This window comes from Arcicella sp. GW821-FHT09D11 (genome assembly GCF_059416265.1).
Genome location: NZ_JBWKOV010000001.1, coordinates 498,084 through 613,426 on the forward strand (window position 1 = coordinate 498,084; position 115,343 = coordinate 613,426).

A 115,343-nucleotide genomic window follows, 5' to 3' on the forward strand; every position below is an offset into this window, starting at 1 on the left:
AATATGTTTAATGAGCAAATTTGTGTCAAAAATCATGTTCTTTATTTTCGTCTTTCAGTATAGAATCCATTCTATTATTTTCTTCGTCATTGAAACCAAGATTTGGCACTTCAATTTCTTTACTTGCACAAACAGTTTCTAAAAAACGTTCAATCCCCCATCGCTTAATATCTTCTGGACGATAGCTATTATATTCACCCTTTTTCAAAAGGGGAATTATATTATTCGTTTTTTTATGTGATAACCTTTGTGTCATATTCAAAGCTTTTTACAAATATACTGATTTTGATAGTTTGTTTCTAACTGACATGCATAAAAAAGAGCCTTGCAAAAAATACTGCAAGGCTCTTTTAAATCTGTTATTTCCAATTAGAAATTCAATCCTGGGAAGTAAGCGTTTGCGCCTAATTCTTCTTCGATACGAAGTAATTGGTTGTATTTTGCCATACGGTCTGAACGAGAAGCCGAACCAGTTTTGATTTGACCTGTGTTCAATGCTACTGCTAAGTCAGCAATTGTAGCATCTTCAGTTTCACCTGAACGGTGAGACATGATGTTTTTGTATGAATTACGTTTCGCTAAGTTAATAGTATCAATCGTTTCAGTTAAAGAACCAATTTGGTTTACTTTTACTAATACAGCGTTAGCAACACCTTGTTCGATACCCATTTGTAAACGTTTTACGTTTGTTACAAATAAATCGTCTCCTACTAATTGAACTTTGCTACCAATCAATTTAGTTTGCTCTTTCCAACCAGCCCAGTCATCTTCAGCCATACCATCTTCGATAGAGATGATTGGATATTTATCAGCCCAAGTTTTCCAGTAAGCAGCCATTTCCATGTTGTTCAATTGCTTACCATCAGATTTCTTGAATGTATAAAGACCAGTTTCTTCGTTATAGAATTCAGAAGCAGCAGCATCCATTGCGATGAAAATTTCTTCACCTGGTTTGTAACCTGCTTTTTCGATTGATTGTAAAACGATTTCGATTGCCTCTTCGTTAGATTTGATGTTTGGTGCAAAACCACCTTCATCACCTACGTTTGTTGAATATCCTTTAGATTTCAATACTCCTTTCAAAGCATGGAAAACTTCAGTACCCATACGTAAAGCGTGTGAGAATGACTCAGCTTTAGCTGGCATTACCATGAACTCTTGGAAATCGATTGAGTTATCAGCATGAGAACCACCATTCAAGATATTCATCATTGGTACTGGCAAAGTGTTAGCATTAACACCACCAATATAACGGTATAAAGACAAACCAGACTCTTGAGCTGCTGCTTTAGCTACTGCCAAAGAAACACCCAAAATAGCGTTTGCTCCTAAATTACCTTTGTTAGATGTTCCGTCTAACTCAATCATCAAACGGTCAATCATATTTTGCTCAGAAACTTCTAAGCCCCACAATTCTTGAGCTATTTTAGTATTTACGTTTTCTACGGCTTTTAAAACACCTTTACCCACGTAAACGCTTTTATCCTCATCACGTAATTCAACGGCCTCGTGAATACCTGTTGAAGCTCCAGAAGGCACAGCGGCACGTCCAAAAGCACCATCTTCGGTACGGATATCTACTTCGATTGTTGGATTTCCACGAGAATCCAAAATTTGTCTTGCGTGTACATGTTGAATTGCACTCATTTTGCGTAAATTTTGTTTTTGGTTATAAACGGAGGGAATTTTTGTAAATTAGATAATACTCTCTCTTGTTCAAATAAAATATTTCTTCAATCGTTGAAAATTAAATCTATTTTCGCATGATTTGAATACTTTAATTAAATATTGAGAACAAATTTAAGCCTTTTTTCAAGATTGCTTGTACTTTTCTAATACTTTCACTGTTAGTTAATTTTAATACTAAAAATAATGAAAAATATTATTCGCACATTTATATTTTTAACCATACTTTCTATTGCAAATATAAGCATAAGCCTCTCACAAGTTTTGTCTACAGCAGAATTTCAGAAAAAATATTCTGAAAACACTAATGCCCAACTTATAGATGTTCGTACAAATGGTGAATATGGCGGTGGACATTTGGCAAAAGCCCAAAATATCGATTATAGAAGCCCAGATTTCATACAAAAAATAAATGCGTTAGATAAATCTAAACCAGTATTTGTGTATTGCTTATCTGGTGGAAGAAGCAAAGCTGCGGCTGAAGTATTGAAGCAAAATGGATTTACTACTGTTTACGACCTTCAAGGAGGTTATTTGAAATGGACTGTTAGTAATTTACCCGTAGAAGATTCAAAGGAAAATACCAGTGCAAAAGGCTATAGCAAAACAGAGATTGATGCTATTTTGAAAGAAAACGAAGTAGTAGTGTTAGACTTTTTTGCTTCGTGGTGTGGACCATGTATCAAAATGATGCCTAGCGTAGATAAGCTCTCACAGGAATTATCAGGAAAAGTGAAATTTGTAAAAGTAGATGCCGATGCCAGCAAAGCTGTGGTAGAAAACTATAAAGTAGATGAAATCCCGACTTTTATTGTTTTCAAAAATGGTAAACAAGTAAAACGTTCTACTGGATATTTGGAAGAAAAGGCTTTACAAAAAATGATTGTGAATCAGCTTTAAATGGTTCAATTTGAATTTTAAAATCATAAAAAAGCGGTCAAAAAACTAATTTTGACCGCTTTTTTATGATTGAGGGAAACCGAATTCCTACTGTTTGAGCGAAGCGAGTTTAGGAATTCTTGATTTTTTTGTTACTTTTTGTATCAAGACAAAAAGTAAGGTCAAGTATAAATCCAAAAATCTCTTAAATTTTTTAAAAATTACTAATTTATGAGAAAATTTGGGATGACTCATGTTTATCTCTTTCTCACAAAAAGCATTTCATCATTTGGAATTTTAACTCTTAGTAAGATATTCATGCCATCTTCTATCTTAACTTTTTCGCCTACAGAAAGACCATTTAAGTATTTTATTTCAAAAGCCATTGCTTCATTACTACCTGCCATTTTTGTTTGTGCTATGGCCCCACTAGTTATTGGTGTCCATGCTCTCCACGAAGAATCAGTAGTTCCTAAAGTAATTTCTCCGTTATAAGTATTTACAGACGAACTACCTGAAATATCCAACTTTTTTCTATTTGCAGCAGTCGTATTATATAATACCTCTAAATTAGCAGGGAAATCTGGCGTACTTGATTTTAATTTTTCTTTTTCAATGTCTAAACTATCTTCCTTGACATACCCCACAAACTCCCATTTACCAACCAATATATCTGTCAGAGTAGGCACTGGCGAGCATCCACATAATGGTGTTGGGTCAAGTGTGATACCGCATGCCCAAACAAATGTGGTTAATAAAGCAACCACTAAAGTACGATAAAGATTCTTTTTCATGATTTAGATATTTAGTTTTAACAAAGACGCAGAAAAGTTAAGTTTGGTTGTAAATCTATGCTTAAATTTGTTTAAAATTTGTTAAATCCAATCTATTTTGTCTAAAAATATTGCCATTTTCGCTTCTGGTTCGGGCTCAAATGCCGAACGCATCGTTGAATATTTCTCAAATTCAACGGAAATCAACGTAAAATTATTTCTTTGTAACAACCCCCAAGCGGGCATAATTCAAAGAGCCGAACGCCTGAATATTCCTTTGGTGATGTTCAATCGCCAACAATTCAAGTCGGGCGAAGTAGTTGATATTCTCAAAGAAAATGAAATCGACTGGGTAATTTTGGCTGGTTTTTTATGGCTGGTTCCTCAAAATGTGGTAGAAGCTTTTCCCAATAAAATTATCAATATTCACCCAGCTCTTCTACCAAAATTTGGAGGTAAAGGAATGTACGGACATTTTGTTCATGAGGCCGTTGTTGAAAATAAAGAAACAGAATCAGGCATCACGATTCACTTGGTAAACGAACATTACGACGAAGGCGCTATCATCTTCCAAGCATCTTATCCAGTATTACCTACGGATTCACCAGAGGATGTAGCTAAAAAAGGACAAGTATTAGAACACAAACATTTTCCAGCAGTAATCGAAAAAGCCATTCTTGGTGAATGATTACTTCAATGTTCCTTCGCGATTGGCAATATCCCAAGCGGTGTAAAATACCAATTGGGCTCTTTTTCTGAGTAGTTCAAAATCTATTTTATCAACATCATCCGTGGGTTGATGATAGTCTGGGTGTTCGCCATCGAAGTAAAAAATAATGGGAATATGATTTTTGGCAAAATTATAATGGTCTGAGCGATAGTACAATTGTTGCGGATGCGATTCTGAATTATAGCTATAATCTAAAGTCAGTTTAGTGTAAAGTTCATTATTGTGTTCGCTCAGGGCATGAAGTTCTTTTGAAATTTTATCCGAGCCTATCAAGAATACATAATCTTTTTTATCCAAATAGGTATTATCTATTCGCCCAATCATATCGATATTCAAATCACAAACTGTATTTTTAAGCGAAATTACTGGCTTTGCCACATAATATTCCGACCCTAGCAAGCCGAATTCTTCTCCTGCAAAAGCAATAAATAATATACTCCTCCGTGGGCCTCTACCTTGTTTTTTTGCTTCAGAAAATACCCTTGCCATTTCCATCATCGCTACAGTACCTGACCCATCATCGTCTGCGCCATTGAATACTGTTCCATTTTTTGTACCGATGTGGTCGTAATGGGCAGAGATAACCAATACTTCCTCTTTTTTGTCGGTTCCTTCCAAAAAGCCCATCACATTTTCGGTGGCTATTACACTTTTGGCACGGCGCATTCTATCGCTCGGATTCAGCATCACACTATGCTGTTTGCCAAAATATTGCTTGATGTAAAATGGCTGAAAGTAGGAGCCTACGGTATCTCCCGAAACAATCGCTTCTAGTCCATGTTCTTGAAAATGATTCGCAATGAAAGTTGCTGCTATTTTTTGTTCTTTCGAACCCGTCAAACGTCCTCGTAAGCTATCGCTTGCTAAAAAAGTCAAATTGCTTTGCAGTTTTTCTATCGAAATAGTATCAGCAAAATAAGTAACCGTAAGTTCGTCAGAAACAGCATTGACTAATATAAATAGACAAAAGAAGTACTTTTTCATAAATAGATTAACAAATTTAGGCTCCAATCTGGAATAATTATTCACAAATTGAAGCCTAGATTTATCAGATTAACGTAAAATGATTGAAAGAGAAACCTATTTTTTATCTGAATCTACAACGAGTCTCTTATCACGATTAGCAACATCCCAAGTTAAATAGAAAATCAATTTGGCTCTTTTTTCCATTTGCTCGAATTCTATTTTCTCAACATCATCTGTCGGTTGATGATAGTCATCATGAACTCCATTGAAGAAAAATGCTACTGGAATTTTATTTTTAGCAAAATTATAATGGTCTGAACGATAATAAAAACGGTTTGGATCATTCGGATCGTTATAACGAAAATCTAAATTGATAGGGTTATGTTTATCATTTTGTTCAATCAAAGAAGCATGTAACTCGGAAGAAAGTTTATCCGAACCAATCACATAAATATAGTCTCCTTTGCCTTCATGTTCCTTATCAGACCTACCAACCATATCAATATGAATATCGCTCACTGTACTTGCTAATGGAAAAACTGGATGAGTTACATAAAACTCAGAGCCTAACAAGCCTTTTTCTTCGCCAGTTACTGTTAAAAAAAGCATACTTCTGCGAGGCTTATTTCCCGCTTTTGCGGCTTCACCAAATGCCTGAGCTACTTCTAGTACAGAAACAGTTCCAGAACCATCATCATCAGCACCATTATAGATTTTCCCATCGGTTACTCCTACGTGGTCATAATGTGCAGAAACAATCACTAATTCGTCTTTTTTATCCGTTCCTTCTAAATACCCTAATACATTGTAAGTCTCAACAGGTTGAGCAGTTCTTTCAATTTTTATCCCTACAGATTGCTTTTCTAATTGATTTGCAACACTTTTAGTAATGGCTTTTTCTTTCAGAATATCTAATTGAGCAACCGTTGTATTAAACAAATCAGCAGCCATTGTTGGCCCAACTGTTAAAACAGCAAAGTCAGAACCTTGAGGGTCTTTTTGGTCAGCAAAGCTAAGTCTTGCATTACCAAACCGTTTTAGCATCGTTTGACGTTGTTTGATTACTTTCTCAAACTCTTCAACACTTTGTTTTGAAATCAGTAATAAAGCCTTTGCTCCTTTACTTTTAGCAGTAGCCATTTTCTCTTTCCAAGCCTCACCTTTACTCCATTTAGACATTTCTGTATTACCTGAAATCAAGTAACTGCCATCTGCTAAACGTGGCTCACCTTCAAAAGCGACAACAATTTTACCGTTTACTTTTGTGCTTTCGTAATCGTTCAAGGCTTTATCCTCAATACCGTATCCAACAAAAACCGTTTCAAAGGTTTCTTCTTGTGGCATTGGTGAAATAGTATTGGCAATAAAATCAAACAAGTATTTGAATTCTTTCGACTTAGTTTTCAAGTAAAAATCTCCCCAACCACGTTTTATTAAATCTACTGGTTGAAGATAAGAATTCCCATTAACGGGACCTTTTAAACCATAACTATCAAATTGTTTGGCGATATATTGTGCGGCTACTTTCTGTTCTGGCGAACCCGTATCCCGCCCTTTTAAACTATCTGAAGCGATAAAGGTGAGGTGTTTTTTTAAGTCTTTTACCGTGATGGTCTTAGCATATTTATCTGCAATCTTTTGGGCGTTTGTTTGATAAACAGTAGCCGAAAGAAGCAAGACGCTAATCAGGAATGAATATTTTTTCATGAAAGGGTATTTTAATTTATTGATGATGCGAATTTAAGGAAATTATTTGAAAACATTTTCTTAACAATTTGCTCATACTAAACTCCCTTCCCGACAATTCAATTAATTTATTAGAGGTTTTCTTATTTCTTGAAAAAATATATTCAAGAAATAAGAAAACCAAAAGGTATTATCTCCAACCTCCGCCTAGTGCTTTATAAATATTCACTACGGCATCGTATTGGCGTTTTTTCACGTTGATTAATTCTATCCTAGCCTGTAAAGCATTGGCTTGGGTCAATAAAACCTCCAAATAGGTAGCTCTACCAGTTTTGAATAAGTCTGTAGATGTTACGATAGACTCTGTCAATACATTTACTTCTTTACTTTTCAAGTCTTGAATCAAGCTAAGGTTTTTGATATTAGACATTTCATTGTATACTTCTGTATAAGCACCGATGATGCTCTTTTGGTAATTGTACAAAGCTTCTACCTGAACAGCACTTGTTATTCCGAAATCAGCTATCAGCCCTTTTCTATTGATAATAGGTGCCGATAATCCGCCTAAGACATTATAGGCTAACGACTGCGGAGCAATTACATAGGCAGGATTAAAAGTCTGAAATCCTAAGGTTGCATTGATATTCAGTGATGGATAAAATGCCAACCGAGCGGCTTCTACGTCAGCTTTGGCTGCGAGTAGTTCGTATTCAGCTTTTTTAACATCAGGGCGATTTCTCAATAATTGTGCAGGTACACCCATTCTGATTTGCGTTGGCAAAGGCTTCGTAAACTGTAACTTATCACGATAAATTGGTTGTGGATATCGTCCTAACAAAAAGTTAATTTTGTTCTCAATCTCAATAATTGATTGCAAAATCTCAACTTCTAAACTTCTAGTATTTAGGATTCTCGATTCAAATTGTTTTACCGCCAATTCGTTGGCATAACCTGCTTCTTTCTGAGCTTGAATAATTTGCAATTCATTCAATTGCAGATTTCTGGTTTCTTTGATAATGTCTAATTCATTATCCAACGCAATCAGGCTATAATAGCCAGCCGAAATTTCTGAAATCAAATTGGTGATTATCCAGTTTTTTCCTTCTACACTTGCTAAGTATCGAGCAATGGCGGCTTTCTTTTTATTACGCAATTTACCCCAAATATCTACTTCCCATGAACTCTGCAAACCAATATTGAAGTCTTGAAGATGTTCTGGAATTTTTTGGTCATCTGTAATATTATTTGAAAAATTGGTGTCATAATTACCAACGCCATCCATGGTATATTTTCCAAATCTTTTTTGTCCAGCAGATATGCCCGCCCCTACAAAAGGTTTCCCTAGTACTTTCGCAAAATTGAGCTGATTTTGAGCCATCTCAATTCTTTGCAAAGTCATCAACAAATCAATATTGTTATTCAGCGAAGTATCTATCAAAGCAATCAGCGTGGCGTCTGTAAAGTAGCTTTTCCAATTGATGGCTGCATCATTGGTCGAATCCTTCTTATTATTATAGGATTCGGGCATGGGTTTTAAAGACGGCTGTTTGTAGGTTTTCAGCGGTTGGCAATTGGTAAATACCATTGCCATGAAAAGCCCACTTATAAGTATATAATATTTTAGTTTAATCATGATTTTCTAATTAAGAATTAGTTCTTCTTTCTTGTTTTTCTTAGCTTTTCCTTGTGCCAGCGTAGCAAAAATCACGTATAACCCTGGGATGATTATTACACCAAACACCGTCCCGAAGAGCATCCCTCCTGCTGCTGCCGAACCGATGGTTTTATTACCGATAGCACCAGCACCAGAGGCCGTCATTAACGGAATTAGCCCTGCGATAAAGGCAAAGGAAGTCATCAAGATTGGTCTTAACCTTGATACCGCCCCCTCAATAGCAGCTTCTAGTGGAGTACGTCCTTCTTTTTGTTTTAAAATGGCAAATTCTACAATCAAAATGGCATTTTTACCCAATAGACCAATCAGCATTACTAGGGCTACTTGTGCATAAATGTTGTTTTGTAAACCCAATATCAATAATAAGAAGAAGGCTCCGAATATCCCCGTCGGCAACGATAGGATTACAGGAATTGGTAACAAGAAACTCTCGTACTGAGCAGCTAATAAAAGATAAACGAAGACTAAACAAATGATAAAGATATAAATGGCTTGGTCACCTGATAAGATTTCATCTCTTGTCATACCAGACCAATCATAAGTATATCCTTTAGGAAGTTTTTCTGCTGCTACTTCCTTGATGGCTTCAATGGCTTTACCACTACTGAAACCAGGAGCAGGCTCACCATTAATCATGGCAGAAGTGTACATGTTATAACGCGTAAGTTGTTCTGGGCCGTAAACTCTTTCTATCCTGATAAAAGCAGAATAAGGTACCATTTCACCTTGGTCATTTTTTACATACATTCTTAAGATATCATCTGGCTGAGCACGGTATTTTGGCAATGCCTGAATCATTACTTTATACATTTGTCCGAAACGAATAAAGTTTGTAGCATAAAAACTACCAATTAATGATTGCAAGTTATCCATTGCATTATTCACAGAAACACCTTTTTGTGCTGCTTTATCGTTATCTACATTAATTAAGTATTGTGGGAAACTAGCATCAAAACTGGTAAAGGCATTTTGTACTTCTGGGCGTTTATTCAATTCTTCAATAAAGCTTTCTGTAACTTTTTGAAGCTTTTGTAAATCACCACTACCCGTTCTGTCTTGTACCCTTAATTCAAACCCACTGGCATTACCATACCCCGGCACGGCAGGCGGAGGGAAGAACTGAATACTGGCATCCTTGATATTTTTTGTTTTTTCCGTTAAGATTTCAACGACATCATCAACCGACTCTTTGCGTTCTTCCCAAGATTTTAGGTTAATCATACCCATACCAAAAGAAGCTCCCGAACCATCTGTCAATAAACTAAAGCCTGATAAGGTAGAGATTGATTCAACGGCATCTATTTGGGTAGTAGCTCGCTGGATTTCATCCATTACGGCTTCTGTTCTTTCAACCGTTGAACCCGACGGAGTCGTTACGTTGGCATAAACAGTACCTTGGTCTTCAGTAGGAATAAATCCAGAGGGTAAAAACATATTAGTACCCCAAGTAGCGCCAATAAAGAATAACAGCATTAAAAATGTTACGACTCTTCTGTTGGCAATCGAACCTAATAGTGACTTATAACCGTCTGACAAACCATCGTATTTCTCGTTAAACTTCACGAAAAACTTGCTTAACAAATTGGTCTTTTTAGGTTGTCCATGATTATTTTTCAACATAATAGCACAAAGTGCTGGCGTAAGCGTCAGGGCATTTACCCCAGAAATCACAATGGCAATGGCCATGGTAATAGAGAACTGCCGATAGAAAACCCCTACTGGCCCCGATAAAAAGGCTACAGGAATAAACACGGCTGTCATCACCAAAGTAATCGCTACGATGGCTCCACTGATTTCGTTCATGGATGAAATTGTTGCTTCTCGTGCATCCAAATGTTCCAATTCCATTTTAGCATGGACAGCCTCCACTACTACAATGGCATTATCTACCACAATACCGATGGCTAGTACCAATGCAAAAAGGGTTAGTAGGTTAATCGAAAACCCGAAAATCTGCATAAAGAAGAAAGTACCAATCAATGAAACGGGTACAGCCAACGCAGGAATCAACGTAGAGCGAAAATCTTGTAAGAAAATAAACACCACCAATGCCACCAAAATAAAGGCTTCGATAAGGGTTTTGATTACTTCGTGAATAGAAGCATCTAAGAAACGAGAAACGTCATAACTGATGTTGTAGTCCATCCCAGGTGGGAAAGTTGCTACTTTCAGTTCTGCCATTCTTTTCTTCACATTGCTAATTACCTGACTAGCATTTGAGCCTGGTCTTTGCTTTAAGATAATAGCGGCAGATGGCTTTCCATTTTCTTTTGAAAGTACATCATAATCAAGTGAGCCAAATTCAATATCTGCAATATCCTTTAATCTAAGCATCTCGCCATTGGCATTGGCTTTAATCACTACGTTTTCGTATTGCTCTATTTTGGTATATTTTCCCGTATAACGCAATACGTATTGTAACGACTGAGCTTTTCTACCAGAACTTTCTCCTATTTTACCCGGAGCAGCCTCAACATTTTGGCTTTTGAGCGCATTCATGACATCTTCTGCTGAAACGTTGTATGATGTCATTCTATCAGGTTTCAACCATACACGCATGGAATATTCTCGCTGACCCATGATGTCGGCAAAACCTACTCCGTCAATTCTCTTTAATTCTGCTAAGATGTTAATATCTGTAAAATTGTATAAGAATTTCTCATCAGCAGTAGTATCGTTTGTCATGATGTTTAAGTACATCAACATACTATTTACTTCTTTTTCGGTAGAAACCCCCGCCTTGATTACCTCCTCAGGTAATTCATCTAGTACAGTCGAAACCCTATTCTGTACGTTTACAGCAGCTAAATCTGGGTCTGTTCCTACTTGAAAATACACTTGAACAATACTTGAGCCATCATTCCCTGATACTGAGGTCATGTAGGTCATTCCGGGTACACCATTAATGGCACGCTCAAGGGGCGTTACTACTGCTTTGGCACATACCTCCGCATTGGCACCAGTATATTTTGTGGTTACGGTTACTGCTGGAGGTGCAATATCTGGAAATTGGGTAACGGGCAGTTGAGTCATTGCTAACACCCCTAATAAAAGTATTATTAAGGATATTACAATTGACAATACTGGCCTATTTATGAATGTTGTAAACATATTTTTTCGTCTTTGGATGGAAGAATGGAATTGAATGAGATTATTTACTTCTTAAATCAGCAATAATTTTTGTCATTGAAATCATCTCTGGAATAATCTTCATTCCGTCTTTCACATTCTGGATACCCTCATAAATAATTCTATCACTAGTAGTAAGTCCTGTTTCTATCACATACAAGTGTGGAATCCTTAGTCTAGGCACAATACTTCTGGTTTGTACTTTATTGTCTTTATCTAATACATATACAAAAATCTTATCTTGAATTTCAAAAGTTGATTTTTGCGGAATTACTAAAGCACTTCTTACATTATTATTGATTCTTACTTTCCCACTCGACCCATGTCTTAATATTCTCTCTGGATTAGCAAAGCGTGCTCTAAAAGCAATACTCCCTGTATTTTTATCAAATTCTCCTTCAATGGTTTCTATGTTTCCTTTGTAGCTATGGGGCTCATTATTGGCCAAAATCAATGACACCTCACTCTTGGCAGATTCTTTGATTGTTTTGGCAAAGTCTAAATATTCTTTTTCAGATACATTAAAATAAGCGAATACCTCTTTGTTATCAGAAATAGTGGTTAACAAAGTGCCCTCATCTATTAAACTTCCTACTTTATTCGGTATTCTATCTACTACTCCATCAAAAGGAGCTTTAATTTCGGTTAATGACAACTTCAATTTGGCACTAGTTTCGTGCGACTGTGCTTCTTCTATTCTAGCGTTCAAAGCATCTAACTTTGCTTTGGCCATTTCAAACTCAGTTTTCGACACTACGTTTTTATCAACCAGTTGCTTAACATTTTGCAAGTTCAACTCGGCTGCTTTCGCTTCGGCAATAGCACTTTTCAACATTGCTTTAGCTTTCAGTATTTCCTCTTTATATTCCTGATTACTGATGCAAAATAGTATTTGTCCTTGTTTGACAGACTTACCTTCATCTACCAATATTTTATCGATATACCCTTTTACACGGGCACGTATTTCTACATTTTTGATGGCATGAATATCTGATACATAATCATTATTATAATCCGTATCAATTATGATGGGATTAGTGGTTGGAAACGCCTCTTGCTTCTCTTTACTGTCTTTATTGGTTGAACATGCTGTCATAAACAAAACAGTAGCACTGAAACATAAAAGCATGAATACTTTTTTCATTACATTAATAAATTAAGTGAATAAATACTTTGGGCTGATTATTAGCGACATCGAATACCCAGTAAAATTTTACTAATATTTTTAAGGAATGTGGTTATTGAAAACTAATCAATATAGTATCAGGAAACGCCAATTCGGGATTTCATTGATACTGACTTAATCATCAGTTTTTTGCTATACAATAAGATTTTACGATTCAAAATCTTTCTAAAAAGTATAGCCATAGCAAATGTTACCTCGCCAAAACGAAGACATTATTCGCCATCAAGCAATTAATTTTAAGAAAGTTTTTGGAATTGTTAAGCCACACTAAGGAAGCTCTCGGGAGGGGGAGAATGGAATAAAATAATTACGTCAAGATAATGGGCATCTTTATAGATAAAATTGCCTTTAGTTTTAAGAGGTGTCCCTAAATCAAATAAAAATGAATCTCCTTCGGAACAAACTCTTGTAATATAAGCAGAGCGATTACGCTTAGTACTTTTTGTCTTTTTTTGTACATGCTCTTCTTCTACATCTGAATCATCAAACCCAAGTATTAGGTTCTCAAGAGAGAAAAAATAAGCATGATTTTTTAAATCTTTAAGCGTTTTATAACGCTTTGATGAATTGTTGATATTTTGGCATGAAAAGCCAATCATTTTTTCGAAATCCTTGGAAGATAGCAGGGAATTATTAATTAAACAAGCACTATGTTGATTGACAAAAAAACTTTGATTAGTACAATTTACATTTGCAGATACTGGAGTGATTTTGATGAGGAATAATATCAAAAATGTGCATTTAATGCAAAAAAGAATATGTTTTGGGGTTAATTCCACAAAATTTACAAATTCACGTTTAACAAAAATACAATTTTTATCCTAAAATCAAAATATTTAAAATTGATTTTTAGACGAAGCAAACGATTAGTGATACTAAATCACAGATTTAGTAGGGTAAATTTTTCAGAAGGCTATAAATAGTAAAAAAGAGGCCTTTATTTGACCTCCTCATAATCTACGTATTCGCCACCGTCAAAATTTTCTGTACTTTTCCCTTTTTTGGGTGGAACAAAATCCACATCAATCTGGCCTTCACGCTTATTAGATGAAGAATGATACGATTGCTGTTTTTGGTTAAAGTCCTGCTGGGCTTTATTAATCTGAGAAACCACAAATCCTCTTAAAGCCCATTTTAATAAACGAGGAAAGATAAATAAGATAAGACAAATTATAAGGAATATCTTGAACAACATGATTGTTATGATTTACGGAACTACTAAAAGTAAAAAGTATTTCAATTGATGATTGCCAAATACATTATTACGCTACAAAAATACTACATTTTAATGAGTAGCCTGTACTGTTTTGGTAAGCTCCAGTGAATTGATTTCATAAATTAATAACGCCAAATTTACAAATTAGTTTTTTCAGTCATTACAAAAATCAAAAAGTTTTTATAAATGGTTGTATTTTCATTTGAATAAGATTTTAAGCTTTTGGATAGTTTAAAAACAAAAGCACTTTCAGAAATTCCGAAAGTGCTTTTATCCTATAATATAGCTTGATGTCAAAAATCTATCTCAATTTTAAAGTAACTACCGAAACAACCACCAAAAGAATACAGATAATCCAGAAACGGGTTACAATTTTAGCTTCGTGGTAACCTTTTTTCTGAAAGTGATGGTGCAGAGGTGACATTAAGAAAATACGCCGCCCTTCACCAAATTTCTTTTTGGTATATTTAAAATAACTTACCTGCATAATGACAGAGAGCAATTCTATTAAGAATATTCCACACAATACTGGTATCAACAATTCTTTTCTGATTACAATAGCGAGTGTCGCGATGATTCCACCTAGCATCAAGCTACCTGTATCACCCATAAACACTTGTGCTGGGAAAGAATTGTACCATAAAAAACCTACGCATGCTCCTACAAAGGCTGCACAAAAAACGGCCAGTTCACCAGAATTAGGAATAAACATTACGTTCAAATACTGAGAGAACACTTTATTACCTGATACATACGCTAATACAGCCAAACCAATACCTATAATTACAGATGTTCCAGCCGCCAAACCATCAATCCCATCCGTAATATTTGCTCCGTTAGAAACCGCAGTAATAATAAAAATAACAGCAATTACATATATTACCCACGTATATTGGTCAAGCCCCAAGAAATCGGGGATTAAATAACTATAATCGAACTGGTTGTTTTTTAGGAAAGGTACTGTTGAAATCAACGCTTTTGAATCCGTAAATTTTTGTACTTGACCTATGTTGGTAGCAATCTTTGCTTTCTCGTAAAACCTTACTTTAATGTCATCATTAAACCACATCGTAAGACCCACGATTAAGCCCAAGCCAATCTGACCAACGATTTTGAATTTACCTGAAAGACCTTCTTTATTCTTTTTGAATACTTTGATATAATCATCAATAAAACCAACACCACCCAACCAAACGGCACTTACTAACAACAAAATGATGTAAATATTATTAAGTTTAGCGAACAACAAGGTTGGTACTAGTAAAGACAATAAAATAATAAAGCCACCCATTGTAGGCGTACCTTTCTTTTGCATTTGTCCTTCTAATCCTAAATCTCTGATGGCTTCGCCAATTTGTAATTTACTCAATAGATTAATCACGGCTTTTCCCCAAATGGCTGCAATCCCTAAAGAGGTAACTACGGCCCCAAAAGCACGAAAGGTAATGTATTGAAACAAACCTGCTCCTGGAAAATTGAAGTGTTTATCTAAATACTCAAATAGATAATAAAGCATAATAATTTGGTTAGTATGATGGCGAAATTATGAAGACAGATTAAAATAGCTTTTGTTTGTATAAACAGAAGTGCAAATTTAGTAATGTTATTTAGTTTTAAAGCAATATTCTATACCTAATCGTGCATCTCTTTTGTTGATAAGTCTTTCTAATTTCCGAAAGCTTCTTTCAAAATCAACCTGTCATCAAAATCGTATTTTACTCCTTGAATATCCTGATAGGTCTCGTGCCCTTTGCCCGCTACCAATATAATATCTCCTGCTTCGGCCAAGGTATTGACAGCATAATCAATAGCTTCTTTTCTGTCTACAATGGTTTTTGTTTTTTTGAAGTCTAGCGGAGGAACGCCTTTTTGCATCTGAGTCAAAATCTCTAATGGGTCTTCTTTGCGTGGATTATCAGACGTCAAAATTACTTTGTTCGATAAACTACAAGCTATTTTTGCCATAATCGGGCGTTTGGTAGCATCTCTGTTTCCGCCACAGCCCACTACCGTGATTACCTGTTGGTTATCTCCTTTTATCTGCTTGATGGTTTTCAACACATTCTCTAAAGCATCTGGTGTATGCGCATAATCTACAATACCTACCTTTTTGTCTTTGATTGAAACAATCTGTTCAAAACGCCCTGGAGCAGTTTTCAAACCTGACATTTGTACAAGTACTTCGTCAGGGTCTTCGCCCAATAAGGTAGCAGCCCCATAAATAGCCATCAAATTATATGCATTAAAAGTACCTATTAGCTGAAAATGTATCTCACGTCCATCTATTTCCATTTGCAAACCATAAATACTATCCGAAACAATCCTGCCTTTTACCGTAGCAAGGGTTTCTAGTGAATAGGTTTTTATACTGGCTTTGGTATTCTGAACCATCACTGCACCACGGCGGTCATCAATATTTACTAAAGCAAAAGCCGTCTTGGGTAAAGCATCAAAAAATCCTTTTTTGGCTTTGATATAGTTATCGAACGTACCATGAAAATCAAGGTGGTCATGAGTGATATTGGAGAAAATAGCCCCTGCAAAAGTTACTCCCGTAATACGATGTTGCACGACCGAATGTGAACTTACTTCCATAAAGGCATTCGTACAGCCAGCCTCAACCATTTCTGCCAATAGTTTATTCAAACTCACTGCATCTGGAGTAGTATGGGTAGATGGAATTATTTCTTCATCAATCTGATTTTGCACGGTAGAAATCAATCCACAACGATAACCTAATTGACGAAACAAACGAAATAACAACATCACTGTCGTAGTCTTTCCATTAGTCCCGGTGATGCCTACTAATTTTAATTTCTGAGATGGATTGCCATAAAAAGCAGAAGCAATATATCCCAAGGTTTCGGAAGTATCTTTTACTTGAATGTAAGTAACTGATAATAACGGATTTTCAGGTAAATCTTCACAAAGAATAGTACTTGCCCCTAATTCAATGGCTTTATCAATAAATATATGACCATCAACCTGCGTGCCTTTTAAAGCCACAAACATCGAGCCTTCTGTAACGCCACGAGAATCAATGATGATAGATGAAACTGCTATTTCGGTATTACCTAGTATAGTAATTGTTTTAATATTTTTAAGAAGACTCGTCAGGATTTGCATAATGATACTTGAAAAATTCAAACTAAAAAAACCACTAATTCTCAATTAGTTTAGTACTAACCCAATTGTTCTATTTTTAGTAGCAAAAGAACCGGGTGGAATAGATTGGCTACTTACGCGACCAATGCCTTTATAACTTACTTTATAACCTTTGTTTTCTAATACATAAATAGCATCCCTTAACGACATTCCCCTCATATCAGGCACTTTATTTTTAGGATTTCGGTGTTCCTCAAAATGCATCTTGCCATTTTCAGCTTGCATCGTTGCCCATCCTTCATTTACAGGCATTTTTTCGATACCAAACTCTTCGTTGATAGCTTTGATGTCTGAAGTATGCGCAATTTGTTTTTGGCTTGTAAGCTTCGCACCCCCTTTTGCTAATAATTTATGCATTTGAATATCACAAGCATAAATTTTGTCTGCAATTTCTTTAAAAACGGGTGCAGAGGCATCACTAGCAAAAAGGGCTTCTCTTTTTACACCTCTAGGATTATCAATGGCCACTACACAACTATACTTAGGAGCATCGGCAGGGAAATAGCCAATAAAAGATGTATAATACATTCCTTTTCTGTATTTACCATTAATTAGTTTCTGCGAAGTTCCCGTTTTGCCTGCAATTTTATATAAATCATTTTTGATATTAGAGGCTGTTCCTCTTTCCACAACGCCTTCCAACATCTTTCTTACCTTCACTAAAGTTTCTTCAGAACAAATAGGGTTTTCGTCAACTTCTTGTTTGATTTTGAAGTCATCTTCTACTTTATCTGCTACTCTGGTTTCTTTTACGATAATGGGCTGAATCCACTTTCCATTGTTGGCAATAGCATTATAAAACGTCAGCATTTGAAGGGGTGTCAAAGCCATCCCGTATCCAATAGAATTCCACGGCAAACCTGTGATATCTCCCTTTTTAGGGGGACTGATTTTTGGAATAGCATCTGGACGTAATTGAAAATTCAAGCGTTGGTCTAAATGGAAATCATGGAGTTTTTTGTAATACTTCATTTCATTTCCTTTGCCAAAATACTTTAACATTAACTTCGCAGTACCGACATTAGATGAATGTTCGAAAACCGATTGTGCTGTTATGGTTCCATAACCGACAGTTTTAGAATCCTCTAAGATTTTATCTCCGATTTTCATTTTACCATCGCCTGTCTCTACCAACTCATTATTCGATAAATTCCATTCTTCCATCAATGCCACCATGGATGCTAATTTAAACACAGAACCTGGGTCTGTTAAACCCAACACAGCATGATTATACGTTTCTGCATAATTAGATGTATCACGCATTCTGGTAAGGTTGGTCATTGCTTTGATTTCACCCGTAGCTACTTCCATTACTACTACACAGCCTTTATCAGCCCCTGATCTTTTTAAGGCTCTTAATAAAGAGCTTTCGGCAACGTCTTGAATATTAACATTAATGGTTGTGTGAATATCTAAACCCGGAATTGGAATAGATTCTTCTCCTCCATCTATTGGACGAAAACTTCCTTGTCCTATTTTCTCAAAAATACCTTTTCCCGGTACTCCTGCCAATTGACTATCAAAACTGTTTTCAATCCCTACTTTTTCTTTATCTTTTTTATACCCTATTGTACGAAACCCCATTTTACCAAAAGGATTATAACGCACATTTACTTTTTCAAAAACTACTCCGCCTTTATATTTTCCTTCTTTGAAAATAGGCCAAGTCTTCATCATTTTTACATCTTGAAAATCAATCAAAGAATTATTCAGAAGAATGTAGCGGTCTTTTTCATGACGGGCTAAATTAATCATCGAGAAATAATCTTTCCAGTCTTTATCTCCATAAAAGTTTGATAATTTCTTGCATAAATCTTCAATCCCCTCCTCAAAAATCTTTTTGTTTTTATCAGACAAAGAAACAAGTGGGTCAAAGCCTAAACGATATTTGGGCAAAGAGGTAGCCAGCAAACTGCCGTCGTCTGCATAAATATTCCCACGAACCGCTTCTATCGTTCTTTCACTCACATACCTGCGACTCGATTCTTTTCGCCATTTTTCACCTTCAATATTTTGTAATTGAACAATTCGCCATACTATTCCTACGGCAAAAAATAGAATTAGCAAAAACACAAAGCGTAACCTTAAAACAATGTCTTTTTTGATGTTCATTGATATATAAATCTGACAGAAAAATGCTTATAAATGCTTTTCCAAGCTACAATATCCACAAATATACTAAAAATCGGAAATGCGAATTGAAGAAAGCATCAAGATGATGAAGAAAGGGAAAATAAATACAAGACGAAGCCCTAATAAACTGAGCCTGCTATTTACATCTCCCTAAACAAACTTTACGATGGACTAATAAACTTTTTTGAGATGGAAGTTCTCTGAAAATAATATTTTTAAATCCTTTATTAATACAATTTTTTCATTTAGCTATAGTCTTTATTCGATTAAAAGAAATAATTGTAATTTAATCTCGGTTCCTAACCTAACATGATAATTATTTACATTCAGGGCATTTTGAGACACCAATAATATATAGTAATTCTCCAAAAAATATAGTTTATAAAAAATAACTCTCATAATTAAATTAAAAACATGAAGAAAAAATTAAGTCTTGCTATTGTTGCTTCAATGGCACTACTGGGCTCTTGTTCTAAAAGTATCGACCCAGTTGTTACTCCTCCTGTAGTACCCCCAAAAGTAGATACTACCAGTGCGTCAGATAAACTTACTAAACAGAATGTCAGCCAATACATGGTCGATAAAAATGCAACGCTACAAACGATTGCCTTATTTTATAATTTAAAAATACTATCGAAAACAAAATTCGCAGTTGGTCAACAAGCTGCCTTTGATGGTTTTTATAAGAACGTAGGTGGAATGTCTGACATCAAGAAATCCACAGGAAGCGACCCAGCCGTGTTGGGTTCAGACTTTCTCTTTATTACTGATAAAGCCAATGATGGCACTAGCGGTAATTGGTTTTATCAACAAGAGGTTGCTACTATTAACAATGTGATAAAGGCATACAATGATGGTATCATCAATATTTTTTGTTGGCATCTCAGAGAGCCCTATAATGAAAAATCATTTTATGCAAGTGATATGACTGCGCTTGAAAAAACGAAGGCTTTCAAAAGTATCTTGCCAGGGGGTGACAACCATGAATGGTATAAAGCCAAATTAGATAAGATTGCTTCTGTATTCAATAAGCTAAAAGGTAAAAATGGAGAATTGATTCCTGTTATTTTCAGACCTTTTCATGAATATGATGGCAGTTGGTTTTGGTGGGGAGCAGATTTTTGTACAGCAGAGGAATACAAAACGGCTTTCAAATTTACTGTTGACTATCTTAAAAATACCAAAGGAGTACATAATGTATTGTATTCGCTTGGCCCCGATAATAGCTATGATACTAAAGAGAAGTATCTAATAAGATATCCAGGTGACGATTATGTCGATATTCTGGGAATGGATAATTATGGGGATTTGAGGAGTGGTGCTGGCATAACGGGCTCTAACTTAGCTAATAAAAAACTGAAAGTTATTTCTGATTTAGCCAAAGAAAAAGTGAAAATAGCAGCCTTTACTGAAACAGGTTTTCAAGTAACACCTACTGTTCCTCCTGTGACGGGCTGGTTCTCCAATTTTCTTTTAAATACCATTACTGCCAATAACCTTGAAATAGCGTTTGTGATGCTTTGGGGGAATAGTGGTGATAGTTATTATGTACCTACGCCAGCGGCATCAAATGTTACTGACTTTGTTGATTTTACAAAAAGTCCTAAGGCAGTGTTGCAGAATAAATTACCTAACATGTACACGATAAGTAATTGAGTGATTTAGTGAATGTGTGATTTAGTGATTACAAAATCAACAAATTACTCTTTTAGATTATGTTGTTTAATTTTGAACCATTGCTTAGCAATAGGGAATATTCTTATCATAAAACAAGTGCTGAAATTGTGAATTTAGACAATTTCAGCACTTGTTTATTTATGAATTATATAGATTTTGAAAAAACTGAAAAGATAAACACCATTACTTCAATACCTCTATCACATCGAGGTCTGGGCCACCACCACGATTTCCTGACCCTGCTATCGTATACACTTTCCCTTTTACTATTACTGCACCTGTGCCATGTCGCCCTTGATTAAGGCTTGGAAATTTTACCCATGCTTGTTTATCTACATCAAATGCCTCAACATCACTATGAGCTGGCACTTGTGCTGGGCTTTCTCCTCCAATAATCAAAAGTTTATTGCCCAATGCTACAGCAGAATTTCCCGCTCTTTGTGTTGGTAGGTTTAAGTTTTCTGGCAATGTTTTCCAACTATTCTGTTTGAAATCATATATATCTACCGCAGGTTCTGTCAATTCCAATACTTTGTTGATTTTAGCCGTCGACCGTCTGCCTCCTGCTAAATACAATTTATCTTTTATCACTGCCACACTTACATGGTCGCGAACATGGGGAGCATCAGCCAATTTACGCCAAGTATTATTCTGTGGGTCATATTCATCTAGCCATGCTACGTGTCCATCCCAATGCCCATCTTGGATACCACAAACCAAGTAAATCTTATTTTTGTACACTACACAGCCCGCAGAACCTCTTAATCTATCTGTAGGAATCTCAGGGCCTTTTCGCCATTCGCCTTTTTCAATGTTAAAAATATAAATATTAGGAATAGGCGTTTCATGAGGATATTGCCCCGTCAAAGCACCTATCACATATACTTCATTATGATAAGTAACTGCTTGTAAATGGTGAATCTCTAAAGGCACATCTCCCACCCTCGTCCATGTTTTAGTATTGATGTCATATACTTCGGTAGCTTTTACATTTCTTCCACCAAACAATACTAATTTATTCCCAACCGCTGCTAGCGTGTTTTCTGACCGCTTGGTAGAAGTATTCACAGGCTGTATAATCTCCCAAGTTTGTGAATATATATTTACATTGACAAAGCAGGTTAATGCACAAAAGAATGACAAGAAATGAAGCTTAATTTTCATAGTATTTAAATCGTTTATAAGTTTTGATGCTTCAATTTAATTACTAAATCTTAAAAATCAAGCCTTAGCTATGGCTATCGTATCCTGTAAACTTCTTACTAATCATTGTCTTCTAATTCAAAAATTTCCTCTACCTTTTTAGTAAATTCACGGGCAATTTTCAAGGCTAATACTGTTGAAGGGACATATTTGTTACTTTCTATAGCATTAATTGTCTGCCGGGAGACTTTAACTCTTTCTGCTAGTTCTCCTTGGGTAATGTTTAGTATTGCCCTTTCTATTCTGATTGTATTTTTCATAAGCAATACGGTTAATTTTCCATTTTTGATTTCAGGTACAAAACATAATAAAATCTGCCAATGAAAAACAGCAAAGGTGTAAACATATTATATATCATTACATTAAAATAATAAGTGCCATATACAAAAATGGTGGCCACTATTAAAAGTCCAAAATTAATATAAATAGCCCATTGAAGGGTTTCTAGCCTTACTTGTGATACATATTCATCTTCTACTTTTTCTTTTGAAAAAGCAATTAGAATCATTCCAACGATAAGTCCTATTACCATAAACTCGTCGCCGAGATTAAGCGTAGTTTGATTGCTGGATGCATCGAAACTATCTTGTAATGCATATTTAAAAGGTAAAGTAATGGTAAAAAAATCAAGCTCTGCTTTTGTAATGGCTCCAACAATCCAAATTAATAAGAAAAGGATGGTTAATGTCCAGCCAACAAATTTGTACTGATACGGAAATAAGAATTTTGCTTTCATCGGAATATATGTTAAGAGTTTTAGACAAGTTTAACGAACTAAAAGTAAAGTATATTTTACATTTTGACAACTATTTTATACATTTTTTAGTTGTGAGTCTTGAGTTGTGAATTGTGAGTGATGATCAGTGCTTGCCTAAAATAGGTTGCCCTACAACAGTAATAATTTTAGACAAGTATAAAAAAGCTCATTGCTCAAAGCTCACAACTAAAAATTCACAACTCTTACAAACTTGTTAGCATTTTTTTTATTCCTACATGTATCTTTGAAAAAACTTTCTTGCATGACTTCCCCAAAGCTTTTACTTCAACAAACCGTCAATCATATTCATCCTTTATCTGAGGACGACTTTGAGTCTTTTTATGCGTTGTTTAAGCCTTTTTCTGCCAAACGAAAGGAACTACTTACTGAAGCTGGTAGTGTTGAAAAGTATTTGTATTTTGTATTGGAAGGATTACAAAGGTTATATTATTTGGATGAACACAACCGAGAAGGGACTTTGGTTTTTTCTTATCAATCAAATTTTGGCGGTATCCTTGATTCAATGATGAATCAAACCCCGTCTAAATATTATTATGAGACCTTAAGTCCTTCTGTTTTTTTGAGGGCTGCGTATACTCACATAGATGAACTTCTAGCTACTCATCCTGCTATTGAAGTATTATTAAGGAAAGGATTAACAGGTGCTTTTTCAGGAATATTGGAGAGGTTAGTAGAATTACAATGTTTTTCTTCGGAAGAAAAATTCCAACAATTATTACGGAGAAGTCCGCATATTTTACAAATTGTACCACATAAATATTTGGCCAATTATATCGGTATCGACCCTAGTAATTTTAGTAAGCTAATCAATAGCATTAAGATTTAGCCATTTATAAAATTAGCTAATCTTCAACCACAATTTTGGTTGGAGGAACTTTATTTTCTTCCAGTCCCATGGGTGCTACTTTCTTGATGATTTCAGATTGCTTGCCTGCTTTCATAAAATCGGCCTTTTGGGTGGTATAATCAGCCCTTTTTTCTTCCAATACAAACTTTGCTTTATCTATTTTATGAATCAGACTTTCGGCATTCAACGACGATACGATATAGATAACAATGAGTCCCGATACCCATAATACATAGCGAAGTTGGCTGGCTGGAAATTCGCCACCCAACAGTCTATCCATATTGAATATTTTATCAAAAAAAGCAAAGATACCCTTACTAGGTTTATTACTCGACTGACTAACCTTTGGGGCACGGGATACATTTTTTGCCATAATGCTTGTTTTTACTTTTCAGACAACGCTGCAATTCTTAGTTTAGCACTTCTACTTCTACCATTGATTGATAATTCCTCTGGCGATGCTTCAATAGGTTTTTTATTGATAGCCATCAAAGGTTTGGTTACAGTACCATAAATAATGTCTTTATCAGGCTCTCCTTTGAAGTTTCCTGCCTTGATATAGTTCTTAACGAGTCTATCTTCCAAAGAATGGAATGTCATGATACAGAGCCTACTTTCTTCATCTTTCAACAAATCTGGCACTTGTTCCAAAAACTCTTCTATTACTTCCAATTCCTGATTAACTTCAATCCTGATGGCTTGAAATACCTGTGCAAAATACTTGAACTCTTTGAATTTAGGAGCATATTTCTCCAAAATAGCTTTCAATTCACCTGTAGTTTTGATGGGGGTATTCAGCCTTGCACTATGAATAGCATTGGCCAAAGTACGAGCGTTTTTGATTTCGCCATACATTCCCAAAATTTTATGCAATTGTGCCTCAGAATATTCATTGACAATAGTATATGCTGACACTTCTGCCTTTTGATTCATCCTCATATCTAAATCCCCTTCAAAGCGTGTCGAAAATCCACGTGTTGGTTCATCTATCTGATGTGATGAAATACCAAAATCGGCTAAAATACCATCTACTTTTTTGACTCCGTATAATCGTAGGTATTTTTTAATGTTCCTAAAATTGGTTTCGATGAATGTAAAGCGAGGGTCTTGAAAAGCCTGAGCATTTACTTTAGCGTCTGGGTCTTGGTCAAAAGCATATAGCTTTCCCTTTTCCCCCAATTGTGCCAATATAGCTCTTGAATGACCACCGCCCCCAAAAGTTACATCTACATAAACGCCATCAGGACGTATATTTAGTCCATCAAGGCATTCTTGAAGCATTATTGGGCGATGGTACTCAGTATTGATTGTCATTATTTTTAATCTTTAAATACAAATTTATGGATAATCTTGCTGGAATTTAACCAAACGTTTCAATTAAATATGAAGCAGTTTCTTGATATCCAACGCTAATTTCTGAGAGAAAATCTCCGCTCCATATTTATTCAAATGTTGAGAATTATAAAAATACTTCTGTTGATAGCAGAGTGAATCCTTTGAATAATCTAAAAAATAACAATGATAGCGTTCAGATACCTCTTTACACATATTAATCATGATATACTTATTTTTATACAAAGGCTGTACTTCATAATACTCAGGGGCATATAATAGCACCACTTTTATGTGGTGTTTCTCGCAAAAAGCTAAATATTCTTCCAATTGTTTTGTGATAGTCTTATCGAACGTATACCTCACTCCTTTCGGGTACCGCTTTTTAAACCTTTCAAAATCCTGATTCCATTCGTAAGCATTGCCTCTGTAACCCTTATATTTAGTAGTAGTATCGTATAGTGAAGTAAAATTCACAAAATTACAAATGCCTTCCCAAGCCAAAGCCTGTTGATTTTTATATTTTAGCAGGGGTATATTTTGTTGATATTCATCAAACTCACCTTTATGTCCACGTGTAGTTTCCGTTATGATTGGCTCGTTGATAAAAGGTAGAAACTGTTCAGGGTTTACTACATCAGCACGTTTGGAAAAACCATATGCATCTACATTATGAATAATATATTTAGGCTTTTTATTATGTGCCAGATACAATTTAAACCGTGCAAATTGCATATCGAAATGCCAAGCCGACATGCCTAGATTATAAGAATTAAGCTTTAGTGTACTGTCAATAATTTTAGGAGAAATATGAAACTCTGCCCTAGATGACCCCAAAATCAATAAATCTGCATTGATTTTTCCATCGAATAAATCATTCCAGGTGGCATAATATTCATTCCTAGATTTTCTTAGACCGCTATCTACAACAAATGCCAAAGCATATAAACTAATGATAATTAGAAAGGACAATAAAGCTATTTTCTTTAAAAACCTTTGTATCATTTTTGTGCTTTTGCTTCTATCTTAAATGCCTTTTTATCTCCAAACACTAGTTTCTGTGTACCTTCTATTAAATAATAGTCGACTACGCCATTCGCCAAAGTCATTTTAATATGCTTATCGGTTTCATAAAGGTAGTTTTCGTTGGTAATAGTGGCTTCTAATGCCGTAAATGCTCCCTTTTGAAGATAGATTTTTACAATTTTTACTGGAAGATTCTCTTTCGCTTTTAGGGTATAAACGATGGTAGAATCAGATTGATTGATGTCATAACTATTCAAATAAGCAGGTTTATTCAAATCAGTTTGTACGAATAGCTCTAATTCTTTTGACCAGTCTTCTATCTTGATAAGCTTGGTTTCTGGTATATTATTGCTCCAGACAGTTTTATTAAAAGATGGTTTCTTTGTATTCAGAATATTGATTTGATTGCTTATGGTAGTTTTTAAATCAAAATATTTATTGATAAAAGAAGTCTTTTCTTCCTTACAAGCGATAAGCAAAGTAAGCGTTACAAGTATTATGATGGATGATTTCATATTACAAAATTACGGATGTATATTGATATTAATAACGTAAAAGTTATAATCGACCAAAATAACAAAAGGACTTCGACCAAAGTCAAAGTCCTTTTTGAAATAGAAAAATCTACGTTAGATTATTCTTCAGTTTTTTCTTCCGAAGTTTCAGCAGCAGGAGTTTCATCTTCTACTACTTCAGCCGAAGGAACCTCAGCTACTGGTGCAGCTTCGATAGTATCTTCAGTTTTCTTAGCTCCAGAACGACGACCACGACGAGTTTTCACTGCTTTCTCAGCTGTAGCTGCTAATAAAGTTTCGTTGAAGTCAACTAATTCCATTAAGCACATTTCAGCATTATCACCAAGACGATTAGCCAATTTGATAATTCTAGTGTAACCACCTGGACGGCTAGCAACTTTCTCAGAAACAATACCAAAAAGTTCTTTAACAGACTCTTTGTTTTGTAAGTAAGAGAATACAATACGACGATTGTGAGTATTGTCGTCTTTTGATTTAGTAATCAAAGGCTCAACATACTTTCTTAATTCTTTAGCTTTAGCAGCTGTAGTTTCGATTCTTTTGTGAAGAATCAAAGAAGATGCCATGTTCGATAACATAGCGGCTCTGTGAGGAGCAGTTCTACCTAAATGGTTGAATTTTTTACCGTGTCTCATTATATTGTTTCGTAAGTTTGAAATGACACACTTAGTTCCCAGCGGAAAAAAGCCATCATTGCGGTTAAGTTAATTCGCATCAACTCACCTATTACTACTATTAAAAATTGAAAAATTAGTGTTTACTACAGTTAGCAAACACTAATTTTCCTTGATTGCTAAACAAGCTGAATGGCTCTTAGTCTTCGTCTAAACGATAACGAGCAACATCCATACCGAAGTGAAGTCCTTTTTCTTCGATTAGTTGTTCTAATTCAGTCAATGATTTCTTACCGAAGTTACGGAATTTCATCATGTCAGAAATTTCTAATCTAGCCAAGTCTCCTAAAGTTCTAACATCAGCTGATTTAAGACAGTTGTAAGCACGAACTGACAAGTCTAAATCTGCTAGAGCAGTCTTCAATAATTTTCTCATGTGTAGCATTTCTTCATCTACCACGTTGTCTTCTTCTGCCTTCATAGACTCGAAAGTCATTGTTTGGTCAGAGAATAACATAAAGTGTTGAATCAAGATATATGCTGCACCTTTTAATGCGTCTTCAGGGTGAATTGATCCGTCAGTTTCAATATCCAAAACCAATTTCTCATAATCTGTTTTTTGTTCAACACGAGTATTTTCGATGCTGAATTTCACATTTTTGATTGGTGTAAAGATTGCATCAATCGGGATGTGACCAAAAGGAGGTTCTGAGTTTCTAGTTTCGTCTGAAGGAACATATCCACGACCTTTTTCAACGATAATCTCCATCTCAAATTCTTTTGATTCATCTAAATTACAGATAACTAAATCTGGATTTAAGATGTCAAAATAATTTGTAAATTTAGCAATATCGCCTGCTTTAAGAGTGCTTTGACCTTTCACTCTTACATTGATTTTATTCTCAAGGATTTCCTGACTTTTTTTGAATCGAACTTTCTTCAAATTCAAAATAATTTCAGTCATATCCTCAATTACTCCTTCAATGGCTGAAAATTCGTGCAAAACTCCGCCAACCTTAACGCTTGTAATAGCGTAGCCTTCTAATGAAGACAACAAGATTCTACGAAGTGCATTACCGATTGTAACGCCATAGCCTTTTTCGAGTGGCTTAAACTCAAATAACCCGTGAAAGTCGTCAGCTTTTTCCATGACAACTTTATCGGGCATTTGGAATGCTAATATTGACATATTTCGTAGCGTAATTTACCTTGGAATGTGTAAGAATAGAGTAATCAATTCGCAATTTACGAATTAACTCTGTAATTTTAGCATTTAGGGTTACTATTTTTTCGATAAAACCTTGACATTTCAGAAGAATTCATCTATATTACAAGTTTACAGAAAATCGAGACCCTTAGAATAAACAATATTAATTATTGTACATCTAATATTGAATAAACACAAAATCAAACAAACTTAGATTTTACACATTAATGTAAAATCTAAGTCACAAAGTTTTCAATTAAATTGTCAGAATATTTTTGACCATTTACTCTGTCAAAATATATGATTACTTAGAATAAAGTTCAACGATTGCTTGCTCATTGAAGTTCTCTGGAATATCAGTACGTTCTGGATAAGAAACGAATTTACCAGTCATTGTAGGAGTATCCCATTCTAACCAGTTGAAACGTTTTCCAGCTTTTCCAGCAAGTGAGTTAGAAACTACCTCTAAAGATTTAGATTTCTCACGTACACTTACTAATTGTCCTGGCTTAAGAGAATACGATGGAATGTTTACAATTTCACCGTCAATAAGAATATGCTTATGAATAACCAACTGACGAGCTGCACGACGAGTAGGAGCAATTCCTAAACGATAAACAGTGTTATCAAGACGAGCTTCACAAAGTTTCAAAAGGTTTTCACCTTTGATACCTTCTCTTACAGCCGCTTTGTGGTATAAGTTTTCAAATTGCTTTTCAAGGATACCGTAAGTATATTTCACTTTTTGCTTTTCTTTTAATTGCAAAGCATATTCTGAAACTTTACCACGTTTACCTTTACCGTGCTGACCTGGACCATAGTTTTTGCGTGCTAACGCTTTACTTGGACCTAAGATTGGCTCACCAAAACGACGAGCAATTTTTGATTTTGGACCTGTATATCTTGCCATTTCTAAAATTAATAAAGTCATCAAACCTCTTTTGTTCGATGAAGTAATTAAGATAAATAAAAGAAAACGTTAATAATTACTAATTAACGTTTCCAGTAAATTTTTAATGAAGATTAAACTCTACGACGTTTTGGAGGACGACATCCGTTGTGAGGAAGTGGAGTAATATCTTTGATAGAGATTACTTCGATACCAGCATTAGAAATAGTTCTAATGGCTGATTCACGACCTGAACCTGGTCCTTTTACAAAAACATCAGCTTTTTTCATTCCAGCTTCTACAGCTACGGCAGCGCAGTTTGTTGCGGCTGTTTGTGCAGCATAAGGAGTGTTTTTCTTAGAACCTTTGAAGCCCATTTTACCAGCAGAAGCCCAAGAGATTACTTGTCCTTGACTGTTAGTAATAGAAATAATGATGTTATTGAAAGAAGCTTTGATGTGTACTTGACCATGCTGCTCAACTACTACAACTCTCTTCTTTGCTTTGTCTTTTCTTTTAGCCTGTGCCATTGTTAGTTTTGTTTGTTCAATTCCAGTTTTGAGTTCGTACATTCTCCGAAGAGCAACCTTCTCATCTTAGAACTCGACGAATTAAGAATATTATATCCTTAAACTCAGCCTAATTTTTACTTAGTAGCTTTTTTCTTGTTCGCAATAGTCTTACGCTTACCTTTACGAGTACGAGAGTTGTTCTTAGTTCTCTGACCACGTAATGGAAGACCTTTACGGTGACGAAGACCACGGTAACAACCGATGTCCATCAAACGTTTGATATTCAACTGGATTTCAGAACGAAGTTGACCTTCAGTCTTGAATTCTCCAGCGATAATCCCACGAATTGCACTTGCCTCTTCATCGTTCCATTCGCCAGCTTTTTTGTCGAAAGAAATATTAGCTTGTGTTAAAATTTTCTGAGCAGTGCTACGACCTATTCCGAAGATGTAAGTCAGAGCAATTTCGCCTCTTTTTTTGTCGGGAATATCAACCCCTGCAATACGAGCCATACTTTTTTAGCTTTTTAGATTTTAAATGAAGGAAGTTTCTCAACTACCCCATGTTAATAATCATCCTTGTCTTTGTTTGAACTTTGGATTTTTTTTGTTAATAACATAAAGTTTTCCGTGACGACGGATTACTTTACATTCAGCACTACGCTTCTTGATAGACGCTTTAACTTTCATTGTAGTATTTATTAATGTTTCTATTAATTACAGTTTTGCAAAAGCATCCGTAAAGTTTACTAAAACTATCAATTGCCAACTGCCTATTTTACTTGTAACGATACACAATTCTTGCTTTACTTAAGTCATAAGGAGACATTTCTAACTTCACCTTATCACCAGGTAAGATTTTAATGTAATTCATTCGCATCTTACCAGAAATATGGGCAATCACTTGATGGGTATTTTCTAACTCTACTCTAAACATAGCATTTGAAAGAGCCTCAATGATAATTCCATCTACTTCTATTGATGATTGTTTTGCCATAAATTCAATTTGAAAATTTCAAATATTAACGATGTACTCTGATTTAGCAATAACTTCCTCAATAAATTTAAAGGTAGTTAGTATATCTGCTTTATCCTTTTTAATTGCTATTGTGTGTTCAAAATGGGCAGATGGCTTTCTATCTTGGGTTCTGATAGTCCAACCATCGTTTTCTTGATGAATGGCTTTCTTTCCTTGATTTACCATCGGTTCTATGGCAATTACCATATTCTCCTTTAGTTTTGCTCCATCGCCTCTTCTACCATAATTGGCTACTTCTGGTTTTTCATGAAGAGATTTCCCTACTCCATGCCCTACTAGTTCTCTAACAATGGTAAAACCTAATTTCTCACTGAAAGTTTGGATAGCAAAGCCAATATCACCAATTCTTTTACCTACTACTGCTTGTTCAATTCCTTGGTAAAGTGATTCTTTGGTGGTTCTCAGTAAAAGAAGAGTCTCTTCATTTACATTACCGATTGCATAAGTATAAGCACTGTCGGCATGAAAACCATTTTTAAATACACCACCATCAATTGTTACAATGTCTCCGTCTCTTAATTGATAATTGTTAGGTATTCCATGAACCACTACATCATTTACTGAAATGCATAAAGATGCAGGGAACTTGTTATAATTAAGAAACGAAGGTGTACTATTATTATCTTTAATAAACTCGTAAGCTACTTTATCTAATTCTTTAGTCGTTACGCCTGGTTTTATCATTTTGGCTACCTCTGCATGAGTTTGGCCAAGTATAATACCATTTGCTCTGATGATTTCTAAATCGCTATTTGTTTTTAAATAAATCATTCTTATTAATGCTTAGGAAATAACATCCTAAAATTGTTATTGAGCAACCGCCTCTGTTCTACCTTTGATTCTACCTGATTGCATCAATCCTTCATACTTACGCATCAATAAATAACTTTCTATTTGCTGTAGGGTATCTAATACAACACCTACTAAAATTAGCAATGAAGTTCCTCCGAAGAAAGATGCAAAACCACGAGTGATTCCGAATAAACTTGCTAAAGCAGGAAGGATAGCGATAATGGCTAACATAAATGCTCCTGGCAAAGTAATTCTATCTAAAATATCAGCGATAAAAGTTGAAGTAGCTTCACCTGGCTTAACACCTGGTACAAAACCACCACCTCTTTTCATATCATCAGAAATTTGTGTTGGGTTAATTGAAATAGCCGTATAAAAGAATGTAAATACGATAATCAAGAACGCAAATAACAAATTGTATTCTAATGAAGTGAAATCACTGAATTTCTGAGCTACCGACTGTGCGAATTCACTTTTCTCAGCTAAAGAACCTGCTACCAATCCTGGAACAAACATTAAAGCTTGTGCAAAAATGATAGGCATTACACCTGCTGAGTTAAGCTTCAACGGAATATACTGGCGTTCGCCACCTACAGATGAAGTTCTGTTACCTACTACTTGTTTCGCATATTGTACTGGGATTCTTCTAACCGCTTGAGTAACCATTACGGCACCCATTACTACGAAGAAAAGCGCTACAATTTCTATTACAAATAATAAAGCTCCTGACATTCCACGAGATTGAGCTTCACCGATGATTGATCCCGGGAAACGAGACACAATACCAATCATGATTAGCATTGAAATACCGTTACCAACTCCTTTATCAGTAATTTTTTCTCCTAACCACATACAAAACATTGTACCAGCAATCAAGATAATTACTGCAAACAAGCGGAACGACCATGCACTAACGATGATTGCTTCTGCAGGAATAGTTGTTTGTAGGTATGCTGTTGCTTGAGCGGCAGTAACAAAGATTGTTAAAACTCTTGTAATTTGGTTTAACTTCTTTCTTCCCGACTCTCCATCCTTTTGCATCTTCTGAAAATATGGCAATGCAATTGTTAACAATTGAATAGCGATAGAGGCAGAGATGTAAGGCATAATACCTAAAGCAAATATAGAAGCATTATTGAATGCTCCACCCGAAAACATATTCAACAAACCTAATAAACCGCCTTCTCCTTTTTGTTCTAATTTTGCAGCATCAATACCTGGTAAAACGATATAAGAACCTAAGCGAAAAAAGGTGATAAACAACAGAGTGTTAAGGATTCTACCTCTTAGTTCCTCTATTGAGAAAATGTTTTTGATAGTGTTAATAAACTTGTTCATGCTATCTGTTTAAATAATCGTCAAATAATGAATGAAAACTGAAATTGTTCAACTTTTTCTTTAATCACAAATCTGTTGCCAGTTTTTACACGATTACTCAAATATTTCTGTTGTCTATCTAATTAATTTGAAAATCGGGATTTTGAAAATTTGAAAACTAACAAATCTATTAAACAAAACTTGAAGCTCCAAATTTTCATAATTTCAAACTACCCCACAATTGCTTTTCCACCTGCTGCTTCGATAGCAGTTTTGGCAGATTCAGAAAAACCTTTAACTGTTACTTCTAATGCTGATGTTACAGCACCACGTGACAAGATTTTCACTAAATCATTTTTAGAAACTAATCCATTGTTATAAAGTACATCATGGTTGATTACTGTTGAACCAATTGAATCAGCTAAAGCTTGTAGCGTATCAAGGTTAATTGCCTTATATTCTACACGATTAATATTTTTAAATCCGAACTTAGGAACTCTACGCTGTAAAGGCATTTGACCACCTTCAAAACCAGCTTTACGAGAATAACCTGAACGAGACTTTGCACCTTTGTGACCACGAGCAGAAGTACCACCTAAACCAGAACCAGCACCACGACCAACTCTTTTTCTAACTTTTGTTGAGCCTTGAGCAGGCTTTAATGAAGAAAGATTCATTGTATTATTTTTTTAATGTTTGCTAAACGCTACTCCCCTGTGGAGTAACTCGCTATACTAATGAGGGAACCTCAATAATATTAGATATTCTCAACTACAATCATGTGTTGAACCGCACGAATCATCCCTTCAATAGCAGGATTCAACTCTTTTTCAACGCTTTTGTTAATTTTGCCTAAGCCTAAAGCTTGCATAGTACGTTTTTGAACGTCTGGGCGTTTGATTGTACTTTTTACTTGTGTAATTTTTACCTTTGACATGGTCTTATAGTTACGAGTTTGGGTTATGAGTTATTACAATGTAGTACACCTTAATAACTCATAACCTTAAACTGCTCTTATCCGTTGAAAACTTTTGCTAAAGAAACGCTTCTTTGGAAAGCAACTGTATGTGGATTTCTCATTTTCACAAGAGCATCAACTGTTGCTTTAACCACGTTGTGTGGGTTTGAAGAACCTTTAGATTTTGCTAATACGTCATGTACACCAGCAGATTCTAATACAGCACGCATCGCACCACCCGCAATTACTCCAGTACCCGGAGCAGCAGGCTTCAACAATACGAAACCACCAGAGAATTTACCAATTTGTTCGTGCGGAACAGAGTTTTTCAATAAAGCTACTTGGAATACATTTTTCTTTGCATCCTCAATACCTTTAGCGATAGCATCAGTTACTTCATTAGCTTTTCCTAATCCGAAACCTACGATACCTTTTCCGTCACCAACTACAACGATTGCAGAGAAGCTGAAACGACGTCCACCTTTTACTACTTTCGCTACACGATTGATAGCAACAACTTTTTCTTTTAATTCGCCTTCGTTAACCTTTATTGGCTTTGATATTAATTGCGACATTTTTTCTGAATTTGAAAATTTGTGAATTTGATTAATGAATAATCAAATTGACTAATTAGAATTTAAGACCACCTTCTCTTGCACCATCGGCAATTGCTTTTACACGACCATGATACAAGTATCCGTTACGATCGAAAACAACCGCTAATATACCAGCCGCTAATGCCTTCTCTGCGATTTTTACTCCTACTTGTTTAGCATTATCTACATTGCCATTAGCCAAGCCAAGTTCTTTTGTAGAAACTGCTGCTAATGTATGTCCTTGAACATCATCAATAATTTGAGCGTAAACACCAGTATTTGAACGAAACACTGATAATCTTGGTTTGCTAGCTGTACCAGAAATCTTTGCTCTAATTGATCGTTTGATGCGTAATCTTCTTGAATCTTTTTGCGTAGCCATTGTAATATTTATATGTTTTGTGGATTGCCGACCCACGATTGGAATTTGAATTTTGTCAATTTGAAAATTCAAAATACTTCGTATAAATACGGGTATTTCAAATTTTCAAATCATATCAATTACAAATTACGATTATTTTTTACCACCAGTTTTACCAGCTTTTCTACGAATTTGCTCACCCACAAAACGAATACCTTTACCTTTGTAAGGTTCGATTTTACGTAATGAACGAATTTTCGCTGAAACTTGGCCTACTAATTCTTTATCAATTCCTTCTAAAGTTACTTTAGGGTTTTGACCTTTCTCCATTGCAGTAGTCACTTTCAATTCAACAGGAATCTGAACAAATACAGCGTGAGAATATCCTAAACTTAACTCAAGAATATTTCCTTGATTTGATGCTTTATAACCAACCCCAACAATTTCCATCTGAGATTTGTATCCTTCGCTTACACCAATAACCATGTTATTGATTAAAGAACGATATAAACCATGAAGGGCTTTGTGACGTTTCTGTTCAGTAGGGCGTTTTACTGCTAATTCAGCACCTTCAATCTCAACAGTGATGTCTGGATCGATGGTACGTTCTAAAGCACCTTTAGGTCCTTTTACTGATACATGATTTTTATCAACCGTTACTGTTACACCAGCAGGTAACGTGATAATCTTATTGCCAATTCTTGACATGATTGTAATTTGTTTTGCTTAAATGGAAGTCCAAAAATCATAACCAGTGGTCATCAATTAATGGAAACTTCTTTCAGCGTTAAGAAATATTAATAAACGTGGCAAAGTACTTCACCACCTACGTTTAACACACGAGCTTCTTTGTCGGTGATAACCCCTTTTGATGTCGAAAGAATTGCAATACCTAAACCATTCAATACACGTGGCAACTCAGTTGCACCTTTGTATTTACGTAAACCTGGCTTAGAAATTCTTTCTAATTTAACGATTGCCGACTGCTTAGTAACTGGGTTATACTTCAAAGCAACTTTGATGGTACCCTGAACAGTTGTATCGTCAAATTTATAGTTTTGAATATATCCTTTATCAAAAAGCACCTTAGTGATTTCCTTTTTGATGTTAGAAGCAGGGATTTCAACGATTCTATGGCGTGCCTTGATGGCATTTCTCAATCGTGTTAAGTAATCTGCTATTGGATCTGTCATTGTTTTCGATATTTGAAACGAAACCTTTTCTGAAAAGGCTCGCAAAATTACGGAATTAAAATTAAGAAGACAAGTAATTGATAATTAAAATAATTCTAATTACTTAATTATCAATTATCTGAAGCGGTAATTATTACCAGCTTGATTTAGTTACCCCTGGAATTAACCCATCAGAAGCCATTTGGCGGAAAGTAACACGGTTGATACCGAACTTACGCATATAACCTCTTGGGCGTCCTGTAAGTTTACAACGGTTATGTAAACGTACTGGTGAAGCATTTTTAGGTAACTTATCAAGTCCTAAATAATCACCAGCTGCTTTCAAGGCTGCGCGTTTTGCGGCATACTTAGCAACTGTTGCTTCTTTCTTTCTTTCTCTTGCTTTTACTGATTCTTTTGCCATTGTGTTGAGAATCTTTATTTGTTATCGGTTATCTGTATCCGTTATCGGTAAATGTTATTTAGAAAATAATATCAATAATAACAGTTCACAGATAACTTAAATCAATTACTTCTTCTGATTTGAGAAAGGCATTCCCATTGCTGTTAACAATGCATTAGCCTCTTCGTCAGTTTTTGCGGTAGTTACAAAAGTGATATCCATACCAGAAATTTTGCTTACTTTATCAATAGAAATTTCAGGGAAGATAATTTGTTCTTTAACACCTAATGTATAATTACCACGACCATCGAAACCTTTGTCTGATACACCTTTGAAGTCACGTACACGAGGTAACGAAACAGTCATCAAACGATCAAGGAATTCGTACATTTTTTGTCCTCTCAACGTTACTTTAACACCAATTGGCATATTTTCACGTAATTTGAAGTTTGAAATAGCTTTCTTAGAAATTGTTGCAACAGCTTTCTGTCCAGCGATAAGAGTAATTTCTTCAACACCCGTATCAATCAATTTCTTGTCAGCCACAGCAGCACCAATACCTTTGTTGATTACAACTTTAGTAACTTTTGGAACTTGCATTACTGATTTGTATTGAAATTTTTCCTTTAAAGCAGGAACGATTTCATTTACATATTTATCTTTCAGTCTTGTAGTTGTCATTGTATGAAAATTTATGTGGATTTCCGACCCACTTTTTCAATTGATAGTTTTGATTATGCATCAAAACTATTTACTTGAGATTTAATTAAATGAATTTTCCTGTTGCTTTCGAGAATCTTTGCAACTTTCCTTCTTCGTTCAATTTACGACCTGTACGTACTGGCTTGCCGTTTTCAGCAACTGCCAAGTTTGAGATGTGAATAGAACCTTCACGTTTCTCAATACCACCTTGCGGAGTATTTGCATTAGGCTTAACGTGTTTAGTTTGAAGATTTACTCCTTCAACGATAGCACGTTGCTTATCAACTAATACCTTTTTGATTACGCCTGTCTTACCTTTTGAGTTTCCAGCGATAACGATAACTGTATCACCAGATTTGATGTGCAGTTTTGGCTGCTTATTAAACTTTCTTTCCATGATACGAATTATGATTAAAGCACCTCTGGGGCTAATGAAACGATTTTCATGAAACCTGCATCACGTAGTTCACGTGCAACTGGCCCGAAAATACGAGTACCACGTGGCTCGTCGTTGGCATTCAACAATACGGCTGCGTTATCCTCGAAACGAATATATGAACCGTCTTTACGACGAATCTCTTTTTTAGTTCTTACTACTACGGCTTTAGAAACCGTACCTTTCTTCATGCTTGATGATGAAAGTGCTGATTTAACAGTCACTACAATTTTATCACCAATTGAAGCGTATCTTTTTCCTGTACCGCCCAACACACGGATAACTAGAACTTCTTTAGCTCCTGAGTTATCTGCTACGCCGAGTCTTGATTCTTGCTGTACCATTTTATGATTGGAATACTGATTTTAACGAAAAATTTAACTTCTTAATAATATTGATTGTTGGGAAGGAAATTATTTCGCTTTCTCGATAACTTCAACTAATCTCCAACGTTTATTTTTTGAAAGTGGACGAGTTTCCATTACTTTCACTGTATCACCAATACCACATTCATTGTTCTCATCGTGAGCCATCAACTTTGAAGTTTTTTTCATAAACTTACCATAAAGTGGATGCTTTACTTTTCTTTCTACGGCTACAGTGATTGATTTGTCCATCTTGTCGCTCACTACGCGCCCTACTCTGATTTTTCTCAGATTTCTTTTTAATTCTTCCATCGTTGGATTCTATTAATTGTTGTTACAAGATTGACCTCAAGCGTTATATTGATGAGGTCTGTTATAATTACTTCTCAGTAATTGATTTATTTCGCTGCCGAGATAGCAGTTTCCAATCGAGCAATAACTTTACGAGCCTCACGGATACGTAATGGATTTTCAATTGGAGAAATAGCGTGAGCAAACTTTAGGCGAGCTAAAGCCTCTTTTTCAGAGGCTAAAGTACTTACTAGTTCTTCCGCACTTAATTTTTTGATTTCTGCGTTTTTCATGACTTTGATTATGAATATTATAATCTGAATATGTATTAATAGATTCGATAAACTTTGGAAAGCCATCAAATCAGAACTAACCAAATTTTCAAATTATTGTGCTTCTTGATAATCTCTACGCACTACGAATGAAGTACGAAGTGGCAATTTCTGAGCTGCTAAACGAAGCGCCTCTTGTGCCAATTCTAAAGGTACACCAGCCGATTCAAACAAGATAGTTCCTGGCTTGATACGTGCTACCCAGTATTCTGGAGCACCCTTACCTTTACCCATACGTACCTCTGCTGGTTTCTTCGTAATAGGTTTGTCAGGGAATACACGAATCCAAACTTGACCTTCACGTTTCATGGCACGAGTTACTGAAATACGAGCCGCTTCAATCTGACGAGCAGTGATGCGTCCTGGTTCCAAAGCTTTGATAGCGAACGTACCGAAATCAAGTTCATGACCACGAGTAGCGTTTCCTTTAATCCTACCTTTCTGTTGCTTACGGAACTTGGTTCTTTTTGGTTGTAACATTGTCTTATTAAGTCTATGGGTCGGTGGCTTCAAGAATTAAGAAATGAGTTGTTAAGAACACTCTTATCTTACATTTCACTACTGACCACTGACAAGAATTTACGAATTATCTCTTTCCACCCGCTGGTTTGTTGCCACCGCCAGGACGATTTCCGCCAGGTTTGTTAGCTCCGCCACCACGGTTGTTATTGTTGTTATTACGACGTTGTGCATCGTCACGACCACCAGCACCGCCACGGTTGTCACGACCTCCACGACCTTTACGATCGCCTTCTTCGCCACGTCCACCACGGTTGTTACCTCCACGAGCATCCGCTCCACTAGCAGCCTGTTGTGCAGCCATACCAGCATTCGGAGAAAGATCACGCTTACCATAAACTTCACCACGGAAAATCCATACTTTGATACCGATTTTTCCGTAAACAGTTAATGCTTCAGAAATAGCATAATCGATATCAGCACGAAGTGTGTGCAAAGGAATACGACCTTCTTTGTATCCTTCAGAACGAGCCATTTCAGCACCTCCTAAACGACCTGAAAGTTTCAATTTGATACCTTGAGCACCTACACGCATTGCTGATGCAATAGCTTGCTTCATAGCACGACGGAATGAAATACGAGCCTCTAATTGTTGTGCGATAGCCTCACCAATTAATTTAGCATCAATCTCAGGACGTTTGATTTCAAAAATGTTGATTTGAACATCTTTTCCTGTGATTTTCTTTAATTCTTCCTTGATTTTATCAACTTCTTGACCACCTTTACCAATTACAACGCCAGGGCGTGCAGTATTGATAGTCAATGTTATGCGCTTTAAAGTACGCTCAATGATTACCTTAGAGATAGCACCCTTTGGAATACGTGCGGCAACATATTTACGAATTTTATCGTCTTCAACTAATTTATCGGCAAAACTCTTACCACCATACCAGTTAGAATCCCAACCTCTGACGATACCAAGTCTAAAACCAACGGGGTTTATTTTCTGTCCCATTTTTTGATATTTAGATTATTTCTCTAATTATTCTGTGATTATTGTTGGTGCGGTTGCTGAAGCAACTACAAGGGTAATGTGGTTAGAACGTTTCAAGATTCTATGACCACGTCCTTGTGGAGCTGGACGCAAACGCTTTAATGAGCTACCGCCATCAACTGTAACGGTTTTAACATATAAGTCAGCATCTTCTAACTTTACATCCTCATTTTTATTTTGCCAGTTAGCAATGGCTGAGAGTAACAATTTCTCAACGTGTCTTGCACCAACCTTAGGCTCGTATTTTAAAATACCGAGAGCCTTATTTACTTTCTGACCTCTAATCATGTCTACCACGATTCTCATTTTCTGAGGTGAAGTCGGAACATTATTTAACTTAGCTACTGCTTCCATTTTATGATTTCGGATTTCGGATTTCGGAGTCTGGAATTTCAATTATGATGATAATAATATCTTAATAATTCAAATCCCATTGTCCAGCATTCCAAATTATCTTTTGCCTTTATCTTTTTTTGCCGTGTGACCTCGGAAGTTGCGTGTTGGAGCAAATTCACCCAATTTATGACCTACCATGTTCTCTGTCACAAATACTGGAATAAATTTATTACCATTGTGCACTGCGAAGGTGTGTCCAACGAAATCAGGTGAAATCATCGAACGACGTGACCAAGTCTTAATAACTGACTTTTTTCCTGATTCGGTCATGACTTGCACCTTGTTGTCAAGGCGGTAGTCAATATAAGGTCCTTTTTTTAATGAACGTGCCATCTACCTATTTTTTCTTTCTACTGATGATTAGACGATTTGATTGTTTCTTCGGCGTACGAGTTTTCTTACCTTTCGCTAATAAACCTTTACGTGAACGAGGGTGACCTCCTGATGAGCGACCCTCACCACCACCCATTGGGTGATCGACTGGGTTCATCACTACACCACGAACTCTTGGACGGCGACCTAACCAACGATGACGACCTGCTTTACCCATTACGGTATTCATGTGATCACTGTTAGATACCGAACCTACTGTTGCTAAACATCTTGACAATACCATACGCATTTCACCTGAAGGCAATTTCAACGTAGCATATTTGCTATCACGAGCTAACAATTGTGCATAAGTACCAGCAGAACGAGCCATTTCAGCACCACCACCCGGACGAAGCTCGATTGCGTGAACAATAGTACCTGTTGGGATGTTTGATAATGGAATAGTGTTACCTACTTCTGGTGCTGCTGTAGCACTTGAGATTACTTTTTGTCCAACAACAATTCCTGCTGGAGCAATGATGTATGCTTTTTCGCCATCTGCATATTCGATAAGAGCGATACGAGCTGTACGGTTTGGATCGTATTCAACTGTTAAAACTGTTGCTTCAACATCGAATTTATTACGGAAGAAATCAACTAAACGATAACGACGTTTGTGACCTCCACCGATATAACGCATGGCACGGTGTCCATCTGCATTACGACCACCTGTTCTTTTTACTGGGGCTAACAAAGGCTTGTACGGCTTTGAGGCTGTTATTTCCTCGAAGGTCGCAGCAATCCTGTGGCGTGAACCCGGGCTTGTTGGTTTTAATTTTCTAGTAGCTGCCATTTCTGTGCTTTGTTCAATTTATCGGGATGAACTCCCATAGTTAAGTAATTTGAAGATTTGATAACTTGAAGATGAAATCGAATTCCAAATTTTCAAATTAGCTTAATTCAAATTATAATTTAAATTCCATCATAGAAATCGATAACTTCACCTTTAGCGATAGTTACGATTGCCTTTTTGAATGTTGAAGTAACACCAGAAGTAACTTTAGTTCTAGTACTTCTTGATTTCTTCTTACCAAATTGGCGAAGTGTGTTTACAGCCGTAACTTCAACACCGTACATTTTCTTAATTTCTTTAGCAATCTCGATTTTGTTTGTCTTGCTTGCTACTTCGAAAACGTACTGACCGCCTTTCTGTAAGCCCTGAGATTTCTCAGTAAGAATTGGTCTTTTGATAATGCTCATTTTCTTATTTTCGTTATTTATTATCCGCTATTGCTATCTGTTAAACGCTTATTCATACGGATAACGAATAACAATTAACCAATAACTAATTACTAAAAGATGATTCGATTTTTGAAATTGCTCCTTCTACGATAAGCAATTTTGTTGCGTTAACTAAATCATAAGTGTTAACTTGTCCTGTTGAAGCAATTTTCGTTTTCGGAAGATTACGACCTGACAAATACACATTTTGATCTTCTTCTGGCAAGATTAACAATGTCTTCGTATCATTTAAAGACAAGGCGCTTAATAATGCGATGTAAGATTTAGTTTTTGGAGCATCAAAAGAAAATCCTTCTAATACTGTTACTGAACCTGACTGTACTTTAGCAGCATAAGCTGATTGGCGAGCCAATGATTTCACTTTCTTGTTTACCTTGAAAGAGTAATCTCTTGGAACTGGACCAAAAATACGTCCACCACCTTTCATCAATGGAGATTTTGCTGAACCAGCACGAGCACCACCTGTACCTTTTTGTTTTTTAATCTTGCGAGTTGAGCGAGAAACTTCTGCTCTTGGTTTCGCTCTGTGAGTTCCTTGACGTTGGTTTGCCAAGAACTGCTTCACGTCTAACCAAACTACGTGTTCGTTTGGTTCGATGCCAAAGATTTCGTCAGAAAGAGTTACCTTTTTGCCTGTTTCTTTGCCTTGTATGTTTAAAACTGATAATTCCATTTGTCTAATTTGAAAATTTTAATCGGGCGACGAACCGCCGGGCGGCGAACCGCTTGAAAACCTGAAAATTTAATAATGTAATGTCAATGCTACAAAGAGCTAATTGATACCTTCAAATTTTCAAATCTATTTTTCAAGAATAACGTAAGAGTTTTTCGCTCCTGGGATTGAACCCGATACCACGATTAGGTTTTTCTCTGAATAAACTTTCAATACTTGTAAGTTTTGAACTTTTACACGATTACCACCTGTACGACCTGCCATGCGAATACCTTTGAATACACGAGATGGGAATGAACAAGCACCGATTGAACCTGGGTGACGACCTCTGTTGTGCTGACCGTGAGTTTGACCTCCAACCCCTGCAAAACCGTGGCGTTTAACAACACCTTGGAAACCTTTACCTTTTGATGTTCCGATAGCGTCGATAAAATCGCCTTCTACGAACAATTCTGCGGTAATAACTTCTCCAAGTGAAAGTTCATTTTCGAATGATTTAAACTCTACGAGTTTTTTCTTTGGAGTAGTTCCTGCTTTTTTGAAGTGACCTAAAAGAGGTTGCGTTGTGTGCTTCTCTTTTTTCTCGCCATAACCCAATTGAATGGCGCTATAACCTTCTTTTTCTACTGTTTTTACTTGTGTTACTACACAAGGACCGGCTTCGATCAGCGTACAAGCGACAGCAGTACCGTCAGCGTTGTAGAGGCTGGTCATACCGACTTTCTTTCCGATAATTCCAGACATTTTATTAGAATAAAACGTTAATAATTGATTGTGAATGAACGAGTTACGACAAAACCCCAACTGGGAGCGTAAAACGGACTGCAAAGGTCGGAATTTAATTTGGCATAAACAAAATCTATACTAAATTAATTCACGAATAAATTCTGAGACAGAAATGAGTAAAGCTACAAGATGTGCACGTATGCAGACGAAGAGACGGAAAAACCGTATTGCGTTAGAAAAACGAAACGTTTCTTGTGTAGCTTAATATTAACATTACAGACTGGGCATTCAGTGTTATAATATAATATCAGTTCTGACACGCTTGCAGGCAAGCCTGCGGTAATTTCAAATTAGAAGATTTACGTTTTGCCTATTTCCGTATTTTTTATCGAGTTCTGCCAACCCATATAAAAACAAAGAAAACGTTCTCTCTTAATTGGACTGCAAAATTAGAGGATTCTTTTTGAAATACAATGAGTTAAGCAAAAAATATTTTAATTATTTTACTTTTTTTTAACAATCAATCTGACACCTTATTTTATTGCGAAATACTCACTGATAAAAAAAATACTGATGGCATGACTTGAAGTCATGCTATCAGTGATAACTGATGCCTGATAGCTGAAGTTCTATCCCTCTTTACAATAAATATTACTATCTTTGTACTCTTAGCAAAATAGCTCTTTATGAAAATTTCTATCATTACTGTTTCCTTTAATAGTGCAACTACGATTCGTCAAACCATTGAAAGTGTTTTAGCGCAGGATTATCCCGAATTAGAATATATCGTTGTAGATGGCGCCTCTAAAGATGGAACAGTGGAAATTTTGAAGGAATTTGCAGATAGAATAAAGTTTATTTCTGAACCCGACAAAGGTATTTATGATGCCATGAACAAGGGTTTGAAGATGGCCACTGGCGATGCTATTGGCACCATTGGTGGGGATGACTTCTACCCAAACAATCAAGTAATTAGTCAAGTAGCCAAAGCATTTGTTCAATACCAAACTGATGCTGTATATGGAGATATACAATTTATCAACCCAGACGATATTCATACGATTGTGCGCTATTGGAAAGCTGGTGAGTACTCACGTAAAAATTGGTTGCAGGGATGGATGCCTCCGCATCTTTCGTTTTATTTGAAAAAAGCTGCTTTTGAAAAGTATGGTGAATACCTAACAGATTTCACTTGCTCTGGCGACTATGAGTTAATGCTAAGAATGCTTTATAAAAATCATCTTTCTGCCCACTATTTACCCCTAACGCTTACTACCATGCGCAACGGTGGTACTAGTACTGCCTCGCTGAAGCATCGTTACAGGGCTAATATGGAAGATAGAAGAGCATGGAAAATAAATAACCTAAAGCCTAATTGGTATACTTTGTGGATGAAACCGCTATCGAAAATTACTCAGTTATTTAAAAAGGGAGAATAACGTCTATTGTTACACATTAGCTACTCTGAAAGGATGTATTGCTGTTTTGAGCCACACTCCCATCGTATTATAAGGATCATTATTAAACCAATCTTGAAAAGCTGTTTCAGTTTCAAACTGGACAATCATTGTTGAGCCAATCATTTGTTGTGACTCATCCAACATTGCACCTCCCATCAAGAAATTTCCGTTTTCTTTTAGCTTTTTTACACACTCTAAATGATAAGGACGAGCCACTAATCTACGATTAAGTGCCTCACTGTCTGTTCCATCAAAAGCATAAATTACGTACTGTAACATTTTATTTATCATTTATAATGTGACTTTATTAAAATATTGGTGTCCAAAATAAATATTAATGCAACTCCACATACCATTGTGATTTCTATCAATAACATAGTATTGCCCTAGAAATTAGCAATGTTGCTCTAAAAAATTGCTTGAACATTCAATTTATTGCGAAGTTGCATCATTTAACGCAAATCATCAACCTTATAAGCCCAGCACATGAGAGATAATTTAATAGCATTTGTGCGCAAGTACGTTAATTTTTCTGATGAAGATATTGAATTTGCTCAACCTTATTTCACTGATGTTATTTTAAAAAAAGGTGGTTTTTGGGTAAAAAAAGGTGAATACAATGCCGATGTTGCTTTTATTAATAAAGGCATGTTACGGTCTTATTTCATTAAAGATAATGTAGATATCACTTACGATTTAAGCTTTGAAGATCAAATCATAACCAGTACGGCATCTTATTCCCAAGGCTTGCCTAGCATAGACTATATTCAAGCCATAGAGGATTGTGATTTATGTGCGATAACAAAAATCAATCTTGACTTTTTATATTCACATTCGCCCAAATGGGAGCGTCTGGGAAGGGTTTTGTATCAGAACTATACTGTTCAGCAAGAAATAAGGCTACGTTCTTTTATTTCGGAAACAGCACGAGAACGCTATGAAGCATTATCGAAACATAAACCAGAGCTATTGAGGCGAACACCTCAGATATACTTGGCTAATTATTTAGGCATTACGCCACAGTCACTTAGTAGATTGAGAAGAGAAATCACGAAATAATAACAGAGGCTCATGCATCAAGCAATGAGCCTCTGTTATGTTATTCCCAATTCAATATTACTTTTTCTATAATATCACAGGCTTCGTTCATTTGTGCTTCGGTAATGACCAAAGGCGGCGCAAATCGAATTTTGTTTCCGTGAGTTGGTTTGGCAAGTAAACCGTTATTTTTAAATGCTACACACAACTCCCAAGCCGTTTCACTTTCTTCATCAGTGTTTATTTCAATGGCGTTTAATAAGCCTTTCCCTCTGACTAACCTTACTAAATCAGGACGCTCGTCAATTAGCTTTGTCATCCTTTTTCTGAAGACCTCCCCCATTTTCATGGCATTGTCTGCTAAATTCTCCTCTTTAACTACTGTCAAAGCAGCAATTGCCACCGCACAAGCCAAGGGGTTTCCTCCATAAGTAGAGCCGTGTTCACCTGGTTTGATTGTCAGCATGATTTCATCTCTGCAAAAAACAGCCGACACAGGATAAGTGCCTCCAGAAAGAGCTTTCCCCAAAATTAGGATATCGGGCTGAAAATCTTCGTAGTCGCAAGCCAATCGTTTTCCTGTACGAGCAATACCCGTCTGCACTTCATCAGCAATAAATAATACATTTTTTTCACGACACATTTCATAGGCTTTTTTTAAATAGCCTTCGTCTGGTACGACAACCCCAGCTTCACCTTGGATGGGTTCAACCATAAAACCTGCGACATTAGGGTCTTTCAAAACCTCTGCCAATGCCTCTAAGTCGTTATAAGGAATGATTTCGTACCCTGGTAGAAGCGGACCATAATCAGCATAACTAGAAGGGTCTGTTGATGATGAGATAGCTGCAAGCGTGCGTCCCCAAAAATTACCTGCTGCATACACAGTCTTAGCCTGATTCTGCGGAATACCTTTTACCTTATAAGCCCATTTACGAGTAAGTTTCAAGGCTGTCTCCCCTCCTTCTGCACCAGAGTTCATCATCAATACTTTATCGTAACCGAAATATTCGCACAGAAATTTCTCACAAATCCCTAATTGGTCGCTATAAAAAGCCCGAGAAGTGAGTGTAAGTTTTTGTGCTTGTTCAATCAGAGCTTGAACAATTTTTGGATGACAATGCCCTTGGTTTACGGCACTATAAGCTGAAAGAAAATCGAAATATCGTTTATTGTCTACATCCCATACAAATACGCCTTCGCCTCTTTGAAGGACAACTGGCATTGGATGATAATTATGTGCGCCGAAACGGTCTTCTAACTGCATCGCTTTCTCTGAAGCCGATGCAGTACTTAGTGATTGTACTGTCATTGTGATTAATTGGTGATTGAGTGAGTTGTGAATGAATGATTTTAAAATCTACCATTCAGCATCATTGAACATAAATACTAAAGACGATGAGTAATTAGCAATCATTCAATCCGGATAAACCAATGATGTACAAAATAAGTACGAATACAGAAAGAATACGGTGAATTTTACAGAAGTGACCATACAATGAGCTTGTCGTAAACACACGATTAGTAATACGTTTGTTGGAACGTATTACAAAATGTTGGTATTTAGGATAAAAATCATTCATGGTTAAAAGATTCTCTATTTATTTTTAAATGAGAATAGCCCAAATCTACAAAATATTGAACATTTTACAAAATTAGCTGTTGATTAAATACCATGAAGAAAACCAGCGCACAAAACGATAATAATCCAACTGAATTAACAACCGATGACTTTTATATTAATGAAAATGGCTTCATGGTTTTTACTGAGGCTTATCATTTAAAAAGAGGTTATTGTTGTAAAAATGGTTGCAAACATTGCCCTTATGGGTTTAAAAAAGAATAAGATTATTCAAATGTTTATTTAAAGAAAAAATTGACAAAATCTCTATTTACAACTACTAGGTTATTTAATAAAGAATGAATATTTTTATGCAAGTATTAAAGTGACAGTTGAGTTTTTGATAAAATTTTGACAGATTTTGAAATATCGATAAACCAATCAAAATATGCTATGAAAACGAAATCTACTTTGCTATTAGCGGCAAGCTTATTATTCTTTGTATTATTATCCTGCAAAAACGATACTAATACACCACTCGACAATGACCCCAACGCAGTGATAGTTTGTGGCACAAAAGACCCTGTAAATGATTTGAAGTGGTTATCTGATAAAATGAAAGTTTTAGAGGGTGGCTCTACCTTAAATGGAGTTGTGCTTTTTGAATATAATAACAACAAAGTAATTGAGATTCAGTGTTCAGTGTGTTCTTCCACAAATATTCATCAGTATAATTGCGATGGGACGAAGTTTGATTTTACGAATGCTAATAATTTTAATGATTATTTGAAAAATAGGACGAAAATCAAAATTCTATATGGTACTGAAATATGGAAAATGTAAAATCATTCATTGAGTCAGTCCATTTTCAACGTTAACCCTCTTTGGGAGCGTTAACGTTGAAAATGGATTGAATATCATTAGTTTATTCTTTGCATTATTACTCGAAGAGAGTCTTTTCCCATTTTACCTGACATCAACATTTGTTGAGTACCTTCTAATTGACTTAGTGTTGCCCTAAGTACTGCTACATTTTCAGGGCTTTGTTCAAATACGACGTTGATTTTCTTTTGTGTGCTATCAAAATCATAATGCCCAATTTTGCGATAATTGGTACTATTAAACTCAAAAACGCATAAATCGTTAATATCAAAATATATTTTGGTAAGCCTAGCAGCTTGATAAGAAGAATCTGTAGGGAAAAATTCACTTTTACCTTTGAAGGATTTCACCTCATAAGTACCTCTTATTATTTCATTTTGCGTGGGTTCGTTTTCAAGACGATATACAAATAGAAAAGCCAACACAATAATCGAAAGCTTGATTATAATTTTAGTAAAATTACTGTTGATAATACTAGTGCTTTCTTCACCCTTTTTCTGGAAAAAGAACAGCATAATTTTATCAATATCTAACAGTAAACAGTACGACAAAGCAATTACTATTATCACAGATTGCATCAAAGCACCTGCATTCATTCCATAAAATAGATTAATCAATAAAATATTGAGCATCACTGGAAACAAAATAAATATCCCAAGTAATTGAGTTTTACGAAATAGTAGCAAAAGAGAGCCTCCTATCTGCATCAGGGCTACGATACAGCCAAATGAATATGAGTAGCCAAAATAATACCAAGTAAGCCATTCGCCTGAGAGCTGACTCATGGGAATATCAGCAATGTGTTGTGGTACTACGAACTGTTGTCCAAAGATTTTTTTCCACCCAAAACTCGCTATGTTAAAAGCTAAGGCATAGCGGATAAAGGCAAGAACGAATGTGGATTGTTGTGGTAAAGCCTCCATTTTATCCTTGGTTTTAAAATGCCAGACAAAGGCATAAGTGATTGAGGCTATCAAACAAAATCCTGCTAGACCAAAGACCATTGGTGGACTAATCCAAATAGGACGTTTGTCTCTGCCCACAAGCAAAATGTCTGCACACAAGATGATGCCCAATATAAAACAGGCAGAAAATTGCTGAAAGAATGATTTGAACTGCATAAGTGAAATGAGTATTAAAAATTAGAATTTAGGCCAAAACACAGGGTTTTGAACTAGAGATTCTACTCAAATCACGATTTGATGACTACTCTTGAGATTTTTTTTGAAACATAGTGGGCGTCATGCCAGTAACCTGTTTGAATGAACGCTGAAAAGTGGGCAATGAATTAAACCCAACATCATAAGCAATGCTAAGAATGGTTAAATGGTTATTTTGAGGATTTAATAACCGTTGCTTGGCGTCTTCTATCCTGTATTCATTGATATACTCACCAAAGCCTTTGTTGAGTACCTGATTACAAATTGCCGAAATAACTTTTGGCGTTAAGCCAGTAAGTTCTGAAACCTTAGTAAGATTTAAGGTTGGATTCAAGTAACATTTTTCTTGTTCCATCACCCTTCTGAGTTGCTCTATAGCTTCGCTTACCTGCTTGTCATCCAACACATCAAGGATAGATTGATTCGTTTTTTGTTTGTCAATTCTAATGATGCTGATGTTATGAAAACCCATAAAAGCTATCCAGTACATTACAAAAGATAACCAACATTCGAGGGGCAAATAAAATTGCGTGTTATTTTCTTGATGCAATAAAACACTTCCATAGATGGTAAAAGACCAGATAATGAGTGTCCCTAAAAAAACGTGGAGCAATAAGGTTAACCATCGATGAATAATCGCATTTTCTTCTTTGATATCTTCCCCCAAAATGGTATCCGATTGCCATTGCCGTAGTATTTGATAAGATTTAAACAGAAACCATGCGAAAACGATAATCATTAAATTACGTTCTATGTTAATGGTATTTCTGTAAATCATAAATAACTGAGGACGGTGTATTTCATCAATAATATTGAAGGTAATTAATAAGAAGAAAACCAAATTGACACCGAAACAAATTAAGGCAGGTATAAAATACACCCATTTGCGCTGTCCTAGAGTTTCCGTACCAATGGTATTACTAACTACATACAAAAATAGAAGTGGACCAATACAGTAAATATGAACTAAGGGAATGTAATTATCAATAAAGAAAAAGTTATTGGCCTTACCAAGGGTAAACATTAAAATCTCGAAACTATTGTAGGCAAAAATAAGGATAAGCCAAGCTAAAAAATATTGCTTGATAGGGCTATTCCGCCTTGAAAAAAACAAAATACTACTCAATATTAAGGCTTGTAACAACCCTAAAAATATGATAAAACTAATGATAGGAATATTGAGCATACATTATAACTAAGCTTTTTGGTAAATATAATGAGAATCATCCTCAATCAATTATTCATTTAAATAATGTATTAATTTTGTCAGTAGAACAATCAACGAAAATATCTCTTCTTCTATCAACATGAACAAAATTCTATCAACTGAAAGGCTCATTTTAAGAGAATACACCCTTGACGATACCCAATTTGTTATTCAATTATTAAATACTGAAGGCTGGTTAGCCTTTATTGGTGACAAAAATGTTCGTACTGAAGATGAAGCCAAAACATATTTATTGAATGGACCAATAAAGAGTTATGCTGAAAATGGTTATGGATTGAGCTTAGTAGCCACCAAAGATGGCTTAACACCCATTGGAATGTGTGGATTAATTAAAAGAGACAATCTTGATTGTCCTGATATTGGTTTTGCCTTCTTACCTGAATTTATGGGCAAAGGTTATGCGTTTGAAATAGCGGATGCTATCATTACTTATGCCAAAAATACCTTGAAATTACCACGCGTTTATGGCATAACGATGCCCGAAAACGAGCATTCTAAAAGGCTTTTACAGAAAATCGGGCTGAGTTATCAGAAAATGTATTCTTTCCCGAATCAGGAAGAGAAATTGATGCTATTATGCAACGAGTTTAGTCAATAATCTCTCATTGAAATGAAAATCCACATTTTTGGGGCATCGTCTAGTGGAGTAACTACGCTAGGAAGTGCGCTATCTCAACAACTGAATATTCCTTATTTTGATAGTGATGAATATTATTGGGAAAAGTCTGACCCTCCGTTTACCGTCAGGAGAAATCCGTCCGATAGGACTTTGATGATAAAACATGATATTCAACAGGCTAACGATTGGATTTTGGGTGGTTCGATAATCAGTTGGGGAGATATTTTCCCAAGCTTTGATTTAATCGTTTTCTTGTGGGTACCTCCGCATATCAGGATGGAAAGGCTTAAAGAAAGAGAGTTTAGTCGCTACGGAAATATTATTTATACCGACCCTAGTAGAATAAAACAATACAAAGATTTCATGGCTTGGGCAGCCGACTACGACAATCATACAGGCATTGCTACCCGAACATTAAAGGCACATGAAAATTGGCTACAACAAATTACTAGTCCAGCTTTAGCAATACGAGGCGATTTTACTACCGAACAAAGAATTGACCTGATATTAAACAAGCTATCTGAATTGTAAGCTTACTCACAATTCAGATAGTTTGTTTAATTACTTTTCTACTTCAATTGATTTAAAGTATAGCAAATTATATTATTGAATAAATACTTGCCATCACTGGTTTGTAAATCACCAGTTTTCAGTTCATAAACATAGCCAGCTTTTAATTCTGCTAATTCCAAAGATACCTTTTTACCATCTGCTGAAACCTTGATTGATTTCACGGGTACGTCTTGTACATCAAACTGTTTTGACCCATAAGCCTGATGGTACTCGTAATAAAAACGTCGGAATTTATAATTGAGTAACTCTTGTGCTTTGGCTGGGTCAAGTGGTAACGAGAAAGTTAAATCAAAACCTGTTTTAGTCAGATTCATCGCCATAATATCCAAATGATTTTTTCCTTTCCACGTAATACGTTGAATCCCTCTTGCTCCTACCCAACCGTGGTCGTTCTGTCCTACCCAAAGACTTCCATCTGGAGCAAAAGCCAAACGATTATTACCAATTCTCATTTTTGAACTAAAATTCAATGGAATACAAGCTCCCTGCATGGCACTGCCGACTTCTTCCATCAATAGGCGAATCACATATTTATGGTCCATGTCGCCAATCAACATTTGTCCGCCAAACATTCCAAATTTTCCTCCCGTATTTTCCAAAACTGGTTGTGTGGGCGAATTGGCAAAATAGCCATGCGGGAACTGAATAGACTCTTTTACTCGCATACTATCCAATTGGGCAACTGGCAAATTAATCGGCACAACTCGTGGAAAATCTTCTTTCCAGATTAAGCCAGCAGGATGTCCATAAAACTTACCTTCTTCTACATGGAATAACTTACTAGTTCCTAACCAATCACCTTGGTTATCAGACACTAGTAATCTTCCTTGAGCATCAAAGCCCAACCCATTAGGCGAGCGGAAACCTACTGCATAAGGTTTTAGGATACCATCTTTCCCTAATTTCATAATCCAGCCACGGTATGGCACACAAGAATACATACGCCCAGGACGAGAAAGCGAATCGTATGTCCCACGAATTTCATTTCTAATCCCTGCTCCATTAGACGCCAAATTTAGGGCAATAAATAAATTGCCTTGTTTATCGGCGATTGGACCAAAAGCAAATTCATGATAATTGCCCGACATCCCAAAATCATCCGTTACTGTTTGGTATTCATCGGCAACGCCATCACCATCGGTATCTTTTACCCTAGTAAGTTCTGGACGTTGCATGATTAAAATTTCATGATTATTAATCACCATCATTCCCAATGGTTCGTGTAAGCCTTCGGCAAACATCTTCCATTGCTTAGTCTTCTGGTTATACATCATTACTTCACCACGGTGAAAACAGGCTACAAAACGCCCATCGGGCATAAAACCTATGGCACCCGTTTCGGCTACTAAGCCATCAGGCAAGGTGATATTTTCTACTTCATAATAATTAGCCGCCGAATCTTTGGGCACAGAAACTTGTGCTGAAAGGCTCGTGGTAAAAAATAGTAAACAAAAAAACCAGCTGAAATGGGTTTTCACCCGACTACAGTATTGCGTTATGTTGTGAAGACGATTGATATTTTTCATTTTTTCATGGAAATACTAAGACGTTGTACATTGGCAGGAATCCTGAGTGTGCCTTTATTGAATTTACCTTGCTTACTTTGGTAAACGATGCCATCATCAGTATTTACTAAAAAGTAAAGTGTTTGTTTATTGTTCTTAAACGTAAAGTCTCTTATTAGGCTTTTGCCATCACCGCTCAATCGGATGGTTTCAGTCACTTCTACTTTATCTAAAGTATATTTAAAAGAGGGAAGTCTTTTAGTAAGTTTATATCCTTTGAAATCAACCTGCGGAATAGTCTTAACATTGCCCATTCTGAAAGGGAAATTGATATTATCACGCCAATATATTTCACCAACTACTTTGGTTAATTTACTCCCATTACCTTTCCATTGCTCCGAGTTATCCACAAATCCACCCGACCAAGCGTATCTGAGATAACACTTTCCTGCATCAAAACAATAGGATTCTGTCGCTGTCAAGCCTACTGCAATAGCCGCTGGGCCACAATCTGGCATAAACGTTCTATACAACAATGGATATTTTAAAGCGAATGGATGTGGTGAAGGCATTTCCATGTGGTGCCCTTCGTGACTAACTACTGTGGCCGTTTTTTGTCGCTGGGCATCGGGCACATTTAGGTCTTTTTCTAAAGGAGGTAATGCTTTAGTGATAGCATAAATAGCTCCATACATCACATAACCATGCCCAGGATAAGTACACACATAAGGGTAAATACCTTCTTTTTCCAATAAAAAGGTAATGGTATCCATTCTCCCTGGTTCTAGGATTTTGGTATTGGCAATGATTAATGATGAGTTGGGCACATAATCCATACTCGCACCTTTATCCCCTAGTTTTAAGGACTCCTCTACTACTTTCAATCTGGCATTTGGTTTGGTTACCACCATGTTGTGTGCCATATCATCATGATTATCCAGTATTATCGTCAATCGGGTATTAGGTTGTACAGCAAATCGAGGCAAATCGAATTGTAGTCCCCCTAAAACTTTAACAGTTATCGTGGTATCTTTTTGAGAAAAGCCATGTAAGCTTGTCACTAATAAGCTACACAACAAACCTAAACGAATCATTTTTATATTTTTTAGCATTTCTGAAGCAAAGGAAAATATATTCAATAAATTTCAAGACGTAAATTAAGCATGATAGCGTAATTTCTCTTCATGCATTGTAGGCTTTAATCATAGTTTATAATAATGAAATGTTAAGATTTCCCTTTTAAATGACTGTGTATTAACGTTCCAACATTTATTTTGTATATAAAGATAAGTACATCGAAAATCTAATGGTTTGAAAAAAGATAAACGCTAACATTGCATTTATTTCCCTTCTTAATCTAGTTGAAAGATGAAATTTGAAAAGATACTTCCATCTGCTTTACTGAAACCATACATCAAACATTTGGTCATTTCAGAAGCCTCAGAAGAGCAAACCTACAAGGTTTTCCCTTCTACTGGGCTAGTGATGGGTTTTCAATACCGAGGACGTCTAGCTTATCTGACCAAAGATGGGGAAAATCCATTAGCTAACACGGGTATTACTGGTTTGCAAGATGGTTTCAGGGTTTTCAAAAGTAATCCAAACATTGGGTCTGTATTAGTTTTTTTTAATGAAATCGGGGCTTCTTATTTCTTAAAAACACCCATCAACGAATTATATACCGAAAGTGTTTCGCTCGAACATTTTATCAATCGATATGATTTAGAAAAAGTTGAAGAAGCTTTGAGTACAGCCGAAAGCGATGAATACAGAATCTATATCATTGAGCAATTTCTACTGGCTAGAATCATCGAAAAAAAAGATGACAAACTAGTGATAAAAGCCATCCAGTATATCTACCATTCAAAAGGTAACATTAAAATAAAAGCATTGTCTGAACTACTTTGTATCAGCCAAAGTCCCTTTGAAAAACGTTTCCGACAGTTGGTTGGTACATCTCCCAAGAAATTTGCTTCTATTGTCAGGTTTCATGCCGTATTAGACAGCCTAAATCAGGTAAAATCTCTGACCGAAATCTGTTTTGAAAACAACTATTTCGACCAAGCACATTTTATCAAAGACTTTAAACATTTTACGGGTGAAACACCCGAAAAATTTATCAAGAAGAACGATAAGTAAACGATTTTTTACAATTTCAAGCCAAGGAAAACTGCCAAATTTGCATCACATTTAAACGCAAAAAGACATGCTTACAATCGATCAAATTAAAGAGACTCACTCAAAAGTAAAAAGTGGAGCAGATTTTCCGCAGTATATTCAAAACCTTATTGACTTAGGATTAATTGGCTATGACCATTACGTTTGTGATGGTCACTCAAAATACTATGGAAAAGATAACTTTCAAATTCAATCTGAAGCCAAATATGCCCTCTTGGAAATAGCTCCAACAGGTAATATTGAAGCGTTAAAAGATGCTTTAAAAATTCACCAAGCTGGCGGAACTGATTACTTGACATTCTGTAGTCAATCAGCAGAAGCAGGTGTTGAAAAATGGACACTTGATATGAAAAAAATGACTTGCGTATATTATGATAAAAATGGCATTGAAATGTTAACAGAGGTAGTACCTACTGTGTAGGATTATTTTATACTTGCCTGATTTTTAGAAGGATTTTGAATTAATCACATAGGTTTTAAAACAAAATCTTAATTTTAAAATAACCTGTCAATTTGGCTATTTTTCATATCTTTATAAAAACGAAAAGTAAACCATCCTAAATTAATTGACAGATAATGAAAAGTGTATTTAACCAAACCGAAACCACCGAGCTTCTAGCACGCATGGACAAATTAAGTCCCGATTCCACTGCACTGTGGGGTAAAATGAATGTTGGGCAAATGTTGGCTCATTGCAACGTTACTTACGAACTTGTGTATGAAGACAAATACCCAAAGCCTAATTTTTTCATGAAGACTATTTTGAAGCTAATGGTTAAAAGCACTGTTGTTAGCGAAAAACCATACAAGAAAAATAGTCCTACTGCACCAATGTTTATCATCAGAGAATCAAAAGATTTTGAAGCAGAAAAAACTCGTTTGAAAGACCATATCAATAAAACATTGGACTTGGGCGAAAACTATTTCAATGGCAAAGAGTCACACTCTTTCGGAGTATTAACTATACAAGAATGGAATAATATGTTTTATAAACACCTCGACCATCACCTTAGTCAGTTTGGAGTATGATTTAGAGTTGTGAATTGTGAGTAATGAGTCGTCAGCTATCGGTAGTCGGCTTTCTGTTTATGCCCTTAGGTGTCAGCGTTAGTTTAAAGCTTTGATTTTTCACTTACGCTTAATACTAATTTTAGTATCAAAAAAGCGGTCAAAAAATCAATTTTGACCGCTTTTTTGGTTAAGCTACCACTAAAATTACTTAAAATTCCTATTTTTGAGATATTATCACTAATAATTTGCCAATTTACTTTTCCAAATTATTCCGTTTTTGCTTTCATATTTATCGATAAATCCTTTTTCAAATAAGTCTGCTAATGTACCATTAGTTTCTTCCATAGAAGTACTACTTAAAAACGAAAACTCTTTACTAGTCATTGTCGAGAAATTGGTAAACAAGAATATTGGGTCGGTATCAAACGTTCTTTTCTGTGCATGAGGCACCAATTGATGGATAATGCCTTCTAAATATTCATATTCTTGATAATCTTTACTGATGATTTGTTCATTTTCAAGATTTCTAAAGATAAGCGTTGGCAATACACCCACCTGCATATTCTGGGCTAAAATCAAATCTTCTTTAAATGCTTCTTGTGCTTTATTTTCATAATCATAGACAAAACGTGCAGAATCTAATCCTACGTCAAAGGCCGCCTTTTCCAAATAAGCCATATCAACAATGTTTTTCTTTTCAAGGAACAACATTTCTTTGATACGCCTTAAAAACAGTAAAGCTAAGTCTGCATCTTGCATCTGAGCGGCTTTGAAAGCAATAGAAGGCGGATAAGAAGATGGCAGTGGGTCTTCAATCCAAATATCACCATCAAGTGGGATACCATGAATCATACATACTTCTTCCCAATGTGGCGCCACATCCGACGGTTTGGTAATAGGCCCACGTTCGTATTCATCCCATGATGGCAGTAAACCTCCCATGCGGTAGTCAATCTGAATATAGGCTCCGTACTCTAACTTCAACTTTCTGAGTAATGGCTGCACTACCCAACAAGTAGAACAAATAGGGTCGGTGAAATACTGAATATCTATTAGTTTTTCAGTATGGGCATCTCTGTCTTCCTTTTTGGTAATCAAAGGCACTACCATTTTATCACCATCTACATCGAGTGGATTCAAAAATAGCTCTTTTAGCTCTCTACCCAGATAAATATGTTTCTTAATATCATCCTTACGCTCGTCATAATATGCCTGAAAAGCCTCTTCAACATTGTTCAATGATAACAGCTTTTCAGTCAGTTTTTTAGCATCTAAGATAGCATTGGTTGTTCCTGCACTGGTAAAAGGCAGCGCCAAATGGGCGGCATCACCAATCAATACTACATTATCAGCATGAAATTTAGGAAGTAAGCCAAAATCACGAGTATTCCAGATATAACTCGTGCTGAAATCGTTCGTAGATAATAATTCTGTCACTACTGGCGGAAAATCTGCCAATTGATAATTACAAAATGCTTTGAGTTCATCGGGGGTACAGCCTTGGTCACAATCTGCTTCAGCCACACTGTATTGCATAAACCAAACAAAGTCTTTTTCTGAGACAGGAATCATCCCAAAGCTTAGTCCACGGTTACAGCTCTGGTATTTCGTAAATATATTTTGGTGCGAAGTCCCCAGTTTTTCATTTGTACAAATCCCTACTACTTCTTTTACTTCAACGGGTGTGTAATTGACAGCCCCTAACGTTGCTTCCCGTACTTCCGAATTTCCGCCATCTGCTCCTACAAAAACATCGCCATATTCTATTTCACCATTGGTGAAATAAGCAGCCACAGCTTTGCCGTTTTCGTAAATAAAATGAGAGAATATTCTTCCTGTTTTTAGTTGTTCTTTCGGAAACAAATCATACAAAAACTGTATCAAGTCTTTGCGTTTGATACAACGCCAAAGATTCAGTTTTTGCTTTTTTACTTGTCTTCCATCTTGTTTATTTAAACTAAAAGCACCGATTTCTTCTCCAGGGAGATTGATTTCAGTGTTGGCATTTAATTCATTTAAAATCGACCATCCATCTATGTGCATTAAAAATGCATGTCCACGGGTAGTCATTTGCTTAAACTTCTCGTTTACAACAACATCTATATTATTTTTTCTGAGTAAGAGTCCCAGTGTTAGGCCTGCAACTCCTCCGCCAATAATTACTACTTTCATAATGCGTTTAATACTATTTTAGTTTGTGAGAGTGCTTGAGTAAGGATTTCATTTGATGTAGCAAAGCTCAAACGAATGTATCCATCTGCACCTGCACCGAACCATTCTTTTAGTCCAGGAACAACGGCTACTTTGGCTTCATTCAAGAGTAGTTCATGAATTTCCTTACTTGTTTTGCCTGTTCCTGTAATATTAGCAAAAGCGACATAACACCCTTCGGGGGCAATACAGCTTACACCTTTCATACTGTTGAGTTCTGTTACACAAAGTTGTTTCATTTGATGTAGATGTTCAACAAAGGCTTTCAACCAATAGTCGCATTCATTCAAGGCGGTAGTAGCTGCTATTTGACCAATTACATTGGCTCCGTGTACGGTAGATTGGTGTAACGACACTTTGATAAGCTTATCAAAATGTGATTGATTGGAGGCCATCACCGAGCCTATCCGTAGGCCAGCTAAACCGTATGATTTACTATAACCAGTAACGGTCACAGTTCGTTCCCGAATAGCTTCATCAAGTGATGCTATACTTGTGTAGGTATGTGGATTGTAAACAATATCACTCCAAATTTCATCTGACAAAATCGTCAAGTTGTGTTTGCAAGCAATCTTACCTAGTTGGAGTAGTTCTTCTCTGGTAAACACTTTCCCCGTTGGGTTAAGCGGATTACACAAACAAATTAAGCGTGTTTTGGGCGTAATTAATTTCTCAAGCTCTTCAAAATCAACTTTTTCTGTACCCGCAGGAATGGCAAAAGAAACTGCCTTTCCTCCTACTGTTTCGACAGAATATCTGAAAAGAAAATCGACAGGGTCAAATATAATGGCTTCATCATTGGGCGCCAAAAAAGCCTGACACACTACGTAAATACCGAAAGCAGCACTATCCACAGGAAAAATATAGGCTGGCTTAGCAGGTATATTTCTTTTATCCTGAAAAAAAGTAGCCACGCTTTCTTTAAAATCGGGCAGTCCATCGGGCGGGCCATAGCATAAATAGCGGTCTTTTACAAAACGTGTAATGGCCTCAGCAATTTCTGGAGCACTCGGGAAGTCTGGGTCAGCAGCTGTAAGGGGGATAACGCCTTGTGGCACAGTTGCCCATCTTAAATTGTATGCACGTTGTTTTAAAATCTCTAAATTGACAGAGGTACTATCAAACATTGAATATTGGGTTGGCGGTTTATTCTAGTTTTGCTGAATGATATCTAAGAACCAGCAAATAACGTTTGGCAGCTCTTTGATATTGTCTGGATGCTAAATATGTTGAATAAATGTAGAATTTACAATTTTATGCTCACTTTTCTTTCAATAATTACCATTTGTTCATACGCTGTAATTTTTATCAGTATTCATTTTGTATTTGGCTTAACAATTTTTTTAAAATTTATTAATAATGCACATTCCATTGTTTCAGTGCTATTAATAAGAAATGGTTTATCTCTTTTAGGACGATTTTATGAATAAATATAAATGAAGAATTGGTCGAAATTATGATATGGAAACGTTGTCGGGAACGATTGCGTAAAAATTTAAGCTAAAACATTGGATATTGTAATTGCTTAATCATACTTTTGAAAATAATTTTTTTAATAATAATTATTACTTTTCTTATGTACAGACCCCTCAAAGCTTCAAGTGATACAGAATTACTCGGTCTTTTGCTGGAAGACAACGAAGCTGCTTTTGAGGAAATTTATAGAAGATACTTCCAAAAGCTCCATGCGTTAGCTAAACGTAGGCTGTATGACAGCCAACAAACCGAAGATATTATCCATGATTTGTTTTTGAACCTTTGGCTCAATCGTCAGAAAATTCAGATTGACTCCCTTCCCAACTACCTCATGCGTAGTGTAAAGTACAGGATTTTAGATGCCCTTGATCACCATACCGTCAAACAAAATTTTCTGGATTATCAATTACACATCGACCAGAGTTCTAACATCACCGAAGAGAATATTCTTTATGCAGATGCCATGCGTTTGTATCAAGAAAACCTTGTGGTATTACCTGAAAGATGCCGTGAGGTATTCTTATTGAGTAGAGCAGGTGTATCTCAGAAAGAAATTGCTATCCAATTGGGTATTTCAGAAAATACCGTAGAAAACCATATTGCCAAAGCTTTACGCTTATTGAAGTCTCGCATGGCTGAATTTATCAGCCCAAATATGCTGTTTCCTTTCCTTTTCTTCTTTTTTTAAAATTATTTTAAAAAAAAATCATATTCAAGTAGTGGAACTATTTCTCTTGACCGACATCTAGGTTAAGGAGTAAATAGTATTTTATTAATAAAAAATAAAAATAAACATGAACCAAGGTGAATTCAAGGATGATGATGAAATCATCAATTCGCTCCGACAAAAATATACTCCTGATGAAATCAAAAAACTGCTGGATTGGTACAATGCCTTCGACGATAAGCAAGACATCGTAAAAGAAACTGAATTGGAAGATAGTATTTGGGATACATTACAGAAAGAGATAGACGAATCTCAAGCAGTAATAGAACTGTCCGTTCCTTTATTCAAACGCAAAGCTTTTGTTTGGTCTGTTGTGGCTATTGCAGCGAGCTTATTAATGGTATGGGGATGGTTTTGGTTACCTCAAGAAGAATCTGATATGCAGGCAATGGTTGGCTTCAAAGATGTTCCACAACAAGAGCTTGTACTTTGGCAATCTTTTACCAATACCACTAAAGCCATTCATGAATTACCACTTCCAGATGGCAGTAAGGTATGGTTGAATCCAGCGACGACAATTCTTTATAAGATTGTAAAAAATGCAGCGACCAGAGAAGTTTATTTAGAAGGTGAGGCTTTTTTCGATGTAAAACCTAATAAAGAACAACCTTTCTATGTAAAAAACAAAGGGCTGAATGTGGTAGTACTAGGAACAAGTTTTAATGTGGTAGCCTCTTCTAAAGATGCAAAATATGAGGTTTCGGTGGTGACGGGCAAAGTAAAAGTAAAATATCAAGACCCCGAGAATAGCGAGCGTTTCAACCAAGTAATCATTACGCCACAACAACAGGTAGTGATTCAGAAAGAAGAAAACACGTTAGAGACCCACGATTTGACACTCGAAAAAAGTAAACATCGACAACTCTGGGAACCTGTCAGTATCAGTTTTGATGAAGTAATATTAGATAAGGTTTTAGAAAAATTAGAACAAGAATATGGCATGACCATCCGTACACCAAACATGGACATTCGGAAATGTGAACTGTTTGCCAATTTCAACAACCAACGCTTGCCTGTTATCATGGATATTATTTGTAGCTCTATTAATGCTACTTATCAGATAGAAGGCAATGAAATTACGATTATCGGTGAAGGCTGTTTGTAATCCTAAACAACATTTTTCATCAAATAGTGTACTCAGAAAAGTAAAAACAATCAATACAAATTAGTAAAAAAAAGGGCTTGAAGTGTTACTAGCACCCAAGCCCGAGAATTACCCCAATCATTTCCTAGGTGATTAAAGAGTAACGTAGATTTCAAACACAAAATCGTACAAAGCAAATTTATGGAAAAACATTTTATTAAGACAACATTTTTCAAAATCATGAGGATGACTGTCATTCAGTTGGCCATTGCTATAGCTTTCATGGTGGCATCTTATGCCAAAGAAGCCAAAGCACAGGAAGTTTTAGCCAAAACCGTGACTGTTTCTATAAAAAACAGCACAATAAAAGGTGTTCTCAAGGAACTTGAGAAAGAATCTGGCGTGTCTTTTGTTTTTAGTTCTAAAAACAGCATCGCACAAGCTACCAATCTTACTTTGACGGCTAATAACGAAAGCCTAAAAAACATATTGAGCCGTTTTTTACCACCCCTCAATATTGGTTATAAAGTTGTTCACAACGCCATTATATTAACGCCTATGACTGAGGAGAAGGTAGTGCTACCCTCCACAGTCGAGCTGCCCATGCCCACGGCGACTATATCCGCCGACGCTACTGTTAAAGGTAAAGTGGTGGATTCAGAGACAGGCGAAACACTTCCTGGCGTAACGGTAAAAGTAAAAGGTACTACTGCAGGTACAACCACGGATGCTTCAGGGAAATACAGTATTTCTGTGGCCAAAGGTGCAGTCTTGGTGTTTTCATTCATTGGGATGAAAACGCAGGAAGTAAGTGTGGATGGTCGCTCAGAAGTAAATGTTTCGCTTGCTCCAGACAACAGTATGTTGGCCGAAGTAGCCGTCGTAAGTGATGGTTATGGTTTGGTAAAGAAAACAGACAATACGGGTTCAGTAGCGAGTATGTCAGCAAGAGATTTAAAGAATATCCCTATCACTAGTGCTGCACAAGCCATGACTGGCCGTATGGCTGGGGTAAGTGTAGTTACTACTGATGGTTCGCCCGATGCTGATGTTGTTATTCGTGTGCGTGGAGGGGGGTCTATCACACAAGATAATTCGCCTTTGTATGTGGTGGATGGTTTTATTGTGAATAGTATCAAAGATGTGCCACCGTCTGATATCGAAAGTATCAACGTACTAAAAGATGCTGCCGCCACAGCTATTTATGGTGCTCAGGCTTCAAATGGTGTAGTGGTTATTACTACTAAAAAGCCTCGTCCAGGTCGTACTACGGTATCATACAATGGTTTTATGCAGTTTAAAACGTTGCCATCTGACAGAGCCTACAAAGTGCTTTCGCCGTATGAATACGTGTTGGTAAACTATGAAAGAGCTAAGCTAAAAACCTCTACTGATGTTGCCAATATGGAGAAGTTTTTCGGAAAGTATGGTGACTATGATTTGTATCAAAATCAAAAAGGTACAAACTGGCAAGACGAACTTTTTGGTGCGCCACGTACTACACAGTCGCATAACTTAAGCATCAGTGGTGGTAACGAAAATACTACGATGAGCTTGAGTATCACGAACAACACTGACCAAGGTCTTTTGACGGGTTCGGGCTATACTCGTAACGTTATAAACTTTAAAATCAACCAAACGATTTCTAAGAAATTAAAGTTTGATGCTTCTACACGTGTTACAAATACTGTTATCGATGGTGCGGGTACTTCGGGTTCGGCTCAATTAAATATCAAAGATGCCGTTCAGACAAGACCAACAAACGGTATTGCTGACCAATTGGATATTGATTTAAGTACAGCAGGAACTGACGACGACTTTGCTTCTTTCTTGTTGGCGCTTGTTAATCCTAAAAAATTAGTATCACAAGATTGGCGTAAAAAAACTACGCAAGACTATGTTTTTAACGCAGGACTAAGCTGGGCGATTATCAAAGATCTTACTTTAAAATCAACCATTACGGGCTCAAAACAATTTGATAAATCTTTACGTTACTACGGCCCATTAACAGGCGAATCTTTCAATAATGGTAGTAGCTTACCTATCGGAGAAAAAACAGTGAATGAAAACGATTCTTTCCGTTGGTTGAATACTTTAAGCTACCAAATGCCAAGTTTGGGTGCACATAAACTTGACTTTTTATTAGGACACGAGGTTTACGCAATAGGTGGCAATCAAAGCTTTATTCGTACAGAAGACTTTAGAGCATCTATTACACCAGAAGAACTTTTTGCGAATATGTCTTTCGGTCGTACAGACCGTCAGTATACTACTGAAAACACTGATATCAATCGTGTTTCTGGGTTTGGTCGTATCAACTACCAATTCAAAGACCGTTATTTGGCAGCCATTACTTTTAGAGCAGATGCTTCTAGTAAATTCAGTGCTGAAAATCGTGTAGGTTTATTCCCTGCATTGGCATTAGGCTGGAAATTGTCGGAAACTAAATTGTTCAAACAAATAAAAGGATTAGACGAGTTGAAAATCCGTGCAAGTTATGGTGCAACAGGTAACGACCGTATCGATGCTACTGCTACAAAATTATTGTTTGAGGCTACTACACTCCGTGGACCTGGTTTTGGAAATGTTGATAACGTTTATTATACTCCTACTGGAACTACGTTGTACAACCCTAATTTGGTTTGGGAAACTACTATCAACAAGAACTTAGGACTTGACTTCGCTTTCTTCAAACAACGCATTGTAGGTAGCTTGGATTTATACCAAAACACTACGAAAGATTTATTACTTCAATCAGCGATTCCGTCAAGTTCTGGCTTTACCAAACAATGGAACAATGTGGGTAGTACATCCAACAAAGGTATCGAGCTATCACTTACTGGATATATCATCGACAAAGCGGATGTTTCTTTCTCTGCCAATTTTAACTTTGGTATCAACAGAGCAAAAGTGGAAGCATTGGACGGTACTACTGAACGTTTCTTCCAATCAAACTGGGCAAGTACTGACTTAAGAGAACAAGATGACTTCTATGTAAAAGTAGGTGGAACATTAGGTGATATTTATGGTTATGTGTCGGATGGTTTCTATACAACCAATGACTTTTCGGGATATGATGCAGCAACAAAAAGATATACCCTAAAAGAAGGCGTTACCAATTCTACATCAACTACTGGTAATACCGCTATCAGACCGGGTTTTATGAAACTGAAAGACCTTAACGGTGATGGCGTGATTAATAGCTTAGACCGTAGAGTTATCGGTAATACGCTTCCAAAAGCTCAGGGTGGTTTTGGTTTCAATGGTCGCTATAAAGGCCTTGATGCTTCTATATTCTTCAACTGGTCGTATGGTAATAGTGTATACAATACTGGGAAAATTCAGTATAATCAATTCCGTCGTGTTACTTATGGTAACTTAACGAACGACATGAGCATTGATAATCGCTTCACTTACCTAGACGTTGACGGAAAATATACAGGAACTCCTGGTGAAATCGTAACAAACTTATCCCAATTAGCAGAACTAAACGCTAACAAAACGATATGGTCTCCTTTAGGTTTTGGAGATGCACAAGCTGTAATGAGCGACTGGGCTGTAGAAGATGGTTCTTTCATCCGTTTGAACAACTTGAACATTGGGTATTCTTTACCTAAAAAATGGATTGCAAAACTTGGTATGTCGCAATTAAGAGTTTATGCAACGGGTAACAACCTTTATCTATGGACGAAATATTCTGGCTATGACCCTGAGGTAAGTACAACAAGAAGTACCTATTCGGGCTTAACACCGGGCGTAGATTATTCATCTTTCCCTAGAAGCCGTTCTTATACTTTCGGAGTAAATATTACTTTTTAATTAATTGTAACACTTATTCTAATAGAGGTAATCAACATCAATCACTGAACGTTTTTACGAACAGTTAATGTCAATAATTATGAAAAAGAAATTAGTAATTCTCGCGGTATTGTCAATGTTTATGACATCCTGCAAAGACTTTTTAGAACCAGATTCTCTATCAACTTTCGATACAAATTATATTTATTCAAACGTAGATGATGCCCGCAAGGGAGTAAATGCCATCTATGAGTCTTTTGGACAAGATGCTTTTCGTTCAAGACTTTCGAATAATATGGCGGGGAATACCGACATCGAACACCAAAGTGGTTGGTCGAGCACGGCAGACCGTTACCAAATTTGGGATTTAACTGCTGTTGCCACCAATGCTGACTTGCGTATTGTATGGAATGCGGCCTATACCGCTATCAGAAACTGTAATGTTGCTATCGAAGGCATCGAAGCTAGTTCGGCATTAAATTCTACTGATGTTGCTACTTCTAAAAAAATGTATAACATGCTTGGCGAAGCTTATACTATCCGTGCTTACTGGTATAGTATGTTAACATTTTATTTTGGCGATGTGCCAAACGTTCGTGTGGCACCTAAAGCTGGTAATGACTTCTTTTTACCGAAAGAAGACCGAAACGTAATTTTAGGACAGGTTATTAAAGATTTGATTGATATTGAAGGAAAAATGTCTTGGGCTGACCAAACTAGCTACGGAATCGAGCAAATTAACCGTGAATATACCTTAGGAATGATTGCTCGTTTAGCCTTACAAAGAGGAGGATATTACCTTACTCCTGCCTTGGCAATGGAACGTAAACCTGATTATTTAGACTATTACAAAATTGCAAAAGAGTATTCTGAAAAATTAATCACGCTGAAAGACCGTCCTTTACCTACTGATTTCAGACAAGTATTTTTGAATGAATCGAAATTTGTAACTCCAACTAACAGTGATATTTTATTTGAAGTGCCCTTTGCCAATGGTAATGGTGACGTAGGCTGGAACATCGGTATCACAGTAGATGGTGGAACAACTGCGGCTCACAGTTATGGTTCAGGAAGTAATTATATGGCTATTCCTCCTAATTATTATTTCTCATTTGATACCCTTGATATTCGTCGCGATGTAACTTGTGCCTTATACAAAATCAATACAAGTGGACAAGCTATTTTTGTAAACAATTCGATGAACATTGCTCAAGGTAAATGGAGTCGTTGGTTTTTAGATAAAGCTCCTGGTGCTTCTACTGCTAAAGGTACGGGTATCAACTGGCCAATGTTGCGTTATTCAGATGTATTGTTGATGTTGGCTGAGGCTGAAAATGAAATTAATGGACCGACTTCTGTTGCACAAGAAGCGTTAAAAAGAGTACGCCAAAGAGCTTTTGATTCGAAATATTGGCCAGAAAAAGTTACTAGCTATGTAGCGAACATTTCGGGAAGTAAGCAAGCATTCTTCGATGCGATTGTGAATGAAAGAGCTTGGGAATTTGGTGGTGAAATGATTCGTAAATATGAATTGATTCGTTGGAATTTGTATGCTAAAAAGGCACAAGAAACCGTTACGGCGATTAAAGAAATGGGCGACGCCGCATTGACTGGTACAGGAAAATACTCAGAATTACCAGATTATATGTACTGGAAAAGAGATGCAAGTGGCAATTTCAAAGTATTGAATCCAAGCCGTAGATATGTGGGTGTTCCAGATGCTACTTGGACGAGGGTTTCGTTCTTAGCGAGTTTAAAACCAACAGCTACTACTTATCAAGACTGGATTACAAAAGACTGGGATAAGTATTATAACGGACCAGTACCTGGCGTATCACGATACATTTTCCCTATTCCAGCAGAAGCTATTACAAACAGCCAAGGGAAATTACTGAATGATGGATACCAGTTCTAGGTAAATTGTGAATGTTGTAGTTGTGAGTGAGTGAATCATCCATTGAAATTTCACTCACTCACAATTCACTCACTCGCAATTCACTAATTCATAATTAAACAAAGAAATACTCATGAATAAAACACATATAAAACAAAGTTTAGCAGTAGTATTAGTGAGCTTAGGAGCTTTCTTTGCTTGCAAAACTGAAGATGAAATTACCGCCGAAACTCGTCTTTTCAGACCTGTTTTGAACAAAGAGCTTTCTGCTAAAAATAATACCATCATCGTAAACATGGGTAATATCAAGGCAGCAACAGGCTATACCGTAGAAATCAGTAGAGATACTTTCAAAACAACTGATTACACTTTTAAAGTTGATACTAATTATGTGGTAGTTGACGAAACGTTATTAAAAGGCGAATCACTTTATTGGAATACTACCTATCAGGTTCGTGCCAAAGCCCATGCCCTTAAAACCGAATTTGATAGTAAAGTTTCGGATTTAGGAGGTGTAAGAACAGAAAAATTCCCAAGTATTATGGTAACACCTACCTCTGCTGATGTGCTTGATGTGGCAGCCAGAGTAAGATGGGCGACAGGTGGTGTAGCCATTACCAAAGTAAAGGTTTTTGCTAAAACAGATTTGAAGTTAGCCACACCATTGGCGCAATATGATGTATCAGCAGCTGACCAAAAGGCTGGAAGTACGATTATTAAAAAATTGAATCCGCTTACTACTTATCAATTAGCCATCTATGGTGCTGATGGAACGGTGAAAGGATGGGACAACTACACAACTATCAGTCGTGCGGTAGATACTACTAGCCCTAACGTAATAGACTTATCAGAAAGCGATGACCCTAATGCATTGAATGCAGCTTTATTAACTGTCGTAGAAAAGGGCATTATTGTGTTGAAAAAAGGTGCTACTTATGTAATGCCTACTAACAATTTCGATAAATCAGTTACTATTACAAGTGCGTATGGTTTTGGCGAGCAAAAAACAATCATTACTACTTCGGGTGGTGGTAATATTGGTACTGGTGTAACATTAGACTATGTTCGTTTTAATAATATTGAGTTTATCGGTGCTGATATTGGTGGTAGTTATATTTTCAACCCTAATATTGCTACTTTGACTACCGTAAAAGAACTTTCGTTTGATAATTGTATTATCTCTAATATGCGTGGTGTATTGCGTATCAGAGCAAAAGCCTTTATCACTAATTTCATCATCAAAAACTCTATCGTTCACCAGATTGGTACTTATGGGGTATTGACAACTGATACAGATGGAGCTGGAAATGCGGCGGTTGATAACATTATTTTCCAAAGCAGTACATTTAGCAAAATCAACATTTTCTTGACATCTCGTCAAAATTCAAATTCTGTTGTTATTGAAGACTGTACCTTGAGCGAAATTGCGACAAACGGCGGTTCATTATTCAACTGGCGTGGTACTGCTGTTGGTCTACGTAATGTGACGAATGGCATTAAAATAGCCAACTGTATTTGGGGACACGCGTGGGATCAATCAGGTACTTCGGTCTTGACTGTCCGTGGAAAATCTGCTGGTTTAGATGTTACCAACTTCACGGTGTTAAATACTTATACTACTGGTGACTTTGGTTATGTAGCAGGTACTGAAATTTCAGGTTTACCATCGTTTACTTATACTAAAAAGGCTTCAGAACTTTGGGTTAGTCCTTATTCTGGTTTAAATTTCAACTTTAAAGATGCTACTTTCGCTGGTCGTAAAGATACTGGTGACCCTCGTTGGAGAGTAAAATAACCTGATTGATTAGTAGTTTTTAAAAGAAATCCCTTTTAGAAACTACTAATCAATTTATATTATATCCCTAAAATTATGTATTATAAAATCCTACTTTGTGTTGCTTGTTTAGTAAGCTTTGAGATGATTGCTTGCAAAAGTGTACAACCCATTCAAACAACTCAAACAACTGCTTACCCTCAAGATTCTGTCGCAGAAAGAATGCTTTTGTACCAAAGAGATAACGGAGGCTGGCCACAGCCTGGTGGTGATGCTATCAATTATAACTTAACGGTTTCGAGTACTCTGAAAGCAAAATTATTATCAGAGAAAAAAGTATATGATACGACAATTGACGACAAAGCTACTACCAATGAAATCACTACTTTAGTGGGTGCTTATAAGAAAACTCAAAATCCAGCTTATATCCAAGCGGCAGAAAGAGGTATAAAGTATTTATTGGAGGCACAAAACAAAGCAGGAGGTTGGGGACAATTCTTTCCTGATACTTCTGGTTATCATAAGCACATTACTTACAACGATAATGCGATGATTGATGTGATGAATGTATTAAGAAATACTGCGGAGGCTAAGAATAATTTTGAGGTAGTAGATGCATCCTTAAAAGCACCTGCTCAAGCAGCGGTACAAAAAGGTATTGCATGTATCTTGAATACTCAATACAAACAAAATGGCAAGCTTACGGTATGGTGTGCACAACACGATAGAGAGACTTTGCTTCCTGCGAAAGCCCGAAAGTTTGAATTAGCTTCATTGAGTGGTAATGAAACAGTAGGAATCATTCACTTTTTAATGGGCATTGATAATCCCTCTCCCGAAGTAAAACGAGCGATTAATGCAGCAGTAAGCTGGCTAGATGCTGTAAAATTGGTAGGTATCAAAATAGAAGAGGTAAAAGACCCTTCGCTTCCTAAAGGGAAAGATCGCCTTGTTAAAGCAGACCCTAATTCTACGCTCTGGGCAAGGTTTTATAATTATGAAACGAATGTTCCTTTCTTTACTGGACGAGACAGCGTACCGAGAGCAGCGTTAGCAGATATTGAAAATGAAAGAAGAGTTGGCTATGCTTATTACGGCATTTGGCCTGCCAAACTTTTAGCGGTTGATTACCCTAATTGGGTTAAAAAATGGGATAAAAAATAGATTATCGCTGATTACAAAGCCTAAAACAAGCGTTAGCTTACCGCCTAAAACAAGCGTTAGCTTACCAACTAAATAACAAAAGCCCATTATTGGGCTTTTGTTTACCTCAAATTTCCAAAGCAATGGCAATATCCATTGAACTTTGATTGACATATCCATTTCGTTTTATTAATCATGCCAACTATCAAATTGAAAATGATAGACGACCCTTTTATGGACTAGTCGAAGCATTTCGCTATGATTATCCTTTGTCTATTTTACAATAAAACTAACGCTGAATGAAAAAGATTTCGGTAATAATATTATTAAGTTTGGTGGTTTTGAACGGCATTGCCCAAACACCAACTACGCCAACTCCTATTAAGAAAACGGTGAAGGATTTTCCTCATACGGGCGAACCAGCAATGCCCGTTGTAAAGCCTATCCTTGATGTTCCATTGAGGGATGCAAGTATCTGCGTAGGCGGTGATAAATATTATTATTTAACAGGGACAATTGGTCCAGACTTCATGATTGCGAACGAGGGGATTAAGCTATGGCGTTCAAAAGATTTGAAAGAATGGGAAGCACTTGGCTTAGTGTGGAGTATCGAAAAAGATGGTACTTGGCAAAAACAATGGACAGAAAAAAACGGACAAAAAAGGCGAGCACTTTGGGCACCAGAAATTCATTTCTTAAAAGGTAATTATTATATCGCTTATTGTGTCACTGGTTTAGGGACAGGTCTTTTAAAAAGCTCATCTGGCAAACCAGAAGGCCCTTATATCAGTGTAAACGTGCCTGATGCACCACTTACTTCTGGCATTGATGCTTCCTTATTCCAAGATGACGACGGACAGGTTTATTTTCTGTATGGAAGTGGATTTATCGCAAAAATGAAAGATGACCTGAGTGGCTTATTAACAAAACCAGTAGCCTTAAAATGTGCCATTCCTGACCTAGACGTTGAGCATCACCACCCTAACAGACCTTGCAAAGACTTTGACCATGTAGGTTTTGAAGGAGTGTATATGCTAAAGAAAAATGGCAAATATTATCTTTCATGCGCCGAAAGATATTATGAACGCTACCATTGTATGACGGCAGAGGCTGATAATATCATGGGGCCATATGCTGCTCGTTATGTGTCTGTTCCTTATGCTGGGCATAATACATTTTTTGAAGACTCGAAAGGACAATTATGGAGTACAATGTTTGGGAATGATGCCGATGCTCCAGTGAGTAAATTACCTGCTATCGTACCCGTAGTGTTTGATAAAGAAGGTCATATCAAACCAAAAGTAAACTAAATGTTATCTATTTCAGCATAGACAATACCTCATTCATACATTATGAAGCTGTTTAAACTTTCAGTTTCCGAGGTGAAAGTATTGTATTTTTGAATTGATTTTTTCAAAATTTGTGAAGCATAGCATCGCTACGTTGAGTAAATTTTGGAACAAGCTATTCTAAAAGACTTAGTTTAACCCGAAAGGGAAAGTTTAAACAGCTTCTATATAAAAACTCTCAAATCATTAAATATTTAAGCCTTATAACGGAAAGAATTTTCCAGATTTTATCCTCTATGAAAAGCTATTTTAACTCTTCACTAAGTCAAAAATATATTCTTTGGCTTATACTCTCTTTGTGCTTTTTTTCTTCAACAATCCAAGCACAACAGTTGGCTTTTCCAACTGCCGAAGGTAGCGGACGTTTTGCTAAGGGTGGTCGTGGTGGTACTGTCTATGAAGTAACCAATCTTAACGATGCTGGTACTGGAAGTTTAAGAGACGCTATCAGTCAGCCCAACAGAACGATTGTATTCAAAGTTTCGGGTGAAATAAAACTGAAAAGTCGTTTACAAATCAAGCAAAGTAATATTACCATTGCTGGACAAACCGCCCCCGGTCAGGGTATTTGTATTACGGGCTATACTGTAAATATTTCTGCTTCGGATGTCATCATACGCTATATCCGTTGCCGTTTTGGTGATGACAATGCTGTAGATGATGATGCTATGAACAGTTGGAATCATCTTTTTGAAAACATCATTGTTGACCATTGTTCTATGAGCTGGTCGATTGACGAAACAGGCTCATTTTATGGCATTCGTAATTTTACTTTACAATGGTGTATCCTCAGCGAAAGCTTATTCAATTCAAAACATGATAAAGGAAAACATGGGTACGGGGGAATTTGGGGAGGTGCTAACGCTACTTTTCACCATAATTTAATTGCGCACCACACTTCCAGAAATCCACGATTTGGAGGTACTCGTCCGGGGTATATTCCATATCCAGCTTCGGAAGAATTAGTTGACTATCGAAACAACGTATTATACAATTGGGGAAACATTAATTCTTCTTACGGGGGCGAAGGTAGTAGAATCAACATGGTCAATAATTACTATAAACCAGGCCCAGCCACTCCGGGAAGTCTTACTGTTAGTTCAGCATCCAATAAAAGAAACCGCCTTCTTTATTATTCAAGTTATGTAGTAGATAATGAAACAGATACTACTTGGGGTGGTAAATTTTATATTAATGGAAATGTAGTAGCTGGTTATCCAGATGTCTCGGCAGATAACTGGGCAAAAGGTGTGCAAAAAGATGGTTACGCCAAAGTAGATGCCTTACTAGCAGTAGCCCGACAAAGTCAGCCCTTTGCCACGGCACCAGTACGTACACAAACGGCGGAGGCAGCCTTTTTAACCGTGTTAGATAGTGCAGGAGCGATACTTCCTAGACGAGATAATATTGATGCTCGAATTGTAAGAGAAACAACTTATGGTACAGCTACTTATGAAGGTGCTGCCTATTCTACTATCAAAGATACGGGTGTGATTCATCCTTCTGGTATTATTGATAGTCCTGCGGATGTGGGAGGCGTGCCTAAATATGGTTCAAATACTCCGTATAAAGACGCTGACAAAGATGGAATGGACGACCTTTGGGAAATAGCCAATGGACTAAACCCCAACAATGCTAGTGATGGAAACTCAGTAGGCACAAATGGTTATACCAATTTAGAGAATTTCTTGAACGGTATTAATAAAGATACAGGTACAGGTGAGATTGCTGGAGGTTCAGTCATCATTGATTTAATGGATTATAATGCTGTAGTTGCCAAAGATGGTACTGGTTCATATAAAACAATACAGGCTGCTATTGATGCTGCCCCTGTCAATAGCACAAAGCCTTATAGAATCTTTATCAAAAATGGGAAGTATCTTGAAAAGGTATCTATCGTTGCTAACAAAACCTTTATCCATCTCATTGGCGAAAGTGCCGCTAAAACCATTATTTCTTGGAATGACTATTCTGGAAAAGTAAATCCCGCAGGTGGAACTTTCGGCACAAGTACCTCGGCTACCTTAACCATTAAAGCAGGTGACTGTTATTTACAAAACTTAACCGTAGAAAACACAACAGGTGATGCGCCACAGGCTTTGGCCATTTCGATGGAAGGAGATAGAAATGTGGCTAAAAGCTGTATTTTTCTAGGTGGACAAGATACAGTATTAAGCAATGGAGATGGAAAAAGACAATACTTTAAAAATTGTTATATCGACGGTGTCGTTGATTTTATCTTTGGAAGTGCCATTACTGTTTTTGATTCGTGTATCGTATATGCCAAAGACCGTGCGGATAAATTGGCAGGTAGCTATATCACTGCTGCTAACACGCCTAATACTCAAAATTATGGTTATGTTTTCAGGAATTGTATTTTGCCTGCTAATACTGGTGTAACTGCTTATGTATTGGGCAGACCTTGGCAAAACGATGGTTCTACGGCTGATGTAGCGAAAAAATACAATAAAGTGGTTTTCTTGAATAGTATTTACGGAAACAAAATCGTAAAACCAGAAGGGTGGTCAACTTGGGATAGTGGTACAAATACTGCTTTGATTACCTATGCGGAATATAAAAGCAAGTGGTATGATGGTACATTGGCAGATGTTAGCAAAAGACTTTCATGGTCGAAGCAATTGACAGATGCCGAAGCATTACCCTATTACGACAACACCAAAGTATTTGGCGACTGGAATCCATGTACTACCACCACAGATTTTTGTATTACCCCTAAAGCTGAAATCGTAGCTGTCAATATCAAAACGGTAAAAGGAGCTAACCTCTCTACTCCTACTACTTTTTCATGGAACATTGCTTGGGCGATGAAAGACCTCCGCTATGAACTATACAGAAGTACCGACAACAAGGTTAGCTTTTCCAAAATCAGTGAAACAGTGGCTACTACCGATACCCTGATAAACTTTAGCATGACTGACGCCGCTCCTGTGGCAGGGAAAACCTATTATTATTTATTAAAAATAAGCAAAACAGGTTTGAAAGATTTTGTTTCTGATACCCTAACGATTTCAAGTGTTCCAACCATCACAATAGCAGGAACACCTAAAGATTTTATCCAAGGTTTAGGGAAAGCCTCCTCAGTACAAGTATATACGTTGTCTGCCGAAAATTTAGCTGATAAGCTTAACATCAGTATCCCTACTAATTTTGAGGTTTCAATTGATGCAGGGAAAACATGGGTTGATGCTAAAAATAGCGTAAGTATTGCTCCAACCAACGGAAGTATTGCTACTACTAATATACAAGTACGCTTGAACAGCATTCTGGCAGGAACTTTCAGTGGAAATATCATACATACCAGTACTGGGGCAACCAGTAAATCAATCACAGTAAACGGCACTACCCAAACAGATGCCTTGCCTGTGTCTCAACGCTTGGCATATTGGTCAATGGTTGTTTCAGACACTGATAGCTCGGCACTAAGAGCTAAAGGAGTACTAATTGGCAAGCCCGTTTTAAAGAAGCTTAGTTTATCGAATGGCTCTATAATTCCTGCTTATTCAGCATTACATGGACAAGCTTTTGCTCCTTCGGCAGATGGGGGTGGGCTTTGGACTACTGCTGGTGGAGGCTTTGGCAATAATTTGAGTCGCTCATCTTATGAACAATTTACCATTAAAGCCTCTGGTGGCTATGCTGTAAAGGTAGATTCTATCAGTTTAAAAATGGCTTTGTATGCCGCTGCTACTGGTAAATTTGCAGTAGTTTATTCAAAAACAGGTTTTAAATCAGACTCTGCTGATGTTTCTGGTGGATTAATAGCTGGTGTACCTATGCTTAGTTCGGCTAATGCTTCCTTTGCGAATCCTGCTATTCCAGTATCAGAACCAAGTGCAACCGTTACTTTATATCAAATAGCCCTAAATGGTGCCAACGGCATTAACTTAGCTGCTGGCGATTCTTTAACTATCCGTATGTATTTTAGTACAGGCAGTTCAAGTGCTGGTCGTTATGCCAAAATCAAAGATTTAAGTTTTTTAGGCTCCACCAAGGAAACACAACCTGCTACACTCAATATTATTCAATCTCTGACCGATTTCACTTATATGGTTGGTAGTAATTCGCCTGTTCAAACCTATTCGGTTGCAGGCGAGAACCTTAGCGATGATATTAGCCTGACGGCACCGAACAACTTTGAAATTTCAAAAGATGGTACTAATTGGGTTACTTCAACAGGAGTTTTAAAATTAACCCAGTCTGCTGGAAAAGTAGCTAAAACGACTATATATGTAAGAGTAAGCGCTAATACTGCTGGTATATATAACGGCAATATTATTCATGCTACGACAGGAATTAATTCAATTACTTTGCCAATAAAAGCCATTTTAACGGCCTCTGCTCCTACACTAACGATTCCACAAAATTTACAAGACTTTACTTATCTGATAGGTTCGTCAGTAGCTACGCAAAGCTATAGCGTAACGGGTGAAAATCTACTCGGTGATGTAGTGTTAGTACCTCCTCCTCATTTCGAGATTTCGATTGATAATACTACATGGGTAAATGCGGCTTCGACCTTAAAACTTACTCCATCCGCAGGAAAATTATCGCAAACGACTATCTATGTGAGATTGACGGCTAAACTTATCGGTACTTTTACAGGGGATATTAGTCATGCTTCATCTGGTATGAGTACTAAAATGCTGACGTTGAAAGGAATAGTAAGTAACCCCCTTGGTGTAGAAGAAGAACCTGTTAGGAAAATATTGATTGGTCCTAATCCATCACAAAATGAATTAAAGGTTTTTCATCCCTTAGCCAAAGCAACTTTAAGCATCTTAGGGACTTCTGGACAAAAAATTCAGAGTGTCAATACACAATCTAATAGTACTTCAACTATTTTAGAGCTCAATCACCTATCTTCAGGAACATACTTCCTTGAATACCTGAATGGTGATTATCGAGAAGTATTGAAGTTTATTAAAAATTAACAATCAAGCATTTTCAAAAGAATCTATATATGAATAGTAAAAGTATTTTTCTCTTTTTCTTTTTAATAACAGGCAATTTATCACTGGCACAGCAATATGATTTTGTAGTTGCTCAAGATGGTAGTGGACAATTTAAAACCGTTCAAGAAGCTATCAATGCCGTACCCGATTTTCGTAAAAAGCCTACGACAATCTTTATCAAGAAAGGTACTTATAAAGAAAAATTAGTACTGGCTGAATCAAAAGCCATGGTGAAATTTATTGGCGAAAGTCTCACTGAAACCATTCTTAGCTATGATGATTATGCACAGAAAAAGAATATTTTTGGAGAAGAAAAAGGCACAACAGGTTCGGCAAGTTTTTATGTGTTTGGCAATGAGTTTTCAGCTAAAAATATTACTTTCCAAAACTCAGCTGGTCCAGTGGGTCAAGCAGTAGCCATTTGGGTAAAAGGTGATAAAGCCAAATTTGAACATTGCAGGTTCTTAGGTTTTCAAGATACCCTTTATACGTATGGGCATGAAAGCAGACAATATTATTATGACTGCTATATAGAAGGAACGGTCGATTTTATCTTTGGCTCATCTACCGTACTCTTTGAAAAATGCACGTTGTTTACTAAGAAAAATGGTTACTTAACAGCGGCTTCGACATCAGAAAATAAAGCATTCGGCTACGTTTTTAAAAATTGTACCATCACAGGAGATGCCGAGGCTAACACTTTTTATTTAGGACGACCTTGGAGACCTTTTGCCAAAGTAGTATTCATACAATGTAAACTTGGCAAACAAATAAGACCCGAAGGATGGCACAATTGGGATAAAGCAAGCAATGAACAAACAAGCTATTTTGCGGAGTACAAAAACACAGGTGAAGGTGCAAACACAGGCAAAAGAACACCGTGGGCACATCAGTTAAGTGATGAAGAAGCGAAGGGCTATACTAAAGAAGCTATTTTTGGTGATTGGAAGGTAGAGTAACCTACCAAATTTTATATTAAAAAAATCAATTTGTTTCACACTCATTATTCTTCCATGCTAAAGTTCATTTAAGCAATCTTCATCTATTGTTTAAATGAACTTTTATATTTTTATCACATTCTTCTCAGTATATTCCTCAGGTGTGTCCCAAAAATTACCCACTTTTTACTCACTTCTCCTCAATTCATCATTTATTCTCATATTATTTGATTTTCCTTTCAAAAACGATTGGTTCCCTAAAACTTCATTTTTTCATCACACAATGATGTGAAGCATAATGTTAGTCATTTTTTATAAATACCTAATAATCAAATATTTATAAAAAATACACCTCATTTTTATGCCATCACATCAATAGGTATTTCCTACATTCATGTACATTTCTTTTACGTTGATTATACAAACAGGCAAATTAGACACTGCGAAAGAGCAGCAATCAGAAAAACCTTTGACTAAAAACCCTAAAAATTTAACTGAAAACCCTGAAAATCAAACGTCCAAATTTAAACTTTAATGTCTTATGAAAACTAGAAAAATCCTTATGTATGCTTTATTGGCTTTGGGAATTATTACATTACAATGGTCATGCAGTAAAGATGACGATAACGTAACGCCCGCAGCTACTGAACAAGACCCTAATGCGCCAAAAGGACAAGTAAAAGTAGGTATTACTGATGCTCCGATTGACAATGCCGAAATTAACGGTGCTTTTGTAACAATTACAGAAGTAAGATTAGATGGAAAAAGATATGATGGATTTCAAGGACCAAAAACAGTAAACATTGCTGAGCTTAACAATGGTACTTTCTTGACATTAGTTGATGGTAAATTCCAAACTGGTACGTATAGTAAACTAACGTTCGTATTTGACTATGAAAAAGACCAAGCTGGTAATGCCCCAGGTACTTATATCTCAAAAGTAGACGGGACTAAAAGCAAATTAGCCATTTCTGGAAATGCTAGAAACTCGCTTGATGTAAACAGTAAGCCTTTTACAGTTAGTGAAACGGGTACTACTGATTTAATGGTTGATTTCGACTTACGAAAAGCCATTAAAACCTATGAAGAAAATGCTAAGAAAAACTATTCATTTGTTACTTATGGCGAATTGCAGTCGTCAGTAAGAGTAGTAAACAAAAGTGCTACAGGTACTATCACAGGTCATGCAAACGGATATAATTCTACGATGATGGGGAAAGTGGTAGCCTATGTGTACAAAAAAGGAGAATTTAATCCAAGCACTGAAGCGAAAGGACAAGGCGATAGTTCAATAGAATTTAAAAATGCTGTTTCAAGCTCAATAGTTGATGGAAACGGTAATTTTAAAGTATCGTTCTTGGAACAAGGTAATTATGAAATACACTTTGCTTCTTATAAGCCTTCAGGCGATGCTAATTCTTCATTGACATTAAATGCGTTATTGAATATATCGAGTGCATTAGATTTAAATACCATTGCAGTACAATCTAATAGCAATGTATCGGTATCATTATCAATAACAGGGGTAATAGGTTTATAATATTGAGAGTTGTGAGTGATGAGCTTAAACTAAAGTATTTACAAGCACTTTAATTCACTTATCAATATCGTTTTTAAGACTATTTAACACTCCTTATTTAATAAGTAAAAGCTTCAATGAATGTCAATTAGGCATTTTTTGAAGCTTTTATTTTATAACATGAATCTCCTTCTCTAAAATATCATGTTCAATATGAAAGACTTAAAAGCTTTTTTCGTTTTTTTACAGGCTAACACGATATAATATGTCTAACAGATATTTTCTTTCTTTTATCTTTTTATTATTACTATCCAAACTGAGTTTTGGACAAAAAATTATCAAGGGTAAAACGTTGCATAAAAACTCTAAAGAAGCTATTCCTTACGTTAATATCGGGGTTGAAAAATCAAATATCGGTACTATTTCTAATGCTGATGGAAGCTTTTTAATCATTATTCCTCAAAAATTGAGCTCAGATACCTTAACTTTTTCAGCCCTTGGCTTTGGAAAAAGAAGGATTCCGATAACATTGTTAGTACATGAAAAAGATATTAATATTCTTTTGAATGAAAAATCTACATTGCTGAATTCCGTTACTGTCAATGCTACTAAACAGAAAAATAAAACGTTTGAACTAGGCAATAAGACCTCTAATGGTGGTACCTATGAACCCGACACCACTTATGCTGGGCATTGCATTGCATTACTCATCGAAAACAAAGAGGAGTATATTCAAAAGGGGCTTGATTTTCCTGCTTATTTAGAAAAAGTAAGCCTCAGAATATTCAGAAATAACCTAAAGACATTTAAGTTCAGGATTCGATTAAATGCTGTTGATAGTTTGACTGGTCAACCTAGTGAAGACCTACTCCAACAAAGTATTATCGTGGAATCTTCTATGAAAAATGGCTGGCTAACTTTTGACCTTTCACATCTGAACTACTTAATCACAAAACCGTTTTTTGTAAGTTTTGAACAAATACTTGATTTACACGACAGAACAGCTATTGCTGACGGTTATAGAGATTTTATGCAAAAGTATCCTGAAAGACTAAAGACCGATACCGTAGAGTTTGAAGGCAAGAAGGTGATTAATCAAAAAATTATGAGAGGAGGAATAGATTTACCGGGTACATTCATTGGCATATCTACCTCCAATAACAATCGTTATACTTGTTTTGCCAGAGAAACAAGTTTAGGAGAATGGAAAAAAGTAAGGGGTATTGTTACAGCCTACCTTACTATGAGTAATCAGGCAAACTTGAGCGGAGAAGTAAAAGCAAGTCCAGCAATACCTTGTAAGGATGCCATTGAGTGCCTTATAGAAAAAAGCTGCAAGGATTTTATCGATGAAAGCGGTATGAATGGACTACAGCTTTGCATTAGCAAAGGCAATAAAATCAGGTATTCCATTAATTTGGGTTATGCAGATGTTACTAACAATATTCCTGTTACCGATTCTACCCGTTTTCGGATAAATAGTATCTCAAAAGCGATGACTTCGCTTGCATTAATCAAGCTTATATCAGAGAAAAAACTTGATTTAGATGCTCCTATCCAACAATATCTTCCCGATTTCCCGCCAAAAAAATATACGGTTACTACGCGACAATTGGCTGGTCATTTAGCTGGTTTTCGTGATTATAAAGAGGATGATTTGAACGATTATATCCGTACCGAACATTTTGATAATGCCATTCAAGCCCTAAAAGTATTTAAAGATGATACCCTGCTTTTTAAACCGAATACGCAATTTCATTATTCTAGTTTTGGCTGGAATTTAATTGGAGCGGTGATTGAAGGTGCGAGCGGTCAAAGTTATTTACAGTATATGGCTAAAAATATCTGGCAACCTTTAAAACTATCCTCTACTTGTGGAGACGATATAAAAAGTACTATCAACAATAGAAGTAAATTTTATGATGCAACGGGACAAGAAAATGATTTCGGAGATTTAAGTTATAAATATTCGGGCGGTGGGCTTTTATCAACGGCTAAAGACTTAGTAACATTAGGGAATGAAATATTGCATGGTAATTTTTTCGACGCTAACCTCAAAAAGACACTTTTTGAAAGCCAATATACTACTGACAAACAAGCAACGGGCTATGGTATTGGTTGGTATACAGGTAAAGATAAAAATGGACATCGCATCTGGTATCATGCGGGCGATTCCTTTAGCAGTAGCTCATATTTAATTATTTATCCAGATGATGACATCGTAATTTCCTTTCTTGGAAATTCACAAGAGGGTGTGATGTTTAATGTGCAGAATATTGGAGAGTTGGTTTATGGGAAGTAGTGTTGAGTTTAGATTATAACAGAATCAAGTCAAATTTTTATTTATTTCTAGTGAGGGACTTAAGTCCCTCGCTAGAAATAAATACCTTGATTATCAGCTATTTATATACTTGCGGATAATCGATACTCGCTAGTGATAAATAAATAAAGGGCAAGTAAACCCTGCCCTTTATTTTCAAATTAGTAAATCTAACAACTACAATAACTCATAAATACCAGCTACGCCTTGTCCACCACCAACGCAAGCTGAAACCATTCCGTATTTTTGATTTCTTCGACGCATTTCGTTAAATAATTGTATAGAAAGCTTAGCCCCTGAACAGCCTAGCGGATGTCCTAAAGCAATAGCCCCTCCGTTTACATTTATCTTCGAACGGTCTAAATCTAATTCCTTGATTACCGCTAACGACTGTGCTGCAAAGGCTTCATTTAACTCTATTTGATCAATATCATTGATATTCAATCCTGCTTTTTTCAACGCTAATGGGATAGCTGCTACAGGACCTATGCCCATAATGCGTGGCTCTACGCCAGCAGTAGCATAAGTGACCATGCGAGCGATAGGTTCAAGATTAAGTTCTTTAACCATTGCTTCCGACATTACCATGACGAAAGCCGCCCCATCAGATGTTTGTGACGAGTTACCAGCCGTTACCGTTCCTCCTGCTGCGAAAACAGGCTTTAGGTTTGTTAAAGCTTGCATTGTCGTCCCTGCACGTGGCCCTTCGTCAGTGTCAACTACATATTCTCGGGTTTTCTTTTTGCCTGAATTAGCATCAAAAAATGTTTCTTTTACCGTAATTGGCACGATTTCATCTTTGAACAATCCATTCGCTTGGGCTGCTAATGCCTTGGTATGTGATGCTACTGAAAATTCGTCTTGTTCTTCACGAGAAATATTAAATTGCTCACGTACCTGTTCGGCTGTTAGTCCCATACCGATATAGTAATCAGGATGCTTCTGAGCAATTTCAAAATTCAAGGCCATTTTATACCCAGTAGTAGGGACTAATGACATGGACTCTGCACCGCCTGCAATAATACAGTCTGCAAGACCAGCATGAATTTTAGCCGAAGCCAAAGCGATTGCCTCGATACCTGAACCGCAATAACGATTGATGGTAAAGCCCGGAACATTTTTAGGCAATGATAGCAAAGCAATATATCGAGCAATTTGCATGCCTTGCTCTGCCTCTGGAACGGCATTGCCTACAATCAAATCATCTACACGCGTAGGGTCGAGGGCAGGCACTTGTGCCACCAAATGTTTGATTACTTCAGCTGCCAAATCATCAGGTCTTGTAAAACGGAAAACACCTCTTGGGGCTTTTCCAACAGCGGTACGATAGCCCGCTACTATATATGCGTTCATTTTTTTAGCTTTTTGTATAGCTGTGAGCCATGAGCTGTGAGCTATGGGCTATTAAGCTACCGTGATTTTGAATAATAATAATTAGCAAAAAAGCTCATGGCTTAATGCTCATGGCTCAAAGCTCTACCCTAATTCCTCAACGGTTTCCCTCCATTTAACAAACTCTGGATACGCTCTAATGTCTTTTTCTCTGCTGAAAGCGACAAGAAAGCTTCACGTTCTAGGTCTAATAAATATTGTTCTGATACCAACTGTGGATAACTCAAATCTCCTCCAGAAATCACATAAGCAAGTTTTTCAGCAATCTTAGCATCATGGTCTGAAATATATCGACCCATCTTCATGCCTTGAACACCTGCTTTGAATAGCGCAATCCCAGCTTTACCTTGTACCCTAATATCATTGCGTTTTTTAGGTTGAGTATATCCAGCTTCCGCTAATTCAATCGCTGCTTGTTTAGCATCTGCAATGAGGCGAGAACGATTCAAAACAATCTCATCTCCACGACGCAAATAATTCATCTCATACGCTTCTTGTGCCGAAGTACTTACTTTCGCCATGGCTATATTCATGAAAGCATTTTGCAACGTATTTAGTTCAGGGTCACCATTTTTATATAAATCTGAACAACGCAGTGCCATTTCTTTCGTACCACCACCCGCAGGAATCAAGCCTACGCCTACTTCAACCAAGCCCATATACGTTTCTGCGGAGGCTACTACCCTATCAGCATGGAGATTGATTTCGCAACCACCACCCAAAGCCAACGAATGTGGCGCAACAACAACAGGAATTGATGAATAGCGTACTCTCATCATGGTTTGTTGGAACTGAGCTATCATCATGTTGATTTCGTCGTATTCTTGTTCAATAGCAAACATAAACAACATCGCTAAATTAGCTCCTGCTGAAAATGCTTCTGTACTATCGTTTCCAATCACCAAACCACGGAAATCTTTTTCTGCTAAGCTGATTCCTTTCTGAATGCCTTCTATTACGCCCGCACCAAAGGTGTTCATTTTTGAACGGAATTCTAAACCCAGAATACCGTCGCCCAAATCATACACATTGCTTTCAGCATTTTTCCAGACAATGTTATTAGACAAGTTTTCTAGAATAATAAATGATTCCGTGCCAGGAATTACCTTGTATGATTTCGTTGGAATATCATAGTATAAACGCTTGCCGCCTTCTCTTTTATAGAAAGTCTTTGCGCCAGAAGCCAACATTTCGTGTACCCAGTCTGCTGATTTCATACCTTCGGCTTCCATCAGGGCAAGTCCTTTTTCTACGCCAATAGCATCCCATGTTTCAAATAAGCCTATTTCCCAACCAAAACCTGCACAGATAGCGGCATCAATGCGGTATAATTCGTCCGAAATCTCAGGGATTCTGTTGGTAACGTATCTGAAACCATCTAAGATAGTTTTTCTATAGAATTCCCCTGCTTTGCTTTTGTCTGCTAATAAAACAGCAAAACGTTCTTTCAAAGGCAAACTTTTAGTTTGTTCAAAAACAGCGAATTTTACTTTTTGAGAAGGCTCATATTCAAAGGTTTTTAGATTCAAGGCTAAAATCTCTGATTTGCCACTCGCTCCTTTTATTTTCTTATAGAATCCTTGACCAGTTTTATCACCAAGCCACTTTTTCTCTTGTAGCTTTTTTACCATTTCTGGCAAGATAAAAGTATCTTTTGCGTCGTCGTCGGTTAGTCCTGCATACAAATTATTGGAAACATTGATGGTAGTATCTAACCCTACAACATCCGATAAACGGAAAGTCCCTGATTTCGGTCGACCCACCACTACGGATGTCAATTTATCTACTTCCTCTACAGTCAATCCAAGTTCTTCTACTACTTGCATCGTTTTCATCATCGAATACACGCCCACACGGTTAGCAATAAAAGCAGGAGTATCTTTACATAAAACAGTAGTTTTGCCAAGATAACGGTCGCCATAGTGCATCAAGAAATCTATAACGGTAGTATCAGTGCTTGGCGTTGGAATAATCTCCAATAGTTTTAGATAACGAGGAGGATTAAAGAAGTGTGTGCCACAGAAATGTTTTTTAAAATCTTCCGAACGTCCTTCCGCCATCAAGTGAATAGGAATCCCAGAAGTATTGGAAGTAACCAAAGTACCTACTTTACGTAAAGCATCTACTTTTTCGTATAATGATTTTTTAATAGCTAAATTTTCAACAATTACTTCAATTACCCAGTCGTATTGACTGATTTCGGCTAAATTATCATCAAAATTGCCTAGTTTTATTCTATTGGCAAAAGATGCAGAATACAATGCCGCTGGATTAGCTTTTAAAGTTTGTTGAAAGGCGTCGTTTACAATACGATTGCGCACCGCAGGATGATCAGTGCTAAGCCCTTTGGCTTTTTCAGCATCGTTGGGTTCTTTCGGAACAATATCCAAAAGCATGACCTCAACGCCTATATTAGCAAAATGGCAAGCAATACGGCTTCCCATAATCCCAGAGCCCAAAACGGCTACTTTTCTAATTGAACGGTTCATGTTGTTTGTTTTATAAAAAATATAGGTAAAGTTAAATAAAAATAAATTTGTTATGCAAGCATACTATTTAATTATTTCTATCTTTCACAAAAAAACAAAAATCCCCACCAATGGTAGGGATTTTGTGTATTAACCTTTTCTAAAAATTCACACGAATAGTGTAAATATTGTTTGTACTCACTTCTTTTTGTATGAGTATTTATACTTTAAGTATATTCAATTCTTTTGTCATTAAATAATCGGTCTGCTCATCACTTCCTAACATAAAAACATGGGTTCCATTTATTTCAAACCCTTTACTTTTATAAAAGTTCAGTGCTTTCAAATTATACTCCCATACACCCAACCAGAGCAGGTCACAGCCTACAGACTTTGTCTTTTCACAACATTGTTCTAATAACAACCCGCCTAACTTTTGTCCGTGAAATTCCTTTTTAACGTATATACGCTCTAATTCTAAGGCATTTCTATCAGCAAATTCGCTTTTGTTTACCCTAAGTTTAGCATATCCAACCGCTTCGTTATCAACTTCTACTATTAAAAAAACCGTTCCATCTGTCTGAATTTCAGTTAACATCTGTGTTTGGTTGAAATGCTTAGTTAAATAAGTTTCAAGATTCTCAGGAGTATTTTGTGCGCCATAAGTATCGATAAAAGTTTCTTCACTAATGTTACAAATCACAGACACATCTAGGTAATTTGCTTCACGAATTTGGATATTTTTACTCATAAGAACAAGCCCTTTTTAACGTATAATAGAATATTTACAAATAAACCATTTTCTATTTATAATAAAAAATGCTTAATTTATATCGACTTATGCTTTTTAGGCATAAGTCAAAACTTCTGCACTTATCTATTTTTTTACTTCCTGACTCTTTAAAATTAAAAACAATGGATTTTAGACAGCTATCTTATTTTTTAGGAGTTGCCTCCGAGCTTCATTTTTCTAAAGCCTCCGAAAAACTTTTTATTGCCCAGCCAGCTTTAAGCAGGCAGGTTCAACAACTGGAAAATGAATTAGGGGTATTGCTATTCGAACGAGACAAACGTAACGTAAAGCTTACGCCTGCGGGCGAGTATCTTAATAATGAAGCACAGAAAATCTTATCTCAATTAGAGAATATCAAGCATAGAACACAACTGATTCATAAGGGTGAAGAAGGTGAAATTAGGATTGGACATCCTGGCTCTGCTATTTATTCGGTTATTCCTCCGCTTTTATCTGAGTTAAGGCTCCTCTTTCCTGCTATCAAAGCAAACTTGTCTGAGATGTTAGATAGCTCTGTGATTGAAGCACTAAAGAAACATGAAATTGATGTAGCCTTTATCCGAGAACTTCATCCTGATAAAGACCTTACATCTAAAATTATTTTTAAAGAACCTTTTGCGTTAATTTTGCCAGCGTGTCATCCAATTAATGAGGATAATTTTAAGAGTCTGGCTCAGATAAAAAATGATAATTTTATTTTACCGCCTCGCAACTCGAGTTCGGTTTATCATGATTTATTATTGCGTCTTTGTGAACGAGAAGGCTTTCTTCCCAATGTAGTCCATGAATCAAACTATGGAGCTACTATTTTAAAATTGGTAGAGCACAATCTGGGTATTTCATTGATGCCTATTTCCTATAAGCATAGCTCGGCCATGAAAGTAAAGTTTATTGAGCTTAAAAATATTCCAGAGCGAACCAATCTCTCTATTATTTGGCGAAAAGATGATACCAATCCTGTTTTACAGAATTTCTTAAAGATATCCGATTCTTTAAATTTTAGTGATTCACTTCCCATTAAATAATCCTTTAATTACCCATAAAATGGCAGCATTAGATAACATAGATTTAAAAATCTTACAGTTTCTGCAAGCAAATGCGTTGATGACCAATAAGGAAATTGCTGCAAGGCTTAATTTAACAACAACGCCTATTCACGAAAGGATAAAACGCCTCGAAAGCGAAGGGGTAATAGAAAAATATACAGCTATTCTGAATAAATCTAAGCTCGGAAAAAGTTTGGTGGTGTTGGTAGATGTAACCTTGAAAGAACATGCAGCTAGTTTTCTAGAGCAATTTGAAAAGGATGTTTTACTCTTGCCAGAGGTAGTAGAATGTTATTGTATTTCTGGGGGATCAGATTTTCTATTGAAGGTATTGGTAAGAGATATGGATGAATACCGCCATTTTATTTTACATAAATTAGCGACGCTCTCGAATATCGGAAATGCGCAAAGCAGATTTGTAGTCAACGAAATAAAAAGCCAAACGCCTGTGCCGATTGATGTGGTTTAGTGAGTTATTTTAATTGTGATTGAGTGAGTTGTGAATTAGTGATTTATTTAAAAATGTGAAACAATAAACTAATTTTGGAAACTTATTTAAAGTTAATCAACTAAAGAAAATCACTAACTCACAACTCACTCATTCAAAACTATTTCACCACAGGAGGTGTACTTTTATTTCCACCAAATACAGAGATGTTTACGTAGCGTTTTGGAGCCAATCTGAAATCAATTAAAAGCTTATCTAAATCAGCTACCGAACGGTTAAGATTAGTATAAAGTGAATCATCTTTCAATAATTTACCCATTGAACCCTGTCCTGCTTCGATACCTTGCATAATTTTTTGTAAACCATCCAACGACTTCTGAGTTGTTGCCACTGCCTGACTTATCTTTAAAGCATTCAAAGAATCGGCCATGGTATTAAATTTACCAATCAAAGGTTTCAAGCTTTTCTCTGTTTCTATTAAGTTATTAGAAAGGGTTCTCATATTAGCAGAGATACCAGCCAAATTACTTCTGTTTTCACTGATTGTACTGTTCAGAGAAGCCGTTAAAGAGCTTACTGAACGGTCAGAGTTTTTAACAAATCCATTCACAACCATGCCTGTACTTTCAAAACTTCTAGCAACTACACGAAGCGATTTGGTTAAAGAATCTAGGTTTTGAATTAATGGAAGAGCTTTTTCTTTGAGTAGGTCTGTTACACCCGTTTCTGAAGTAGCTATTAATGTTCCTCCTTCTTCAATAAATTTTCCAGAAGATTTACCCATCTCAATTCTGATTAACTTACCTCCTAACAGACCATCGGAAGCTAAAATCGCTTGTGTACCTTCGGGCAATTGTAAATCTTTCCTGATACTGATTACTACTTTTACTTTATTAGCATCACCTTTTAGTAATTCTATTTCTTTTACTTGCCCAATTTTCATTCCACTTAGTGAAACTTGGTTGGCTGCTGTTAAACCTTGTACATCTTTGTATATAATGACATATTTATTTTCCTGTGTAAAAAAATCTTTACCCTTTAAAAAATTAAATCCTAGATATAAAATTACGAAGGATGTAAGGGCAAGTATGCCTATTTTGGTTTCTTTAGAGATATTCATAAATGACTGTTGAAGTTTTTCAATTGATTATTAATAGGTTTATTGATTAAAAAAAACATTATCAATCCAAACTTAATCCTCAATTTCTTCTTTATACGATTTAAATGCTTTAAAAATAGCCTCAGCTACTTCATCTTGTCCCGAGCTTTTGGCTAAATATTGCTCTTCATTTTTATTAGTCAAAAAACCTGCTTCTACCAAAACACTTGGCATGGCTGTTTCCCAAAGTACTAAAAAACCTGCTTGCTTTACGCCGTAACTATGCCTGTCAGATTTTTGTTTGAATTGTTTTTCAATTTTTTGTGCTAACTTAATGCTATTCATCATAAAGGCACTTTGATAATTTGCCATCATAATGTGTCCAAGGGGTGAATTAGGATTAAAACCATTATAGTTTTTTTCATAATTAGCCTCTTGCAAAATTACTGAGTTTTCTCGCTTTGCCACATCAAGATTACTACTTGTTTTATGTAACCCCATTGTGTAGGTCTCAGTTCCAGCCAATTTAGCAGAGCGATGTGCATTACAGTGTACTGAAATAAACAAATCTGCTTTATTACGGTTGGCAATGGCAGAGCGTTCGTGCAAATCTACAAATACATCTTTTGTTCTGGTATAAATTACCCTAACCTCTGGATATTGTTCTTTTATTTTTTCCCCGAGTTCTAAGACAATTTTAAGGGCAATTTTAGACTCGTTATTATTTGCTCCGTGGCATCCTGGGTCTTTACCCCCATGTCCAGCATCCAACACTACTGTTCTTACTCTAGTCTGTAATAAAACAGGTTGATATGTCGAGCTTTCAATGAGTGAATATTGAAAAGTAAAACCACTAAGCGAGCAAATACAAGTGATTATTAAAAAACCTTTAACAAAGTTTAACATTATTTTCGGGTTGGTTCGCTATGTTCAAAAAGTAATAAAGTATTTTTGTGCGTTATTAATAAAAGACAAATATAAATTTTAAAGACTTCTGAAAAAAGCAATCCACATATTCAGTATATTAATTAGCTTACTTTTGGGGCTTTTAACCATAAATCAGTCTTCTGCTCAGCGATTATTGGGCGGAAAACCTTTTAAACCTAAAGCCAGCAAAGCTAATACAGTAATCCCTAAAGATACTGCTAGTTTAGATTCTACCAAGCTTAGTATTACAAAAAGCGTACCCGACTCACTTAAAAAAGAAAGTGACCTCACTACTACAGTTGTTTACTCTGCCAAAGACTCTACAGTAATGGATACCGAAAACCAAATTGTATATCTTTATGGCGACGGTAAAGTTACTTATGGTGATATTTCCCTAGAAGCCAACTATATTCAGCTCAATTGGGCAAAGAATGAAGTGTCGGCACATGGTACGAAAGATTCCACAACCAATAAGACTATTGGGAAACCCATCTTTAAGCAAGGTGGTGAACCTTATGATGCCGAGGAAATCAGGTATAACTTCAAAAGTAGGAAGGCCTTTATCAAAGGACTTATTACGACCCAAGGCGATGGTTTGATACAAGGTGAGAAAGTAAAAAAGGATAATGAAGACAACCTTTATATCCGAAATGCTATTTATACTACCTGTAATCTTGAACATCCCCACTTTAATATTAGGGCAACTAAGATTAAAGTAGTCGGTAAAAGAGAAATTGTAGCTGGGCCATTCCATTTTGAATTAAATGAAATTCCTTTGCCTATCGGCTTGCCTTTTGGTTTCTTCCCTTATAAACCTCCGCAAGAATCGGGTACTTCGGGTATTATCATGCCTACTTATGGTGAAGAACCGCAAGGCAGGGGTTTCTTCTTGCGTGATGGTGGCTACTATTTTGCATTGAGTCCTAATATTGGTTTACGCCTTACTGGAGAGATTTATTCAAAAGGTAGTTTTGGGATTGCTGCCAATTCTCAATACATTAAGCGTTATCGCTATTCGGGTACTTTCAACGTGAATTTCAGACAAAGTAATAATGGTAGTGAATTTGACAGACAAAAAAGAAATGACTATGGTATTCAATGGTCACATTCGCCACAAAGCCGTGGGAATTCTAGCTTTTCTGCCTCTGTAAACTTACAAAGTAATTCAAATAGCCAATACAATAGCTTAAACACGAGTAGCTATATTTCTACTGCCTTGAATTCGTCCATACAATATTCACGAAATTTTGGGCAAACTATTCGTACTAGTTTAAGCTTACAAGCCGACCAAAATACAGTAACTAAGGCGGTAAATGTAAATACCAATTATACGTTTGGGTTAAATCAGTTCCAGCCTTTTAAAAAGAAAAATGCTGTTACAGACCGCTTTATTGACCAATTCAGGGTGGGCTTAGACCTTTCGGGTACTTATGGTATTACTAACCAAGTAGCTTTAACCAACCGTTCGTACAATAACTTTGGTTATACTGTTTACAGAACGATTGATACACTAGACCTTGACCCAACAAAGCCCGTAATTATAGACCCAAGAACTGCGGCAAACGCTAGTACTAACTTGGCACGAGATGGTGTAATTCCATTTAATTTATCAACCTTACCTGAATTATTAAAAAATGCTCAGTTCAAGGCTCAATACAGCATCCCGATTTCATTGCCTAATATTAAAATTGGTAAGTATATTAACTTAACCCCTGGCTTTAACTTTTCTGGGAATATTTATCAACAGAAATATAAGTACAACTTCAAGTCCTTTAATGATAAGGCTGCTATTTATAGTAAAGATACTACTGCTGGCAAAGGGGCTGTCGAGATTGATACGCTTCGGGGTGGGGCTTTTTATGCAGACTATACTTATGCTTTTTCAATGAGTATGAATACCCGTTTATATGGTACGATTAACTTCAAAAAAGGTAGGTTACAAGGCATACGTCATACGCTATCGCCTTCATTAAGTATAAATTATACGCCCGATTTTACAGACCCTAAATATGGTTTTTACCAAACGGTTCAAATTAATAACAGGGTTCATAAATACCAAAAAGGCGAAACCATTCCAAGTGCTTTGGCTGGACAAGAAACTCTCCCCGGTGATTTCTTGAACATTTCAAGTTTCAATCCTACCCAAACTAACCGTGGTAGCCAGTCGGGTGGTATTAGCTTCGGGATTCAGAATACTTTAGAAGCCAAGTTAAGAGCAAAGTCGGATACGGCTCAAAAAGAATCTGAGAAGATAATGTTGCTTGATAATTTCTCGTTTACAGGAAATTACAACTTCTTTGCTACGCAGTTTAAACTTTCTAATTTGAACTTTTCGGCAAACTCTAGGGTAAAGAAGTTTGACATCAATTTTGGGGGTTCTTTAGACCCCTACAAGTATGTAAACGATGGTTACTCTATCTCAGGACGTAGAATAGACACTTTGTTAATTGACTTGGGCGAAGGTTTTGCAAAGTTGGCCAGCTTAAACCTTTCGATAAGCAAAAGCTTCAAGCCTGCTAGTGCTGATAAAAAGAAACAGAACACGAATGGTACTGAAGGGCAAATGAGCCAAATCAACAGAAATATCAACGACTATGTAGATTGGTCTGTGCCTTGGAGTTTCCAGTTTGGTTTCAACTATAATATGAACAAAACAGGTTATGCTCCTGCTACTATCGTAAGTGCTTTGACCTTTAAAGGGGATGTAAAATTGACTGAGAAATGGAATTTTACCCTAAGTTCTGGTTATGATTTTGTCAATAAAGGCATTTCACTAACCAATATCAGTATACATAGAGACTTACATTGTTGGGAAGCTAATTTCGACTGGACTCCTATTGCCAGTCCATATTATGGTCGTTCTAGTACCTACAACTTTACCATCAGGGTAAAATCAGCATTATTACAAGAATTAAAGCTTTCGCGTAGAAATACTTTCTATGATAGAGGAGGGTTCTAAAAAAAATCCTTCTTCCATACCTAGGACTTAAGTCCGTAGCTAGGTATGGAAGAAGGAAAAACATGAGTTATTCCAATTTTTCTTAAAATAGAGAAATCTCTACGTACTAAAAATAAACCTCATAGAGGCAAAATATAGGCAGCCGCTTTGCGATAAAGATGCGAACCCTATTCCCCCCACAGCCTTATCAGAGCGAAACATGTTGCTCCGATGAGGCTGTGATGAGTTTACAGGAACTTCTACCGCAATGGCGGCCACCAATATTATGCTCCTAACAAGACTATAATTAGTCTCTTAAACGATAGGACTTCCGTATCCCTGACTCAAAAAAAGTGGGATTACTCATGTTTACAATAACTTTTTTGTTTTGTTATAATTAATATACTTTTGCTGGATCGTAATATCCTTTACTAGGTACATACCAATCGGGATACAGCAATCCTCCACTTTGTGCCCAAGTACCAAACTCATCGTAGGCATCAATGATAGGTATTGTTTCTGAAGGATACTTAAAGTCACTATACAAATCTATAGCCCAAGGTAATAGCTGAGCATTCTTGTAATACACTCCTAAAAGAGGCGCTGAACGGTCTTGACCAGTTCCAAACAAGGCCGTATTCGCTTTAGAAGTAGGCACATAGTTAGGTAAATGAACTTCTTTCCCTCTATCACCTGATGAGAATAAGTAAGGATTATATGGTGCTAAACCTAAAAGAGTTTTTAGAATAGGGGTTGTAAAATTAATCGTCATCCTTAAAGTATCATTTGGTGCAATTACCGCAGAGCCTTTAGTAGTATTAATAAAACCTCCTGATGATTTCATTTGCCGGAAGGCATTATCAAACGCTATAATATTTGCATACGTTTGCCCTGCTTCTGTACCATTGCTTGAATTGGTAATGACACCTTGAGTAAGTGAAGCGCCGGAGACTGACCTGACAAGTGACGGGGTTATTGGTAATTGGAAGCCCCAACCATTCGTGAAACTTGCGCCAATTGCTTTAATATAAAACTTACCTTTCAAATCAACTACTTGATTGAGCGAATTTAATACTTCTTGAAATTGGTAGTTTATTACTAAGTCGTTCATATCATAATCACCTTGTAATGGCCATAAGTCTTCATAAGCCAATGTGCTATAACTGTTTCGTCCTGGGATATAATTGTTAATTGCCCGTGTAGGGTCTGTTGGATATTCATCACGGCTATCTCCTACACCATCACCATCGGTATCTTTTGCACTATCAACGATTGGTATATTACCCGTATCAATTGCTCTAACTGGATTACAAGTCGCAAAGAAAATGGCATCATTAAAGTCATTATCACAAGCAGGACTTTCTCTTTGAGTATCTTCAAAACCAAGTATAACTCTTTTAGAAACTGGTTCGTTCAGCATAATTAAATGACGACGAAGATTGGCATTCACTTCTACATTCAGTGCATCGTGTGTGAAGTGAGCATAATTACCTGTTCCTACTTTAGCAGATGCAAAAGCGTCTGCTATCAGCACAAACCCAATCCCTGTACCTGCTGGGAACTGACCAATCTTAACTTTATCTCCTGATGATAATACTTGAGTTCCGAGTAATGGCGGAAGTAAACCACTTGAATAAGAAACGTTAGGAAAAACAATGGTCATTTTAGAAATATCAGCAGTAGTTTTCGGAGGATTCAAAGGGTTAAATGTATAGAATGCCAATGTATTTTTCCAGTCGGCACCCTCGTGTACAAATGTTATCCACACATCCGCAGTTTCAGTGATGTACAAGTAATTGCGATTATTACTATTCAAATAGTCTGGATGTGCTGTTGGAACAGGCTTAGCTTCTGGTAAACTAGCATTAACATATGCTAAAAACGAACTTGAAATAACATCTCTAGTTCCTTCCAAATAGTTAGGCATACCATCATTGGTCCATGTACCTAAGGTAGTAATAAGAGGATATGTCTGAGCTTTAGTAGCCTCCATTCGTGCTGCTTTCAGTGGCTGTTCAATGCTTTCGGAAGAAGTAGGATTATTTCCACCGAAGTTTATTTCTGCCGTAGTACCACTAAGCGTTATGATGGTTTCTGCACGCAAACCGACGTAATCAGGCCTAACTGATATCTTAGTAACATAAGAGGGCACTTTCTGATTAAGGCTGAATGTACCATTACTTGCGGTAATTCCTTTAAACAAAAGCGCATTTTCAGGATAGCTATAAACAGACATAACTACCCCTCCAATAGGATTATTCGCATTATCGTAGGCACCCACTTTAAAGGTGACCTGCTTGGAGGTAGTAAAGTTAAAATCCGTGGGAATCTTTAGTTTATCCATGCTTGAAGTAGCAGGATTAACTGTACCATTGTCATCAGGAAAACAACCGCTAAGCAAAGTAGAAGCTCCTAGTAAGATAAGAAAATAAAAGCAATGTTTCATGGTTTTAAAATTTAAGATGGAGGAAAAAAATATTAATGCACTTAGCAATAAAAAAATTACTAGATAATTACACTGAATATTATTTAATACAGGGGCATAGATTTATCATTTTCAAAAAATTGCTTTTATGAAATAAGCAACTCAATTGAAGTAATAAATACTTGTTTAATACCAAGAAGGTTTTTTGGAGAGTGTTAGCGGGGGATTTGAATACTTTAATAAATTAAAACTAATATCTTTTTTTTAAAAAACCAAGCATAATCCTAAAAATTATTTAAAAAACCACAATAAAATATAGTATATAGTGCCTATACATCATTTTTAAGGGGTTTTTACTCCATTTCATGGATAGATTTATGTTAATTTAATCATCAAATTTACCGATTCTTAACACCTTTTCAGTATTTATGGAGTATTTTAAAGAATATATGGAGTCTGTTTTTCATATTTATCACACTAATAACAGGGTATTATCTTGTGTTAATAAACATGACGTTATAATGCAAATGGAGGAGGATTTATTAATTATACATCGCATTCCTTAGCGCGAAGAAGAATATTGATATGTTTTGTGTAGACAAATTTTATAATTATTATCCCAATTCGATAAAGATGAATTTATCAACAATTGATTTTATTTGATAGCTGTATGTTAAACAAAAAAGAGACCTCCTTAGATAATTTGAGATTTGGTTATTCTCTAAATTACTAAGGAGGTCTCTTGTATTAATATTCCCGAAAATTTGGGGTGACTAATATGTTAATTTCCTATTGGGTAATACTAAAATACTTTTGTTGGATCGTAGTATGCTTTACTAATCACATACCAATCTGGGTAAAGCGTTCCTCCACTCTCAGCCCAAATACCGAACTCGTTATAAGCATCAATAATAGGTACTGTTTCCAAAGGATATTTAAAGTCGCTAGGTAAATCAATAGCCCAAGGCAACAATTTAGAATTCTTATAGTAGATACCAGAAGAAGGTACTGAACGGTCTTGACCAGTTCCAAACAATGCCATATTAGCTTTTGAAGTTGGAGCCATGTTAGGTAAGTGTACCTCTTTTCCTCTATCACTCGCTGAGAATAAGAATGGATTGTATGGTGCCACTCCTAACGCTGTCTTGCTAATTGGGCTCGTGAAGTTAATTGTTAATCTTAATGTATCATTTGGTGCAATTACTGTAGCCCCTTTTGATGTATTAATAAAGCCTCCCGACGATTTCATTTGCTTGAATGCATTATCAAAAGCAATAATAGTAGCATATTTTTGTCCAGCTTCTGTACCATTGCTTGAATTAGTAATTACACCTTGTGTAAGTGACTGACCTGATACTGATTTAACAAGTGATGGATCAATTGGTAATTGAAAGCCCCAACCATTGATATAACTTGCACCGATTGCTTTAATATAAAACTTAGCTTTTAAATCAACTACTTGGTTCTGTGCATTTAAAACTTCTTGGAATTGATAGTTAATTACTAAGTCGTTCATATCATAGTCACCTTGTAATGGCCATAAATCTTCATACGCCAATGTACTATAAGTGTTGCTACCTGGGATATAATTGTTGATTGCTCTTGTAGGGTCTGTTGGGTACTCATCACGGCTATCACCTACACCATCGCCATCAGTATCTTTTGGACTATCTACGATTGGTACATTGTTAGTATCAATCGCTTTGATTGGGTTAGAAGTCGCAAAGAAAATAGCATCATTGAAATCTTGGTCACAAGAAGAACTTTCTCTTTGAATATCTTCAAAAGCAAGTACCATTCTTTTAGTAGTTGGCTCGTTCAATACAATTAAGTGACGACGAAGACTTTCTTTCGTTTCTACATTAAGAACATCATGCGAGAAGTGAGCATAATTACCCGTTCCTACTTTACTATTTGATGTATAAGCATCCGCTAAAAGAACAAAACCAATACCTGTACCTGCTGGGAACTGACCAATTTTAACTTTATCACCTGATGTTAATGCTCCACCAGAACCTTTGTAAGAAACGTTAGGGAAAACAACTGTCATTTTTGAAATGTCAGCAGTAGTTTTTGGGGGGTTAAGCGGATTGAATGTATAATATCCTAATGTATTTTTCCAACCAGCACCTTCGTGTACAAATGTTACCCAAACATCAGCAGCTTCAGTAATGTATAAGAAGTTACGGTTGTTATTATTCAAAAAATCTGGGTGAGCTGTCGGTACTGATTTAGCTTCTGGTAAACTAGCATTCACATATTCTAAAAATTGGCTAGTGATTGGGTCTCTATCTTTTTCTAAGTAGTTAGGCAAACCATCATTGTTCCAAGAACCTAAGTAAGTAATAAGAGGGTATGTTTGTGCGGTAGTACCTTCTACTCTTGCTGATTTTAGTGGTTGTTCAACGCTTTCAGAAACAGTAGGATTATTTCCTCCAAAATTCACTTCTGAGGTAGTACCACTCAATGTAACAATTGTTTCAGAAGGTAAACCGATATAATCTGGTTTTACCGATATTTTAGTAACATAAGTAGGTACTTTTTGATTTAAGCTGAATACCCCATTTTTCAATGTAATACCTTTGAATAAAAGCACATTTTCAGGATAACTATAAACAGACATAATTACGCCCGAAATTGGGTTGTTCGTATTATCGTACGCACCTATTTTAAAAGTAACTTCTTTTGAGGTCGTAAAATTAAAGCCTGATGGAACATTTAGTTTATCCATGGCTGCTGCAGCAGGATCAATTGTTGAACCGCTATCATTAGGTAAGCAACCACTAAGCAAAGTAGACGTTACAACTAAAAGTATGAGGTAATAATAAGATTTCATGATGTAATATTTTAAAAATGGAGGAAAAAGTTTTATAAATCTATTTAGCGATAAATGTTTTTGTTGCTTGATTTTTTAAAAAAAGATTCGAATCAATTGAATCAAGACACTTATTAAATAAATAACCTTGATTAATGACTATACAGACAAATAGCGTACCAAAAATTAATCACAGCTTGTTTATATTTATTAATATCTTATTTTTTTTTGAAAAAAAATCGACAATCAGCAAAAAACTTCCTTTAATTATAGTCTTTCTAAAAAAAAGAAAATAAAAAAAGCAGAACAACTTTCAGGGAGATTCTGCTTCTTTTATTTCTATAAATATATAAATATTATTTTATTGGAATTGTTACCACGGTAGTATCCCAATGTAAAAGCATATCTACTCCTGTTTCTTTTTCATTGAAATCTATCGTAAATGTTTCAACAGAATCTGGTTGTTGTAGAGACGTAGCGGGTACTCTTAAAACATCTTTACTGTCATCATAAGATAAACCCCATTGTCCCACTTCTGCATTGATAATAATTGTCCAGTCTCCTTTTTCAGGAATTGTGAAGAGGGTATATTTCCCAGCTTTGAGTACTTTGCCTCCAATGGTTACATCTCTTGAGAATTTTATAACAGTTGCTTCATTAGCCCCCGTTCTCCACCATTTTCCATAAGGGACAAGTGCTTTTTCTTGAGTTGTTCCAAAAATAAGTCTACCTTTTTTAGAAGGTTGGCAATAATCTACGGTAATACTTAAACCATTCTTCTCGTATTCAGCGGTAGCTGATGGACTAAAAGGTTTGTTGTAGTAGAATCGAATAAAAACGGTAACAGATGCTAAGACTGCTAAAACAATCAGTATAACTTTTAAAACCTTCATCATTAATTGTTCAATTAGGGAGATTGGAATAATTATATTAGGATAAATTTGAAATCAATTCTGTAAAAATACTCCATTTTATCTTGACGTCAAAATGAATCCAAACACTATATAATTAAATTATACCCATTCGCTCTGCATGTCTTTTTCACGTTTTATAATACAACGTTCAGCATCTAATAAATGTAAGTTTTCGTCTATCTCCATACAAGTTTTAGCATCGTGTAATAGTTCTTTATAAGAGCTTTTGATTTCTTTGCGTTTCAATGCTTCTAAAAACCTGCGAATATCTTCATCACTTTCCAAAATCAATGGAGGAACAGCAGTAAGTTTTCCGTTATCATCTTTGGCAACCATTGTAAAATACGAGGTATTGGTATGTTTTACACTAGCCGTTTTGATATTTTCGGCAACCACTTTGATACCCACAATCAGAGAACTATTTCCAACATAGTTGACAGAGGCATGAAGCGAAACCAACTCACCTACTTCCACAGGCTGTTTAAATTCTACATTATCTACTGATACAGTCACGACATAAGTTCCTGAATGTTTGGCGGCACATACATAAGCAACCTTATCCATCAATGATAATAAAATTCCTCCGTGAATTTTGCCTCCAAAATTAGCATAAGATGGAATCATCAATTCTGTGATGGTAGTTCTTGAATAGTTTACTGTTTTAGCGTTGTCCATCATAATAAGTATTTGGTTAGTAAATAATATTAAAATAAAGCAAGGAAATGCTTTCAATAGCAAAGAAACATCAAATATTATTATATTACCCCACAAACTTAGTGGGTTTTATGCAAATTCAATTAGGACTAAATCCAATTTGAGCCGTATATTTGCACAAAAATTGAAATTTTCCAAGAAAACCTCTACGTATAGGCTTAAAACCTTCGTAATTAATATTTATGAATCCTTCCACTTTGATTTGGCTCATTTTATTAACCCCACTTGCAGGGTTTATTATGCCAATTCTGTTGGGTAGAAAAAACAACACCTTAGCAGCTTGGCTAACAATTGGTTTTACAGGCTTGAATCTTCTCTTTTCAATCCTATTGCTTCGTCAAAACCTTCATGTTGCTAATCCACATTATCTGTTCAACTGGTTTTTGCTCGGAAAAGAAACATATTCTTTTGGCTTTCTGACAGACTCGCTAACACTAATGATGTTGGTTTTAGTGAATTTCATAGCCTTATTAGTACAAATCTTCTCGCTGGAATATATGCACGAAGAACCCGACCAATATAGGTATGTCGGTTTTTTAAGCCTATTTGTATTTTCTATGCTTGGCATCGTACTGACCGATAATTTATTGATCATGTATGCCTTCTGGGAATTAGTAGGGTTAAGTTCATACCTATTAATAGGCTTTTGGTATCAAAAACCCGAAGCCGTACAAGCCTCGAAGAAAGCATTTTTAGTAAACCGAGTGGGTGACGTAGGCTTTTTGTTAGGCATTTTTCTGATTTATTATTTATTTGGCAGTAGCAATTTTCAAGATTTTCCAAATGTTATCGCCAATGCCTCTGAACCTAGTTTAGTACCTGTTGCAGGCTTATTACTTTTCTGTGGGTGTATCGGCAAATCAGCACAATTCCCTTTGCACACGTGGCTTCCCGATGCAATGGAAGGGCCAACGCCAGTTTCGGCACTTATCCATGCTGCAACGATGGTAGTAGCAGGAGTTTACTTATTAGCGAGAATCCATCCATTATTTGGTTTTGAAGAAACCATCATCGTATCGTCTATTGGATGTTTTACCATGCTTTTAGGTTCTGTGTATGCTATTTTTCAAACTGATATCAAAAAAACATTAGCTTACTCTACTATCTCGCAAGTAGGTTTAATGGTGGTTGGCTTAGGCTCTGATTCTTCCGTATTTCATTTATTAACACACGCCTTCTTTAAAGCTGGGCTATTCCTTAGTGCAGGGTCTATTATTCATGCGCTCCATCATGCTGGTCATGATTTCGATGCTCAGGATATGCGATTAATGGGTGGCTTGCGTAAGAGAATGCCTTTTACCTTTGTATGCTATCTCGTTTGTTCATTAGCATTGGCGGGCATTCCTTTCTTCTCTGGTTTTTTATCTAAAGATGCTATCCTGGCACAGGTAGTGGCTAATGCCAATCAGCACCAAAACTTGGCTTTATATATTATTAGCTTTGTTTTTTTTATTGGAATTTTGCTATCTGCTTTTTATATGACTCGCCAAGTATGGCTTATCTTTTTTGGGGAGTTCAGGAATGAAAAGGCAGACCTTTACGCTATTCATGAGGGCTCGTGGAAAATCACTTTTCCAATCGGACTATTGGCTATTTTATCTATCGGCTTCATTTTCACTTTCAATCCATTGAATGCTGAAAGTGCTTGGTTTTGGGAATTTATGAAACCTGAGATGATAGAAAAATCAACTGAAAACCATTGGGTTGCCTATTTATCCACAGCACTCGCTTTTGCAGGAATAGGCTTGGGATATTTATCTAGAAATAAAGCATTAGCTTATACCATACCTACGCTTGATAGCATTTATCAAAAAATATTTGTTGCCCCAGTATTAAAATCAGCTGATTTGTTACAATGGTTTGATTTAAATATTATAGATACTATCGTCAATGCTGTAGCAAAATTACAAGTTATCATTGCCAGCATCGTAGCTTGGTGGGATGCTAAAATTATAGATGGCATTCCCAACTCGACAGCTTATTCAGCAGGAGTAATCGGGAAAATTACTCGTTCAGTACAAGCTGGTAAAGTACAACTATACGTTGCCATATCCTTTTTAGGATTAATCGCTTTGATTACTTTTATCGTTTTTTCATCTTGATAGTGCCTGTGTTTGTTTTCAAAACAAATACAATTATTCTTATATAATTATGCCCATTTTATCAGTACTTATATTTTTACCATTGGTAGCGTCGTTGGTAGTGGCTTTTTCGCCAGACCAATACAAAGCCTATTTCAAATGGTTTACGCTAGGCATTACTGCCGTAGAACTAGCAATTTGTATTTACTTATATCAAAACTTTAATCATGATATTGCAGACTACCAATTCCTAGAACAATTAGATTGGATAACACTTCCACTAGGCACATTGGGGGTTGGCTCTATCGATTATCTTTTGGGTGTAGATGGTATCAGTATGCCAATGGTTTTATTGACAGGCATCGTGATGTTTGTAGGGGCTATTTCATCTTTTGAAATTAAACAGAAAGAAAAAGGATATTTTTCGCTTTTCTTGTTGCTAACAGGTTCAGTAATTGGCTGTTTTGTAGCATTAGATATGTTTCTTTTCTACCTGTTTTTTGAATTCATGCTTTTGCCTATGTATTTTTTAATAGGTATTTGGGGTGGTCCACGCAAAGAATATGCTTCTATCAAATTTTTCTTATATACCCTGTTCGGCTCTATTTTTATCTTAATTGTCATGATTGCGCTCTATCTATCAGTGGTTGACCCTGTAGAAACAGCCGTGAGAATTGGGCTAATCAGCAATGTATCGGATATTACGCCACAGATTATTACAGAAGTACAAACCTTGCTAAAAGATTTAAAAATCCCTTCTGAGCAAATTGTACATACTTTCGATTTACGTTTTATGCCCGATGCTGGCAATTTCCTTCCAAATTCGTGGTTAAATATTTTTTCTGGTATCGAGATTTTTAGTGTTTCAGCTCGTGCATTAGCTTTTATTTTATTGATGATAGGTTTTGGCATTAAGTTGCCTGCCGTACCTGTTCATACTTGGTTGCCAGATGCACACGTAGAAGCCCCAACACCTGTATCAGTGATATTAGCAGGAATACTTTTAAAAATTGGGGGGTATGGTTTTCTCAGAATAGCTTATCCTATTTTCCCTGACGCTGCCCATGACTATGCCTTTGTCATTGTTGCCTTTGGCGTTTTATCGATTATTTACGGAGCTTTCAATGCTTTGGCAATGAATGATTTGAAGAAGATGATTGCTTATTCGTCAGTTTCACACATGGGTTTTGTGCTACTAGGCGTAGGCTCATTGACAAGCGAAGGTATTAACGGAGCGATTTACCAAATGTTTTCGCATGGTGTACTTTCGGCGATGTTATTCTTATTAGTGGGCGTTTTATATAATCGTACCCACGACCGCCGTATTGATAGCTATCAAGGGTTGGCTAGTAAAATGCCTTTATACACTGCTATGACCGCCATAGCCTTTTTTGCCTCATTAGGTTTACCAGCTTTTTCAGGCTTTATTGGCGAAGTGTTTACCCTGATGGGTGGCTTTAACAGTCCGCTTATTCCACGATGGTTAACTGCTTTGGCTGCCTTTGGGTTGGTACTGGGGGCAGGCTATTTCCTTTGGACTTTACAGCGAATATTTTTTGGAAAATACTGGGTCAGACAATTTGAAGGAGCATTAGAAGATTTAAATTTTAGAGAAAAAATGATGCTTTATCCTTTAGCGATATTAGCATTGGTATTTGGTATTTTCCCTCATTTAATCTTTAACTTAACCAATGTAACTGTTGCCGAGCTGTTGAAACTATTTTAACGTTCAATAAGGCATTCTAATAGTGGCGAATACTTTTCCTTGGGTATTATCAATTTTTAGGTAAGCATTCTCACCATATTGTAGTTCTAAGCGTTTTTTGAGGTTTTCAAGCCCTATTCCACCTTCATTGTTTTTAGGTTTAGGTACAAATACGCCCGAATTTTCAACACATAAAATGATAAAACCTTTTTCTGTTCTGGCTGTAATGGTAATATTTCCACCAAATTTCAACTGACCAATGCCATGTTTAACGGCGTTCTCTAACAAAGTATTCAAGGTCATTGGCATAATTAAGATATTACCTATATCTTCCTGAATTTGAAAATTGTACTTTAAGCGGGTATCAAAACGAAGTTTTTCAAGAGACAGATAATTCTCAGCTAAACGAAGTTCTTCACTAAGCGTTGCTTTTTGTTGTTCGCCAAGGTTTAAAGATAGTCTTAATAAATCTGACAATTGAATGATTGATTCTCGGGCCTGAATACTATCAATCAACGTTAGTGCCTTTATGCTATTGAGGGCATTGAATAAAAAATGAGGATTCAACTGTTTTTTTAAACTTTCTAGTTGAGAAATTTTAAGTAGGTTTTCAGTATGTGCTTCGCGTTGCCTTCTATCTTGATAAATACTCAAGAAACGGTGCAAATGAAAAAACATAAACCAAGGAAATACCTTCCATACATTTTCAACAAAAATGGTAGCAAAATTAAAGAAAGAACTATCTGAATAATGATATAATTGATAGTCTATAATAGTATAGATAGAGCCTATTGAAAGACCCCCAACTATTGGGAAAAGGGCATATTGAAGATGGGTAATATCATCAGGACTGAAACGACTAATGATGGTTTTATAAATATGACATGAAACGAAGCCTGAAAAAAAATAAAGTAGTAAATAAATAGTTTTAGTGGATTGACTGAAATCATTAAATTCAATATGTTGAATAGAAAGAAGCGTAATAATCGACCAACATAGAATTTGAATCAACCAGTAAAATTTGGTTTTATTCATAAATTTTACCTAATTATAGTTAAACTCAAAAATAGCAACAAAAGTAGAATAAAACACGTTTGTGAAGAAAAATAATGACCAAAAAAATAATCTTATCCGATTTACTAGCTCACATTCTTGAAAGCCTGAGCGTCATTTCTCCGGAAGTGTTCTTGGGGGCAGTATTTTTACTCCTTATCATCGTCGAATTAATTCTTTATAAATACATCTTCCAAAAGTCTGATTCATTAGAAAACTCAATTGCCCAAAGTTATCAAAATACGCTATGGGGTATTTCCTTGATTTCTGTTTTAATTGCCTTGAATCAAATCATTTCGCAGTTTTCAACTACCAACGATACTTTTCTGTTTGGTGAAATGCTTATTTTAGATAGCAAAGCCATTTTCTTTAAAATAATTACAACGTTTTCAGTAATCATTTTATTGGCACACATCTATGTTTCAAAAAGAAAATATGATGGCGAATTTTATCCTTTGTTGATTAGTATCTTGATAGGCCTAAATTTAATGGCAATGTCGGTCAATCTATTAATGATTTACCTTTCTATTGAAATCGTTTCTATCTCATCTTATGTGCTGACTACTTTTAATAAGACAAAAAAGGCATCCGAAGGTGGTTTAAAATACATCATTTTTGGGGCAGCTTCTTCCGCAATTATGTTGTATGGCATGTCATTATTATATGGCATGACAGGCACGCTTAGTATTGCTTCACCTGATTTTTCAAGAGGCATTGCCCAAACAGATAATGTAGCTTCAACGATTGCTATAGTACTGACACTCTCTGGATTTTTATTTAAAATATCCGCAACGCCTTTTCACATCTGGACGCCTGATGTGTACCAATCTGCCCCAACACCTATTGTGGCTTTTTTTGCTGTAGCGCCCAAAATCGCCTCATTCTTAGTAATTATTCGCTTTTATTCTATCATACCTACCGACCTAACAATCATCACTGCTATCGTAGCCTTGGCTAGTATTACTTTTGGCAATTTCTCGGCTTTATGGCAAAAAGATGCCAAAAGGTTATTGGCTTATTCAACAATAGCTCATACAGGTTTTATGCTGATTGGTCTGATAATGATTTCTGAATTAGGCATAAAAAGCGTCGTGTTTTATTTGATAGTTAGCTTATTTACTAATTTCTCCGCTTTTCTATTAATTGACTACGCAGCAAATAACACCCAAGGGCAAAAGCCAGACAATGCTTCTAAATTTATGATAGAAAACTTTAAAGGCTTGGGTAGATTAAATCCTTTGTTTGGAATATTAATATTAATCGTAATGATTTCCTTGGCGGGCTTACCTCCTACTGGCGGATTTATTGCAAAACTGAATATCTTTTCTGCTCTTTGGGAAGCCTACCAAGCTTCTGGTAAGCAATTATTATTACTCCTTTTTATATTTGGCTTACTGAATACGGTTATTTCTTTATCTTTCTATTTGAAAATACCATTCCTGATGTTTTTTAAAGAAAGTGAAGAAGGAGTAACATTCAAACTCAGCTTAGAACAAGCCGTATTGGCAATATTGTTGGTATTCCCAATTCTAGCATTATTTTTCAATGCAGATTGGCTTATGAATATTATCAATAGTTTATAAGGCTATTTTAGGTACACTCCCATTCGAGCTTCGTCGTCTAATACTACCGAAACATATTCGCTGAGGGTAGTTGAAAGCTCGTATCCTACGTAGTCTGCCAAAATTGGGAAACGACGATAGTTTCTGTCTACCATTACAGCTACTTGGATGCGTTTTACAGGGATACTTAAAAACGGAGATAATGAATAAGCAAGTGTTCTTCCGCTATTCAGCACGTCGTCTACCACGACAATGGTTTTGTGTTCTAAAAATCTTTCGTCGCAATCAAACTCTACTGGACTTTCGTAGGTAACATCTTTATCTACGTCTATTAATACGGCACTAGCCTCAATAGGTGAAATCTCTTGGAGTGTAGTGGCTAATAACTTGGCTAAGGCATGTCCCTGCCCTCTGATACCAGCAATAACAATATCCGACTCTTCAAAATTATTCTCATAAATTTCAAAAGCAATTCTTCTAATTTTCTGAAGCACTTGGGTCTGGCTCAGTATTTGGCTCTCAATAAGTTCCATATTTAATAATTCTAGAAAATTCTTGGATATATTTTCGTTAAGGCATTAAAATTAGCATTCAAAAACCCCTAAAACAAATCATTAAAGGTAATTTACCCATAATTTCATCTTTGGATTTAGGCAACCAGACTGATATACTTTCTTTATTAAATCATTAATTTGTTGGTGTTAATGCTCATTTCAACAAAACTTCCTTATTTTTTGTACCTTTGTCGTCTGAATCACCAAATTTTATTATAGACATGGCAAAAGGATACGCTCAGTCGCAACAAAGACGAGTACAACAACCAATTCAATCAAATCCATTAGCAATCAAAACAAAAAAGTTTGCCCTTGAAAAAAATAAATTCATCGGAATAAACATGATGCAACTTATTAAAAATCAATGGTATTGGGGATTTGTGCCTTTAGCATTAATTTTTATCAATGTTATTTTGAACCTTACAGGCGTTTATCATAACTACTGGATTTACGTGTTGACACTAATCGGAGCAATTGCATATTTAATATTTTGGGCAATTCAGTTTACTGGCGTTACCCAATTAGAACAATACAAACAGCTTTTTAGTAAATATCGTTATGAAATCGACAGTCGCCAGATTTTGATGAAATTGAGCGATACTGAGGGAGGTGTCATTAAATGGGACATGATTAAAGGTGCTAGAAAAGCTAAGGATGCCTACATTTTAGACATGGGGCAGTATCAGTTTATTTATTTACCATTTACGGTATTTAATACTGATAGTGATAAGAAGTTATTGGATAGAATCTTGAAAGACAAAGGATATTCAGTTGATTAGTAGTAACAATATCCAACTAAAATCCCCTGTAAACGATATTTACAGGGGATTTTTAGTTTATTTCAATAAATTCTCGATTAAGTAGGTGATATTTTATATGTTTTGGAATAAATAAACAAACGCTATTGTTGATAACTTAAATACCGTTTCCGAAGTGCAAGAGCAAGACATACTTTCAAGAATTAGAAAAGAAGAAAATGCAGCTTTCCAGTTGTTATATAAATTCTATTTCCCAACGATTCAAAAATACATTCTCCAAAATTCAGGTACGATAGCTGATGCTGAAGATATTTTTCAGGAATCGTTAATCACGTTGATTCATAAATCACGTGACCCAGCTTTTGTGCTATCTGCTTCGTTAAAAACTTATCTGTTTGCTATTTCTAAAAATCTTTGGTTGAAAAAACTACGAGATAAAAAAGAGGCTTCTCATGAAAATATGGAAGAATTCGACACTATGGATGAATCATTTGCTGATAATGAAGAACCTTCACTAGTAGAGAAAGTTACGGAACTTATGCACGTGCTTTCTGCAGGATGTGTAAAGGTGTTACATCAATTTTATTGGTTGAATCAACCTATCGAGGCTATCATGATGATGTCAGGATATAAAAATAAACATAGCGTAAGTACACTAAAAAATAAATGCCTGACGACCATCCGAAAATTGGCTAATAAATAATTATAAAAAAAATGTTCTTGCCTTGGTGATATTTGGTAGTGCATGGGAATAAAGTGTTGTAACATCAAACAATAATAAATTCAACCATGAATATTCTTGCTAAAAAATGGGTGCTGACAATAGTTAGTTGCTCAGTATTAATTAGTACTTATTTTATTATAGCAACAAATATCAACAAGCCCATGAAATTACAAACAAATCAAATCGCTCCCAGTTTTTCAACTATTGATATTAAAGGTAATGATGTAAGTTCAGCTACTTTGAAAGGTAAAAAAGTAGCCTTAATTTTTGAACGCTTTGTTGGTTGTCCCATCTGTAATTTACACGTTCATCAACTGATGAAAGTGCATGAACAACTCCAAAAGAAAGGAATTATTTTGGTAGTAGTTTACGAATCATCTAAAGAAAATCTACTTCAATTTGCAACTGTTGAAGAAATACCATTCGTTTTATTACCAGACCCTGATGGAATTCTTTACGATACTTTCGGACTACAAACTTCTTTAGGAAAAGTAATGAATGGCATCTTGTTTAAAGGTGCCTTTGCAAAAGTAAAAGCAGGGAAAAAACTGTATAAAGGCAAATACAAAAATGATGGAAAGATGAGTCGTTTGGAGGCTGATTTTTTAATCGACGAAAAAGGAATTATTAATAATGCTCACTATGCTAAGTTTGTGGGAGACCATTTACCTATTGAAGAGGTGATTGGATTTTAAATACAATCATAAACGGTGGTCGCTCTAGTTTTTTCATTTCATAGAGAAAAAAGTCAGTGCGACCACCGTTTATGAATAAGCTTTTGTTTACTGTTTACCCGAATGTGTCAACGTTTCAACTATTTCACCATGTGCCAATTTATCGGCTTTGTCAAAATTCTGTAGGGCCTTCTGAATGGTTTCATCAAAAGATGTCATCACTTGATAATATTCATTATTCAAGTTTTTACCCGCCTTTCTTTGCCAAACGCTTCTAGCAACCAAAGCCTTTATTTGTCCTTTGATATAATTGTTCGAACGGTCATAATCTTTAGCTGATTGTTTAACTTTTGCTTGGGTTGCCAATCTTTGTAAATCAGCCATCATGGCATCTGTTACAACAAACTGCTTGTTAAACTCTTTGAAGTTTAGTTTTTCCAGTGTTTTTAAATTCTTGTTTGCATAATTCAACGCATATTCTCGGATGATATTCTTACTGAACAATTCCGTTAAGTATTTAGAATAATAACTAGTATCTCGAGCCACAAACACATCAGGCGTAATACCTCCACCGCCATACACCGTGCGACCAGCAACAGTTTTATACTTCAATTTTTCATTGAATTTAATACTATCTGAACTAAAGAATTCTCCGCTTTTCATGCGTGTTTCATAGTCCTTTTCATAGTCTTCTTCCTTCCCTAACGAATATGGTTTCTGGATACTTCTACCACTTGGTGTATAATATCGCGAGATAGTCAATCGTAATTCAGAACCATCGTGCAGGGTAATTGGCATTTGTACTAATCCTTTTCCAAACGAGCGTCTGCCTACAATCAAGGCACGGTCGTTATCTTGTAATGCACCTGCTACAATTTCAGCAGCAGAAGCACTGTTTTCATCAACCAATACAATTACGGCACCTTTTTCAAAAATACCTTCCTGACGAGTAAATGTCTGTGAATCAAACTTAGACCCTTTGCCTTTGGTATATACAATCAGGCGTTCGTCTGATAAAAGTTCATCAACCATTTTCTCTGCACGGTCTTTGTACCCTCCAGGATTTCCACGTAAATCAAGCACCAAACGTTTTAAACCTTGTGATTTCAAAGAAGATAATACTTGATGGAATTCATCATACGTTGATTCTGAGAAACGATCTACTTTAATATATCCAGTCTGGTTATCCATCATAAAACCAGCATTGATAGAATACGAAGGAATCCTATCGCGTGTAACGGTAAATTGTCTGATTTTACTTTCTCCGCTTCTAACGATTTCAAGTTCAACCTCGCTTCCTCGTGGGCCTCTTAGCTTACTGAATATTAGGCTTGAATTTACTTTCTGTCCGATTAATGAAACGCCATCTGCTTTAATCAAGCGGTCACCACTTTTTATACCCACAGCATCCGATGGGCCACCAACCATGGCATTCACTACATAAACGGTATCATTAAAAACATTGAATTCTATACCGATACCATCAAAGCCAGACTCTAACTGCGAGCGAGCTGCGGCTACATCTTCCGTAGAAAAATAAGAGGTATGCGGGTCTAGTTTCTCTAACATTTTTTTTATAGAGAACTCCACCAAAGAGTCTGTACTGACAGAATCTACATAATTATTTTCAACTAACGAAAGTACCTCACGATATTTCGCTACTCCCTTAGCTACATTATTCATGCGTGACTGACCACTAAAAAAGTTGGCACCAATAAGCATTCCGGCTACCAAAGTAAAAGCAATTATGATGGGCAATCTGATAATCATCGGCTGATTATTCACGGGCTTATTTTCCTTCATCTTCAAACTGAATATTATTTTAACAACAAAATACCAATAAATTTCCAAAAAGTATATAATGTCTTATATTTTTCGAATAGGATTAGGAATTTTAATAACGTAGAATTCGTCAAGAAAATATTTGCCCAATAAAATGATGTAACTTTGTGAGATTATAAAACAATGAAACCTCACCACCAACCCCTCTCTGAATAGAGCGGGACGCGTAGTCGGGTTGGGGGTGAGGTTAAGCAACACCATGGGAAGAATATTAGCCATAGATTATGGTACTAAAAGAGTAGGTTTGGCTGTAACAGACCCTTTAAAAATTATTGCCTCTGCTTTAGATACTGTCCATAGCAAAGATGTTTTGAACTTCCTAAAAGTATATATGGAAAAAGAAAGCGTAGAAGCTTTTGTAGTAGGGATGCCTGTGAATCTTGACGGACAAGCCACTAATAATACCTCGCAAGTAAAAGGTTTTATTACTACGTTGAAAAAAGCATTCCCCGAAATGCCCATTCATTTGCACGACGAGCGTTTTACATCGTCAATGGCCATGAGTGCCATGATTGCAAGTGGCTATTCAAAAAAAGACCGTCGCGAAAAAGGGAACATTGATAAAATTTCTGCCACCATTATTTTACAGTCTTACATGGAGAGTAAGGGGATGTGAGTCATTGAGTGATTGAATGAATGAGTGATTTAGTGATTGTAATACATTCAAAATTAACATTTTTCACTTCGCCATTTAATTTTGACGTATTACTTAAAAATAACAATTTTTAACAAAGCTTATAGCCTACGGCTTATTGCTTAAAGCCAAAAACAATTAACATGAATCTTTACGGACTTATAGGTTATCCACTCGGACATTCATTTTCTAAAGGTTATTTTACTGAAAAATTCCAACAATTAGGCATTTCCGAAACTCATACTTACGAGAAATTTGAACTAGAAAATATTCAAGATTTACCCGCTTTGTTACAAAGCAATCGCCCACAGCTAAAAGGTTTGAATGTGACTATTCCGCACAAACAAAACGTAATACCTTTTTTGGATGCTATTGACGAAGCTGCCTTGAAAATTGGGGCAGTAAATACCATCAAAATTTTACCCGACGGCACAACTAAGGGGTATAATACAGATTATTGGGGTTTCCGATGGACGCTAGAAAAATGGGAAGATTTTCAAGCCATCAAACCACAAAAAGCATTGGTACTGGGCAAAGGTGGTGCAGCCAAAGCCATTATCCAAGCCTTGGAAGATTTAGGCTTAACCACCCAATATGTATCAAGAACGAAGGAAGAAGATACTATTACGTATGAGGAATTGACAGAAGAAGTAATGAACGAGCATCTTTTTATCGTCAATACTACACCTTTGGGTATGTTTCCAAAAGTAGAAAATTTTCCAGCTATCCCTTATGAGTTATTAACTGACAAACATTTGTTATACGATATTGTCTATAATCCATTAGAAACTACTTTCTTAAAAAAGGGATTAGCACATGGTGCCAAAGGCGTGCATTTTGGTTTAGAAATGCTTCATGGACAGGCGGAAAAAGCTTGGGAGATTTGGGGTGAATAATACTATTTATTGATATTTTGTTACTATTAGCCATCTATTTTTAGATAGTTTTTTATTGATATATGACCGTATGATAAAATATGGAAAAGATATTGATGAGGGATTTTGATTGTTTAGAAGGAATTGGGATATTGGGAAATGTTTGAAAATCACGTTTAAACCAATCAAATCCCTATATTTTAATCTTAATAAGAAATCACTATGAACAAAAAATTACTACTCTTATTTTTCACCATCGCATTATTTTTCAATCTTCGCTCTACCATTTTTGCACAAGTATTTGAAGAATATACAGTTGATGCTCTTTCCCAAACAGCCCCTTTAAAACCCAAATTAAAAGATTTTAAGACTTTTGATGTAAGGCTCATTAAATACACTGCCTTAAATGCTCCGATAGAAATAAAAAATTTCCCCGACAGTGACTTCTCAACGCTTTTGTCGTCTGTCTCATTCAATCCATTAAAACAAGTAACTGATGGGGGAGATTTACACGTGGTCGTATTACTACAAGCGTATAGTGATATGAAACTTGGTGCATATACTGGATTCTATATTACCCTCTACGACAAGTTTATGAACGTACAGGGAACATTTCAAAAGAATTGGAGTTATCTAGAACCCAAAGCTTCCAAAAAACTAACGGACGATTCTGTTTATAAAGTAAAATTTAAAGCAAACCTTGAAAGTGCGCTCGAAGACTTTTTAGCGACAATGTACAAAGCAGGCGTAGAAGGTCATGAAAAATATGTTCGTGTTACATTGGCTCAGTTTAGCAAAGCTAAAAATTGGCCAGATTTAAAAGACTTCAACGTAATTATCGAAGAAACTAACAAAACGCTTAGAAAACAAGGAACTAATGCTTGGTTAAAGGAAATCACTAAAGATGACATTAAATATTGGGGGGACTTTGTCAATGAAAAAGATGACACAGACCAAAATGATATAAAAAGAGCTGCTTTGCACAATTTGTGTGTTTACTATACGCTAAACCATGATGAAAAAATGGCAAGAGATTATTTAGAAAAATATAAAAAAGTAGATGTTGAGTTAAAATTTAATGGCGTAAAATTTAGGTATTCAGATAGAATAGAGGAAGTACTTATCAATTATATTCCCTAAAAAAGAAACAGAGCCTTTACTAACTCAAGAGATACCACTTGACGCAATCTTGGAAAAACACCAATTTATTACTGTTGAAGGCACGGCCATTCCTTATGAAGGTGATAAGTTTTTTAAAGAACCTTTTAAAGGAACCATCAAAATTGTAAAGCCAGAACCTTATTTCAATATAACCAACAGCGGAGCAGTATCTACGCTAGGTGGAAAAGATGTAGGAGTTCCTATCAAGCTTTTTAATGGTAAAGAATTGGTTAAACAACTTTATGCCTCTAATATTCAGAAGATAACTAGCAATGATGATTCCAAAGAGTTTGTTGTTCGTAAATTTAGATTGCTGACGTTTACCTACTTTACTCTTTTAGAGCGTACCTATAAAGGCCCTAAAGTTGCATTATACGAACAATTATTTGTCGAAGATTCGCCTGTTTCACAGAAAAGCTCTAACCCAGAACGTCAAAATGTAGCCCCAGAAGTTTATTTTTGGTTGGCTAAAACAGGCGATACAGAAGGAGTACAAACAACTTTTATTAACGTAAAAAAGAGACTTTTTGAATATTTTAGCGATTGTCCATCAATCAAGGAAAAGTACAGCGAAGTCTATTTTAATAATTTGAATATGAAAAATATCGTAGCAGATTATGATAAATGTAAATAATATTCGCTAACTGATTTTACCATTGTAAAGAACAAATTATCTAACATGAAAATAATTGCATTTGCAGGAAGTAATAGCTCTACTTCTATCAATAAAAAACTAGTAACCCACGTTGCATCCTATTTTGAGGGACATACAATTGAGATTCTAGACCTCAATGATTATGAAATGCCTTTGTTTAGTGTAGATAGGTTAGCAAAAGATGGGATTCCTCAATTGACATTAGATTTCGCTCAAAAAATAGACTCAAGTGATTTTTTATTGATTTCTTTAGCAGAAAATAATGGTGCATATACTACCGCTTTCAAGAATGTTTTCGATTGGCTTTCTATGATTCCTGAGCGTCCTGTGTTTGGGAATAAACCTATGTTTTTATTATCAACTTCTCCAGGAGCAAGAGGGGGAGCAAGCGTAATGGAAATAGCCAAAAATAGAATGCCTCATAGTGGTGGTAAAGTGATTGAGACGTTTTCTTTACCAAGTTTCTATAAGAGCTTTGTGGAAGGTAAAGGAATTACAAACATTGATTACGCTACGGAATTAGTTACTAAAATTGAAAAAATAAAGGAAGTATTGGCTATCTAAAATAGCATAAATTCCTTATCTGTCGAATCCAATCAATTCATCAATAGATAATCGTATGAGTAACAAAGAAAACATAATTAACAACTATATAGAAGGATACAATCAGTTTGATATTGATAAAATGGTGCTAGACTTTGACGATAATATTGTGTTTGAGAATATTTCTAATGGAGAAGTCAACTTGACTTTGTCAGGAATTAATGCATTTAAAGAACAAGCTGAACAGGCAAAAGCTTACTTCTCTGCAAGAACTCAAACTATAGCATCATTTGAGGACAAAGATGATGAAGTTGAAGTCGAGATAGATTATTATGCCATATTAGGAATGGATTTCTCTAATGGATTAAAGAAAGGCGACGAATTGAAATTAAAAGGAAAGTCTATTTTCAAGTTTTTGGATAATAAAATTGTTAAGCTTAGTGATATTAGTTAATGTAGATAAATTTATTAATCAAAAGAGGTCTTAGCATTCATTTACTACGACCTCTTTTGATTAATAAACCTTACTTTTCACCGCTTGACGTAGTGTTTTTCACTACTTCAGGGTGTACAAGCCATCTTCATTTTTGAG

The 115,343-nt window shown here is 36.1% G+C and carries 109 protein-coding genes (1 of these 109 only partly in view); 39 read left to right on the forward strand and 70 right to left on the reverse strand.

Annotated elements, in window-relative coordinates; all coding sequences use genetic code 11:
• From AC07N0_RS02000 to eno, 3 genes are all read right to left on the reverse strand, one after another.
• Nucleotides 1–36 carry the 5' portion of a PIN domain-containing protein gene (locus AC07N0_RS02000; RefSeq protein ID WP_492800585.1) on the reverse strand. 369 nt of this gene lie to the left of the window's left edge, so only the first 36 of its 405 coding nucleotides appear in the window; its start codon is at nt 34–36; the stop codon falls past the left edge of the window.
• A complete protein-coding gene (locus AC07N0_RS02005; protein WP_309913421.1) occupies nt 26–256 on the reverse strand; it encodes a hypothetical protein in 231 nt (76 codons plus the stop codon). Before AC07N0_RS02005 ends, AC07N0_RS02000 begins: the two co-directional genes overlap by 11 nt.
• Before the next feature lie 113 nt (nt 257–369).
• A complete protein-coding gene (eno, locus tag AC07N0_RS02010; protein ID WP_309913418.1) occupies nt 370–1,647 on the reverse strand; it encodes a phosphopyruvate hydratase in 1,278 nt (425 codons plus the stop codon).
• Nucleotides 1,648–1,872: 225 nt separating this feature from the next.
• On the opposite strand from eno, the gene trxA reads away from it, so the two are divergent.
• A complete protein-coding gene (gene trxA / locus AC07N0_RS02015) occupies nt 1,873–2,586 on the forward strand; it encodes a thioredoxin (protein ID WP_494587924.1) in 714 nt (237 codons plus the stop codon).
• Nucleotides 2,587–2,822: 236 nt separating this feature from the next.
• On the opposite strand, the gene AC07N0_RS02020 is transcribed toward trxA, so the two are convergent.
• On the reverse strand, nt 2,823–3,359 hold the full coding sequence (locus tag AC07N0_RS02020) for an META domain-containing protein (protein ID WP_494587925.1): 537 nt from the start codon (nt 3,357–3,359) through the stop codon (nt 2,823–2,825).
• Between the two features lie 97 nt (nt 3,360–3,456).
• Between AC07N0_RS02020 and purN the strand changes: the two genes are divergently transcribed.
• Complete coding sequence (gene purN / locus AC07N0_RS02025; RefSeq protein ID WP_494587926.1) at nt 3,457–4,026, forward strand: phosphoribosylglycinamide formyltransferase; 570 nt, start codon at nt 3,457–3,459, stop codon at nt 4,024–4,026.
• Here the strand turns inward: purN and AC07N0_RS02030 are convergent, their stop codons facing one another.
• The 10 genes from AC07N0_RS02030 to AC07N0_RS02075 form a co-directional block, all read right to left on the reverse strand.
• The gene (locus AC07N0_RS02030) at nt 4,027–5,052 is read right to left on the reverse strand and encodes a M28 family peptidase (protein ID WP_494587927.1); all 1,026 of its coding nucleotides are present in this window, start codon (nt 5,050–5,052) and stop codon (nt 4,027–4,029) included.
• 96 nt (nt 5,053–5,148) lie between these two features.
• The gene (locus AC07N0_RS02035) at nt 5,149–6,741 is read right to left on the reverse strand and encodes a M28 family peptidase (RefSeq protein WP_492800592.1); all 1,593 of its coding nucleotides are present in this window, start codon (nt 6,739–6,741) and stop codon (nt 5,149–5,151) included.
• A 169-nt stretch (nt 6,742–6,910) separates the two neighbouring features.
• The gene (locus AC07N0_RS02040; protein ID WP_494587928.1) at nt 6,911–8,353 is read right to left on the reverse strand and encodes a TolC family protein; all 1,443 of its coding nucleotides are present in this window, start codon (nt 8,351–8,353) and stop codon (nt 6,911–6,913) included.
• 6 nt (nt 8,354–8,359) lie between these two features.
• Complete coding sequence (locus AC07N0_RS02045; RefSeq protein ID WP_494587929.1) at nt 8,360–11,506, reverse strand: efflux RND transporter permease subunit; 3,147 nt, start codon at nt 11,504–11,506, stop codon at nt 8,360–8,362.
• Nucleotides 11,507–11,546: 40 nt separating this feature from the next.
• On the reverse strand, nt 11,547–12,668 hold the full coding sequence (locus AC07N0_RS02050) for an efflux RND transporter periplasmic adaptor subunit (protein ID WP_492800595.1): 1,122 nt from the start codon (nt 12,666–12,668) through the stop codon (nt 11,547–11,549).
• A gap of 299 nt (nt 12,669–12,967) precedes the next feature.
• A complete protein-coding gene (locus tag AC07N0_RS02055) occupies nt 12,968–13,489 on the reverse strand; it encodes a hypothetical protein (RefSeq protein WP_494587930.1) in 522 nt (173 codons plus the stop codon).
• A gap of 158 nt (nt 13,490–13,647) precedes the next feature.
• Nucleotides 13,648–13,905 carry a DUF4834 family protein gene (locus AC07N0_RS02060; RefSeq protein ID WP_323246265.1) on the reverse strand — a complete coding sequence of 86 codons (258 nt, stop codon included), beginning with the start codon at nt 13,903–13,905 and terminating at the stop codon, nt 13,648–13,650.
• A 322-nt stretch (nt 13,906–14,227) separates the two neighbouring features.
• Nucleotides 14,228–15,442, reverse strand: coding sequence for a phospho-N-acetylmuramoyl-pentapeptide-transferase (gene mraY, locus AC07N0_RS02065; RefSeq protein ID WP_492800597.1), 1,215 nt, complete (start codon nt 15,440–15,442; stop codon nt 14,228–14,230).
• A 149-nt stretch (nt 15,443–15,591) separates the two neighbouring features.
• Nucleotides 15,592–17,052, reverse strand: coding sequence for a UDP-N-acetylmuramoyl-L-alanyl-D-glutamate--2,6-diaminopimelate ligase (locus tag AC07N0_RS02070; RefSeq protein ID WP_494587931.1), 1,461 nt, complete (start codon nt 17,050–17,052; stop codon nt 15,592–15,594).
• 45 nt (nt 17,053–17,097) lie between these two features.
• Nucleotides 17,098–19,203, reverse strand: a complete 2,106-nt coding sequence (locus AC07N0_RS02075; RefSeq protein WP_494587932.1) for a penicillin-binding protein — start codon at nt 19,201–19,203, stop codon at nt 17,098–17,100.
• 435 nt (nt 19,204–19,638) lie between these two features.
• Between AC07N0_RS02075 and AC07N0_RS02080 the strand changes: the two genes are divergently transcribed.
• Nucleotides 19,639–20,880, forward strand: coding sequence for a glycoside hydrolase family 26 protein (locus AC07N0_RS02080; protein ID WP_494587933.1), 1,242 nt, complete (start codon nt 19,639–19,641; stop codon nt 20,878–20,880).
• Between the two features lie 204 nt (nt 20,881–21,084).
• On the opposite strand, the gene AC07N0_RS02085 is transcribed toward AC07N0_RS02080, so the two are convergent.
• From AC07N0_RS02085 to AC07N0_RS02095, 3 genes are all read right to left on the reverse strand, one after another.
• Nucleotides 21,085–22,065, reverse strand: coding sequence for a Kelch repeat-containing protein (locus AC07N0_RS02085; RefSeq protein WP_494587934.1), 981 nt, complete (start codon nt 22,063–22,065; stop codon nt 21,085–21,087).
• Nucleotides 22,066–22,163: 98 nt separating this feature from the next.
• On the reverse strand, nt 22,164–22,364 hold the full coding sequence (locus AC07N0_RS02090; protein WP_309913374.1) for a helix-turn-helix transcriptional regulator: 201 nt from the start codon (nt 22,362–22,364) through the stop codon (nt 22,164–22,166).
• An 11-nt stretch (nt 22,365–22,375) separates the two neighbouring features.
• Entirely contained in the window at nt 22,376–22,840 is a 465-nt protein-coding gene (locus AC07N0_RS02095; protein ID WP_492800603.1) for a hypothetical protein, read from the reverse strand.
• A 283-nt stretch (nt 22,841–23,123) separates the two neighbouring features.
• On the opposite strand from AC07N0_RS02095, the gene AC07N0_RS02100 reads away from it, so the two are divergent.
• A complete protein-coding gene (locus tag AC07N0_RS02100) occupies nt 23,124–23,708 on the forward strand; it encodes a Crp/Fnr family transcriptional regulator (protein ID WP_494587935.1) in 585 nt (194 codons plus the stop codon).
• A 16-nt stretch (nt 23,709–23,724) separates the two neighbouring features.
• On the opposite strand, the gene AC07N0_RS02105 is transcribed toward AC07N0_RS02100, so the two are convergent.
• The 33 genes from AC07N0_RS02105 to rplC form a co-directional block, all read right to left on the reverse strand.
• The gene (locus AC07N0_RS02105; protein ID WP_323246272.1) at nt 23,725–24,102 is read right to left on the reverse strand and encodes an FtsL-like putative cell division protein; all 378 of its coding nucleotides are present in this window, start codon (nt 24,100–24,102) and stop codon (nt 23,725–23,727) included.
• A gap of 11 nt (nt 24,103–24,113) precedes the next feature.
• Nucleotides 24,114–25,043 (reverse strand): 16S rRNA (cytosine(1402)-N(4))-methyltransferase RsmH, encoded by a 930-nt coding sequence (rsmH, locus tag AC07N0_RS02110; RefSeq protein ID WP_494587936.1) that lies wholly within the window; start codon nt 25,041–25,043, stop codon nt 24,114–24,116.
• A gap of 63 nt (nt 25,044–25,106) precedes the next feature.
• Complete coding sequence (locus tag AC07N0_RS02115; RefSeq protein WP_494587937.1) at nt 25,107–26,066, reverse strand: hypothetical protein; 960 nt, start codon at nt 26,064–26,066, stop codon at nt 25,107–25,109.
• Nucleotides 26,063–26,602 carry a hypothetical protein gene (locus AC07N0_RS02120; RefSeq protein WP_492800607.1) on the reverse strand — a complete coding sequence of 180 codons (540 nt, stop codon included), beginning with the start codon at nt 26,600–26,602 and terminating at the stop codon, nt 26,063–26,065. The genes AC07N0_RS02115 and AC07N0_RS02120 overlap by 4 nt, the downstream gene beginning before the upstream one ends.
• 119 nt (nt 26,603–26,721) lie before the next feature.
• Nucleotides 26,722–27,258 carry a 50S ribosomal protein L17 gene (gene rplQ, locus AC07N0_RS02125; protein ID WP_309913356.1) on the reverse strand — a complete coding sequence of 179 codons (537 nt, stop codon included), beginning with the start codon at nt 27,256–27,258 and terminating at the stop codon, nt 26,722–26,724.
• Nucleotides 27,259–27,436: 178 nt separating this feature from the next.
• Nucleotides 27,437–28,426: a DNA-directed RNA polymerase subunit alpha gene (locus tag AC07N0_RS02130; RefSeq protein WP_309913354.1), complete on the reverse strand. Its 990-nt coding sequence runs from the start codon at nt 28,424–28,426 to the stop codon at nt 27,437–27,439.
• 322 nt (nt 28,427–28,748) lie between these two features.
• Entirely contained in the window at nt 28,749–29,354 is a 606-nt protein-coding gene (gene rpsD / locus AC07N0_RS02135; protein ID WP_492803619.1) for a 30S ribosomal protein S4, read from the reverse strand.
• Between the two features lie 113 nt (nt 29,355–29,467).
• Entirely contained in the window at nt 29,468–29,863 is a 396-nt protein-coding gene (gene rpsK / locus AC07N0_RS02140; RefSeq protein ID WP_184128614.1) for a 30S ribosomal protein S11, read from the reverse strand.
• A 116-nt stretch (nt 29,864–29,979) separates the two neighbouring features.
• On the reverse strand, nt 29,980–30,357 hold the full coding sequence (rpsM, locus tag AC07N0_RS02145; protein ID WP_492800608.1) for a 30S ribosomal protein S13: 378 nt from the start codon (nt 30,355–30,357) through the stop codon (nt 29,980–29,982).
• Nucleotides 30,358–30,417: 60 nt separating this feature from the next.
• Nucleotides 30,418–30,534 (reverse strand): 50S ribosomal protein L36, encoded by a 117-nt coding sequence (gene rpmJ / locus AC07N0_RS02150; protein WP_109324399.1) that lies wholly within the window; start codon nt 30,532–30,534, stop codon nt 30,418–30,420.
• A gap of 88 nt (nt 30,535–30,622) precedes the next feature.
• Nucleotides 30,623–30,841 carry a translation initiation factor IF-1 gene (infA, locus tag AC07N0_RS02155; protein WP_095160735.1) on the reverse strand — a complete coding sequence of 73 codons (219 nt, stop codon included), beginning with the start codon at nt 30,839–30,841 and terminating at the stop codon, nt 30,623–30,625.
• Nucleotides 30,842–30,859: 18 nt separating this feature from the next.
• A complete protein-coding gene (gene map / locus AC07N0_RS02160) occupies nt 30,860–31,654 on the reverse strand; it encodes a type I methionyl aminopeptidase (protein ID WP_494587939.1) in 795 nt (264 codons plus the stop codon).
• Nucleotides 31,655–31,690: 36 nt separating this feature from the next.
• Nucleotides 31,691–33,013, reverse strand: coding sequence for a preprotein translocase subunit SecY (gene secY, locus AC07N0_RS02165; protein ID WP_309913348.1), 1,323 nt, complete (start codon nt 33,011–33,013; stop codon nt 31,691–31,693).
• Between the two features lie 209 nt (nt 33,014–33,222).
• Entirely contained in the window at nt 33,223–33,669 is a 447-nt protein-coding gene (rplO, locus tag AC07N0_RS02170) for a 50S ribosomal protein L15 (protein ID WP_492800610.1), read from the reverse strand.
• 80 nt (nt 33,670–33,749) lie between these two features.
• A complete protein-coding gene (gene rpmD / locus AC07N0_RS02175; protein ID WP_309913340.1) occupies nt 33,750–33,929 on the reverse strand; it encodes a 50S ribosomal protein L30 in 180 nt (59 codons plus the stop codon).
• Between the two features lie 77 nt (nt 33,930–34,006).
• Complete coding sequence (rpsE, locus tag AC07N0_RS02180) at nt 34,007–34,525, reverse strand: 30S ribosomal protein S5 (protein WP_309913337.1); 519 nt, start codon at nt 34,523–34,525, stop codon at nt 34,007–34,009.
• A gap of 55 nt (nt 34,526–34,580) precedes the next feature.
• Complete coding sequence (gene rplR, locus AC07N0_RS02185) at nt 34,581–34,928, reverse strand: 50S ribosomal protein L18 (protein WP_494587941.1); 348 nt, start codon at nt 34,926–34,928, stop codon at nt 34,581–34,583.
• Between the two features lie 132 nt (nt 34,929–35,060).
• A complete protein-coding gene (rplF, locus tag AC07N0_RS02190; protein WP_494587942.1) occupies nt 35,061–35,615 on the reverse strand; it encodes a 50S ribosomal protein L6 in 555 nt (184 codons plus the stop codon).
• 89 nt (nt 35,616–35,704) lie between these two features.
• The gene (gene rpsH / locus AC07N0_RS02195) at nt 35,705–36,100 is read right to left on the reverse strand and encodes a 30S ribosomal protein S8 (protein WP_184128579.1); all 396 of its coding nucleotides are present in this window, start codon (nt 36,098–36,100) and stop codon (nt 35,705–35,707) included.
• A 133-nt stretch (nt 36,101–36,233) separates the two neighbouring features.
• Nucleotides 36,234–36,503 (reverse strand): 30S ribosomal protein S14, encoded by a 270-nt coding sequence (gene rpsN, locus AC07N0_RS02200; protein WP_109741979.1) that lies wholly within the window; start codon nt 36,501–36,503, stop codon nt 36,234–36,236.
• 105 nt (nt 36,504–36,608) lie between these two features.
• On the reverse strand, nt 36,609–37,163 hold the full coding sequence (rplE, locus tag AC07N0_RS02205) for a 50S ribosomal protein L5 (RefSeq protein WP_184128576.1): 555 nt from the start codon (nt 37,161–37,163) through the stop codon (nt 36,609–36,611).
• An 85-nt stretch (nt 37,164–37,248) separates the two neighbouring features.
• On the reverse strand, nt 37,249–37,581 hold the full coding sequence (rplX, locus tag AC07N0_RS02210; protein WP_309913327.1) for a 50S ribosomal protein L24: 333 nt from the start codon (nt 37,579–37,581) through the stop codon (nt 37,249–37,251).
• A 14-nt stretch (nt 37,582–37,595) separates the two neighbouring features.
• Complete coding sequence (rplN, locus tag AC07N0_RS02215; protein WP_184128569.1) at nt 37,596–37,964, reverse strand: 50S ribosomal protein L14; 369 nt, start codon at nt 37,962–37,964, stop codon at nt 37,596–37,598.
• A 69-nt stretch (nt 37,965–38,033) separates the two neighbouring features.
• Nucleotides 38,034–38,297 (reverse strand): 30S ribosomal protein S17, encoded by a 264-nt coding sequence (gene rpsQ / locus AC07N0_RS02220; RefSeq protein WP_184128565.1) that lies wholly within the window; start codon nt 38,295–38,297, stop codon nt 38,034–38,036.
• An 86-nt stretch (nt 38,298–38,383) separates the two neighbouring features.
• Nucleotides 38,384–38,569, reverse strand: coding sequence for a 50S ribosomal protein L29 (gene rpmC / locus AC07N0_RS02225; RefSeq protein WP_323257062.1), 186 nt, complete (start codon nt 38,567–38,569; stop codon nt 38,384–38,386).
• A gap of 93 nt (nt 38,570–38,662) precedes the next feature.
• A complete protein-coding gene (gene rplP, locus AC07N0_RS02230) occupies nt 38,663–39,088 on the reverse strand; it encodes a 50S ribosomal protein L16 (protein WP_184128559.1) in 426 nt (141 codons plus the stop codon).
• 106 nt (nt 39,089–39,194) lie between these two features.
• Nucleotides 39,195–40,082, reverse strand: a complete 888-nt coding sequence (gene rpsC / locus AC07N0_RS02235; RefSeq protein ID WP_309913318.1) for a 30S ribosomal protein S3 — start codon at nt 40,080–40,082, stop codon at nt 39,195–39,197.
• Nucleotides 40,083–40,109: 27 nt separating this feature from the next.
• Nucleotides 40,110–40,475, reverse strand: coding sequence for a 50S ribosomal protein L22 (rplV, locus tag AC07N0_RS02240; protein ID WP_184128552.1), 366 nt, complete (start codon nt 40,473–40,475; stop codon nt 40,110–40,112).
• A gap of 96 nt (nt 40,476–40,571) precedes the next feature.
• On the reverse strand, nt 40,572–40,850 hold the full coding sequence (gene rpsS, locus AC07N0_RS02245; protein WP_184128536.1) for a 30S ribosomal protein S19: 279 nt from the start codon (nt 40,848–40,850) through the stop codon (nt 40,572–40,574).
• A 4-nt stretch (nt 40,851–40,854) separates the two neighbouring features.
• Complete coding sequence (gene rplB, locus AC07N0_RS02250; RefSeq protein ID WP_492800613.1) at nt 40,855–41,682, reverse strand: 50S ribosomal protein L2; 828 nt, start codon at nt 41,680–41,682, stop codon at nt 40,855–40,857.
• Between the two features lie 119 nt (nt 41,683–41,801).
• Entirely contained in the window at nt 41,802–42,089 is a 288-nt protein-coding gene (gene rplW, locus AC07N0_RS02255) for a 50S ribosomal protein L23 (RefSeq protein WP_492800614.1), read from the reverse strand.
• Nucleotides 42,090–42,174: 85 nt separating this feature from the next.
• A complete protein-coding gene (gene rplD / locus AC07N0_RS02260) occupies nt 42,175–42,804 on the reverse strand; it encodes a 50S ribosomal protein L4 (RefSeq protein ID WP_323246287.1) in 630 nt (209 codons plus the stop codon).
• Nucleotides 42,805–42,930: 126 nt separating this feature from the next.
• Nucleotides 42,931–43,548 carry a 50S ribosomal protein L3 gene (rplC, locus tag AC07N0_RS02265; RefSeq protein ID WP_492800615.1) on the reverse strand — a complete coding sequence of 206 codons (618 nt, stop codon included), beginning with the start codon at nt 43,546–43,548 and terminating at the stop codon, nt 42,931–42,933.
• A 668-nt stretch (nt 43,549–44,216) separates the two neighbouring features.
• On the opposite strand from rplC, the gene AC07N0_RS02270 reads away from it, so the two are divergent.
• Nucleotides 44,217–44,969 carry a glycosyltransferase family 2 protein gene (locus tag AC07N0_RS02270; RefSeq protein ID WP_494587943.1) on the forward strand — a complete coding sequence of 251 codons (753 nt, stop codon included), beginning with the start codon at nt 44,217–44,219 and terminating at the stop codon, nt 44,967–44,969.
• 9 nt (nt 44,970–44,978) lie between these two features.
• Here AC07N0_RS02270 and AC07N0_RS02275 read toward each other — a convergent pair whose 3' ends face one another.
• Complete coding sequence (locus AC07N0_RS02275; protein WP_494587944.1) at nt 44,979–45,269, reverse strand: YciI family protein; 291 nt, start codon at nt 45,267–45,269, stop codon at nt 44,979–44,981.
• 207 nt (nt 45,270–45,476) lie between these two features.
• Here AC07N0_RS02275 and AC07N0_RS02280 point away from each other — a divergent pair, with 207 nt between their 5' ends.
• Nucleotides 45,477–46,049, forward strand: a complete 573-nt coding sequence (locus tag AC07N0_RS02280) for a Crp/Fnr family transcriptional regulator (RefSeq protein WP_492800617.1) — start codon at nt 45,477–45,479, stop codon at nt 46,047–46,049.
• A 40-nt stretch (nt 46,050–46,089) separates the two neighbouring features.
• Here AC07N0_RS02280 and rocD read toward each other — a convergent pair whose 3' ends face one another.
• Nucleotides 46,090–47,340, reverse strand: a complete 1,251-nt coding sequence (gene rocD, locus AC07N0_RS02285; protein WP_494587945.1) for an ornithine--oxo-acid transaminase — start codon at nt 47,338–47,340, stop codon at nt 46,090–46,092.
• Between the two features lie 363 nt (nt 47,341–47,703).
• On the opposite strand from rocD, the gene AC07N0_RS02290 reads away from it, so the two are divergent.
• Nucleotides 47,704–47,874 (forward strand): C1orf53 family protein, encoded by a 171-nt coding sequence (locus tag AC07N0_RS02290; protein WP_492800619.1) that lies wholly within the window; start codon nt 47,704–47,706, stop codon nt 47,872–47,874.
• Between the two features lie 168 nt (nt 47,875–48,042).
• Complete coding sequence (locus AC07N0_RS02295; protein ID WP_494587946.1) at nt 48,043–48,432, forward strand: hypothetical protein; 390 nt, start codon at nt 48,043–48,045, stop codon at nt 48,430–48,432.
• A gap of 77 nt (nt 48,433–48,509) precedes the next feature.
• On the opposite strand, the gene AC07N0_RS02300 is transcribed toward AC07N0_RS02295, so the two are convergent.
• Both AC07N0_RS02300 and AC07N0_RS02305 read right to left on the reverse strand, forming a co-directional pair.
• A complete protein-coding gene (locus tag AC07N0_RS02300; RefSeq protein WP_494587947.1) occupies nt 48,510–49,592 on the reverse strand; it encodes a hypothetical protein in 1,083 nt (360 codons plus the stop codon).
• A gap of 85 nt (nt 49,593–49,677) precedes the next feature.
• Nucleotides 49,678–50,817 carry a helix-turn-helix domain-containing protein gene (locus tag AC07N0_RS02305; RefSeq protein WP_494587948.1) on the reverse strand — a complete coding sequence of 380 codons (1,140 nt, stop codon included), beginning with the start codon at nt 50,815–50,817 and terminating at the stop codon, nt 49,678–49,680.
• Nucleotides 50,818–50,938: 121 nt separating this feature from the next.
• Between AC07N0_RS02305 and AC07N0_RS02310 the strand changes: the two genes are divergently transcribed.
• Both AC07N0_RS02310 and AC07N0_RS02315 read left to right on the forward strand, forming a co-directional pair.
• Nucleotides 50,939–51,457: a GNAT family N-acetyltransferase gene (locus AC07N0_RS02310; RefSeq protein WP_494587949.1), complete on the forward strand. Its 519-nt coding sequence runs from the start codon at nt 50,939–50,941 to the stop codon at nt 51,455–51,457.
• A gap of 12 nt (nt 51,458–51,469) precedes the next feature.
• Nucleotides 51,470–52,009 (forward strand): P-loop NTPase family protein, encoded by a 540-nt coding sequence (locus AC07N0_RS02315; protein ID WP_494587950.1) that lies wholly within the window; start codon nt 51,470–51,472, stop codon nt 52,007–52,009.
• Between the two features lie 38 nt (nt 52,010–52,047).
• Here the strand turns inward: AC07N0_RS02315 and AC07N0_RS02320 are convergent, their stop codons facing one another.
• Nucleotides 52,048–53,529: a DUF7133 domain-containing protein gene (locus tag AC07N0_RS02320; protein ID WP_494587951.1), complete on the reverse strand. Its 1,482-nt coding sequence runs from the start codon at nt 53,527–53,529 to the stop codon at nt 52,048–52,050.
• Nucleotides 53,530–53,573: 44 nt separating this feature from the next.
• Nucleotides 53,574–54,668: a plastocyanin/azurin family copper-binding protein gene (locus AC07N0_RS02325; protein WP_494587952.1), complete on the reverse strand. Its 1,095-nt coding sequence runs from the start codon at nt 54,666–54,668 to the stop codon at nt 53,574–53,576.
• Between the two features lie 256 nt (nt 54,669–54,924).
• On the opposite strand from AC07N0_RS02325, the gene AC07N0_RS02330 reads away from it, so the two are divergent.
• From AC07N0_RS02330 to AC07N0_RS02340, 3 genes are all read left to right on the forward strand, one after another.
• Nucleotides 54,925–55,695: a helix-turn-helix domain-containing protein gene (locus AC07N0_RS02330; RefSeq protein ID WP_494587953.1), complete on the forward strand. Its 771-nt coding sequence runs from the start codon at nt 54,925–54,927 to the stop codon at nt 55,693–55,695.
• Nucleotides 55,696–55,762: 67 nt separating this feature from the next.
• Nucleotides 55,763–56,155 (forward strand): DUF1398 domain-containing protein, encoded by a 393-nt coding sequence (locus tag AC07N0_RS02335; RefSeq protein ID WP_494587954.1) that lies wholly within the window; start codon nt 55,763–55,765, stop codon nt 56,153–56,155.
• A gap of 155 nt (nt 56,156–56,310) precedes the next feature.
• Nucleotides 56,311–56,763 (forward strand): DUF1569 domain-containing protein, encoded by a 453-nt coding sequence (locus AC07N0_RS02340; RefSeq protein ID WP_494587955.1) that lies wholly within the window; start codon nt 56,311–56,313, stop codon nt 56,761–56,763.
• Nucleotides 56,764–56,982: 219 nt separating this feature from the next.
• On the opposite strand, the gene AC07N0_RS02345 is transcribed toward AC07N0_RS02340, so the two are convergent.
• The gene (locus AC07N0_RS02345) at nt 56,983–58,917 is read right to left on the reverse strand and encodes a DsbA family protein (RefSeq protein ID WP_494587956.1); all 1,935 of its coding nucleotides are present in this window, start codon (nt 58,915–58,917) and stop codon (nt 56,983–56,985) included.
• Nucleotides 58,914–60,083 carry a pyridoxal phosphate-dependent aminotransferase gene (locus AC07N0_RS02350; RefSeq protein ID WP_494587957.1) on the reverse strand — a complete coding sequence of 390 codons (1,170 nt, stop codon included), beginning with the start codon at nt 60,081–60,083 and terminating at the stop codon, nt 58,914–58,916. The genes AC07N0_RS02345 and AC07N0_RS02350 overlap by 4 nt, the downstream gene beginning before the upstream one ends.
• Nucleotides 60,084–60,532: 449 nt before the next feature.
• On the opposite strand from AC07N0_RS02350, the gene AC07N0_RS02355 reads away from it, so the two are divergent.
• The 11 genes from AC07N0_RS02355 to AC07N0_RS02405 all read left to right on the forward strand — a co-directional run bounded on the left by AC07N0_RS02355 (nt 60,533) and on the right by AC07N0_RS02405 (nt 81,933).
• On the forward strand, nt 60,533–61,120 hold the full coding sequence (locus AC07N0_RS02355; protein WP_492800632.1) for an RNA polymerase sigma-70 factor: 588 nt from the start codon (nt 60,533–60,535) through the stop codon (nt 61,118–61,120).
• A gap of 106 nt (nt 61,121–61,226) precedes the next feature.
• Nucleotides 61,227–62,264, forward strand: a complete 1,038-nt coding sequence (locus AC07N0_RS02360; protein WP_494587958.1) for a FecR family protein — start codon at nt 61,227–61,229, stop codon at nt 62,262–62,264.
• A gap of 180 nt (nt 62,265–62,444) precedes the next feature.
• The gene (locus AC07N0_RS02365) at nt 62,445–66,062 is read left to right on the forward strand and encodes a SusC/RagA family TonB-linked outer membrane protein (protein ID WP_494587959.1); all 3,618 of its coding nucleotides are present in this window, start codon (nt 62,445–62,447) and stop codon (nt 66,060–66,062) included.
• A 79-nt stretch (nt 66,063–66,141) separates the two neighbouring features.
• Nucleotides 66,142–67,956, forward strand: coding sequence for a RagB/SusD family nutrient uptake outer membrane protein (locus AC07N0_RS02370; RefSeq protein WP_494587960.1), 1,815 nt, complete (start codon nt 66,142–66,144; stop codon nt 67,954–67,956).
• Between the two features lie 112 nt (nt 67,957–68,068).
• A complete protein-coding gene (locus AC07N0_RS02375) occupies nt 68,069–69,730 on the forward strand; it encodes a DUF4957 domain-containing protein (RefSeq protein ID WP_494587961.1) in 1,662 nt (553 codons plus the stop codon).
• 75 nt (nt 69,731–69,805) lie between these two features.
• Nucleotides 69,806–70,873 (forward strand): pectate lyase, encoded by a 1,068-nt coding sequence (gene pelA / locus AC07N0_RS02380; protein WP_494587962.1) that lies wholly within the window; start codon nt 69,806–69,808, stop codon nt 70,871–70,873.
• A 278-nt stretch (nt 70,874–71,151) separates the two neighbouring features.
• A complete protein-coding gene (locus AC07N0_RS02385; protein ID WP_494587963.1) occupies nt 71,152–72,162 on the forward strand; it encodes a family 43 glycosylhydrolase in 1,011 nt (336 codons plus the stop codon).
• Between the two features lie 275 nt (nt 72,163–72,437).
• Nucleotides 72,438–77,153, forward strand: a complete 4,716-nt coding sequence (locus tag AC07N0_RS02390) for a pectinesterase family protein (RefSeq protein ID WP_494587964.1) — start codon at nt 72,438–72,440, stop codon at nt 77,151–77,153.
• A 29-nt stretch (nt 77,154–77,182) separates the two neighbouring features.
• Nucleotides 77,183–78,133, forward strand: coding sequence for a pectinesterase family protein (locus AC07N0_RS02395; RefSeq protein WP_494587965.1), 951 nt, complete (start codon nt 77,183–77,185; stop codon nt 78,131–78,133).
• 520 nt (nt 78,134–78,653) lie between these two features.
• The gene (locus AC07N0_RS02400; RefSeq protein ID WP_492800641.1) at nt 78,654–79,652 is read left to right on the forward strand and encodes a DUF4382 domain-containing protein; all 999 of its coding nucleotides are present in this window, start codon (nt 78,654–78,656) and stop codon (nt 79,650–79,652) included.
• Nucleotides 79,653–79,896: 244 nt separating this feature from the next.
• Entirely contained in the window at nt 79,897–81,933 is a 2,037-nt protein-coding gene (locus tag AC07N0_RS02405; protein WP_494587966.1) for a serine hydrolase, read from the forward strand.
• Between the two features lie 195 nt (nt 81,934–82,128).
• Here the strand turns inward: AC07N0_RS02405 and AC07N0_RS02410 are convergent, their stop codons facing one another.
• The 3 genes from AC07N0_RS02410 to AC07N0_RS02420 all read right to left on the reverse strand — a co-directional run bounded on the left by AC07N0_RS02410 (nt 82,129) and on the right by AC07N0_RS02420 (nt 86,562).
• Nucleotides 82,129–83,304 carry an acetyl-CoA C-acyltransferase gene (locus AC07N0_RS02410; protein WP_492800643.1) on the reverse strand — a complete coding sequence of 392 codons (1,176 nt, stop codon included), beginning with the start codon at nt 83,302–83,304 and terminating at the stop codon, nt 82,129–82,131.
• Nucleotides 83,305–83,432: 128 nt separating this feature from the next.
• Nucleotides 83,433–85,832 carry a 3-hydroxyacyl-CoA dehydrogenase/enoyl-CoA hydratase family protein gene (locus tag AC07N0_RS02415; RefSeq protein WP_494587967.1) on the reverse strand — a complete coding sequence of 800 codons (2,400 nt, stop codon included), beginning with the start codon at nt 85,830–85,832 and terminating at the stop codon, nt 83,433–83,435.
• Nucleotides 85,833–86,031: 199 nt separating this feature from the next.
• Nucleotides 86,032–86,562: a GNAT family N-acetyltransferase gene (locus tag AC07N0_RS02420; protein ID WP_494587968.1), complete on the reverse strand. Its 531-nt coding sequence runs from the start codon at nt 86,560–86,562 to the stop codon at nt 86,032–86,034.
• A 164-nt stretch (nt 86,563–86,726) separates the two neighbouring features.
• Between AC07N0_RS02420 and AC07N0_RS02425 the strand changes: the two genes are divergently transcribed.
• Nucleotides 86,727–87,629 (forward strand): LysR family transcriptional regulator, encoded by a 903-nt coding sequence (locus AC07N0_RS02425; RefSeq protein WP_494587969.1) that lies wholly within the window; start codon nt 86,727–86,729, stop codon nt 87,627–87,629.
• A gap of 19 nt (nt 87,630–87,648) precedes the next feature.
• A complete protein-coding gene (locus AC07N0_RS02430; RefSeq protein WP_494587971.1) occupies nt 87,649–88,119 on the forward strand; it encodes an Lrp/AsnC family transcriptional regulator in 471 nt (156 codons plus the stop codon).
• Between the two features lie 139 nt (nt 88,120–88,258).
• Here AC07N0_RS02430 and AC07N0_RS02435 read toward each other — a convergent pair whose 3' ends face one another.
• Nucleotides 88,259–89,218 (reverse strand): MlaD family protein, encoded by a 960-nt coding sequence (locus AC07N0_RS02435; RefSeq protein WP_492800647.1) that lies wholly within the window; start codon nt 89,216–89,218, stop codon nt 88,259–88,261.
• 72 nt (nt 89,219–89,290) lie between these two features.
• The gene (locus tag AC07N0_RS02440; RefSeq protein WP_492800648.1) at nt 89,291–90,103 is read right to left on the reverse strand and encodes an N-acetylmuramoyl-L-alanine amidase family protein; all 813 of its coding nucleotides are present in this window, start codon (nt 90,101–90,103) and stop codon (nt 89,291–89,293) included.
• 133 nt (nt 90,104–90,236) lie between these two features.
• On the opposite strand from AC07N0_RS02440, the gene AC07N0_RS02445 reads away from it, so the two are divergent.
• Nucleotides 90,237–93,083, forward strand: a complete 2,847-nt coding sequence (locus AC07N0_RS02445) for a putative LPS assembly protein LptD (RefSeq protein ID WP_494587973.1) — start codon at nt 90,237–90,239, stop codon at nt 93,081–93,083.
• Nucleotides 93,084–93,459: 376 nt separating this feature from the next.
• Here the strand turns inward: AC07N0_RS02445 and AC07N0_RS02450 are convergent, their stop codons facing one another.
• From AC07N0_RS02450 to AC07N0_RS02465, 4 genes are all read right to left on the reverse strand, one after another.
• Nucleotides 93,460–95,508 (reverse strand): LruC domain-containing protein, encoded by a 2,049-nt coding sequence (locus AC07N0_RS02450; RefSeq protein ID WP_494587974.1) that lies wholly within the window; start codon nt 95,506–95,508, stop codon nt 93,460–93,462.
• A 781-nt stretch (nt 95,509–96,289) separates the two neighbouring features.
• Complete coding sequence (locus AC07N0_RS02455; protein ID WP_494587975.1) at nt 96,290–98,323, reverse strand: LruC domain-containing protein; 2,034 nt, start codon at nt 98,321–98,323, stop codon at nt 96,290–96,292.
• 335 nt (nt 98,324–98,658) lie between these two features.
• Nucleotides 98,659–99,198 carry a DUF2911 domain-containing protein gene (locus tag AC07N0_RS02460; protein ID WP_492800652.1) on the reverse strand — a complete coding sequence of 180 codons (540 nt, stop codon included), beginning with the start codon at nt 99,196–99,198 and terminating at the stop codon, nt 98,659–98,661.
• A 117-nt stretch (nt 99,199–99,315) separates the two neighbouring features.
• On the reverse strand, nt 99,316–99,891 hold the full coding sequence (locus tag AC07N0_RS02465) for an acyl-CoA thioesterase (RefSeq protein ID WP_492803620.1): 576 nt from the start codon (nt 99,889–99,891) through the stop codon (nt 99,316–99,318).
• A gap of 221 nt (nt 99,892–100,112) precedes the next feature.
• Between AC07N0_RS02465 and nuoL the strand changes: the two genes are divergently transcribed.
• Nucleotides 100,113–102,032 carry an NADH-quinone oxidoreductase subunit L gene (gene nuoL / locus AC07N0_RS02470; RefSeq protein ID WP_494587976.1) on the forward strand — a complete coding sequence of 640 codons (1,920 nt, stop codon included), beginning with the start codon at nt 100,113–100,115 and terminating at the stop codon, nt 102,030–102,032.
• Between the two features lie 49 nt (nt 102,033–102,081).
• Nucleotides 102,082–103,737 carry a complex I subunit 4 family protein gene (locus tag AC07N0_RS02475; protein ID WP_494587977.1) on the forward strand — a complete coding sequence of 552 codons (1,656 nt, stop codon included), beginning with the start codon at nt 102,082–102,084 and terminating at the stop codon, nt 103,735–103,737.
• A 3-nt stretch (nt 103,738–103,740) separates the two neighbouring features.
• On the opposite strand, the gene AC07N0_RS02480 is transcribed toward AC07N0_RS02475, so the two are convergent.
• The gene (locus tag AC07N0_RS02480) at nt 103,741–104,751 is read right to left on the reverse strand and encodes a sensor histidine kinase (protein ID WP_494587978.1); all 1,011 of its coding nucleotides are present in this window, start codon (nt 104,749–104,751) and stop codon (nt 103,741–103,743) included.
• A gap of 74 nt (nt 104,752–104,825) precedes the next feature.
• Between AC07N0_RS02480 and AC07N0_RS02485 the strand changes: the two genes are divergently transcribed.
• Nucleotides 104,826–106,352 (forward strand): NADH-quinone oxidoreductase subunit N, encoded by a 1,527-nt coding sequence (locus tag AC07N0_RS02485; protein ID WP_494587979.1) that lies wholly within the window; start codon nt 104,826–104,828, stop codon nt 106,350–106,352.
• A 2-nt stretch (nt 106,353–106,354) separates the two neighbouring features.
• Here the strand turns inward: AC07N0_RS02485 and AC07N0_RS02490 are convergent, their stop codons facing one another.
• A complete protein-coding gene (locus tag AC07N0_RS02490) occupies nt 106,355–106,864 on the reverse strand; it encodes a phosphoribosyltransferase family protein (protein ID WP_494587980.1) in 510 nt (169 codons plus the stop codon).
• Nucleotides 106,865–107,106: 242 nt separating this feature from the next.
• On the opposite strand from AC07N0_RS02490, the gene AC07N0_RS02495 reads away from it, so the two are divergent.
• From AC07N0_RS02495 to AC07N0_RS02505, 3 genes are all read left to right on the forward strand, one after another.
• Nucleotides 107,107–107,664 carry a YcxB family protein gene (locus AC07N0_RS02495; RefSeq protein ID WP_323251442.1) on the forward strand — a complete coding sequence of 186 codons (558 nt, stop codon included), beginning with the start codon at nt 107,107–107,109 and terminating at the stop codon, nt 107,662–107,664.
• A 154-nt stretch (nt 107,665–107,818) separates the two neighbouring features.
• Nucleotides 107,819–108,346 (forward strand): RNA polymerase sigma factor, encoded by a 528-nt coding sequence (locus tag AC07N0_RS02500; protein ID WP_494587981.1) that lies wholly within the window; start codon nt 107,819–107,821, stop codon nt 108,344–108,346.
• A 182-nt stretch (nt 108,347–108,528) separates the two neighbouring features.
• Entirely contained in the window at nt 108,529–109,062 is a 534-nt protein-coding gene (locus tag AC07N0_RS02505) for a redoxin domain-containing protein (protein WP_494587982.1), read from the forward strand.
• An 87-nt stretch (nt 109,063–109,149) separates the two neighbouring features.
• Here AC07N0_RS02505 and AC07N0_RS02510 read toward each other — a convergent pair whose 3' ends face one another.
• Complete coding sequence (locus tag AC07N0_RS02510) at nt 109,150–110,844, reverse strand: S41 family peptidase (protein WP_492800660.1); 1,695 nt, start codon at nt 110,842–110,844, stop codon at nt 109,150–109,152.
• Nucleotides 110,845–111,082: 238 nt separating this feature from the next.
• Between AC07N0_RS02510 and ruvX the strand changes: the two genes are divergently transcribed.
• From ruvX to AC07N0_RS02540, 6 genes are all read left to right on the forward strand, one after another.
• Nucleotides 111,083–111,499, forward strand: coding sequence for a Holliday junction resolvase RuvX (ruvX, locus tag AC07N0_RS02515; protein WP_309915932.1), 417 nt, complete (start codon nt 111,083–111,085; stop codon nt 111,497–111,499).
• A gap of 161 nt (nt 111,500–111,660) precedes the next feature.
• A complete protein-coding gene (locus tag AC07N0_RS02520; RefSeq protein ID WP_494587983.1) occupies nt 111,661–112,413 on the forward strand; it encodes a shikimate dehydrogenase family protein in 753 nt (250 codons plus the stop codon).
• Between the two features lie 201 nt (nt 112,414–112,614).
• Nucleotides 112,615–113,532 carry a hypothetical protein gene (locus AC07N0_RS02525; RefSeq protein WP_494587984.1) on the forward strand — a complete coding sequence of 306 codons (918 nt, stop codon included), beginning with the start codon at nt 112,615–112,617 and terminating at the stop codon, nt 113,530–113,532.
• A 49-nt stretch (nt 113,533–113,581) separates the two neighbouring features.
• Nucleotides 113,582–114,187: a hypothetical protein gene (locus AC07N0_RS02530; RefSeq protein WP_494587986.1), complete on the forward strand. Its 606-nt coding sequence runs from the start codon at nt 113,582–113,584 to the stop codon at nt 114,185–114,187.
• A gap of 45 nt (nt 114,188–114,232) precedes the next feature.
• Nucleotides 114,233–114,772 carry an NADPH-dependent FMN reductase gene (locus tag AC07N0_RS02535; protein ID WP_494587987.1) on the forward strand — a complete coding sequence of 180 codons (540 nt, stop codon included), beginning with the start codon at nt 114,233–114,235 and terminating at the stop codon, nt 114,770–114,772.
• 55 nt (nt 114,773–114,827) lie between these two features.
• Complete coding sequence (locus AC07N0_RS02540) at nt 114,828–115,205, forward strand: nuclear transport factor 2 family protein (RefSeq protein ID WP_494587988.1); 378 nt, start codon at nt 114,828–114,830, stop codon at nt 115,203–115,205.
• Nucleotides 115,206–115,343 lie beyond the last annotated feature (138 nt).

Excerpts from the sequence above, each read along its gene's own strand:
- infA (WP_095160735.1), bottom strand. The coding sequence starts at position 30,841 with ATGGCAAAACAATCATCAATAGAAGTAGATGGAATTATCATTGAGGCT.
- rpmJ (WP_109324399.1), bottom strand. The coding sequence starts at position 30,534 with ATGAAAGTTAAAGCGTCTATCAAGAAGCGTAGTGCTGAATGTAAAGTA.
- map (WP_494587939.1), bottom strand. The coding sequence starts at position 31,654 with ATGATTTATTTAAAAACAAATAGCGATTTAGAAATCATCAGAGCAAAT.
- AC07N0_RS02450 (WP_494587974.1), bottom strand. The coding sequence starts at position 95,508 with ATGAAACATTGCTTTTATTTTCTTATCTTACTAGGAGCTTCTACTTTG.
- AC07N0_RS02050 (WP_492800595.1), bottom strand. The coding sequence starts at position 12,668 with ATGAAAAAAGTATTCATGCTTTTATGTTTCAGTGCTACTGTTTTGTTT.
- AC07N0_RS02080 (WP_494587933.1), top strand. The coding sequence starts at position 19,639 with ATGAAGAAAAAATTAAGTCTTGCTATTGTTGCTTCAATGGCACTACTG.
- AC07N0_RS02480 (WP_494587978.1), bottom strand. The coding sequence starts at position 104,751 with ATGAATAAAACCAAATTTTACTGGTTGATTCAAATTCTATGTTGGTCG.
- AC07N0_RS02105 (WP_323246272.1), bottom strand. The coding sequence starts at position 24,102 with ATGGCAAAAAATGTATCCCGTGCCCCAAAGGTTAGTCAGTCGAGTAAT.
- AC07N0_RS02405 (WP_494587966.1), top strand. The coding sequence starts at position 79,897 with ATGTCTAACAGATATTTTCTTTCTTTTATCTTTTTATTATTACTATCC.
- mraY (WP_492800597.1), bottom strand. The coding sequence starts at position 15,442 with ATGCTTTATTATCTATTTGAGTATTTAGATAAACACTTCAATTTTCCA.
- AC07N0_RS02485 (WP_494587979.1), top strand. The coding sequence starts at position 104,826 with ATGACCAAAAAAATAATCTTATCCGATTTACTAGCTCACATTCTTGAA.
- rpsQ (WP_184128565.1), bottom strand. The coding sequence starts at position 38,297 with ATGGAAGAATTAAAAAGAAATCTGAGAAAAATCAGAGTAGGGCGCGTA.
- AC07N0_RS02390 (WP_494587964.1), top strand. The coding sequence starts at position 72,438 with ATGAAAAGCTATTTTAACTCTTCACTAAGTCAAAAATATATTCTTTGG.
- rpmD (WP_309913340.1), bottom strand. The coding sequence starts at position 33,929 with ATGTCAAAGGTAAAAATTACACAAGTAAAAAGTACAATCAAACGCCCA.
- rplQ (WP_309913356.1), bottom strand. The coding sequence starts at position 27,258 with ATGAGACACGGTAAAAAATTCAACCATTTAGGTAGAACTGCTCCTCAC.
- AC07N0_RS02130 (WP_309913354.1), bottom strand. The coding sequence starts at position 28,426 with ATGTCAATATTAGCATTCCAAATGCCCGATAAAGTTGTCATGGAAAAA.
- rsmH (WP_494587936.1), bottom strand. The coding sequence starts at position 25,043 with ATGACAATCAATACTGAGTACCATCGCCCAATAATGCTTCAAGAATGC.
- rpsK (WP_184128614.1), bottom strand. The coding sequence starts at position 29,863 with ATGGCACAGGCTAAAAGAAAAGACAAAGCAAAGAAGAGAGTTGTAGTA.
- eno (WP_309913418.1), bottom strand. The coding sequence starts at position 1,647 with ATGAGTGCAATTCAACATGTACACGCAAGACAAATTTTGGATTCTCGT.
- nuoL (WP_494587976.1), top strand. The coding sequence starts at position 100,113 with ATGAATCCTTCCACTTTGATTTGGCTCATTTTATTAACCCCACTTGCA.
- rplR (WP_494587941.1), bottom strand. The coding sequence starts at position 34,928 with ATGGCTACGCAAAAAGATTCAAGAAGATTACGCATCAAACGATCAATT.
- AC07N0_RS02030 (WP_494587927.1), bottom strand. The coding sequence starts at position 5,052 with ATGAAAAAGTACTTCTTTTGTCTATTTATATTAGTCAATGCTGTTTCT.
- AC07N0_RS02490 (WP_494587980.1), bottom strand. The coding sequence starts at position 106,864 with ATGGAACTTATTGAGAGCCAAATACTGAGCCAGACCCAAGTGCTTCAG.
- AC07N0_RS02540 (WP_494587988.1), top strand. The coding sequence starts at position 114,828 with ATGAGTAACAAAGAAAACATAATTAACAACTATATAGAAGGATACAAT.
- AC07N0_RS02410 (WP_492800643.1), bottom strand. The coding sequence starts at position 83,304 with ATGAACGCATATATAGTAGCGGGCTATCGTACCGCTGTTGGAAAAGCC.
- ruvX (WP_309915932.1), top strand. The coding sequence starts at position 111,083 with ATGGGAAGAATATTAGCCATAGATTATGGTACTAAAAGAGTAGGTTTG.
- AC07N0_RS02350 (WP_494587957.1), bottom strand. The coding sequence starts at position 60,083 with ATGTTTGATAGTACCTCTGTCAATTTAGAGATTTTAAAACAACGTGCA.
- AC07N0_RS02045 (WP_494587929.1), bottom strand. The coding sequence starts at position 11,506 with ATGTTTACAACATTCATAAATAGGCCAGTATTGTCAATTGTAATATCC.
- AC07N0_RS02440 (WP_492800648.1), bottom strand. The coding sequence starts at position 90,103 with ATGTTAAACTTTGTTAAAGGTTTTTTAATAATCACTTGTATTTGCTCG.
- AC07N0_RS02325 (WP_494587952.1), bottom strand. The coding sequence starts at position 54,668 with ATGCTAAAAAATATAAAAATGATTCGTTTAGGTTTGTTGTGTAGCTTA.
- rplN (WP_184128569.1), bottom strand. The coding sequence starts at position 37,964 with ATGGTACAGCAAGAATCAAGACTCGGCGTAGCAGATAACTCAGGAGCT.
- rplF (WP_494587942.1), bottom strand. The coding sequence starts at position 35,615 with ATGTCAAGAATTGGCAATAAGATTATCACGTTACCTGCTGGTGTAACA.
- AC07N0_RS02425 (WP_494587969.1), top strand. The coding sequence starts at position 86,727 with ATGGATTTTAGACAGCTATCTTATTTTTTAGGAGTTGCCTCCGAGCTT.
- rpsS (WP_184128536.1), bottom strand. The coding sequence starts at position 40,850 with ATGGCACGTTCATTAAAAAAAGGACCTTATATTGACTACCGCCTTGAC.
- AC07N0_RS02360 (WP_494587958.1), top strand. The coding sequence starts at position 61,227 with ATGAACCAAGGTGAATTCAAGGATGATGATGAAATCATCAATTCGCTC.
- AC07N0_RS02270 (WP_494587943.1), top strand. The coding sequence starts at position 44,217 with ATGAAAATTTCTATCATTACTGTTTCCTTTAATAGTGCAACTACGATT.
- AC07N0_RS02465 (WP_492803620.1), bottom strand. The coding sequence starts at position 99,891 with ATGGACAACGCTAAAACAGTAAACTATTCAAGAACTACCATCACAGAA.
- rplP (WP_184128559.1), bottom strand. The coding sequence starts at position 39,088 with ATGTTACAACCAAAAAGAACCAAGTTCCGTAAGCAACAGAAAGGTAGG.
- AC07N0_RS02375 (WP_494587961.1), top strand. The coding sequence starts at position 68,069 with ATGAATAAAACACATATAAAACAAAGTTTAGCAGTAGTATTAGTGAGC.
- AC07N0_RS02330 (WP_494587953.1), top strand. The coding sequence starts at position 54,925 with ATGAAATTTGAAAAGATACTTCCATCTGCTTTACTGAAACCATACATC.
- AC07N0_RS02505 (WP_494587982.1), top strand. The coding sequence starts at position 108,529 with ATGAAATTACAAACAAATCAAATCGCTCCCAGTTTTTCAACTATTGAT.
- AC07N0_RS02400 (WP_492800641.1), top strand. The coding sequence starts at position 78,654 with ATGAAAACTAGAAAAATCCTTATGTATGCTTTATTGGCTTTGGGAATT.
- AC07N0_RS02075 (WP_494587932.1), bottom strand. The coding sequence starts at position 19,203 with ATGAACATCAAAAAAGACATTGTTTTAAGGTTACGCTTTGTGTTTTTG.
- AC07N0_RS02460 (WP_492800652.1), bottom strand. The coding sequence starts at position 99,198 with ATGATGAAGGTTTTAAAAGTTATACTGATTGTTTTAGCAGTCTTAGCA.
- AC07N0_RS02535 (WP_494587987.1), top strand. The coding sequence starts at position 114,233 with ATGAAAATAATTGCATTTGCAGGAAGTAATAGCTCTACTTCTATCAAT.
- rplB (WP_492800613.1), bottom strand. The coding sequence starts at position 41,682 with ATGGCAGCTACTAGAAAATTAAAACCAACAAGCCCGGGTTCACGCCAC.
- AC07N0_RS02095 (WP_492800603.1), bottom strand. The coding sequence starts at position 22,840 with ATGAAAGCAAAATTCTTATTTCCGTATCAGTACAAATTTGTTGGCTGG.
- AC07N0_RS02040 (WP_494587928.1), bottom strand. The coding sequence starts at position 8,353 with ATGATTAAACTAAAATATTATATACTTATAAGTGGGCTTTTCATGGCA.
- rplE (WP_184128576.1), bottom strand. The coding sequence starts at position 37,163 with ATGACAACTACAAGACTGAAAGATAAATATGTAAATGAAATCGTTCCT.
- AC07N0_RS02305 (WP_494587948.1), bottom strand. The coding sequence starts at position 50,817 with ATGCTCAATATTCCTATCATTAGTTTTATCATATTTTTAGGGTTGTTA.
- AC07N0_RS02310 (WP_494587949.1), top strand. The coding sequence starts at position 50,939 with ATGAACAAAATTCTATCAACTGAAAGGCTCATTTTAAGAGAATACACC.
- AC07N0_RS02335 (WP_494587954.1), top strand. The coding sequence starts at position 55,763 with ATGCTTACAATCGATCAAATTAAAGAGACTCACTCAAAAGTAAAAAGT.
- AC07N0_RS02395 (WP_494587965.1), top strand. The coding sequence starts at position 77,183 with ATGAATAGTAAAAGTATTTTTCTCTTTTTCTTTTTAATAACAGGCAAT.
- rpsM (WP_492800608.1), bottom strand. The coding sequence starts at position 30,357 with ATGGCTCGTATTGCAGGGGTTGATATTCCCGACAAAAAAAGAGGCGAA.
- AC07N0_RS02100 (WP_494587935.1), top strand. The coding sequence starts at position 23,124 with ATGACTTCCCCAAAGCTTTTACTTCAACAAACCGTCAATCATATTCAT.
- AC07N0_RS02355 (WP_492800632.1), top strand. The coding sequence starts at position 60,533 with ATGTACAGACCCCTCAAAGCTTCAAGTGATACAGAATTACTCGGTCTT.
- rpsC (WP_309913318.1), bottom strand. The coding sequence starts at position 40,082 with ATGGGACAGAAAATAAACCCCGTTGGTTTTAGACTTGGTATCGTCAGA.
- AC07N0_RS02090 (WP_309913374.1), bottom strand. The coding sequence starts at position 22,364 with ATGAAAAATACAATCAGAATAGAAAGGGCAATACTAAACATTACCCAA.
- AC07N0_RS02385 (WP_494587963.1), top strand. The coding sequence starts at position 71,152 with ATGAAAAAGATTTCGGTAATAATATTATTAAGTTTGGTGGTTTTGAAC.
- AC07N0_RS02420 (WP_494587968.1), bottom strand. The coding sequence starts at position 86,562 with ATGAGTAAAAATATCCAAATTCGTGAAGCAAATTACCTAGATGTGTCT.
- AC07N0_RS02120 (WP_492800607.1), bottom strand. The coding sequence starts at position 26,602 with ATGAAATCATCCATCATAATACTTGTAACGCTTACTTTGCTTATCGCT.
- AC07N0_RS02295 (WP_494587946.1), top strand. The coding sequence starts at position 48,043 with ATGAAAACGAAATCTACTTTGCTATTAGCGGCAAGCTTATTATTCTTT.
- pelA (WP_494587962.1), top strand. The coding sequence starts at position 69,806 with ATGTATTATAAAATCCTACTTTGTGTTGCTTGTTTAGTAAGCTTTGAG.
- AC07N0_RS02525 (WP_494587984.1), top strand. The coding sequence starts at position 112,615 with ATGAACAAAAAATTACTACTCTTATTTTTCACCATCGCATTATTTTTC.
- rpmC (WP_323257062.1), bottom strand. The coding sequence starts at position 38,569 with ATGAAAAACGCAGAAATCAAAAAATTAAGTGCGGAAGAACTAGTAAGT.
- rpsD (WP_492803619.1), bottom strand. The coding sequence starts at position 29,354 with ATGGCAAGATATACAGGTCCAAAATCAAAAATTGCTCGTCGTTTTGGT.
- rplD (WP_323246287.1), bottom strand. The coding sequence starts at position 42,804 with ATGGAATTATCAGTTTTAAACATACAAGGCAAAGAAACAGGCAAAAAG.
- AC07N0_RS02370 (WP_494587960.1), top strand. The coding sequence starts at position 66,142 with ATGAAAAAGAAATTAGTAATTCTCGCGGTATTGTCAATGTTTATGACA.
- AC07N0_RS02430 (WP_494587971.1), top strand. The coding sequence starts at position 87,649 with ATGGCAGCATTAGATAACATAGATTTAAAAATCTTACAGTTTCTGCAA.
- AC07N0_RS02495 (WP_323251442.1), top strand. The coding sequence starts at position 107,107 with ATGGCAAAAGGATACGCTCAGTCGCAACAAAGACGAGTACAACAACCA.
- AC07N0_RS02510 (WP_492800660.1), bottom strand. The coding sequence starts at position 110,844 with ATGAAGGAAAATAAGCCCGTGAATAATCAGCCGATGATTATCAGATTG.
- AC07N0_RS02275 (WP_494587944.1), bottom strand. The coding sequence starts at position 45,269 with ATGTTACAGTACGTAATTTATGCTTTTGATGGAACAGACAGTGAGGCA.
- rocD (WP_494587945.1), bottom strand. The coding sequence starts at position 47,340 with ATGACAGTACAATCACTAAGTACTGCATCGGCTTCAGAGAAAGCGATG.
- AC07N0_RS02475 (WP_494587977.1), top strand. The coding sequence starts at position 102,082 with ATGCCCATTTTATCAGTACTTATATTTTTACCATTGGTAGCGTCGTTG.
- AC07N0_RS02415 (WP_494587967.1), bottom strand. The coding sequence starts at position 85,832 with ATGAACCGTTCAATTAGAAAAGTAGCCGTTTTGGGCTCTGGGATTATG.
- AC07N0_RS02435 (WP_492800647.1), bottom strand. The coding sequence starts at position 89,218 with ATGAATATCTCTAAAGAAACCAAAATAGGCATACTTGCCCTTACATCC.
- rpsE (WP_309913337.1), bottom strand. The coding sequence starts at position 34,525 with ATGTCGCAATTAATATCAAAGCCAATAAAGGTTAACGAAGGCGAATTA.
- rplW (WP_492800614.1), bottom strand. The coding sequence starts at position 42,089 with ATGAGCATTATCAAAAGACCAATTCTTACTGAGAAATCTCAGGGCTTA.
- rplO (WP_492800610.1), bottom strand. The coding sequence starts at position 33,669 with ATGAATCTTTCTTCATTAAAGCCTGCTCAAGGCTCAACAAAAGTTAGA.
- AC07N0_RS02520 (WP_494587983.1), top strand. The coding sequence starts at position 111,661 with ATGAATCTTTACGGACTTATAGGTTATCCACTCGGACATTCATTTTCT.
- AC07N0_RS02070 (WP_494587931.1), bottom strand. The coding sequence starts at position 17,052 with ATGCAAATCCTGACGAGTCTTCTTAAAAATATTAAAACAATTACTATA.
- AC07N0_RS02290 (WP_492800619.1), top strand. The coding sequence starts at position 47,704 with ATGAAGAAAACCAGCGCACAAAACGATAATAATCCAACTGAATTAACA.
- rplX (WP_309913327.1), bottom strand. The coding sequence starts at position 37,581 with ATGGAAAGAAAGTTTAATAAGCAGCCAAAACTGCACATCAAATCTGGT.
- rpsN (WP_109741979.1), bottom strand. The coding sequence starts at position 36,503 with ATGGCAAAAGAATCAGTAAAAGCAAGAGAAAGAAAGAAAGAAGCAACA.
- AC07N0_RS02340 (WP_494587955.1), top strand. The coding sequence starts at position 56,311 with ATGAAAAGTGTATTTAACCAAACCGAAACCACCGAGCTTCTAGCACGC.
- AC07N0_RS02280 (WP_492800617.1), top strand. The coding sequence starts at position 45,477 with ATGAGAGATAATTTAATAGCATTTGTGCGCAAGTACGTTAATTTTTCT.
- rplC (WP_492800615.1), bottom strand. The coding sequence starts at position 43,548 with ATGTCTGGAATTATCGGAAAGAAAGTCGGTATGACCAGCCTCTACAAC.
- trxA (WP_494587924.1), top strand. The coding sequence starts at position 1,873 with ATGAAAAATATTATTCGCACATTTATATTTTTAACCATACTTTCTATT.
- AC07N0_RS02005 (WP_309913421.1), bottom strand. The coding sequence starts at position 256 with ATGACACAAAGGTTATCACATAAAAAAACGAATAATATAATTCCCCTT.
- AC07N0_RS02455 (WP_494587975.1), bottom strand. The coding sequence starts at position 98,323 with ATGAAATCTTATTATTACCTCATACTTTTAGTTGTAACGTCTACTTTG.
- secY (WP_309913348.1), bottom strand. The coding sequence starts at position 33,013 with ATGAACAAGTTTATTAACACTATCAAAAACATTTTCTCAATAGAGGAA.
- AC07N0_RS02035 (WP_492800592.1), bottom strand. The coding sequence starts at position 6,741 with ATGAAAAAATATTCATTCCTGATTAGCGTCTTGCTTCTTTCGGCTACT.
- AC07N0_RS02020 (WP_494587925.1), bottom strand. The coding sequence starts at position 3,359 with ATGAAAAAGAATCTTTATCGTACTTTAGTGGTTGCTTTATTAACCACA.
- AC07N0_RS02345 (WP_494587956.1), bottom strand. The coding sequence starts at position 58,917 with ATGAAAGTAGTAATTATTGGCGGAGGAGTTGCAGGCCTAACACTGGGA.
- AC07N0_RS02315 (WP_494587950.1), top strand. The coding sequence starts at position 51,470 with ATGAAAATCCACATTTTTGGGGCATCGTCTAGTGGAGTAACTACGCTA.
- AC07N0_RS02085 (WP_494587934.1), bottom strand. The coding sequence starts at position 22,065 with ATGAAAATTAAGCTTCATTTCTTGTCATTCTTTTGTGCATTAACCTGC.
- rplV (WP_184128552.1), bottom strand. The coding sequence starts at position 40,475 with ATGGAAGCAGTAGCTAAGTTAAATAATGTTCCGACTTCACCTCAGAAA.
- AC07N0_RS02365 (WP_494587959.1), top strand. The coding sequence starts at position 62,445 with ATGGAAAAACATTTTATTAAGACAACATTTTTCAAAATCATGAGGATG.
- AC07N0_RS02300 (WP_494587947.1), bottom strand. The coding sequence starts at position 49,592 with ATGCAGTTCAAATCATTCTTTCAGCAATTTTCTGCCTGTTTTATATTG.
- AC07N0_RS02060 (WP_323246265.1), bottom strand. The coding sequence starts at position 13,905 with ATGTTGTTCAAGATATTCCTTATAATTTGTCTTATCTTATTTATCTTT.
- rpsH (WP_184128579.1), bottom strand. The coding sequence starts at position 36,100 with ATGACAGATCCAATAGCAGATTACTTAACACGATTGAGAAATGCCATC.
- AC07N0_RS02115 (WP_494587937.1), bottom strand. The coding sequence starts at position 26,066 with ATGATACAAAGGTTTTTAAAGAAAATAGCTTTATTGTCCTTTCTAATT.